Annotated in this window: 90 protein-coding genes (1 of these 90 cut by a window edge); 40 read left to right on the top strand and 50 right to left on the bottom strand. The window is 41.6% G+C overall.

Annotated elements, in window-relative coordinates; translation table 11 throughout:
- On the top strand, window positions 1-319 hold the 3' portion of the coding sequence (locus tag QNM16_RS06915; protein WP_284019810.1) for a GNAT family N-acetyltransferase. Its footprint begins 200 nt before the window's first position; the window shows 319 of its 519 coding nt (coding positions 201-519); its start codon lies beyond the left edge, outside the window; its stop codon occupies window positions 317-319.
- A 150-nt stretch (window positions 320-469) separates the two neighbouring features.
- Here QNM16_RS06915 and QNM16_RS06910 read toward each other — a convergent pair whose 3' ends face one another.
- Both QNM16_RS06910 and QNM16_RS06905 read right to left on the bottom strand, forming a co-directional pair.
- Window positions 470-634, bottom strand: coding sequence for a hypothetical protein (locus tag QNM16_RS06910; protein ID WP_284019809.1), 165 nt, complete (start codon window positions 632-634; stop codon window positions 470-472).
- A 263-nt stretch (window positions 635-897) separates the two neighbouring features.
- Window positions 898-1,065 carry a hypothetical protein gene (locus tag QNM16_RS06905; RefSeq protein WP_160290448.1) on the bottom strand — a complete coding sequence of 56 codons (168 nt, stop codon included), beginning with the start codon at window positions 1,063-1,065 and terminating at the stop codon, window positions 898-900.
- A gap of 387 nt (window positions 1,066-1,452) precedes the next feature.
- On the opposite strand from QNM16_RS06905, the gene QNM16_RS06900 reads away from it, so the two are divergent.
- Window positions 1,453-1,956, top strand: a complete 504-nt coding sequence (locus QNM16_RS06900; protein WP_237135827.1) for an RNA methyltransferase — start codon at window positions 1,453-1,455, stop codon at window positions 1,954-1,956.
- 63 nt (window positions 1,957-2,019) lie between these two features.
- Here QNM16_RS06900 and katG read toward each other — a convergent pair whose 3' ends face one another.
- Window positions 2,020-4,233 carry a catalase/peroxidase HPI gene (gene katG / locus QNM16_RS06895; RefSeq protein ID WP_284019807.1) on the bottom strand — a complete coding sequence of 738 codons (2,214 nt, stop codon included), beginning with the start codon at window positions 4,231-4,233 and terminating at the stop codon, window positions 2,020-2,022.
- A gap of 297 nt (window positions 4,234-4,530) precedes the next feature.
- Here katG and QNM16_RS06890 point away from each other — a divergent pair, with 297 nt between their 5' ends.
- Window positions 4,531-5,451, top strand: coding sequence for a hydrogen peroxide-inducible genes activator (locus QNM16_RS06890; protein WP_063362392.1), 921 nt, complete (start codon window positions 4,531-4,533; stop codon window positions 5,449-5,451).
- Here the strand turns inward: QNM16_RS06890 and QNM16_RS06885 are convergent.
- Window positions 5,448-6,326 carry a LysR family transcriptional regulator gene (locus QNM16_RS06885; protein WP_284019806.1) on the bottom strand — a complete coding sequence of 293 codons (879 nt, stop codon included), beginning with the start codon at window positions 6,324-6,326 and terminating at the stop codon, window positions 5,448-5,450. The genes QNM16_RS06890 and QNM16_RS06885 overlap by 4 nt on opposite strands.
- Window positions 6,327-6,428: 102 nt before the next feature.
- Here QNM16_RS06885 and QNM16_RS06880 point away from each other — a divergent pair, with 102 nt between their 5' ends.
- The 5 genes from QNM16_RS06880 to QNM16_RS06860 all read left to right on the top strand — a co-directional run bounded on the left by QNM16_RS06880 (window position 6,429) and on the right by QNM16_RS06860 (window position 10,892).
- On the top strand, window positions 6,429-6,713 hold the full coding sequence (locus QNM16_RS06880; protein ID WP_284019805.1) for a putative quinol monooxygenase: 285 nt from the start codon (window positions 6,429-6,431) through the stop codon (window positions 6,711-6,713).
- Between the two features lie 147 nt (window positions 6,714-6,860).
- Window positions 6,861-7,580 (top strand): DUF4397 domain-containing protein, encoded by a 720-nt coding sequence (locus tag QNM16_RS06875; protein ID WP_284019803.1) that lies wholly within the window; start codon window positions 6,861-6,863, stop codon window positions 7,578-7,580.
- Between the two features lie 242 nt (window positions 7,581-7,822).
- Window positions 7,823-8,242, top strand: a complete 420-nt coding sequence (locus QNM16_RS06870) for a DoxX family protein (protein WP_284019802.1) — start codon at window positions 7,823-7,825, stop codon at window positions 8,240-8,242.
- Between the two features lie 88 nt (window positions 8,243-8,330).
- Entirely contained in the window at window positions 8,331-9,302 is a 972-nt protein-coding gene (locus QNM16_RS06865) for a glutathione S-transferase family protein (RefSeq protein WP_284019801.1), read from the top strand.
- 306 nt (window positions 9,303-9,608) lie between these two features.
- Window positions 9,609-10,892 (top strand): hypothetical protein, encoded by a 1,284-nt coding sequence (locus tag QNM16_RS06860; RefSeq protein WP_284019800.1) that lies wholly within the window; start codon window positions 9,609-9,611, stop codon window positions 10,890-10,892.
- 151 nt (window positions 10,893-11,043) lie between these two features.
- On the opposite strand, the gene QNM16_RS06855 is transcribed toward QNM16_RS06860, so the two are convergent.
- The 8 genes from QNM16_RS06855 to QNM16_RS06820 all read right to left on the bottom strand — a co-directional run bounded on the left by QNM16_RS06855 (window position 11,044) and on the right by QNM16_RS06820 (window position 15,138).
- A complete protein-coding gene (locus QNM16_RS06855; protein ID WP_284019799.1) occupies window positions 11,044-11,349 on the bottom strand; it encodes a hypothetical protein in 306 nt (101 codons plus the stop codon).
- 18 nt (window positions 11,350-11,367) lie between these two features.
- Window positions 11,368-11,667 carry a hypothetical protein gene (locus tag QNM16_RS06850; protein WP_284019798.1) on the bottom strand — a complete coding sequence of 100 codons (300 nt, stop codon included), beginning with the start codon at window positions 11,665-11,667 and terminating at the stop codon, window positions 11,368-11,370.
- Window positions 11,668-11,681: 14 nt separating this feature from the next.
- Window positions 11,682-11,966: a hypothetical protein gene (locus QNM16_RS06845; protein ID WP_284019797.1), complete on the bottom strand. Its 285-nt coding sequence runs from the start codon at window positions 11,964-11,966 to the stop codon at window positions 11,682-11,684.
- Between the two features lie 52 nt (window positions 11,967-12,018).
- A complete protein-coding gene (locus QNM16_RS06840) occupies window positions 12,019-12,306 on the bottom strand; it encodes a hypothetical protein (RefSeq protein WP_284019796.1) in 288 nt (95 codons plus the stop codon).
- A 44-nt stretch (window positions 12,307-12,350) separates the two neighbouring features.
- The gene (locus QNM16_RS06835) at window positions 12,351-12,644 is read right to left on the bottom strand and encodes a hypothetical protein (RefSeq protein WP_284019795.1); all 294 of its coding nucleotides are present in this window, start codon (window positions 12,642-12,644) and stop codon (window positions 12,351-12,353) included.
- A 32-nt stretch (window positions 12,645-12,676) separates the two neighbouring features.
- Window positions 12,677-12,967: a hypothetical protein gene (locus tag QNM16_RS06830; protein ID WP_284019793.1), complete on the bottom strand. Its 291-nt coding sequence runs from the start codon at window positions 12,965-12,967 to the stop codon at window positions 12,677-12,679.
- Between the two features lie 176 nt (window positions 12,968-13,143).
- A complete protein-coding gene (locus QNM16_RS06825) occupies window positions 13,144-13,515 on the bottom strand; it encodes a hypothetical protein (protein WP_284019792.1) in 372 nt (123 codons plus the stop codon).
- 459 nt (window positions 13,516-13,974) lie between these two features.
- Window positions 13,975-15,138, bottom strand: a complete 1,164-nt coding sequence (locus QNM16_RS06820; RefSeq protein WP_237135840.1) for a DUF819 family protein — start codon at window positions 15,136-15,138, stop codon at window positions 13,975-13,977.
- 250 nt (window positions 15,139-15,388) lie between these two features.
- On the opposite strand from QNM16_RS06820, the gene QNM16_RS06815 reads away from it, so the two are divergent.
- Window positions 15,389-15,835 carry a helix-turn-helix domain-containing protein gene (locus tag QNM16_RS06815; protein WP_284019791.1) on the top strand — a complete coding sequence of 149 codons (447 nt, stop codon included), beginning with the start codon at window positions 15,389-15,391 and terminating at the stop codon, window positions 15,833-15,835.
- 100 nt (window positions 15,836-15,935) lie between these two features.
- Here the strand turns inward: QNM16_RS06815 and QNM16_RS06810 are convergent, their stop codons facing one another.
- The 3 genes from QNM16_RS06810 to QNM16_RS06800 are packed head-to-tail and all read right to left on the bottom strand — an operon-like array spanning window position 15,936 to window position 18,238.
- Window positions 15,936-16,424 carry a phosphatase domain-containing putative toxin gene (locus QNM16_RS06810; protein WP_284019790.1) on the bottom strand — a complete coding sequence of 163 codons (489 nt, stop codon included), beginning with the start codon at window positions 16,422-16,424 and terminating at the stop codon, window positions 15,936-15,938.
- Window positions 16,425-16,433: 9 nt separating this feature from the next.
- On the bottom strand, window positions 16,434-17,465 hold the full coding sequence (gene arsB / locus QNM16_RS06805; protein ID WP_284019789.1) for an ACR3 family arsenite efflux transporter: 1,032 nt from the start codon (window positions 17,463-17,465) through the stop codon (window positions 16,434-16,436).
- An 11-nt stretch (window positions 17,466-17,476) separates the two neighbouring features.
- A complete protein-coding gene (locus tag QNM16_RS06800; protein ID WP_284019787.1) occupies window positions 17,477-18,238 on the bottom strand; it encodes a metalloregulator ArsR/SmtB family transcription factor in 762 nt (253 codons plus the stop codon).
- Between the two features lie 271 nt (window positions 18,239-18,509).
- On the opposite strand from QNM16_RS06800, the gene QNM16_RS06795 reads away from it, so the two are divergent.
- The gene (locus QNM16_RS06795) at window positions 18,510-18,740 is read left to right on the top strand and encodes a hypothetical protein (protein WP_284019786.1); all 231 of its coding nucleotides are present in this window, start codon (window positions 18,510-18,512) and stop codon (window positions 18,738-18,740) included.
- 84 nt (window positions 18,741-18,824) lie between these two features.
- Here QNM16_RS06795 and QNM16_RS06790 read toward each other — a convergent pair whose 3' ends face one another.
- Both QNM16_RS06790 and QNM16_RS06785 read right to left on the bottom strand, forming a co-directional pair.
- A complete protein-coding gene (locus tag QNM16_RS06790) occupies window positions 18,825-20,936 on the bottom strand; it encodes a TonB-dependent receptor (RefSeq protein WP_284019785.1) in 2,112 nt (703 codons plus the stop codon).
- A gap of 12 nt (window positions 20,937-20,948) precedes the next feature.
- Window positions 20,949-22,388, bottom strand: coding sequence for a PepSY domain-containing protein (locus QNM16_RS06785; RefSeq protein ID WP_284019784.1), 1,440 nt, complete (start codon window positions 22,386-22,388; stop codon window positions 20,949-20,951).
- Between the two features lie 265 nt (window positions 22,389-22,653).
- Here QNM16_RS06785 and QNM16_RS06780 point away from each other — a divergent pair, with 265 nt between their 5' ends.
- From QNM16_RS06780 to QNM16_RS06765, 4 genes are read left to right on the top strand one after another with little or no spacing between them, the layout of a single operon-like run.
- Complete coding sequence (locus QNM16_RS06780; RefSeq protein ID WP_284019783.1) at window positions 22,654-22,938, top strand: YciI family protein; 285 nt, start codon at window positions 22,654-22,656, stop codon at window positions 22,936-22,938.
- A 47-nt stretch (window positions 22,939-22,985) separates the two neighbouring features.
- Window positions 22,986-23,906, top strand: a complete 921-nt coding sequence (locus tag QNM16_RS06775) for a hypothetical protein (protein ID WP_284019782.1) — start codon at window positions 22,986-22,988, stop codon at window positions 23,904-23,906.
- A complete protein-coding gene (locus tag QNM16_RS06770) occupies window positions 23,907-24,887 on the top strand; it encodes a hypothetical protein (RefSeq protein ID WP_284019781.1) in 981 nt (326 codons plus the stop codon).
- A 51-nt stretch (window positions 24,888-24,938) separates the two neighbouring features.
- The gene (locus tag QNM16_RS06765) at window positions 24,939-25,427 is read left to right on the top strand and encodes a GNAT family N-acetyltransferase (protein ID WP_284019780.1); all 489 of its coding nucleotides are present in this window, start codon (window positions 24,939-24,941) and stop codon (window positions 25,425-25,427) included.
- Window positions 25,428-25,527: 100 nt separating this feature from the next.
- Here the strand turns inward: QNM16_RS06765 and QNM16_RS06760 are convergent, their stop codons facing one another.
- On the bottom strand, window positions 25,528-29,529 hold the full coding sequence (locus tag QNM16_RS06760) for a PAS domain-containing hybrid sensor histidine kinase/response regulator (protein ID WP_284019779.1): 4,002 nt from the start codon (window positions 29,527-29,529) through the stop codon (window positions 25,528-25,530).
- A 91-nt stretch (window positions 29,530-29,620) separates the two neighbouring features.
- On the opposite strand from QNM16_RS06760, the gene QNM16_RS06755 reads away from it, so the two are divergent.
- The 3 genes from QNM16_RS06755 (at window position 29,621) to QNM16_RS06745 (ending at window position 32,110) form a co-directional block, all read left to right on the top strand.
- Window positions 29,621-30,700, top strand: a complete 1,080-nt coding sequence (locus QNM16_RS06755) for an HD-GYP domain-containing protein (RefSeq protein WP_284019778.1) — start codon at window positions 29,621-29,623, stop codon at window positions 30,698-30,700.
- A gap of 14 nt (window positions 30,701-30,714) precedes the next feature.
- Window positions 30,715-31,836 carry a response regulator gene (locus QNM16_RS06750; RefSeq protein ID WP_284019777.1) on the top strand — a complete coding sequence of 374 codons (1,122 nt, stop codon included), beginning with the start codon at window positions 30,715-30,717 and terminating at the stop codon, window positions 31,834-31,836.
- A 145-nt stretch (window positions 31,837-31,981) separates the two neighbouring features.
- Window positions 31,982-32,110, top strand: coding sequence for a hypothetical protein (locus tag QNM16_RS06745; RefSeq protein ID WP_284019776.1), 129 nt, complete (start codon window positions 31,982-31,984; stop codon window positions 32,108-32,110).
- Between the two features lie 443 nt (window positions 32,111-32,553).
- Here the strand turns inward: QNM16_RS06745 and QNM16_RS06740 are convergent, their stop codons facing one another.
- Complete coding sequence (locus QNM16_RS06740; protein WP_284019775.1) at window positions 32,554-32,763, bottom strand: DUF1289 domain-containing protein; 210 nt, start codon at window positions 32,761-32,763, stop codon at window positions 32,554-32,556.
- 267 nt (window positions 32,764-33,030) lie between these two features.
- Between QNM16_RS06740 and QNM16_RS06735 the strand changes: the two genes are divergently transcribed.
- Both QNM16_RS06735 and QNM16_RS06730 read left to right on the top strand, forming a co-directional pair.
- Complete coding sequence (locus tag QNM16_RS06735; protein ID WP_284019774.1) at window positions 33,031-34,464, top strand: MATE family efflux transporter; 1,434 nt, start codon at window positions 33,031-33,033, stop codon at window positions 34,462-34,464.
- 69 nt (window positions 34,465-34,533) lie between these two features.
- Window positions 34,534-35,877 (top strand): serine hydrolase domain-containing protein, encoded by a 1,344-nt coding sequence (locus QNM16_RS06730; protein ID WP_284019773.1) that lies wholly within the window; start codon window positions 34,534-34,536, stop codon window positions 35,875-35,877.
- Between the two features lie 47 nt (window positions 35,878-35,924).
- On the opposite strand, the gene QNM16_RS06725 is transcribed toward QNM16_RS06730, so the two are convergent.
- A complete protein-coding gene (locus QNM16_RS06725) occupies window positions 35,925-36,860 on the bottom strand; it encodes an endonuclease/exonuclease/phosphatase family protein (RefSeq protein WP_284019772.1) in 936 nt (311 codons plus the stop codon).
- Window positions 36,861-37,026: 166 nt separating this feature from the next.
- Window positions 37,027-38,742, bottom strand: a complete 1,716-nt coding sequence (gene dld / locus QNM16_RS06720) for a D-lactate dehydrogenase (RefSeq protein WP_284019771.1) — start codon at window positions 38,740-38,742, stop codon at window positions 37,027-37,029.
- 200 nt (window positions 38,743-38,942) lie between these two features.
- Between dld and QNM16_RS06715 the strand changes: the two genes are divergently transcribed.
- Window positions 38,943-39,353 carry a hypothetical protein gene (locus QNM16_RS06715; protein WP_284019770.1) on the top strand — a complete coding sequence of 137 codons (411 nt, stop codon included), beginning with the start codon at window positions 38,943-38,945 and terminating at the stop codon, window positions 39,351-39,353.
- Window positions 39,354-39,460: 107 nt separating this feature from the next.
- Here the strand turns inward: QNM16_RS06715 and QNM16_RS06710 are convergent, their stop codons facing one another.
- From QNM16_RS06710 to QNM16_RS06690, 5 genes are all read right to left on the bottom strand, one after another.
- Window positions 39,461-40,105 carry an NAD(P)H-binding protein gene (locus tag QNM16_RS06710; protein ID WP_284019769.1) on the bottom strand — a complete coding sequence of 215 codons (645 nt, stop codon included), beginning with the start codon at window positions 40,103-40,105 and terminating at the stop codon, window positions 39,461-39,463.
- A gap of 83 nt (window positions 40,106-40,188) precedes the next feature.
- On the bottom strand, window positions 40,189-40,650 hold the full coding sequence (locus QNM16_RS06705) for a GNAT family N-acetyltransferase (protein ID WP_284019768.1): 462 nt from the start codon (window positions 40,648-40,650) through the stop codon (window positions 40,189-40,191).
- A gap of 513 nt (window positions 40,651-41,163) precedes the next feature.
- Window positions 41,164-42,066 carry an ABC transporter ATP-binding protein gene (locus QNM16_RS06700; protein WP_284019767.1) on the bottom strand — a complete coding sequence of 301 codons (903 nt, stop codon included), beginning with the start codon at window positions 42,064-42,066 and terminating at the stop codon, window positions 41,164-41,166.
- Window positions 42,063-42,872, bottom strand: coding sequence for an ABC transporter permease (locus QNM16_RS06695; RefSeq protein ID WP_284019766.1), 810 nt, complete (start codon window positions 42,870-42,872; stop codon window positions 42,063-42,065). The genes QNM16_RS06700 and QNM16_RS06695 overlap by 4 nt, the downstream gene beginning before the upstream one ends.
- Before the next feature lie 130 nt (window positions 42,873-43,002).
- Window positions 43,003-44,817 (bottom strand): M2 family metallopeptidase, encoded by a 1,815-nt coding sequence (locus tag QNM16_RS06690; protein WP_284019765.1) that lies wholly within the window; start codon window positions 44,815-44,817, stop codon window positions 43,003-43,005.
- A 200-nt stretch (window positions 44,818-45,017) separates the two neighbouring features.
- On the opposite strand from QNM16_RS06690, the gene QNM16_RS06685 reads away from it, so the two are divergent.
- The gene (locus tag QNM16_RS06685; RefSeq protein WP_284019764.1) at window positions 45,018-47,288 is read left to right on the top strand and encodes an acyl-CoA dehydrogenase; all 2,271 of its coding nucleotides are present in this window, start codon (window positions 45,018-45,020) and stop codon (window positions 47,286-47,288) included.
- Window positions 47,289-47,293: 5 nt separating this feature from the next.
- Here QNM16_RS06685 and QNM16_RS06680 read toward each other — a convergent pair whose 3' ends face one another.
- The 4 genes from QNM16_RS06680 to QNM16_RS06665 all read right to left on the bottom strand — a co-directional run bounded on the left by QNM16_RS06680 (window position 47,294) and on the right by QNM16_RS06665 (window position 54,821).
- Entirely contained in the window at window positions 47,294-47,734 is a 441-nt protein-coding gene (locus QNM16_RS06680; protein WP_417709498.1) for a hypothetical protein, read from the bottom strand.
- A 174-nt stretch (window positions 47,735-47,908) separates the two neighbouring features.
- A complete protein-coding gene (locus tag QNM16_RS06675; RefSeq protein WP_284019762.1) occupies window positions 47,909-50,305 on the bottom strand; it encodes a hypothetical protein in 2,397 nt (798 codons plus the stop codon).
- A gap of 184 nt (window positions 50,306-50,489) precedes the next feature.
- Entirely contained in the window at window positions 50,490-53,639 is a 3,150-nt protein-coding gene (locus QNM16_RS06670) for an efflux RND transporter permease subunit (RefSeq protein WP_284019761.1), read from the bottom strand.
- A 6-nt stretch (window positions 53,640-53,645) separates the two neighbouring features.
- The gene (locus QNM16_RS06665) at window positions 53,646-54,821 is read right to left on the bottom strand and encodes an efflux RND transporter periplasmic adaptor subunit (protein ID WP_284019760.1); all 1,176 of its coding nucleotides are present in this window, start codon (window positions 54,819-54,821) and stop codon (window positions 53,646-53,648) included.
- 247 nt (window positions 54,822-55,068) lie between these two features.
- Between QNM16_RS06665 and QNM16_RS06660 the strand changes: the two genes are divergently transcribed.
- Window positions 55,069-55,299 (top strand): hypothetical protein, encoded by a 231-nt coding sequence (locus tag QNM16_RS06660; protein WP_063362337.1) that lies wholly within the window; start codon window positions 55,069-55,071, stop codon window positions 55,297-55,299.
- 72 nt (window positions 55,300-55,371) lie between these two features.
- Here the strand turns inward: QNM16_RS06660 and QNM16_RS06655 are convergent, their stop codons facing one another.
- Entirely contained in the window at window positions 55,372-57,003 is a 1,632-nt protein-coding gene (locus QNM16_RS06655; RefSeq protein WP_284019759.1) for a calcium-binding protein, read from the bottom strand.
- An 831-nt stretch (window positions 57,004-57,834) separates the two neighbouring features.
- On the opposite strand from QNM16_RS06655, the gene QNM16_RS06650 reads away from it, so the two are divergent.
- From QNM16_RS06650 to QNM16_RS06635, 4 genes are all read left to right on the top strand, one after another.
- Complete coding sequence (locus tag QNM16_RS06650) at window positions 57,835-59,355, top strand: S8 family serine peptidase (RefSeq protein ID WP_284019758.1); 1,521 nt, start codon at window positions 57,835-57,837, stop codon at window positions 59,353-59,355.
- Between the two features lie 38 nt (window positions 59,356-59,393).
- A complete protein-coding gene (locus QNM16_RS06645; RefSeq protein ID WP_284019757.1) occupies window positions 59,394-60,173 on the top strand; it encodes a Hint domain-containing protein in 780 nt (259 codons plus the stop codon).
- 72 nt (window positions 60,174-60,245) lie between these two features.
- Window positions 60,246-61,028, top strand: coding sequence for a hypothetical protein (locus tag QNM16_RS06640; protein WP_284019756.1), 783 nt, complete (start codon window positions 60,246-60,248; stop codon window positions 61,026-61,028).
- A complete protein-coding gene (locus QNM16_RS06635) occupies window positions 61,021-62,469 on the top strand; it encodes a hypothetical protein (protein WP_284019755.1) in 1,449 nt (482 codons plus the stop codon). Before QNM16_RS06640 ends, QNM16_RS06635 begins: the two co-directional genes overlap by 8 nt.
- 385 nt (window positions 62,470-62,854) lie before the next feature.
- On the opposite strand, the gene QNM16_RS06630 is transcribed toward QNM16_RS06635, so the two are convergent.
- Together QNM16_RS06630 and QNM16_RS06625 are read right to left on the bottom strand one after the other, a co-directional pair.
- Window positions 62,855-63,100 carry a TIGR03643 family protein gene (locus QNM16_RS06630; RefSeq protein ID WP_284019754.1) on the bottom strand — a complete coding sequence of 82 codons (246 nt, stop codon included), beginning with the start codon at window positions 63,098-63,100 and terminating at the stop codon, window positions 62,855-62,857.
- Between the two features lie 88 nt (window positions 63,101-63,188).
- A complete protein-coding gene (locus QNM16_RS06625) occupies window positions 63,189-63,554 on the bottom strand; it encodes a HopJ type III effector protein (protein ID WP_284019753.1) in 366 nt (121 codons plus the stop codon).
- A 161-nt stretch (window positions 63,555-63,715) separates the two neighbouring features.
- On the opposite strand from QNM16_RS06625, the gene QNM16_RS06620 reads away from it, so the two are divergent.
- Entirely contained in the window at window positions 63,716-65,074 is a 1,359-nt protein-coding gene (locus QNM16_RS06620; RefSeq protein WP_284019752.1) for a hypothetical protein, read from the top strand.
- 41 nt (window positions 65,075-65,115) lie between these two features.
- Here QNM16_RS06620 and QNM16_RS06615 read toward each other — a convergent pair whose 3' ends face one another.
- The 5 genes from QNM16_RS06615 to QNM16_RS06595 all read right to left on the bottom strand — a co-directional run bounded on the left by QNM16_RS06615 (window position 65,116) and on the right by QNM16_RS06595 (window position 70,842).
- Entirely contained in the window at window positions 65,116-65,478 is a 363-nt protein-coding gene (locus tag QNM16_RS06615; RefSeq protein ID WP_284019751.1) for a glyoxalase superfamily protein, read from the bottom strand.
- A 106-nt stretch (window positions 65,479-65,584) separates the two neighbouring features.
- The gene (locus QNM16_RS06610; RefSeq protein WP_284019750.1) at window positions 65,585-67,288 is read right to left on the bottom strand and encodes a HEAT repeat domain-containing protein; all 1,704 of its coding nucleotides are present in this window, start codon (window positions 67,286-67,288) and stop codon (window positions 65,585-65,587) included.
- On the bottom strand, window positions 67,285-69,186 hold the full coding sequence (locus QNM16_RS06605) for a hypothetical protein (RefSeq protein ID WP_284019749.1): 1,902 nt from the start codon (window positions 69,184-69,186) through the stop codon (window positions 67,285-67,287). Before QNM16_RS06605 ends, QNM16_RS06610 begins: the two co-directional genes overlap by 4 nt.
- 295 nt (window positions 69,187-69,481) lie before the next feature.
- Complete coding sequence (locus QNM16_RS06600) at window positions 69,482-70,192, bottom strand: sulfite exporter TauE/SafE family protein (RefSeq protein ID WP_284019748.1); 711 nt, start codon at window positions 70,190-70,192, stop codon at window positions 69,482-69,484.
- A 38-nt stretch (window positions 70,193-70,230) separates the two neighbouring features.
- Entirely contained in the window at window positions 70,231-70,842 is a 612-nt protein-coding gene (locus QNM16_RS06595) for a LysE family translocator (protein ID WP_284019747.1), read from the bottom strand.
- Window positions 70,843-71,860: 1,018 nt separating this feature from the next.
- Between QNM16_RS06595 and QNM16_RS06590 the strand changes: the two genes are divergently transcribed.
- From QNM16_RS06590 to QNM16_RS06580, 3 genes are all read left to right on the top strand, one after another.
- The gene (locus QNM16_RS06590; RefSeq protein WP_284019746.1) at window positions 71,861-72,859 is read left to right on the top strand and encodes a sphingomyelin phosphodiesterase; all 999 of its coding nucleotides are present in this window, start codon (window positions 71,861-71,863) and stop codon (window positions 72,857-72,859) included.
- Between the two features lie 778 nt (window positions 72,860-73,637).
- Window positions 73,638-74,015, top strand: coding sequence for a MerR family transcriptional regulator (locus QNM16_RS06585; RefSeq protein WP_284019745.1), 378 nt, complete (start codon window positions 73,638-73,640; stop codon window positions 74,013-74,015).
- 37 nt (window positions 74,016-74,052) lie between these two features.
- Window positions 74,053-74,628, top strand: coding sequence for an NAD(P)H-dependent oxidoreductase (locus QNM16_RS06580; protein ID WP_284019744.1), 576 nt, complete (start codon window positions 74,053-74,055; stop codon window positions 74,626-74,628).
- Window position 74,629: 1 nt separating this feature from the next.
- Here QNM16_RS06580 and QNM16_RS06575 read toward each other — a convergent pair whose 3' ends face one another.
- The 5 genes from QNM16_RS06575 to QNM16_RS06555 are packed head-to-tail and all read right to left on the bottom strand — an operon-like array spanning window position 74,630 to window position 79,278.
- Window positions 74,630-75,994: a cytochrome P450 gene (locus QNM16_RS06575; protein ID WP_284019743.1), complete on the bottom strand. Its 1,365-nt coding sequence runs from the start codon at window positions 75,992-75,994 to the stop codon at window positions 74,630-74,632.
- Between the two features lie 6 nt (window positions 75,995-76,000).
- The gene (locus QNM16_RS06570) at window positions 76,001-77,251 is read right to left on the bottom strand and encodes a condensation domain-containing protein (protein ID WP_284019742.1); all 1,251 of its coding nucleotides are present in this window, start codon (window positions 77,249-77,251) and stop codon (window positions 76,001-76,003) included.
- 11 nt (window positions 77,252-77,262) lie between these two features.
- Window positions 77,263-77,985 carry an SDR family NAD(P)-dependent oxidoreductase gene (locus QNM16_RS06565; RefSeq protein ID WP_284019741.1) on the bottom strand — a complete coding sequence of 241 codons (723 nt, stop codon included), beginning with the start codon at window positions 77,983-77,985 and terminating at the stop codon, window positions 77,263-77,265.
- Window positions 77,982-78,638, bottom strand: a complete 657-nt coding sequence (locus QNM16_RS06560) for a cupin domain-containing protein (protein ID WP_284019740.1) — start codon at window positions 78,636-78,638, stop codon at window positions 77,982-77,984. Before QNM16_RS06560 ends, QNM16_RS06565 begins: the two co-directional genes overlap by 4 nt.
- Window positions 78,625-79,278 (bottom strand): non-canonical purine NTP pyrophosphatase, encoded by a 654-nt coding sequence (locus tag QNM16_RS06555; protein ID WP_284019739.1) that lies wholly within the window; start codon window positions 79,276-79,278, stop codon window positions 78,625-78,627. The genes QNM16_RS06560 and QNM16_RS06555 overlap by 14 nt, the downstream gene beginning before the upstream one ends.
- Window positions 79,279-79,557: 279 nt before the next feature.
- Between QNM16_RS06555 and QNM16_RS06550 the strand changes: the two genes are divergently transcribed.
- Window positions 79,558-79,782 carry a hypothetical protein gene (locus tag QNM16_RS06550; protein WP_284019738.1) on the top strand — a complete coding sequence of 75 codons (225 nt, stop codon included), beginning with the start codon at window positions 79,558-79,560 and terminating at the stop codon, window positions 79,780-79,782.
- Window positions 79,783-80,028: 246 nt separating this feature from the next.
- Window positions 80,029-80,250, top strand: a complete 222-nt coding sequence (locus QNM16_RS06545; RefSeq protein ID WP_039608023.1) for a hypothetical protein — start codon at window positions 80,029-80,031, stop codon at window positions 80,248-80,250.
- Window positions 80,251-80,349: 99 nt separating this feature from the next.
- On the opposite strand, the gene QNM16_RS06540 is transcribed toward QNM16_RS06545, so the two are convergent.
- The 6 genes from QNM16_RS06540 to QNM16_RS06515 form a co-directional block, all read right to left on the bottom strand.
- On the bottom strand, window positions 80,350-80,814 hold the full coding sequence (locus tag QNM16_RS06540; RefSeq protein ID WP_284019737.1) for a GNAT family N-acetyltransferase: 465 nt from the start codon (window positions 80,812-80,814) through the stop codon (window positions 80,350-80,352).
- Window positions 80,815-80,893: 79 nt separating this feature from the next.
- Entirely contained in the window at window positions 80,894-81,556 is a 663-nt protein-coding gene (locus QNM16_RS06535) for a DNA alkylation repair protein (RefSeq protein WP_284019736.1), read from the bottom strand.
- Window positions 81,557-81,649: 93 nt separating this feature from the next.
- Window positions 81,650-101,755: a non-ribosomal peptide synthetase gene (locus QNM16_RS06530; protein ID WP_284019735.1), complete on the bottom strand. Its 20,106-nt coding sequence runs from the start codon at window positions 101,753-101,755 to the stop codon at window positions 81,650-81,652.
- A gap of 106 nt (window positions 101,756-101,861) precedes the next feature.
- Window positions 101,862-103,604, bottom strand: coding sequence for a carbamoyltransferase family protein (locus QNM16_RS06525; RefSeq protein WP_284019734.1), 1,743 nt, complete (start codon window positions 103,602-103,604; stop codon window positions 101,862-101,864).
- 77 nt (window positions 103,605-103,681) lie between these two features.
- Window positions 103,682-104,794, bottom strand: a complete 1,113-nt coding sequence (fabD, locus tag QNM16_RS06520; protein ID WP_284019733.1) for an ACP S-malonyltransferase — start codon at window positions 104,792-104,794, stop codon at window positions 103,682-103,684.
- Between the two features lie 14 nt (window positions 104,795-104,808).
- Window positions 104,809-106,296, bottom strand: a complete 1,488-nt coding sequence (locus tag QNM16_RS06515) for a PfaD family polyunsaturated fatty acid/polyketide biosynthesis protein (protein WP_284019732.1) — start codon at window positions 106,294-106,296, stop codon at window positions 104,809-104,811.
- Between the two features lie 270 nt (window positions 106,297-106,566).
- Here QNM16_RS06515 and QNM16_RS06510 point away from each other — a divergent pair, with 270 nt between their 5' ends.
- On the top strand, window positions 106,567-107,079 hold the full coding sequence (locus QNM16_RS06510) for a M23 family metallopeptidase (RefSeq protein ID WP_284019731.1): 513 nt from the start codon (window positions 106,567-106,569) through the stop codon (window positions 107,077-107,079).
- 403 nt (window positions 107,080-107,482) lie between these two features.
- Window positions 107,483-109,237, top strand: coding sequence for an ATP-binding protein (locus QNM16_RS06505; protein ID WP_284019730.1), 1,755 nt, complete (start codon window positions 107,483-107,485; stop codon window positions 109,235-109,237).
- 225 nt (window positions 109,238-109,462) lie between these two features.
- Here QNM16_RS06505 and QNM16_RS06500 read toward each other — a convergent pair whose 3' ends face one another.
- A complete protein-coding gene (locus QNM16_RS06500; RefSeq protein ID WP_284019898.1) occupies window positions 109,463-109,561 on the bottom strand; it encodes a phage integrase N-terminal SAM-like domain-containing protein in 99 nt (32 codons plus the stop codon).
- Between the two features lie 246 nt (window positions 109,562-109,807).
- Between QNM16_RS06500 and QNM16_RS06495 the strand changes: the two genes are divergently transcribed.
- The 6 genes from QNM16_RS06495 to QNM16_RS06470 all read left to right on the top strand — a co-directional run bounded on the left by QNM16_RS06495 (window position 109,808) and on the right by QNM16_RS06470 (window position 115,072).
- A complete protein-coding gene (locus QNM16_RS06495; RefSeq protein ID WP_284019729.1) occupies window positions 109,808-110,344 on the top strand; it encodes a hypothetical protein in 537 nt (178 codons plus the stop codon).
- Window positions 110,345-110,752: 408 nt separating this feature from the next.
- Window positions 110,753-111,019 carry a hypothetical protein gene (locus QNM16_RS06490; RefSeq protein ID WP_284019728.1) on the top strand — a complete coding sequence of 89 codons (267 nt, stop codon included), beginning with the start codon at window positions 110,753-110,755 and terminating at the stop codon, window positions 111,017-111,019.
- 77 nt (window positions 111,020-111,096) lie between these two features.
- On the top strand, window positions 111,097-111,474 hold the full coding sequence (locus QNM16_RS06485; protein ID WP_284019727.1) for a hypothetical protein: 378 nt from the start codon (window positions 111,097-111,099) through the stop codon (window positions 111,472-111,474).
- A gap of 116 nt (window positions 111,475-111,590) precedes the next feature.
- The gene (locus QNM16_RS06480; RefSeq protein WP_284019726.1) at window positions 111,591-112,703 is read left to right on the top strand and encodes a restriction endonuclease; all 1,113 of its coding nucleotides are present in this window, start codon (window positions 111,591-111,593) and stop codon (window positions 112,701-112,703) included.
- A gap of 184 nt (window positions 112,704-112,887) precedes the next feature.
- Window positions 112,888-113,292, top strand: a complete 405-nt coding sequence (locus tag QNM16_RS06475) for a hypothetical protein (protein WP_284019725.1) — start codon at window positions 112,888-112,890, stop codon at window positions 113,290-113,292.
- Between the two features lie 685 nt (window positions 113,293-113,977).
- The gene (locus QNM16_RS06470; RefSeq protein ID WP_284019724.1) at window positions 113,978-115,072 is read left to right on the top strand and encodes a hypothetical protein; all 1,095 of its coding nucleotides are present in this window, start codon (window positions 113,978-113,980) and stop codon (window positions 115,070-115,072) included.
- Window positions 115,073-115,343 lie beyond the last annotated feature (271 nt).

Raw genomic sequence — 115,343 nt, 5'->3', positions numbered from 1 at the left:
ATCACATGGTCAATTTTGTGGTGTGATTGGGGCTTATTTACCCGATAAATCTTCAGCAGAGCAGTGTGCTGAGCTGGGATATTGGCTCGCTAAAGATTTTTGGGGAAATGGCATTGCCACTCGGGCTGTGGCGCTTTTCATTGATAAAGTTTTTAAGCAAACTCAGGTAACATCGTTATTCAATCCCGTTTCGGCGCCCAACATAGCGTCAATCAGAGTGATGGAAAAAGCGGGGTTTTGCTTAAATCAGATAACGCAAAATACAGCTGTGCATCAAGGCGTGAGATTCGACGAACATGTTTATGTACTCAAGCGATAACAGACCTCACACTTATCACTGCTAAATGAAACTATGTTGCTCCTTGCTCGATGAGAACATTCAAAGTTCAATAACAAGCTGGAAACGTATTAAAAAACGGCACGTAAAGCCGTTTGTGGGTCAAAAAACAAGGATAAAGATAAGGCTTTTTTAACTCAAGCAGGCAGAGCCACCTGTACATGCAAAGTTAGACTTGCAAGCAGAACGAGTCTCTATGACCGGCATGCCACCAGCAACATTGGGTGTTAAGTTGCTATCGATGATTTGTGTATGAATAAGGTTTTTAATTTTATTTTTCTTCATTTTCAGCTTCATGATTAATTTCCTTTATTTAACGGGATGCAAGGTTCACCTTTTATTGGCAACTCTTAACCTAGCAAATTCTGACAAGGAAAAACTTTAGGTTAGCTTTTGACTACCTTTGGATTGTCTGCTGAATTTTGTATTTTCCTTAACATTATCTTTGATGCAAACAGCCATCACGCTTGTTGAGTGAGGCGTTTAATGAATTGAGGCGACCCTGAGCTCAAAGATCGCCAACGGTACTGAATTTGTGGCCGCAAATTCAGGCATTCTGATTAATCAGTGAGACACGCTTGTGGGTGAGTGCATGCCCATATTGAGCGACATGGTTCGCGTGTCTCTACTTGTTTCATACCACCAGCAACGTGCGGCGTTGCTTCTAGTCCTAAAGAAGGCTTGCTAGAAAGGTTCTTAATTTTACTTTTTTTGATAGTTAATTTCATTGTTATCTCCTTGATTGTACTGAATTGTACCTTTTCAAAATTAGCCAATCTCGAATGCAGATTCAATGCAAATACATGAACTGTTACATTCATATTTGTCGATGAACAACATTGTGATTGTTGGCCTTAGTTGATGTTTTATGAGGGGTAACTGATGTTTTTATGGCATGGTTTAATTATTTGTTTTATATGCTTTGTTTCTTGTTGAAAAACCAATAAGTTCTTAGACGTGTTGGCGAGAGTTAATGGAATCGTACATGTTACAAATTATTGCCAATTTACGTAAATTGACGTTTTTCATCTGAGTGGCACAAAATTTCGCACATGGTACAATCGCCCGTCGAATTTTTTGGTAGTTGTACTGCCTATACATTAAGAGTGAATAATATGAGTGAGTCATTTGCAGCGATAGGCTTGGTGAACCCTAAGTCGCCAACCAATGTTGGTGGTGTGTTACGTGCTGCTGGGTGCTATGGAGCACAGGCGGTGTATTTCAACGGTAACCGCTATGCAAAAGCTGCAAAATATCACACAGACACAAAAAATGTTGCTGAGAATATCCCAATCCAACAAGTCGATGACCTAGTGAGCTTAAAAGTATCAGGGCGCGCTTTGGTGTGCGTTGAACTGGTAGAAGGCGCGACGCCATTACCGCATTTTGCTCATCCTGAGAACGCGCTGTATGTGTTTGGTCCTGAGGATGGCAGTTTGCCACAAGATATTGTTGATGCTGCTGATGCGGTTGTATACGTGCCGACAACTGGATGCATGAATTTGGCTGCCACTGTGAATGTACTTTTGTACGATCGTATGGCCAAGCGTGCGACTAATTTTGATGCGGCGCAGATTTTAACAAGCCGAGATACAAATAATCGCTTAATCGTTGGGTAGAGCGTCCAGAGGGCGATGACATTCGAATGAGCGAAAGCCGCGATTAAACGCGGCTTTTGTGTTTTACATCAAGTCAAAGCGGTCTAAGTGCATCACTTTGACCCAGACTTTGATAAAGTCATCGGCAAACTTTTGCTTGGCATCATCGGATGCATACACTTCTGCTATGGCTCTGAGCTCTGAATTTGAGCCAAAAATAAGGTCAACCGCGCTTGCTTGCCATTGCTGTTTTCCTGTCTTTCGGTCATAACCCAAGTACATACCCGGTTGTGTGTCTGACTTTTTCCACTGCGTGCGCATGTCTAGCAGGTTGACAAAAAAGGCATTGTCTAAGCTGCCCGGAGTATGCGTCAGTACGCCAGTGTTTGAGTTATCCGTATTTGTTTCCAGCACGCGCATACCACCCAGTAGCACCGTCATCTCAGGAACCGATAACCCAAGCATATTTGCTTTATCTACCAACATTTTTGTTGGCGACATAAAGGCAGAGTCATGGTAGTAGTTTCTAAACGCGTCGGCTTTAGGCTCTAAAAAGCTGAATGATTTAACGTCTGTTTGTGCCTGAGAAGCATCGGTGCGCCCTGGGCTAAATGGCACTGTTTTTGGCATATTTGCATTTCTAAGTGCACCTTCAATACCCGTTTTACCGGCAAGTACAATGACATCGGCCAGAGATACTTGACGTTTTGAGCGTTTGTTAAATTGCGCTTTAACTTGCTCAAGCTTTGTGAGCACTTGTTTAAGCTGGCGTGGATTATTTACCGTCCAGTTATTTTGTGGAGCGAGTCGGATCCGCGCGCCATTCGCGCCGCCCCGCATATCTGTGACACGGTGACTTGATGCAGCTGCCCATGCAGTTTCAATTAAATCAGCGTTATTGAGGCCTGTGCGCTTGATTGCAACTTGTAGTGTCTTGATGTCACTTTGTGTGATTTTTTTACCGCTATGTTTAGGAATAGGGTCTTGCCATGTCAGTACTTCGCTTGGTATTTCATTGCCAAGGTAGCGTGCTCTTGGACCCATATCTCTGTGCGTGAGCTTAAACCAAGCCTTGGCAAATGCCAGTTCGTACTCTTTAGGATCTGCGCGGAATCGCTCTACAATTTTACGAAAAGCAGGATCCTCTTTGAGTGCAAGATCAGTGGTAAACATAATCGGTGCACTGCGTTTCCCTTTGATATGGGCATCAGGTACTAAATTGGCGGCTGCTGGGTTATCTGGGATCCATTGTATTGCGCCTGCTGGGCTTTTGGTTTGCACCCAATTAAAATTCATTAGGTTGTCTAAGTAGTTTGTAGACCAACGAGTTGGTGTGACTGTCCACGCACCTTCTAAGCCACTGGTACTGGTATCAGCGCCTTTGCCAGTGCCGCATTTGTTTTTCCAGCCAAAGCCCAGCTGTTCAGTTGGCGCAGCTGCAGGCTCCTTACCAACACATTTGCTAGGTTTTTTTGCACCATGGGCTTTTCCGAAGGTGTGGCCACCTGCGATGAGCGCTACGATTTCTTCGTCATTCATTGCCATACGGCCAAACGAAAGGCGAATGTCGTCGGCTGCCAATAAGGGATCTGGCTTGCCATGTGGACCTTCTGGATTGACATAGATAAGGCCCATTTCGACCGCCGCAAGTGGGCCTTTGAGTTTGCCTTTTTTATCGCGTCGTTTGTCGGCTAAAAATGTGGTTTCTGGGCCCCAATAGACGAGATCAGGTTCCCAGTCATCGCTTCTACCACCGGCAAAACCGAAGGTTTTAAAGCCCATAGACTCTAATGACACATTGCCAGCCAATACCATTAAGTCAGCCCAAGATAGCTGCTTGCCATATTTTTGCTTAACAGGCCACAATAAGCGTCTGGCTTTATCTAAATTGGCATTATCAGGCCAACTGTTGAGCGGGTTAAAGCGCTGCTGACCGCCAGCAGCACCGCCTCTACCGTCGTGCACGCGGTAGACGCCTGCGCTGTGCCATGCCATCCGGATCATCAATGGCCCGTAGTGTCCCCAATCTGCCGGCCACCAGTCTTGAGAGTCAGTGAGGGTCTTTTCAATGTCGGCTTTAACTTGTGCTAAATCGAGTTTTACAAACTCGGCTCTGTAGTCATAGTCTTTACCATAGGGGTTTGAGTTTATGTCATGTTGTCTAAGCGGGCTGAGATCCAATTGCTCTGGCCACCAGAACTGGTTGGTTTTAATTTGGGTTGCACTGGGCGCTGCAATCGCTGCACTAGACAGTGCCAGTGCGATGCCCGAGGCTAACGTCATCAGTTGAGTACGCATAATTTACTCCAATAGGGTTACTTTAATCAGCTCAATGCTGTCTGAGTGGTGACCTTTTAGAGCCTAAGTAGACGGGTGTTAAATGAAAAATTGAATAATTTAATGATAATTATCAGTTTTTTAGAATGTATAAAAAAAGCACATCAAAAAATGTGTATAACATTGAATTCATTATCTTTATTCACAGTTAAACTAAACGCAGCGTAAAATGTGGTGAAAATGCGAACAGCTGTGCGGGTGCACTTAACGCGCAATTGATTAAAATAGAAAAAACAATCAATAAAAAAGAACGTTTGAATGGTCTCTATAAAACAAATCATCTATGCACTTGCGGTAGAAAAAACACTGCACTTTAAAAAGGCGGCGGATGCATGTCATGTGTCTCAATCGACCTTAAGTACGGCGATACATGAACTTGAAAAACAGTTGGGGACGGTGATTTTTGAGCGCAATAATAAGCATGTATTTGTGACTGAGCAAGGGAAGGTTTTACTGGATAAGGCGCGCAAGATTAAGCTGGAAGTCGATGAGTTTATGATGCTTTCACAAGTTGATAAGTCACCGCTTTGCAGGCCAATGAAAATAGGTGTGATCCCGACCATTGGTCCGTTTTTACTGCCTAAAGTTTTGCCGGATGTACGTCAGCAATACCCTGATTTTAAGCTAAAGATCATAGAAGAGCAGTCTCATGTCTTAACCGATATGCTGCGCCAAGGCGAATTAGATGCCGCTATTTTAGCTTTGCCTTATCAAATTGATGGACTGATGGCGTTTAACTTCTGGAAAGAGGATTTTTACTGGGTTAGTCACAAAGATGAGAGCGGGGCGGGGCTGCAAGAGATCACCAGCGACCAATTTGATATTGCCAAACTCATGTTACTTAAAGACGGCCACTGCTTAAAAGAGCATGCCTTGAGTGCATGTAACTTGCCGCAAGAGCAAAAAGACACCACCTTTGATAGTACAAGCTTACACACGCTGATCCAGATGGTTGCTGGAAAAATGGGTACCACCTTAGTGCCGCAAATGGCACTTGATCAATTGATAAAAGGCGAGTCTGAGCTGGTGGCGTTACACCTCAATGAGCCGGGTCCGCACCGCACTATCGCACTGGTTGTTCGGCCTAATTACGTGCGCACCAATGATATTACCCTATTGCAAAAGTTGTTTGAGCAGGCGCTCGACAAACATTGCGCAATGAGTTATTGCAGTATTTAACTGGCCCAAGGCTGTTGCGCTATAAACTGCTTTAGCATGTCTGCAAACGCTTTTACTTTCGGTGAGGGATATTTGCGAGAGGTTGTCACCAAATATACCGGACGTTCAACACCAGACCAATGTGGCAGGACTGTTTTGAGTGCGCCATTTTGCAAACAACTTGATGCTTCGCTCAGTGGCAGTAATGCGATGCATCGGCCACTTTTTACCATGGCTTTAAGTAGTGCTATGTCGTTGCAAAAGTGCATTGGTGTGACGGTTACCTTATAGTCTCCTTGCTTCGGGTGAGAGAGGGTAAGGTTATTGACTTGCTGCGAAATGGCAAAAGTATGTTCAGATAATTCAGTCACACAGTTAATATCTGGGTATTCAGGTGCAGCAACCAGTTTACTCTCTATGGTGCCAAGGCGTTTTTGCACTAAGCTAGAGCTTGGTAAATGACCAACACGAATTGCGCAATCAGCGCCTTGCTCGGCAATATCTTGGATATGATTACTGGTCTGGATATCCAGTTGTAGCTCAGGATAAGTGCGCATAAACTCTGGCCAAAAATCTGCCAGCGCAGTCGTGGCCAAGTTACTCGGTGCCAATACCTTTAGTCGCCCACTGAGCAACTGAGATTGTGATTTGAACTCTGTGAGCTGAGTTTGAATCGTTTGTAAATCCACTGCATATTGCCGATATAACTGCTCTCCCGCCTTTGTGACATGTATGCCTCGTGCATGTCTGTTTAGCAGTGGCTGTCCGATGTGCGCTTCGAGCGCGCAAAGCTTGCGGGAAACAGTCGCGACAGTAGTATTTAATTGTTTGGCTGCACGGCTTAAGCTGCCACAATCGACAATGATAGAGAAAAGGTAGAGGTCATTTAATAGCATTACATATATGTAAAGTTAGTTCGCATTTGTTTGTATAGTTTACGTATATGATGCTAGTTATGATAGTCGTTCTTTATTGATAAAATTTAAAAAGGACACCTTATGAGCTATTACATTGTTGCTAAGTTAATGGCAAACCACGGCAATATTTCAGAAATTACGGCTGAACTGAATATCTTGAAAGCGCATACAGTCGATGAACCCGGCTGTATCTATTTTGAAATCTATCATGCTCATGACGAGCCGGGTGTGTTTTATTTGTGGGAAGCGTGGCACTGTGAAGCAGATTTAAAGCGTCATTATGATGCCCCTCATACCCAAGCCTATTTTGCTAAACAGCATACGCGCATTCTCTCTTGTCAGCCTATTAGTAAGCTCAGTGCTTAAATTATTTCTTTTTTGCGGGGTGTCGTTACGCTTTAATGCTTTCTGTAACCCTCAGCTACATCAAAGTATTGAAAAATAACATTCAATAACAACTCGCACTGACCGTGAGCAATATACTTCCCACAACGCCACTTTGAGGAGAGTATTGTGAAATTAATAACTGGATTGGTTTTATCTGTTGCGGTATCTGTTTTAGCTGGGTGCAACAATGACGACACCTACACTGCTGACGTCAGTGCAATTAACTTGGTGAACAGTGAAATGGATGTGTATTGGGAGTTTGAAAAAGGCCATGAAGAAATGTCTTTATCAGATGAAAATGGTTTGTTGTTCGGCGCTAAATCAGACGAAAAGTTACTTGTTCAAGACGACTCAGATGGCAATGTATTTTCATTTTATGCCGTAGAGGGTAACTCCAAAGAAGTGGCAATTGCATCGACGCGTTTTAGATTTTCTGAGCACGGTGATTATGTTGTTTATAGCTATGGTCGATTAGATAACGATTCAGCACAGGCTGCACAGCTAGATGCAGTAAAAATTGACGATGCAGACGTGGCTAAAAGTAAATATCGAGTGATTGTTATCCATACCTATGTCGCAGATATGGGCAAAGTGGATGTGTATATGGGTGACAAAAAATTAGCTGAAAACTTGGAATATGGTGATGCGACAGAGTTTGTTGACCTATCAACGGATCTAAATGAGTTGATTGTGGTTAAAGCAGGTCAGGGCGCAAACACAGATACACCCATTGCAAAGGTGACTTTATCGGCAGAAGCGGGCGACATTCACCTCGCGTATATTACAACTACTTCTGAAAATGAAGGGAATATCAAATCGTTCAAAGTCGCGCCTAAAGCGCAGTAGCGAATGGTACTCGCCGATTGTTGAGGTTATTTAAAAGCGGCATTGTGCTGCTTTTTGTATTTTAAACAGCATGTTAAGTTAATTGACTTAACGAATTATGGCCTATCCCTATAGCCTTCATTCTTTTTAAAAGAATGAAGGCCTCTATTTTTACAAATTTTATTTCTCTAATTAGATAGTAAACTTGTTAGCAAGTTGGGCAGAGATGCCAGTAAAACAAATTTACAGCTTTGGAGAATATCATGAATTTACTCAATATCGTATCAAAGAACGACTATCTATCGAATGCCGCAAACTTACTCGGTCGAGTTGGTTTATCTGTCATCTTTATTTTGGCAGGGATGAATAAAATCCAATACTTTGAGGGCAACGCTCAGTATCTAGCCTCTGGTGGTTTACCTGAGTTTTTACTACCGTTAGTGATTGCGTTTGAGTTGATTGGCGGATTATTCATCTTAGCGGGTGCGTTAACCCAGTTAACCGCATTGGCTTTTGCCGGATTCTGTGTAGTGAGTGCTTTGGTGTATCACAATAACCTTGCGGATCAAATGCAGTTTTTTATGTTCTTTAAAAACATCGCCATGGCAGGCGGCTTTTTAGCCTTAGCCTCTACTGGCGCAGGTCGCTTTAGTGTCGACCACAAGTTGGCTAAGTCAGCATAAATGCCGGTGGCCCAAATTTGGGCCAAACTTTGAACTGCTATGTCAGCAGTTGCAGATACATATTTAAGCATAGGTTAGGAGCAAAAAAATGGGTTTATTGGTTAACGGACATTGGCAAGACAAGTGGTACGATACTAAATCAAGTAATGGTGAATTTAAACGGGAGGCTGCGCAATTACGAAATTGGGTTACTCCTGACGGCGAAGCTGGCCCAAGTGGAGAAGCAGGTTTTAAAGCAGAAAAAGGCCGTTATCACTTATTTGTCTCACTCGCTTGTCCTTGGGCACACCGCACGCTGATATTTAGAAAGCTTAAAGGGTTAGAGGACTATGTTGATGTATCCGTGGTGAGCCCTGATATGTTAGAACAAGGTTGGACGTTTGATAAAGCAACCGGCAGCACAGGCGATGCATTATTTGAAAGCAACTTTATGCATCAGATCTACACCAAAAATAAAGCAGATTACAGTGGTAGAGTAACAGTGCCGGTATTGTGGGACAAACAAGCTCAGCGGATCGTGAGTAATGAGTCATCTGAGATCATTCGCATGTTTAACACTGCATTTGATACGCTGACAGGCAATACATTAGATTTTTATCCAAGTGCATTACAGACTCAAATCGATGAGATCAATGATTTTGTTTATGACTCGATAAATAACGGAGTATATCGCACAGGGTTTGCCACCAGCCAAGATGCTTATAACCAAGCGTATGACAAACTATTTGATGCGCTTGATAAAGTAGAAAATATTCTAAGCGAAAATAGATACTTAGTTGGCGATACATTAACAGAAGCCGACTGGCGTTTATTTACCACCTTAATAAGATTTGATGCTGTGTATGTTGGTCACTTTAAGTGTAATAAGCGCACAATTGAAAGCTACCCAAATTTATCTAATTACGTAAGAGAATTATATCAATACCCAGGCGTCACTGAGACAGTTGATTTTTATCATATTAAACGTCATTACTACTTCAGCCATACAATGATCAATCCAACGCAAGTTGTGCCCAATGGACCGGATATTGATTACGCTCGTCCACATAATCGTGGCTGATAATTAAGTTAAGTACGACAAGAGCCAGAGATGGCTCTTTTTATTTTTACAAAGCAACTTTCCGATATGTTTAGAGTGCATATACTTTGTGTATGTGAGACGTAAAATTATAAGGCGCGTTGAGCGTTTTAATAATCAAGTATAGCGACTATTTGGTGGTTAATCTCCTGCAAATTTTAATGTGTTTTTTGAAATAGTGATATTTGATGTTTAAAGTTTCATCGTCTCAGCATGAAATAATTAATAAATTGTATTTGTTTTTTAACATTGGAGATGTGAATATAATATTTCAAAAAAGGAGATTTTATGAAATATTCAGTTGGTTTTATGATTTTGTTGTCATCGGCAACAAGTATGGCATCAAATATTCATGTTTATGATAGTGGGTATCAGTCGAGTTATTTTTGTTTAACAAATCAGTTATTCAATGGAGTGCCCAAGTATTGTGGTGCGACAGGCACTTATACTCATAAACATATCCCAGTGGCGGTGGAAAAAAGCAATAATCACTTTGAGGTGTTTTCTAATAACGAAAATGGCAACTTAGTCACTTATGTAGTGAAAAACTACAATCAAAAAGTAAAAGTCCATACAGAGAGCAATTGGAATGATCCGCATACCAATGCGATAGTCGATGTTGATAAAAACGGTTATGTTTATGTGCAACTGTCTTCGCGTGGGCTTGGGCACAAATATCGAAGCGGGCACCTTTACAAATCAACAACCCCTTATGGCACTCAGTTTCAAAAGCTTAAAGGCTTGCCCAATCACGGTGACTTTAATCAGTCATACCCACAGTTACACTTAGACAATGCTTTAAACCGTCTTGCGGTATTCACCCGTTATGAATATGCAGGGCAAAAGTCTGTACGGACACTGTGGTTTGATAATAATGGTCATGAATTTAAATTAGCTGAAGGTGGTCATTATGCGGTCAGTGATACTAATGATGATGGGGCAATTTATATAGCATATAACTATCACCCCAATTACAACCTAGATCGCCGCTCAAACATTCATGTGATTAAGTCTTATACTTTCAACCCAAACACTTGGTACAACATTAAAGGTGAAAGGCTCACCTTGCCACTTGCTGAAAACGACTCTCGGACTTTGGTTTACGACTCAGAAGCCAATGGGACATATATTTATGTGAAAGACATTGTTGCTGAAGAAGCAGGGACGGGGGGCGGTGTGCATGTTTTATTTACCGAAAGCACGTCTTTCGATCCAACAAAAGGGTCGCGGTATGTAAAAGAGTTGGATATTCAATCTGTAAATAAAGTGGCAGTAAATACCATCACTGCGACTAATCATAATTACTCTGGCGCAACATACTTAACTAACCGCTTTGGTTGGACAGTACATAGTATTTTAGTTAACGGCAATAATCATCAACCATACTTTGGCGGTGATATACAGCTATATCAACGAGTGAATGGTCATTGGCAATATAAAAATACCTATGCTGATGGCGGCAATTATACTTACATCAGAAAAGTAAGGGGGTCAGATCACAAAGCGGTTGCTTCAAAAGGCATAGGAGAAATAGACAACGGAAATACGCAAATACGTATTGAAGTCAAATAGTTCAGATGTGAGTTAAGACGAGATAGTTAATAATACGTATTAAGTGCGGTTTTTAAGGCACCTTGTAGGTGCTTTTTTATATCTAGAATCAAAGCATTTTGAGCGTCATTTCACAGTATATAGTGTAACTTTTTAAATGTACGAGGCTGTTTTAAGCTTTGCAGATTAGAGCGATTTCTCTCTCTGTGAATAAATCAATCAAAGGATAGAAACCATTATTACTTCCCCACAGAGCCGCTTCAGCGGTGATCAACCCTAAATTCTGAGCATATAAATTGTGTTCTCTTACTTGAGCAACTGTAGGTCTAGGGCCCATGCTACACCTTTTACCTATATTTAACATTGCTCTCTCTATATATTCGTCTAATGTGATAAGAGAGCTTACTTCGCTGTTGGCAGCCACCGAAAATGTGTGTGTTGAAAGTATAGTAAGTAGTAATAGTGATGCTAACTTCATATTTTATTCCTTTAAATTTTATGGTCTACCAACAGAGCAGATTAATGTCACACTATTTTCAAAGGGGTTAATGACGGGATAGTAGCCATTTAATCTGCCCCAATCTCCAGCTCGTGCCGTTATAATTCCATTTTGTACAGCAAAATCAATGTACATTAGCCAATTACGTGGGCCATGGATGTTACCCATACATCGTCCAGGTGCTCGGCTATCTGAATAGGCTTTTTGTTGATATACATCTATGTCCATGATTGCAAAAGACTCAAATGACAGTAATGATAAAATGCCAGAAAAAGTGATGCTTTTTATATTTTTCATATTGATTTCCTTATTTATTTTGCAGAACAAACGGCTTCTACACCGCCGAAAAAGCTTATTACAGGGTAGTAACCATTGCTTCTCCCCCAATTTGCAGCGCGCTGTGTGATAAACCCTCGATTTAACGCGTGATTTATATACTGTTGCCAGCTATTTGGTGGCGTCGAAAAAGAGCAACGGCTCCAAGGCTGGTTATCTTGAAATGCACGCTGTTTATACTGTGTTAAATCCATAACAGCAAAAGAATCAAACGAGAATATTGAGAGGATTCCAGCAACTGCAAGTACCTTAATGCTCATAATAACTTCCTTATAAAATGTAGTGATTATCTTAGTGTGTATATGATGATGGCTATGTTAGGTCACCTTTGCAGATAGCAGCGACTTGATTCGAAAACATGTCAACAATAGGGTAATAGCCATATGCTTTACCCCAATAGGAAGCCCGCTCAGTGATTAACCCCTGGTTAAGCGCCCAGTCAATACGTAGTTTGACATTGTCATATGAGATGGGACTATAAACACAGCGTCCTGGTATTTTGGCATCTTGTAATGCTCTGAATTCGTACTGTTGCATATCTAAGGCGGCAAAGGAGGTTAAAGTCAAAAAACCAGCAAAAGCGACTGTTAATATACGCATTAATATTTCCTTATTGCTTGTTGAGTTGAGTTGAGATGAATAAGTTAGCTACGACCAGCGGAGCAAACTGCTGCAATTTCGCCTGTAAATATATCTATCACTGGGTAGAAGCCAAATGTATTTCCCCATTCTGCAGCCCTGGCTGTAATGAGTCTGTTTTCATATGCCCAGTGATTGCGAACGGTATAATTGTAGACAGGCGTCTGATATATACAGCGACCTGGCATTTGGGCATCTATGTTTGCACGATGCTGAAAAGTCCAAATATCCATGGCAGCATGTGCATTAAATGAACAAGCAGAACTAACCATAGCCGTAATAAACAATAGTATTTTCATATATAGCTTTTATATAGGTGTTCTAGTGTCACCTATCCCCCTTTACAAATAGCGGTTATTTGATGTGAAAACATATCTATAACAGGGTAATACGCGTAGGCTTTCCCCCAGTATGATGCTCTTTCTGTTATCAGCCCTTGGTTATAAGCCCAATTTATACGAATTTTCACGTCAGAATACGACACAGGAACAGATGTACAACGATTCCTTACTTGGCTGTCTAATCGCGCACGTTCTTCATAGGCCTCAATGGTAAACACATCATTTGCTTGATAACTAAATGATGTGAGTGTGCTAACTAATGCGATTGCATTGATCAACATACTTATTTCCTTTATGAGTGAGTTTATTGATGATGATGTCTAATAGTGAACACATGTATCGTATACAACCTTGTCTGTTTTATTGCCAAAAAATGGTCACGAAAGATAGGTCGCAGGTTTGCAACGTCCGCCACTTTTGGTTTGCTAATTTATATGCGGGTTTTATAAGCGATACGCTAGTCAATAGAGGTAAAGGTATAAGGCCTGACTCGGCATGAGAGCACGACTTCCCAGCTAGATGTCTCAAAAAAATATCCTAGATATGGGTAGTACCCCTGTGATTTTGCCCAATCCGCGACAGGGGGCGTAATTTTATTCATGTCAATGAGCTCATTAAGATACTCAGAAAAGCTCATTGGGTACCGAGGGTGGTAGCAGATAAAGTAATCAGAGCTTGTCGGGTCAAATTGCTCGCTCATTTGAATGAACTCACTTAAAGTGACAGCAGAATATGCACTTGAGGGTATCAGCATAAAAACACTTGATAAAATAATTGATTTAACCTTAGTGTTAATTAGGTTTTTTAGAGCTTTGCCTTTAAGGTTCATGTCTATTCCTTGATTAAATAATATGGCTGATAACGAATTTATTTTGTAAAGCCTTTTAAAAAAGTAAGCCTTATAGTTTTTGTTATGTATTTGAGCTGGTCCAAGCGCTTTTACTCTGATGAAAGGAGTCTAATCTATTTTTACTTACTTATATTTTACGATTTATGTTTTAACATTGTTTAAATTTGTGATCAATAAGTAATCAAATGTAAATTTCGGATTTTTTAAATAACCTTTTAAATTAGCGGTTTATAATTTAATTAATTTTTTCTTTGGAAAAGCAGGCGAGGTTACGGGTTTTGTGAGGGTTATAGGTTTATTATTACTAGACTATGGTTTTCTTTTATTTATTAATGCACTAGGTTTGATTGTTTATTATACATGATTATTGTTATTATATTTATAAATGAAAAGTATGGTGAGAATATATTCTCACCATACCTGTGTATTACAGACTAACTACATCGCTTGCAATAGCATCGCTACTCCAATACCTGCACCGGTACCAATAATAACGCCCATCAGCGCCATTAAAATTGCAACCGGAACCAATGTTTGGCTATAGGCCGCAGCGAGAACTGGCGAAGATGCCACTCCCCCAATGTTAGCCAAAGATGCAATTCCGCAAGTGAATAGATCAAGTTTGAATATTTTCGCTATCACTGTGAGGATAACACCATGGATGAGTAGAATAACGAATCCAGCTAAAATGTATGCTGGTGCTTGAGTAAGCTCTGCAAAATCAGCATTTGCTGCGATCAGGCCAACCAAAGTATAAAGCAGCACATTGGACAGCTGAGGTGAACCTGGTAACTTACCCAGCGGCGTCATTGCGCAAATGACGCCAACAATAGTCACTATCATAATGCTCCATGTTGTACTCGTCAGCACCGCATTGTGAGGCAAAAGACCAGAAATGTAGATGGCTAGCGCAGATAAACCAAAAGCACTGCCTAGCAGTAACATCATGTCTGGGAATGTCGTTTCTTTTCTGATTTTGTCATTGGAAAGGGTGAGTTTCTTTTGTAGTTCGTCAAGTGTACTTGTATCTGCTTTTGTCCATGCATTAAACTTGTGAGCAAAAGGGACTAACGCCAGTAAGAACATGATCCACATCGCATAATCTATAGAGTCTATGAGCAGTGTATACCCCATACCCGCATCATTTAGACCAAGCGATTGTTGCACGGCGACCATATTCTGTGTACCGCCAATCCAACTGCCAGCTAGCGCACCAAAAGTCAGTGCGGCATTATCATTTAAGTAACTTTGGAACAGGGCGAACGAGACGATGAAGCCCAGCACAATACTTAAAGTAGCAGCAAAAAAAGTGCCTAGTAATTTAGGGCCTAGTTTTACGATATCTCTCAAATCAGCCCTGAGTAACATCAAAAATATCATAGCTGGTAAGATCGCGGTTTTAACCTCGCCTCGTGCTTGTTTAACAGAGTCTGTCATTTCCCAGACGCCTAATGTTGACATAACCATAGCGGAAAAATAGATAATAATGACCGCGGGGACATACTTAAAAAAAGGTCCATTTTTATACTTGTCTTCTCCCCAAATTACGATGCTGGAGACAAACATTAAGAATGCGATAAACGCAAAACCGTCTTGGATCATACCTTCCTCTTTTTCTAATTATTATAAATTGCTCGCTATGCTAGCGGAATTTACCGAAAAAAACGACGCTAAATCTTAAATTTGGTTACAATTATGTTTTTCTAAAGTTATCAAAAGTAACTGATTAATATGCTATTTTAAAAATGTCGGTGGTGAGTCGGGCCACTGTCGGGCATTAGTCGAGGTATTTTCTAGACCCTCATGCCATAGTTCAATCATTCTTCATACACCAAATACGTTAGGGAATAAGATGATATTAAAGCAGCTTCGATTAAGCCGGAGTTTATCTCAAGAGCAGTTAGCTCATATGTCGGGGCTAAATGTACGAACTATTCAACGAATTGAGGCCGGTGCCAACGCGAGCTTAGAATCAAAAAAGTGTTTAGCCAGCGCCCTTGATGTCAGCATACAGACTTTGGAACTTGAGGAGTCGACGATGACGAACAGCTTGCAAAATTGGCGCGCGTTACCCATTGTACTTAAAATCTGGTTTGTATTTAATTTTTTACAGGTTAGGCCTAAGCGCACTACAGCCAATAGAGTTGTTTACTTAAGTCATGTCGCGGGTTTTTTATTTTGCGGGCTAGGTCTAGTTAACGAAGCAGCTTTAGTGGGTGGTTTGATGCTTTTAGTAACTGCTTATCTGTTTTCTTTCCTTAAGTGGCAAGGTGATAAATATGACATTTGGCGCAACTAACAGCGATGTTATTTCTTAGAGGAAATGTAGCGTAATTCTGAGTAAAGCAAAGCAGGTTATAAGCACTGCGCATCTAATCTAGATGCGCAGTGCTTAATGACTAAAATGTATTAAAAAATTGCAACTGTGACGGATGTTTAAGTGCTTTTGGTCTAAGCGTTTGTATTTGCTTTATGATGTCAGCGTGATCGTAACCAAGGCGTTTCATTAAAAGGCCAATCACTAGCCCAGTTCTGCCAGAGCCACCTTTACAATGTACCGCCACTGTACCTTTTCTATCAAGGATAGAAAAAATCTCCTCGATGTGGTTATTAAATGCAGTAACAAAATCTTGGTTAGGTTCATCATCGTCAGGTAGCGGGAATTGAAACCATTTTACATTTTCCTCTTTGCACACTTGCGCTAAGCTCTGTGCATTATTTTTAAGAAGCTCGCTGTCATACATCAGTGTAATAATTGCATCTGTGCCTGCGTCTTTAAGTTGAGCAACAGACTCAGTGATGGCAACATCTTTTGTACCTGGGCAAGGGGTGAAAATAAAGGTGGCACCATTATCCAGTGACAGCTTATCAAAAGGGTGAGTTTGCATAATTGCCTCTTAGTGTGTTTGTAGGTCAAACCAATGTTTGGTTTTATTAACGATTGCGACCAAAGACAACATCACAGGCACTTCTACCAGAACGCCAACGACGGTGGCAAGGGCGGCACCTGAATGTAATCCAAATAACGATATTGCAACAGCGACGGCCAGCTCAAAGAAGTTTGAGGTGCCAATAAGACAAGCGGGAGCCGCGATGTTGTGTTTAAGCTTCAGTTTGAGTGCTGCGAAATAAGCAATGAAAAATATGCCATAAGTTTGCAAGATCAATGGAATTGCAATTAATAGAATATTCATTGGCTTAGAGATGATGGTATTGGCTTGAAAACCGAATAGAAGTACAACTGTTGCCAACAGACCTACTACAGAAAAAGGCTTTAACTTTGCCAGTAAGGTTTCTATGGCTGTGCCATTCTTTCCTGAAGCGTTGAGTTTTTTGCGTGTGTATATACCAGCCATTAAGGGGAGTAAAACGTACAACACCACAGAAATAAAAAGTGTATCCCACGGAACATGTATATCCGATACACCAAGCAGCAATCCAGCTATTGGAGCAAATGCAAAGATCATGATCACATCGTTCACAGACACCTGCACTAACGTATAGTTTGCATCGCCTTTAGTGAGCTGAGACCAAACAAAAACCATGGCGGTGCATGGAGCAACACCAAGCAGGATCATACCAGCAATGTACTCTTGTGCTGTTTCTGGGCTGACATAATTGGCGAAAACCCCTTCAAAAAATAACCAACCTAACGCAGCCATGGTAAATGGTTTGACTAACCAATTTATGATGATAGTCAGGACGAGGCCCTGCGGGTTTTTACCGACTTCTTTGATGGTTGAGAAGTCAATTTGCACCATCATTGGATAAATCATTATCCAGATAAAAATTGCGACCACGAGATTGACATTGGCATAAGTCATGGTGGTAACGAATTCGAACACAGGTGGGCATAACACACCAAGCCCAACACCGATGGCAATGCTGGCAGCAACCCAAACTGATAAATAACGCTCAAAAATACCCATGAAATAGCGCCTTATTTACACAAGTTTGCAAAACGAGTAGGGCGATCACCCATGGTATTGAGCCTATTTAACTCTTGTTCGATAAAACTAGGTTCATTGATGACTGTTGAGGTGATAATGTGCTTCATCCATTCAGGCAATGTCGGGTTAAGCGAGTAAAAAACCCATTGATGGTACTTTCTATCAGATAAGATTCCAATTTTACGCAGTTGTGCGAGGTGACGAGATACTTTCGGCTGGCTCGACTCATCCAGTGCTGTCATTAGTTCACACACGCAAGCCTCTTTTTCTACCGCAATAATCAGCAAGGTTTTTAGACGTGTTTCATCAGCCAATGCTTTATAAAAAGTTGTAGGTTGGATGGTTGCAGGTTTTTGTGTCGTATTTTCTGTCAACAGGGACTGAATTTTTTCGTTGATTTCTTGCAGTGTTTTTTCAAAAGGGTTCTCACATTGACGAGATTTAGGCTCTGCAATATCCCAAGCAAGGCAATTTACGCCGTTGACTCGGCCTTCACATTCTTTGGTCGCGCTAGCACATAGGGTTATCACATAGTCGAAGTGCATAGCGGTGAATTCTTCTATATGTTGTGATACTAGCCCTTGGCTATTTAAGCCAAAATGATCAATGGCTTTGATAGTGCGAGGATCTGCGCCACTTGGGTTAGTTCCTGCACTGTATACATCGTATTGATCTTTACCGTGATGTTTTAGAAGCACTTCAGCCATAAGAGAACGTGCTGAGTTCTCAGTGCATAAGAATAGTACTTTCATTTGTTTGCCTATAACAGAATCTATATATAACAATTTTGTTATATGCTAGCTTGGTTGCATGCTACTCGCAAGCTGTTTATTCGAGCATGTGTTAATTACGTGAATATAAAAAGACGCATTTGTTGGCAAATATTTACGGTAAAAGGTTCTTTTGTATAAATGTCAATTTATCTAGTTTTTTTGATGAAACAGCTCATTTTTTTGAGTAAAATCAGCGCCTTTTTTGGCTTGAAGGTGTAAAAACTCAAAAGGCTTAGTTTTTAGGATTGGTATGAAGAGTAAATTAGACTTTGCAATTAACTACACTAAAATAATGATGGGTTTGATAATGGTTGTGACTTTGGTGTCTTTGCTTGGCAAAGATATTGAAATACCATGGTTGGAGTTTGGTTTTCGTTTAGTCGGACTTTTGATGGCAGCTTTACTCGTAACATTTGTTATATGTTACATCTTCGTGTCTTTGAAATATGAAGTATTACTAGATAAACATAAAAACAAATAACTTTTATTATATTTTGATGTTCAAAGCGGGGTTGAAATGGTATTCAGTCCTGCTGTTGAATACCATTTATAATAAATCTAAGAGTTAAAAAGAATAGTCTAAGCCAATATACGCCATACGAGGACTACCAGGCTGTATACGCTCTCGGTTATAACGGATCTCAGCTTGTAGGGCATATGTTTTATCTGTGATATTAGCGACCCGAGCATGCACTTTAAGCGCGTCATTTACCTGATAGTTTGCTTTTAAGTTTGCAATGGTATAACCGCTATATTCTTGTGAGTTTTCCGAGTCCATCCAATAGTCTCCGATGCTTTTTACTTCAGCAGTGATGTGTAACCCAGAAATAGTTTGGCTATTGTAGTTTAAACGGAGGTTAGCCACATATTCCGGGGCCATTACTAGGCTATTACCTGACAGGTCGACTTCTTTACTTTTTTTCGTTTTGTAGTCAATTCGCCCCTCATCTTGGATGTAATGATCAAACTTATGATTCGACTGGCTGTAAGCTAACGAAAGAGACCAGGCAGGTGAAAGGGTGTAAGTGGTGCCAAATTCAAACCCTTGATGTTGCACTTCAGCGGCATTAACGCGAAGACTTGAACCGAAGTCATCATATGCGGTGACAATGGCATCTTTCACGTCCATCACGTAGTAAGCAAGTTCAACTGAAACCTTGTCAAAATTAGCTTTATAGCCAATTTCATAGGTGTCTGATACCTCCTCGTTTAACGAACTTAATTGCGCGCTAGTCTCTTTCGTTTTTAAATGATAAAGCTCTGAGAACGTGGGGATGCGTATTGCATTGGCGTAGCGTGTATAAATACTAGAATGTGTGTTTAATTGATAATTTAAACTGGCTTTAGGGCTCAGGTGTTCAAATGTATCATCTCGACTGGCAATAGAGCGATTACCAAACCCATCATTATCATAAACAGGAAGCGCATTGTTGAAATCATACTTGTTATGGTCATACCGTAGGCCAACAGCATAATTTAGGCGTTCTGTGATCTTGCCCAAATGCTGAATATAAGGTGAAACGCCGACAAAGGTCGTTTCGTCATCGTAAAAAACATGCCCCTCAGGATAAGTTGCCGCAGCCCACCCTGTGGTTGTGCGTGTTGTAGGTTGAGAGGAATAGGCATCTCCTTCAGAGCGCTCTAGATCGATACCAATGGTCGTTTCAAAATCAGCAGTATGCCTGAAATTAGTTAACGCAAGTAAACCAATTGAGTTCACACTGGATTCAATTTTAGGCATATTTGGCTGCCATGTAGCAATGTAGTCGTTGCTGCGATAACGAAGGTAAGGGATCACTGAGGCATAAAAATCATTGTCTTCGTAGGTGTATTCCGCGCTAAGCCTGGCATAGTCAGTCGTGCGGCGAGGGTCAATAGCTTGAACTTCACTGGGAAGGCCTGATTGAGCAGGGTCTTGTAAAAATTCATCTTCTTCAAGCGCATCTAGCATTTGTTGGTCTAGTGTGGATGAAATTAAACTTGTTTTGATACTTTGCTTATCATCTATTTGAAACTCATGTAGGACATTAAACTCAGACTTTTTAACGCTACTATGTGCTCGCCATCCATCATTATCTAGATGTGCAGCGCTCACTCTGACGCCATTGGTATCTGATATGTTATGCGTTACGCTGCCATTTAATCTCTGATAGCTATGCTCACCCAATGTGATTGCAAGGTTGTCATTTTCGTTACTCACTGGTGCAGAAATGACATTGACGGTTGCGGCAACAGCACCCGAACCATACAGGCTGGTTCCGGCACCTTTAACTACTTCTAAACGAGAGAGTGAGGAGTTTGTACTTGCCCACCAAAGTGCATTGTGATTATAAAAAGCAGCAGATTGCAGAGGTACGTTATCTTGTAGGTAGAGAGTATAACCACCGAAGTTTATCGGCATACGTATGGCTGCATTATGCCCTTGTCCACCGGATAGTTGATTAAGTAAAACACCAGAGATGGTTTCCAGAGACTCGGACACATGCTGCGCGTTGTCGTTTCTTATTACTTCACTTGATACACTACCAACACTGAGGGCTAAATCGGTATTCGCCTTTGCAGTTCTGCTGGCTGTCACAATAATCTTTTCAATGTCATCGCTTTGTTGCTGAGCATAAAGCACATCAGCTTGTAAAAGTGCTATGGCTATGAGGGAATAAGAAAAGCCAGATTTCATTATGCTTGTTCCTTAGTTATTTTCTAATAATTCGTTATTTTTTAAGTTACGCTGCTGTTTCGCACGACGCCGACGAAGTGTTGTTGAAAAGTACATGTATGTACCTGTTGATGCAACGAATACGAGACCAAGACAGATCAACGCAATGATGCTATCACGTAAGCCTTTGCCAAGCGGGTTTAAAAAATGGTATTTGTGCAGATAACCGAAATGCCAACTGCGTGCTTTTTGCCAGTTGTCATCAATTGCAGCAATATAGCCGGTATGGATCTCGACACTGTAAAGTACCTCTGAAGAGTGCTCAAAGCTTAGTTGCTGCACTGGTAGTCGCTTATTTACAAACCCGTACGTTGCTCCAAACTTGTCGATTTTCTCGTTATGGTTGAGCTGGCCTGACACCTCCAACTGTTCAAGTAATATGTCGCGGGCAAAATGTGTGTTTGTAAATGCTGTTTCTTTTTCTTGCCAGTATGAAAAGGACATTTTATCTTTTTCAAACTTAACGATTTGGCTGATTATTTCTCCGTTAATATTTATCAATTGAAAGTTATCGCCATTTTCGCTCCGCATTGCTTTAATTGGATCGTGATTTATATCATGGGTGTTAATATTATTTTTCGGAAGTAGAGCTCTAAACTCTTGAACGAAAAACTTATCGATTAAAATGTGTGTGCTGCTACTGGCAAAGCCGAGCATAGATACACTTAATATGAGCCCAGTACTTCTGTGAAGAGACCTTACAGATTTTTTCTTTGATTTAACTTTGGACCACAGAAGGGTGTATGCCAATAGCCCAAATAAAGCCACAATAAGTAAAGCAATACATACTATTAGCATCGGAATAAGTCTCCAAAGACTATGTCTATCACCTGCAAATTGCCATGTATGTAATTGCTTAAACCAATAGGCGAGAGATTCCCTTAACGGGGTGTTATGAGCGACTATACGCTTCCCAAGCGTATCAACGTATAACTTGTTCCCATTACTAAGCTGCATTCGATAAACAGGTAAGATTCTATTTATTTCGGGGTAAGCTGAACTAAATTGTGTAATGAGTTGTGCGCTTTGAATATTTTGCTTGCTCCAGTGCTGAGCTAAATATTTTGCGTATTCAATATCAGTGAGGCGAAGGTGGGTATTCTTAAGTGGGAGGTAATGAACTTTTATGTCATTCAGTAATTGCTCTCGTACCTGATAAAAATATTGCTGTTTGTATTTTATCAGGCTTGCATGACTAAAGTTTGATATATCATTTTGTATAAGCGCTTTATAGATATTTGTGTAAGTTTGTAAATCATTTTTCTCGGCAATAATTGGGTTGCTTTTTATCCTTGGTGCTTTTGCAAAGTGATTCATAGCAGGGTGAAGCAATCCGGAGAGCGCCCATATGGTAAACGGGATTAGGCACCATAAAGCAATTCTTTTATGCCATATAAGCAGTGTTTTGAGCATTTTATTGTTATCATAATTAGGATAATTTGAGGATTATATGTAATAAGCTTGCGGTTGATAATGTGACAAATTGTCGCATGGCTTTTCGATGTATGTCATTAGTGCCAAAACGTCGTAAGTTGTAAGTAAGTGTAAAGTAGCTATATACAGATAGTATTTCGGTTGATAGAGTTACATTAACCAAAATAGGTACTAAATTAAAAGGGTTAGTAACTACTTTGGAAGCGCAATGAGTGCGCTCAATAAATAATAAAAAGGAACTCTCATGTTTATCGTCACGCTTAATTATCTCGTTGGGTTATCTGAAGTTGAGAAGTATTTATCTTTACACGTTGAGTTTTTAGATCAGTGTTATGACGATGGTATTTTTTTAATGTCTGGTCCAACTGAACCTCGCACTGGAGGTGTTATTTTAGCTACTTCTCCCTCAAAAGAATTACTCGAATTAACGTTAAACGAAGACCCGTTTTTTAAAACAGGTATTGCTGAATATAGTATCACTGAGTTTGTGCCGACAAAGTCAATGAAGGAGTTAAGTTATTTGATATAGTTCACTATAGGTATTTAGTGTAATGTTAAAACAGGGAGGTTGTTTTAATGCAGAGTTTATTATTAGACAAATTATATCGAGTGACTCAGGGAGTTGAATACCTCAAGCGTCATATTAACGAGCACTTTTTTCTTTTCAAAGAGGCAGGAATTGGCCCATGGCTTATTTCATCTTCTAATCATTCCATAATTAAAGAATATGATGAGAAACACTATTTTGTGATCCCATTTGTACAAGGCCAGTATGGCGTTGCTTTGCACACTATAAGAAGCCTTCCTCCCTGTATACCTGAAATAAACACCTTACCAAAACGTCGAGTCTTTCACTTTGCCAATGAACATGCTGAAACTTTGTTATTGGAAATTTTGTCTCAACAGGCAGAGTCTTTGGTAAGAACAGAAAACAAAGACCAAGAAAGTCAGCTGGATAAATTAGCAAATGATATTGATGCGATAGACACAAAGTTAACTTATGGAATGTTTGTTGTTGGTGGGTTGTCAGCCATTTTTAATCCTGCTGTGGGGGCCGCAATAGCAGCTAAAGCAGCGCTCCCCAGTATTACAGGATTAGTGAATAAACATGGTATTCGCCCTATTGCTGAAAAATACTCGCAAAACACTTTAGAAAAAGAGATTCAATCAGCACAAGAGAATGTCTTAAAGGAGTTCAGTGAAGGGGATACGATAAAGTTAGTTAACCCTATGTTGTCACGGCTTGAAAAGGCATTAAAAACGTCTGAGCAAGAATATGATCCTTTGATTGATGAAGCATTTTTTGGTCACAGCTTAGACGTGTTAGAAAAAGAGCAGTGGGTATTCCTAACTGTTGAAGCATTGTCACATGTCTATCAAGAGATTATTGATTCACCTCGGCTGCATAGTGAGGCGTGCCTTGGTGAAGAGGATATTCGGTGGCTAACATACCTGTTTGATGGCTATTTAACACCAGTTAAAAGTAGGGGGAATTAAATGCGTTTGTTTAATCAAAGTATGCTAATAAATGGCCTATTGAGCTTGTTGCTCAGCTTTAGTGTCAGTGCACATATTGAAATACATTCAAAATTAGAAAATGAGCAAGATTGGCAAAATAGAAGCGCTGTCATGTTGCCTTCGGGAGATGTTGTTGAGCTTAGAGTGAAAGCACCTGAAGGGGCACATATTAAGTGGTTTCAAATTATTCCAGATACGAGTCAGTACTACAAAAATGCGAATCACCCTTGGGAGCCAAAGCCCTATCAATGGTCTGGGTTCGGTAACATACATTATCAGAAAAAACACCTCGCTCAGTTTGATGATAAGCAAAGCATACTAGTATCGCCCTCTTGGTTAAAACGCAACAACGTATTTAATTCACCTTATTATCAGAGTGATGTGGGGAGTTTTTGGTTTGAAGTTGAAGTGATTGATAAAGATGGCCGTAAATTTAAGAGTGTGGGGTTAGACAATAACGATCACCGAGGCCTGAATAATCAGGTTTTAAGGGTCTCTTTTACACAAGGAGAGGGTTATTTGGGTATCTTAAGTAGCTTTTTTAACGTGCCAGCTATTTTTGGCTCGGTTCCTTATCAAAGCCAGCACTATTTGGGTGTCGATTGTGCGGATGTACTAATGGCGGCAAATGCAATCAAACGCAATGGCAAGGTATTTGACCGTAATGTCGCTTGGTTGGTAAACAACTTGAGACATAAGGCTAAGTTAGTAGAGTTTAGCGGTGAAAGTACTCGGTTAAGATGGGGAAAAGATATCTCTCCTGGTGATTTTATTGCAGTTAGATACCGTAAAAATGGCCAATTTGCACACATAGGCGCATTGCACAAAGACAGAAATCGAAATGGTGTATTAGATGGTGAAGATTCTGTCATGCATGCAGGACCAAATGCGTTGAGCTACGCGGCGGTTCAAGAGGCTGGCTTTTTAGGGGAGGTTGTTATACTCGATAATTCAAACTAATGACTAATGTGGTATTCATGCCGTTAATTTAAAAATGAAATTGAATTTAGAATGATTAGAGAAGCAAGATCACAAGATGCGCAATGTCTAACTGCATTGGCTCTTCAGGTTTGGTTAACAACCTACACAACAGATGGTATGCGAGATGAGTATGCTGCTTTTGCACTGGCGACGTTTACGCCAGATTATTTTAAAAAAATCATAAACAATAAAGATAACAAACTATTGGTTTACGAGCGCGATAGTGCAGTTTTGGGCTTTTTGTTGATTAACTTCACCTCACATTATCAAGACAAAGATAACGGGTTTGAAGTTGAAAAATTGTATGTTCACAGTGGATTTCAAGGGCAGGGTATTGGTAGACAATTACTAGACGAGTTGTCAAAGCGTTATGGGGATAGATACTGGCTATATACTTGGGTTGAGAATGATTCAAACGTATTTTATCAACGATTAAGGTTTGAAAAAATTGGCGAGATAAGTTTTCAATTTGCAGGCCATGATATTTGCAATAATGTGTACCGCAGTCCAGCTAACTAACTAAGAGTATATGAGTATAAAGCGAATCCAATCAGCTATAACACCACCAAAACAGTGTGAGAAGATACACTGTTTTATAAAACTAGATACATTACGATTGTTATGCTGATTGCTCTAACAGTTTTGCTATCACTTCTCTAGCTTGGTCGAATTCAAAGTCTTCAATAAGCTCAATTAGCTGCGAGCATGTTGCTTCGTTGATTTTATGATGCTCTTTGAGCTCATAAGCTTTTTCGACTGACTGTGTGTCACAACTGAGCAAAAGTTCCTCTAGCTCAAGGAAATCATCTCGTGTCACAGTTAGGCTTACCACGTTTGATGATGGTGGCGGTGGAGCTTCTTCACTTTGTAATTCACCTAATTGTTTGTGTAAACCTCTGAGGTAATCTGTCAGTATTTCAACGGCTTGCGGTTCAACTTTTTGCTGGTTTGCAATGGCGTGTTCAATATCAGATGCTTGTTTTGATAGGTTATCGATACATAAGTTTGCGCTGGCGCCTTTCAACGAATGTGCGATACGCTCAGCATGTTCTAAATCGCCGATGACAAGCGCTTGATTTAGGTTGATAGTTTCTTCAATCTGATTTCTGGCAAACTTTTTGATGATACTCCAAAACGCTTTTTCATTACCGCCTAAGCGCTTTATCGCACGCTGAATGTCTACACCCTCAAGTTCAGTCTCTTTCGTAGCGTTAGTGTCTTTTATTTCGCTGGGGGGATGGTTGATCACAGGTGGCTGGTGGTCAGTTGAACCTTGTGTTTTATATAAGTGGCTGTGGAGGGTTTGGGCCATTTGATTGAAGTTGATGGGTTTACCTATATGCCCATTCATGCCAGCGGCTTCGCATTTTTGTAAATCTTCCTTCATTACATTTGCCGTCATAGCGACAATAGGAAGTGCTTTATACTGACTTAGTTCACGTATATTTTTAGTTGCTGTATAGCCATCCATGACAGGCATTTGAATATCCATTAAGACGATGTCAAAAGCATGTTTTTGTACCATTTCTACAGCAATTTGGCCGTTATCCGCAATCGTCACATTGAGGTTTAAAGAGCTCAGCATTTCGTTCGCAATTTCTTGATTTGTGCTGTTATCTTCAACTAGCAGCACTTTTTGTTGCTCAAAAGTTGGTGTAATTTGATTTACTTGCTCTGAGTTACTCAAACTATTTGACTGTTCTGAGAGGTTGAATGACTCCATAATCGCGTCAAGTAGCACAGATGCATTGACGGGCTTTAATATAATGGCATCGATTAAATCATGGATTTCAGAGTTCATGCCAATATCTGTGCCATAGGCTGTGACAAGCACGTATTTTGGTTCTTTTGGTAGCTCTAGGGAGCGAATATGCAAAATAGCATCTATGCCGCTCATATTCGGCATTTTCCAGTCCATAAAAATGATGTCAAAGTCGCTGCCTTGCACCAGTTCGATGGCACCGGAACCACTTGCGGCACAGGTCACTTGGAACTTCATTGCTTTAAGTAAGTTTGTCAAAATAGCACGGGCGCTTTCGTTATCGTCAACGACTAATACATGCTTGCCAGCGAGTTGGCTGTCAGGGCAAATTACATTGGTCAATTTTGCGGATTGCAGACCACAGCGCACAGTGAAAAAGAACTCTGAGCCTTGACCTTTTTCGCTATTTACGCCTATTTCTCCGCCCATGAGTTCAACTAACTTTTTAGAGATACTCAAACCTAGACCAGTTCCGCCATATTTTCGTGTGATCGAGCCATCGGCTTGTGAAAACGCCTTAAACAACTTGTTTTGTTGCTCTTGAGACATGCCGATCCCAGTATCTTTGACGGTAAATTTTAACGTTGTTTGCTCATTTTCTTGGGCGACAGCGTTGACCGAGATGGTGATTTCTCCTCGCTCAGTAAATTTAATTGCATTGCCGCATAAGTTAATTAGGATTTGGCCGAGTCTAAGCGGGTCCCCGACTAGACTAATAGGGACGTCAGGGGCAATATCTAGTAACATTTCCAAGCCTTTTTCTTGCATTCGAATGACATTGATATTGACCACATTATCCATGACTTCTTGAAGCGAGAAATCAATGTTTTCTACTTCAAGTTTGCCTGACTCGATTTTTGAAAAATCTAGAATATCGTTAATAATCCCAAGCAAGCTCTTAGCAGCTTGATCAATTTTGTTGATATAGCCTGATTGTTGGCTTGTGAGTTCTGTCCTTAAAGCTAAGTGACTCATACCGATAATGGCATTCATGGGAGTGCGAATTTCATGGCTCATGTTCGCTAAAAACTCGCCCTTAGCTGTACTCATTTCGTCGGCTTTATCTTTTGCCAATCTGAGTTCTAGCTCCATTTGCTTACGTTCAGTCACATCAAGCAGCAGACCAACAACGCCTGCGAGTTGGTTTTCGGCATTGGTAAATACGGCTTCATACACTATAAAATTACGAGGTTCACCCTCGGAGTTTTCAATTTTTATTTCATAGTGTTGATTAGATTTTCCATCAATAAGGTCTTGGTGAGATTGCTCGAACACTTGTGCAATTTCATAATTAAAAATATCTTCAGCCGTGGCATCTAGTACATCAGCATCAAAAGTACCGAAGTATTGGTGAAACACACTGTTTACGCCTAAATAATTACCTGAGCTATTTTTGTAATACATGGGACTGGGTATGGCGTCGAGAATTTTTTTATTCAGTTCAAGTTGTTCGACGATGCGCTTTTCAGCTTTTGATTGTAAATCAATATTTTGTGTTAACTGCAAACTGACCGCTAAATCATTTATTACCGATTTTATCCACTTGTAATCTTGATCGGTGAGTTCTACGAGACTACCCAGTTCAAGTAAACCAATACTGTCGTTACTGACGACCAATGGAAAGTAGTAGAGTTCGCTAATAGAGAGTTTTTCGCCATTGAGCTCAATCGCATATTGCTCCTGTTCAAACTTCATGGAATAGGGCTTTTGCGTACTTAAAACATGAAAATGAATGGAGTCATAATTACTGTAAGTTCTCGCGCAGTTACTGCTGTAGCCAGTCCCTGCGACACGCGTAAGGACTTTTTGCTCTTCAAAAACATATAAACCGAGTAAGGGTACAGATAAACGCTGTTCTAAAAACTGTAGTAATTCTTCTCCTAGCTCGTTCGGATTTTTCTTTCCGCGAAGGGCTAGGCCAAAGTCTTTCATGATGGTGTTGAATTCGAGTTGCTCCGACAAGTCGTTGAGTAATTTATTCATTGATTTAGATAAATCGGAAAGGTCACCTTTGACGGTTTCATCCAATGTGAAATTGTAATTGCCCTGCTCAACATTACTGACGACTTGCTTTTGGATTGACGCAACGGGGTTAATATATAATTTCCAAAGTAGGTAAAAAGACAAAGCGATATTGATAAGTAAAATAAGGTTAAACACATTCCTCAGCATATATGCGGTATTTAGACTATTTTGATGACTGGCTAATTCAGCATTTAATCTGGATGTTATGGCTCGATGCGCCTCTCCTATGGCCGACATAATCTTAGATTTTTCCACTAAATAGTTGTCGCTAAATAGAATTTTTTGAGCGCTGATTAAATCAGGATCTGAGTCTTTAACCCAGTTGCCATAAGTGTCTTTGTGTATGCCTTCAATTGCATTAAATGCACGGCGCTCTAAACTGACCAGCGAATTAGAGGTTGAAAGCGCATTTTGCATTTGCAGTAATTCAAAATCTTGTGCACCAAGTTGCTGAAAGCGCTCAATGATATTGTGGCCATCATTTACTCTCTCAAACTCAGGTATGCTTGAATGAGGCGCAGCTAGGCTATCCCAATAATCATAGGTATTTGCGTTTTCTGCATGGACTTTTCCATCGCGCACTAACAGCGTGTAACTAAATAGCTTTTGCCATTTTTCGTTGCCGGTGACGGCGTAAGCTCTGGCAAAGTTTGTGAGATTGTCTGAGCTGAGCTTTAGTTCATGGGATAACTCAGTAAGCTTAAACAACTGTGTTTGCTTGTCAGATAGCGCATTAACCTCGATGCGCACATAATGAGACATCAACCCGATCCCAATACTGACCAACAGCATTATTGAGAAGGTGATAAAGAAGCTGACTCGTAAACTTTTCATCTAATCCAGTCCGTGCTTGGCGTTTCAGTAATAATAGACCTATATTTTTTGTGTGGTGAACAATTGTGCAACAAAACATATAGAAGAAACTATGGATCAGCTCAAAACGGTGTTAGTAGTGGACGATGTGAAGGAAAACCTCGCTTTCATGACTGAAATTATTAAAGACAAGTATCGTGTTTTGGCAGTAAAAAGCGGTGAAGCTGCGATTTCAGTGGTTGAGAAAAACCATGTTGATATTATTCTGCTCGACGTAGTGATGCCAGAGATGAATGGGTATGAGGTCATTAAGTACCTAAAATCTCATGAAGTGCATCAAGAAATCCCGGTTATTTTCCTGACTGCAAAAACCAGTGTAGAAGATGAAGAGAAAGGCTTTTTGCTCGGTGCGTGTGATTATATTAACAAACCCATCAGCCCCCCTATCTTATTAGCTCGACTCAATACCCATTTATTAAATAAAGAATCCAAAGATATTTTAAAGAACAAAAATGATTATTTGGAAGAAGAGGTTCAAAAGCGCACTGAGCAAATGTCACGTTTACAGGACGTGACAATACAAGCCATGGCGAGTCTTGCTGAAACGCGCGATCAAGAAACGGGCAACCATATTCGCAGAACACAACTCTATGTGAAGCTACTTGCAACGATTTTATGCGAAAAAGAAAAGTATAAAGAGATCTTAACACCAGAAGTAATCAATAACTTTTACAAGTCAGCACCACTGCATGATATCGGCAAGGTGGGGATCCCCGATAACGTTTTGCTAAAGCCCGGAAAGTTGACCGCTGATGAGTTTGAAATAATGAAAAGCCATACTGTATATGGCCGTAATGCTATTGAAACAGCCGAGTCGGCGTTAGGGCAAACGGATAGCTTTTTACAAACAGCAAAAGAGATTTCTCATTATCATCATGAGAAATGGGATGGTTCAGGCTATCCGAAAGGACTTAAAGGGGAAGAGATCCCACTTAGTGCGCGTATGATGGCCATAGCTGATGTTTATGATGCTTTGATAAGTCGTCGTGTTTATAAAGACGCGATGGAGCATGATAAGGCCATTGCAATTATGCGAGAAGGGCGAGCGAGTCATTTTGATCCGGAATTATTAGATGAATTCTTGGCAAAAGAAAGTTTGTTTTTTGACATTTCTCAGCAGTATCGAGATTAGTTTTTGGGGGACGTATGTCGTACTCAATTTTGTTAATCGATGATGATGAAGTAAATCATGACATTGCAAAAACAATGTTAGGTGAATCCCATGAGTATTTTTCGGCTTATAACGGAGAAGAGGCATTAGCCTTATTTGGTGAGCGAAAATATGATGCGATTTTGTTGGATGTGGTAATGCCTGGTATGAATGGCTATGAAGTGTGTAAGGCCATAAGGCTGGCACCACAAAATGCGCAAACACCAGTCTTGTTCGTGTCTTCCAAAGATGACATTGAAGATAAGTTAGAAGGGTTTAAAGCTGGTGGCGATGATTACATTACCAAGCCCTTCGATGTAGAAGAATTGAGCTTTCGTATCGACCGTTTAGTCAAATATAGTTGTGAGATAGATACCTTAAAAGTTAATTGTGAAGCTGCTGAAGAAGTAACCATGACGGCTATTACTAGCTGCAGTGAACTAGGTTTGTGTTTAGAGTTTATAGAGAGTTCTTATCAATGTAACACTCTTTCGGATTTATCGAATGCGATATTGGCAACTTGTCAAAACCTACACTTACACGCGTCTGTTCAGCTTGGGTTATTAGGTGAGTTTCGCGATTTTAGCAATTGCGGTGCGATTAACCCACTAGAGAGTGAATTACTTCGAAAAGGCAGGGACAGCAAGACTGTTATCAATATTGAAAAGCGAAGCTTTTTTAACAGTGCTTACTGTTCGTTGTTAATCAAAAATATGCCTATTGATGATGAGGAAAAATACGGGCGGTTTAATGATATTTTAGCTTTAGTTGTTAGAGGCGCTGATGCAAGACTAAAAAGCCTAGAAACTAACATCAAAGCAATCCAAGCCAAAAACAAAGGGCTGAGAGAGTTAAGTCAGGTTGCAAGCAGGGACTTAGAAGACATAGAGCAAGTGTTTAAAAATTACCACAATGCATGTCAAGAGTTAGTTGAGCGGCTTATTTTTGATGTAGAAGACTCAATGATGTCGTTTGGTGTAAGTGATGCCCAAGAGCAGACTTTAAGAGAAACGTTAGACAGTGCTAAAGACGACCTGCAACAAATTCAAGAACACTCTGAAGATATGTCTGCTACGTTCAACGACTTTTTTATTAAATTAGACAAGTTAATTGATTAATTTCTAATGCTTTACTTCATTTTTATATAAAAATAAAAGGTTTTTATATTCATTTATTGTAAATAAAATGGCAGTTTGATATTTTGTTTTATATCTATAAATTATTTTATAGTTCTTTTATTTTTTATATCGATTGGAGTAGTAGATGCCAGGTCAGAGCGTTATACCAAAAAGTTTATTAAAGCACGTTTTTGGAGGCCGAGGAGCAGGCTGGTTGCCAGATGAGAGACCAGATAAACCAAAAGAAGATGACAAAACAGAAAAATCAGATTGATTAAATTTGGTTCCCCTTTTGCTGTAATTTTTTGATTTTTGGTGTAAATGTAAAGTAGGTAATATGTGTGCGAGAATGAAGTCAATAGAAGCGCAGTCTTTCTTTGAATATCATATAACATTATTTGTCATACTTATTCTTTTCGCTCTTATTATTATACCGGCTTGTCGGATGTTGATAAATAACCAATTTGACAAGCAGGGTATTTACGTTTTGGTTACTAGGTTTACATCAAGGTGCGTTTTGAAGAGTAAACTTGAAGTAAGTTTACTCTTAATAGTTTTATGTTATTTAATATACTTTATAGTATATTTTGTTATTAATTTTTGCTTTATACTACCTGATTGAATTTTATTAAGTGCATAATATCTACACATTAAAACATCAACTGAGAAGGTGTATGCAAGCTACCCGATATCAAATTATGAGAGAAACACTCTGCCTCAAATGTTTCTTGTGTTGAGCCTCTGTTTTTTTCTTACTTCGCATCTAGCCAAAATCTCTTGCTTTTCTCCAATGCTTTTGGTGCTCCAACCAACAATTTCATCAATGCTTCTTAAACATCCAATACAGATATCTTGGCTATCAAGGCAGCAGTTTCGAATACAAGGCGAAGTGGGCTGTTCTGAGGGGGCTACAGGGTTTTTGGTCATAATTTACTACTTAATGCTTTGCTCACATAGTTAGTATGATGCTTTTTGAGTTTTCAGGAAAGTAGCTAGTTTAATTTGCTAGTTGCTGGAGGTGGGACTTTATCTTGATTCTTTGCTACTTGGTCGAGTTTTGAACCTTGTTGGGAACTATGATGGGAATTTTATGTCTTGATAATTAGTGAGCATACTGCTCTATAAAGTGGTTGCATTAAGAGCGTTAGAGACTTTCGTAATAAAGAAAAAGAAGCAAGGAGTTGATCACAGGTTATGACAAGTGTTCAATCACAGGGTTTTAATAAAGTACCTAATCAGTCTTGTACTAAGCAACGTGCAAGGGCAGTCAAAAAGCGTTGGATATTAACAGGATCAACCAGTGCAGTACTAAAGCAGCTAACGATGCCTATGCTCTTTGCTATTTTGGCGCTGTTTAGCGCAGATCTCATTGAGCTATATTTCGCATCTCGGTTAGGTGTGGAAGAGCTAACAGCAATGAGTTATACACTTCCTATTCAAGCGACTTTGTTTGCTTTTGCAATTGGGCTTGGTATTGTTGTCGCGACTCGTTTAACACAAGCACACCAAGTTGAAGAACTTGCTGCGGTGAGCTTGATATTTACCGTCCTTGTCGGTGCTATATTGGCGTTGTGTATTTGGTTAAACTTGTTACCAATATTGAACATACTCGGCTTTTCAGATTTTGCTCAACGAGATGATGTGTGGGCATCCCTTAAAAGCTATATGCAGTATCGTTTGGGTGCTGTGGTGTTCTTTTTCCTTGTTATGGTCATTTTTGGGGTTTTACGGGCGTTCGGTAATATGCGCGCTGCAGCACAGTTGTTGATTGTATTTTCATCAACTCAAATTGCTGTAAGTGCAGCGCTCTTCTCTCCTTGGGCTACATCTAATATGGCGTTAACTGGCCTAGAAAAGCTGGGAATAGCGCACTTGTTTGCAGCATTTATTGGTTGCATCTGGGCTTTGTATCTTTTGATCGTCAGAGAAAATATTTCAATCAAAATTAGTTTGTTATCGGTACAAAGCCGTCAAGGATTTCGTTGTTTAACGCGCCTGTTAGTTCCAATCGCGTCGATGCAATTATTGACACCTATTGCACAATCGGTATTGATGGCAATTGTCGCTTCACAAGGCAGTGATGCGGTTGCAGCATATGGTGTCGTGATGCGCCTAGAGCCTCTGGCATTGCTATTGCCTATGGTACTCACGACTTCTTTACCTATTTTTGTTGGTCAAAATTGGGAGGCGAAAAAGTCGTTACGAGTTAGGCGTGGCATTAAGTTATCTATTCTTGTCTGTATTGCGTGGCAGGTTGTTGTCTCTGTTGTACTTTTTAGTGCAGCAGATTTATTGGGTGTGGGGTTTTGTAAACAAACATTTGTCAGTAGTTCAATTGAGCTAGCTTTGACTGTTTTGCCTTTGTCTTATATTGCACTGGCCGTAGCCATGCTATATGTCAGTTGTTGTAATGCCACAGGGCGGAGTGTGGCCGCACTTAATGTCAGCATTGTTAGGTTATTTGGCTTGTCTATCCCGTTTGCATTTTTGGGTTCGTATACAGCTGGTTTTGTTGGGATTGTTTGGGGGCTAGCTCTTGCCAATGTTGTATTAGGCTTAGGGTTGTTGGTTTATTGTGTATCTCAGCGTGAGCAATTAAATCTCTCAAAGCGCAGTGCTATAAGTTAACCAAAATGTATTTTGTATTTATTGTTCAGTTATTCGTCATAACATCGAAGAATAATAAAAGGCATAAATATGAAAAAAACAAACTTTTTACTGGGGAGTATTGCATCGGTTGTCTTGTTAAGCGGCTGCAATTCAGACATCAATGTGTTGCTCGGTTACAGTGCTAACCAGTTGTGCTCTAGACATTTTATCTCTGAGGAGCCAATTGAATTTATTAAGCAGCGCGTTATCCCTGAAGCACTTGGGGCGGTGCAGGGCGAGTTGCAACTGGACGTAGACAGTACGGCTAAACAAGTATCTCTGTCGACTCAAATAGATGGGACGACATTGACTCGCACATCCGTCTTTCGTGAAGGGCTCGGTTGCACTTTGCTTCATGACTTATCACCTGCACAATTGCACGCACAGACAGCGGATCTTGATTTTCCAGCACCATCACCAAGTACACCAATTGATAAAGCGCTTCGTCCTGATATTTCATTAGACTCTTTTTTCGCAACTAACCATAAAGGCTATACGTGGAGTGATAACACCTTTGCGGTCGCCGTCATGCACAAAGGTCATCTGGTTGCACAGCAGTATGATGAGTTTCATAATGGCGGGTCACGGATGCTAAGCTGGTCTATGGCTAAGACCTTAACGGGGTTAATGACAGGGCTATTGGTCGACCAAGGAAAACTAACCTTGGAGCAGCCACTGCGTTTTGGTGAACATGTTATGACAGTGAAAAACCTCATGAATATGAGCTCTGGCGTCAAATGGGCTGAAACACCGGATATTCATGGATATGAAGACTTAGCGCCTATGTGGTATCACACTGGGGACTCGGTCAATTATGTTACGCAATTGCCTAAAGACTACGAGCCGGGGAGTAAATTTGAATATGCCACAGGCACAACTCAGTTATTAAGCAGCGCATTGATGGATGCATCAGGCGGTGATATTCAGTCACTCAATAATTTATATCAAAAACATTTTTTCGCACCTTTAGGTATTAATAATGCAATCGCAGAATTTGATGAAGCAGGTAACCTCAGAGGTGGTGCGAGAGTGTTTCTGAGTGTGCATGACTGGCTCAAAATAGGTCAATTGTTTATCAATAATGGCCGTTGGCAGGGGGAACAAGTTGTCTCTGAAGCTTGGCTAAAAGAGGTGATGATGAGCAATGGCGTTGATAAACATTATGGTGGTCAATTGTGGCTTAACGATATGAGTTTTTGGTTGCCTAAGTTACCAAAAGATACGGTGTCACTGCGTGGACATCGCGGTCAGTATGTTGTGATCATTCCATCAAAACAATTGGTTGTGGTGCGCCTTGGTGCTTATGGCGCGGTTGTGAATCAACACCTTGGGCTGGCAAATAAACGTTTGTTCAAGTCAGTATTGGATGTGATTGAACAGTTAGAAAAGTAAAATATAGGCGGACAGTAGTGGATTGTCCGCCAATGTTTAAACTGAACTTAATTTAAATCGATGCTCAATGCACAGTGGTCACTGAGCATTTCTTTTGGCTTCATATTGTCAAAGTAGTGGAATTTTACACTGCCTTGCACATATTTTTGCTTCAATGTGTTTGATACCAAAATGTGGTCGATTGGTGCAGGGTAGTAAGGGTGACACCCTGTTAGCATTTGGTTGGCATTGAAGAAAGTTGCTTTAGACAAATCGTTTGGTGCTTTGTCTGCAAGACCATTAGGGTAGTAAAGGTCACGACTCACGCGATTATATGGTGCGGTCAACCTGTGGTTAAAGTCTCCAAGTACGATGAAGTTCGCTTGTTCAGCACTTTTTGTTTCAACCCAGTTATCCAGTAATGGCACTTGCTTGGCCAATAATTTACATGACTTTTTGTCTGAACGACGATAGTCATCTACGAAGCAGCCACTTTTCAAGTGCACATTCAACAGGTCAATTGTTTTACCTTGGTAGCCAATTTGGACTTCTAAGCCACTTCTTAGACCCATTTGTATGTCAGAAAACTGTTTATGATGAACTACTTTCTCAACATTTAGAGGCTTTTTCACCGCAAAAGCGACTTTTTGCTGTGTTGATGTCAACCCATTACCACGGCATGTGTAGCTTGGGCTGTCTTTTCTGTCAGATAAAATGAGCTGCCACTGTGACTTGTCAAAAACAGTCTCTAGGGCTTGGATTGAGCCCACTTCTTGAAAGGCGATGACATCAGCATCTAGTGATTTTGCATATTGTTGTAAAGCGCTGATCTCTTGCTCAGTTCTTGGCTTACATCCTTTGCTGTTATCAGCAGCTAGGTGTTCAATATTCCAAGTAACAACACGTAGCCCTGTATCTTGCTTTTCGTTTGGATTCGTTGCGTTACAGGCACTGGTAAGTAGCGCACATAGTGCAAGTGCACTGACTTTGAAAGTATGATTCATAATTCTAATAACTTGAATATTTCTAATAGCGATATAGTGTATCAAAAATATTGCAAATAGATTATATAAATATTTTTATTCATCGCGAATAAAGGGGCATTTAACTCAGTGGCGAACAAATGGCGTGAAGCGCTGCAATACTTGCTAAGTATTGCAGCGAAAAAGATTATTTATCAGCAGGTTCATGCCAGTGTTTGCACTTACTGGTTTTGCCGATCCCCGGGTTAAATGAGTTAGTTGGGTCGAGCTTTTTATAAAAAGACTTTAATGCGTCTTTGGCGAAATATTCGTGTCCCACGTTATGCTCCGCTGGATATTCAGCACCCCGTTTATCGAATGTTTCCAAGATTTTATTTTTGACAGCCTTTGCGTCCACACCTGGTTTCATAATGTAGTTTTGATGCATAACATGGCAGAAAAGGTGGCCATAATAGAGCTTTACAGCAATTTGCTCATCAATTTCAGGAGGTAATTGCTCGAACCAATCTTGTTCGTTACGAGGGAAGGCAACGTCAATGGTCATAATTGCGCCCATTTCTTTGCTGTTCATGGTTTGCATTCGGCCAATCGCGCCACCGGCGACAAAGCGGTGCAAAATGGCTTTTTCACCTTCATCTTCGGTACACTCAAAGTAACTCCCCTCATTGGTTTTGAAAAACTCATCAAAGTAAGCTTTGGCTTCAGCAACACCTGCGTTACTCATTTCGACAATCCAGTGATGCTCATAACGGTCGCGGTATTCATCCATGCGCTTTGGCAAGTGATTTGGCCAAAGGCAACTTAAATATTGCATGATGCGATCTGAAAACTTATTGGGTAAAAACTTAAAGTTATCAGCAATGCGATCCACTGTGCGTTTGATCCCAAACATTTTTGGAATGTATTTAGAGCCGAGTTTGTCGATTACCAAAAAGGTATCTTTACCGTACTTCTTAGAGGCATCATAACAATCTCTATGCAGGTATTCCCCTGATACCGGTAAGTTGTCAAACTTAGATAAAATGTCACGGCGTATTTGCGCTAAAACGCCAGGGTCATTTGTGCCCACATAAAATACTTGATGCTTATCAGGAACAGGGTAAGTATCTAATCTCACTGCAAAAACAGCAAGCTTACCAGCGCAGCCTGAAGATTCATAAAGACGACGCCCATCATTATTGAATCTCGAGGGCGTATCGGCATCCACATCTCTTACACGCTCATGGTATTCATCATCGGATGCGCGCAGCTCTGGGAATTGCACATCGGCATCTGTGTAATTTTGTTCTTGCAAATTAGTCAGGATTTCTTCGGGCGTATTCCCAAGGTTTATACCGAGATTATTAACCAGTGATAAGTTTCCTTGGTCATCTATTTGTGCGAATAAGGACAGCTCTGTGTATGCTGGTCCTCTTTGCACTAATGCGCCACCTGAGTTGTTACAAATCCCGCCAACAATGGATGCGCCAATGCATGATGAGCCGATCACAGAATGCGGTTCACGACCATGTGGTGCTAATGTGTCTTCTAGACCAAATAACGTGCTACCTGCTAGGCCAACGATTTGTTTGGCATTGTCGATAAGCTGGATACTATCAATGCGCATAGTGCTGATGATGACAATAGGGCGATCATAATCTTTGCCATCTGGCGTAGAGCCGCCTGTTAGACCAGTATTAGCAGCCTGCATGATAACAATGACGTCAGCGGCAACACAGGCTTTGAGTGCTTGCCAAATTTCCAATAATGTAGCGGGTCTCACCACTGCTAATGCTTCGCCTGAACCAAAACGAAATCCTTTGGTGTATGGCTGCTTTTTAGTGTTATCAGTTAGTACAAAGCTGTTACCAACGATAGACTTGAGTTCTTGTATAAGGGCGGTATTTGAAGCGTTATTGGTCATGCTGTTCTCGGAAATTGATCTTCTTTTGCATTCTTGACGAGGGATTGGGGACTAGTATACAGCAAGGTTAAGAAGGAGTGAAACCAATGATTTGCATGTTAATAAGTCCCTTTTAAAGGAAATATCACAGCAGATGAAGAAATTTAACGGCACAACAGTGCGAGGGTTCTACAATAATATCTAAGTCACGCAGTTCTAAAATGAGAGAATTTAATATGCTAATCAAGGACAGACTGAATGTATTAACTGGGTCTACCCTAATCGTAGCTACTTTTATACTGGCTGGATGTGAGGGCAATCAGAGCTCGCAAAGCACTGGGAGCGAAGTACAGAGTGTGCCAAAGTCCAGTATATCGAATGGCATTTACAATGTGATGCATGATGAGCAAAAATTCGTAATGGGCGCGTGTGTCGAATTGGGGTATCCATTGTCTATTTCAAAATCCCAAGCGTCTGCAGAGGAGCAGTCAGCCTGTTCTCGTAATCTAACCCATAAATTTGAAGCTGATACTAAAAAGTCGGACACCAAGCTTAAATGGCGGGTACGTGTTCAAGGTGTTGAGCTCCAGTGTGAATGCGCGGGCTACGCCACGCAGGCTGGCCGTAATTGAGTTTAAATAAAGTTGTATCTCAGCGCATATGTCAAACGAATTTAATCCAGACTTTGTGATCTTGGGTCAACAATTCATTCCCTCGAATTTCTGTTATAAAAATCTGGCTAGTAATCGAATAATACATCCAGTGCATAGGTTTGAGTTTCTTTGTGCTCTGCCATCGCCACTGATACCATTTTCTGCGCAACTTGCTGCCCAGAGATTGGACGGTACTTTTTCAGCCAAGGCAGTTTACAGATAGTCGGTAACAGGTAATTTCCGAGGGTTTCCGCTATGCGTGTATCTGCTCTTTGCCCAACCAGTAATGAAGGTTGGAAGATGTTGACCGTGTCAAAATGCAGCAGTTTCACATGTTGTTCAAGTTCACCTTTCATTTGAAGGTATGGACTGAGGCTATTTGCATTGGCACCACTGGAAGAGACCAAAAAATAATGCTTTATCTGGTTTTGGGCAGCAAGTTGAGCAACTTGAAGCTGATAGTCTAAGTCGACGGTTCTTTGCTTTGCAATCGAGCCTGCTTGTCTTTTGGTCGTGCCTAAACAAGAGAACAGCATATCACCTCGAAATATATGGTCGAATTGACTCAGGTTATCAAAGTCCACTACTTGGTTTGTGATCTTAGGCGATTGATAATTAACAGGTCGCCGTGTAACAGCAGTAACGTGACTCACTGAGGGGTGTTCTGCAAGTTGTTGCACAAGGTTTTTACCAATAAGACCTGTTGCGCCGAGGACAATTGCTGTTTTCATTGTTTATTTAGACTTTATTCATTGTCGTGATGGTGTATTAAATATAGTGCATCAGCTAATAGCAAGTATTTTGAGTTATGTAATTATCCTTCGAGTGAAAGCTGCATGAATACAGAAGAGGGTTCTTGACGATATTGCCCAAACGCATCGCAGAATTCGAATCCAAATGCCTCATATAGCTTAATTGCTGCATGTTGTTGATCGCCTGTTTCTAGCTTGATTTGTTTTAGCCCAGTTGCTTTAGCTTGCGAAAGTAGGTGTTGTATGATCGCTTTCGCCATGCCCTTGCCACGCTGAGATGGTTTGACATAGATGCGTTTTAGCTCCGCGTATTTTGATTGATCTTGTTTAACAACGTAGCTGCCGCACGCGACGAGCTCTTTTTGTTCATAGTGACCGATGAGATAAGTATTGGGGTTATCCACTTCTTCGATTGGTATTAGATCGTTGGCCTCTGCGGGGTAGAGGCTATTCATTAACGTATCAATTTCATTAAATAGCGCTGCAAGTCCTGCGCTTTGGCTGCTTAATTGAATAAACTGCATGGTTTTCCTTGTCGTATTGTTTATTCACTGATATTAGTTCCTAAAAGAGGGTGGTCAAGTCTTAATCTAGAAATAAGCGTCTAATATATTTAACTTTTTAGTAGTGCCCTGTTACCAACTGCGCGAATTGAGACTCAATTCAACATATCCGCACGTCACAAGATTATTGAGGTTAGGAACGCCAAGAGGTTTGCCACGGCTGTGATTGCGGGTCGAAGGTACAAAGTACACTGCCTTCTAGAAAATAATTTTTGGGCGCGAAGCCGCGGTGTAAAATTTTGGCTATGTCCATTGCGCGTGTTGCTGGGCTTGTCATGATTTGTGTATCTGGCAATAGCCCCATGTGTCGTTGCCAGTTTATTTGCTCGCAGGTTTGACTGGTCTATCAAAGTCATCAATAGATGAGTCTTTCCAGCTTGATTTTGCATGACGGACCAGCCTGAGTGTTTTCACTTTTGCCTCGTTTGTAAGCAAATACACACAGCATGGTCCGTAACAAGTTATATAATGTCGTTAATCAACAAATAACTGGTTTTCAAGCGTTCTGCCGTTGACCAGTTGCTTGTAAGTCCAACTGTTTTCATGGATCAGGGTGAGTAAAGATAAATCAAACGGCTCATCTTGCTTGGCATATTCAATAACAAGCTCATCAGATTGGGTTTGTTTGATATTTTTAACACCACTCAGCTCAGCTATCTTGTCTTTCATTGGGGTGTCAAGATTGAGCATTTGCAAAGTAACAAAGCTGCCTTGTTCACTTTGGTAAAGATCACTTTGATGGCTTGAGAGTTGTCCTTGTTCTAAATAAAGCACGGTATCACAGAGACGCTCGAGCTCACTGAGGTCGTGTGAGCTTAAAATGAACGTCATATCACCTTGCAAAGATGCAATGAGGTTGCGAATTGCTTTGGCGTTTTTCGGATCCAATCCGGCAGTAGCTTCGTCGAGCAATACAATTTGCGGACTGCCTAGCAATGCCTGTGCAATACACACGCGCTTTCGCATGCCGTGAGATAGCTCGCCCGTTTTTGAGTTGGCAACATGGGCTAAGTCGACTAGTTCTAACACGCGCTGTGTGTCTGCTTCGGCCGCCTTACGCGACATGCCTTGTAACTGAGCAAAGAAGCTCAGCTGCTTTGCGACTGAAAATTTGGGATCAAGTTGCGCATCTTGAGGCAGTGCGGAGATTTTGCCAAATAAATTAGCATCACCGGGGTTGTGACCAAGTACACTAATTGACCCGTTAGTTGGCTTCAAGTATCCGCAAATAATGCTGAACAAAGTTGTTTTGCCTGCTCCGTTTGGACCAACTAACGCCACTGTACTGCCTTTGTTTATTGTAAACGTAACATTGTTTAGTGCTTGTTTAGTACCAAACGTTTTACTCAAAGAGGTTACTTCAATCACTGTACTCATAAATCTCTTCCTTTTAATAAAATATGTCCAGTGCCAAGCAACACCAGTGTTTGGCATGCTGGAAGTAGATAAGCAAATACAGGGGTATTTCGCCAACCGGTTAGCTCTGTAACTTGATGCCCAGGTATAAGATAATTTAACCAATCAAGCATTGGGTACTGTGCACCGAGATAACTGATCACAGAGGCAACAATAGTAAAAAATAAAATGGAAAAAACGATACTCATTCTTGCTGAGTTAGTGACTAGATTTAGTAAGCTCATCAGCGCGATAAAAGGTAAGCAGGTGAGCAGTAGCTTGCCCCAAATCGCGATTGATTTAGGCAAAGCGGATGCAATCAAACTGGCATCTCGATAAAGCATCATGGCAAGCGTTGCAACGGTGACAAGAGCGATAAGTGACGCCAAGATCATCACTTGTCCTGCAAATCTACCAAGTAATATTTCTAGCCGTGTGCTGCGCATGGTTAAAAACCTTAAAGTACCTCTATTTCTATCTTCGACGGTTTGGTCTGCTGTGACAAATACTGTGAACATAGGAAAGGTAAATAGACCAATCAGCCAAAACATTGCAAGTTCTGCTTCCGGCCAAGATATCAAAGCAGACAGTCCGACAGTGCCAGCGACTTGCCCGACAATGTCTGAAAACTCATAGCTGCTAATGAAAGGGACTGCATTGTAGATGGGGTAACGCAAAACCATAAGCCAGACAAGAAAAAATGCAGCAATGGCGAGCCAGCCGCGTTTGGTTGCAAATAAACGTGTGAGTTCAAATTGGCCAAATAGCCAAGTGCGTTGAAAATTCATAAGGTCTCCTCATTCAGATCAATACATTAGCTTGAATTGTTGAGAGGAGGAAGCAAAAAAGTGTTGCAGAATATGGCGCTTGAAACAAATAGCGCAGCTAGGCGCTGCGCTATTGAATTTTAATTAATTATTACCAACCACACTGACGGCCTTTGTTTTGTTCGTCAAGGTACGCTTGTAATGGCGCAAAGTAGTCCAGAATTGCAGTCGCATCCATTTGTTGGTTACCTGTTACCGTTTCTAGGGCTTCTTGCCAAGGTCGGCTGCTACCCATTTCAAGCATGGTATTCAAACGCTCACCAGCTTCTTTTGAGTTGTAAACAGAGCAGCGGTGGATAGCTTCTTTACTACCGGCAATTTCACACAGTGACTTGTGGAATTCAAACTGCAAGATATGTGCTAAGAAGTAGCGAGTGTAAGGAACATTGCCCGGAACGTGATATTTTGCACCTGGGTCAAAGTCGTTCTCGGTACGTGTTACAGGTGCTTTTACACCTTGATATTTTTCACGTAGTTCCCACCAAGCTTGGTTGTATTGCTCTGGGCTGATTTCACCTGAGTATACTTTCCAGCGCCACTGGTCGACTAGCAGACCAAATGGAATAAACGCGACTTTATCCATCGCCATTTTCATTAATAGGCCGATATCTTTAGACTCATCAGGTACTTGTTCAAGTAGACCGATTTCTTTCAAGTAGCCTGGTGTAACCGAAAGCGCGATGGTATCACCAATGGCTTCGTGGAAACCATCATTGGCACTTTCTTGATAGTAAAGAGGTAGCTTGTTGTAAGCGCGCTGATAGAAGTTATGACCTAACTCATGGTGAATAACGGAGAACTCTTCACCGGTTTGCTGAATACACATTTTGATGCGCAGGTCATCTTTGTTGTCTAAGTTCCATGCAGATGCGTGGCATTGAACATCACGGTCTTGTGGCTTTAAGAATAATGAACGTGTCCAAAAAGTCTCTGGTAATGGTTCAAAGCCCATAGAAGTAAAGAATTTCTCAGCGCCTTTGGTCATCTTAATCGCATCGTAGTCGTTCTCTACAAGTAGTTTGGTCAAGTCATAACCAGGGTCGGCATTTTCTGGGGCGACTAGGTCATAGACGTTACCCCAAGTCTGTGCCCACATGTTACCTAACAGGTGCGCAGGGATCGGCTGGTCTTGTGGTACTTTGTCTTCACCGTACTTTTCGCCAAGCTTCGCGCGTACATGGCAATGTAGTGAGTTATAAAGTGGCTTAACTTGGCCCCAAATACGGTCGAGCTCTTTTGCAAAATCATCTGCTGGCATGTCGTATTTACTTCGCCACATTGCACCAGTGTCAACATAACCTAACTCATTAGCACCTTCGTTGGCCAATGACACAAGATCCGTATAAAGTGGTCGCATTGGCTTGGATACCTCGCGCCAGCCTTGCCAAATATCTAGCAGCTCTTCGTAATTTCGACTGGTGGCCATTTTAGCAGTCATGTCACCAAGGCTCATGCAAGTACCATTTTTACAGTACTTACCTTTACCATAGAGACCATCAAGCTCAGCAGATAGCTTTGCAAGCTCCGCTGTTTTTTGCGGATCTTTTGGTGCTGGAAGTGTTAAATTCAGCTTCAATTTATCAAGCTTTCGACGGTTATCGTAATTTAACTCTAGGTCATCAAATTTGGCGGCTTCGTTGGCAAGCGCAACCAGTGCTGCTGTGTATTCTCTGCCAACTTCTGCAGACAGTGCGGCGGTATCCTCAGTAATAAAGTTAGCGTAAATCCATGATGCTCTGCTACTTCTGACGGATAAATCTTGTAGTTGCTTTTCGGCTTCTGCTAGAAATACCTCAGCGTCTTTTTCAGTTAGTTTTTCAGTCGTTGTTGTTGAATTACAGCCACTCAGTGAGAGTGCCCCAGCGACAAAGATTGCGCTTAGGCTGAGTTTAAATTTTGCTGACATTTTGTTTTCACTTTTTGTTATAGAGAGCGGTGATGATAGCAGTGTCTGTTAATGTGCTCAATTATCTGACGCCAAACTCGGAGGTAAAACATTAAAGGAATTCATTAATACTCTTCCAAGATCAACAAAGTGAGTGAATTATTGAGTTAGTGTGTTTTTCATCCATACTTACTTTGATACTTAGTTGGGGAACAACGCTCATGTGGCTAATTTTATTATTAATTATTGCAGTTTGGGTTATATTTTCGGTCAAAGATATACGCCTAAAATGGATTTCAAAACCGACATTTAATTACTTTAAACGCGCTTTGCCTGAACTTTCTGACACTGAAAAAGAAGCAATGAAAGCGGGGGACACGTGGTGGGACGCCAGTTTATTTAGTGGTAAGCCAGATTGGGGGATGTGGCTCAAATCTGGAAAGCCTCGTTTATCAGATGAAGAACAAGCGTTTGTAAATAATGAGTTAGCTGAATTAATGATGATGCTTGATGAGACTGAGATAACGGCACGCGGTGATTTGTCTAAAGACACTTGGCAATTCCTGCGGGAAAAAGGCTTTTTCTCAATGATTATTCCCAAAAGCTTTGGCGGCAAGGAGTTTAGCGCACAGGCTAATTCTGTCATTGTGTCTACGATTGCAACGCGCAGTTTGTCTACTGCTGTGACAGTGATGGTGCCAAATAGCTTAGGTCCTGCGGAACTACTACTGCACTTTGGCACACATGCACAGCAGGAACAGTGGTTACCAAAACTGGCCAGTGGTGAAGTATTGCCGTGTTTTGCATTGACGTCGTTGCATGCAGGTTCCGATGCCGGTGGGATCACAGATCACGCCACAGTGTGTCGCCAAGAGTATGAAGGCCAAGAAGTATTGGGTTTAAAAGTGACTTGGTCGAAGCGCTATATCACGCTTGCCCCTGTGGCTGATGTACTGGGCTTGGCGTTTAAGGTATACGACCCAGATAAACTGCTAGGCGATGAAGTTGAACGTGGTATTACCTGTGCGCTTATCCCAACCGCACATGAAGGGGTTAAACAAGGAGAACGTCATGATCCAATGGGCTTGGCGTTTATGAATGGTACAACTTCTGGAAAGGAAGTATTTATCCCACTTGATTGGGTCATTGGTGGAGAGAGTGGCGTAGGGAAAGGGTGGAGAATGCTCGTTTCTTGCCTAAGTGCTGGGCGAGGTATTTCATTACCTGCTTTGAGCGCAGGTACTGCACAGTTATGTGCAAAATCGACTTCTGCTTACAGTCAGTTACGCTATCAATTTAAGCAACCGATTGGGCAGTTTGAGGGAGTACAAAGTGCAGCTGCCCGAATTTATGGGTTAACATACAGTATTGAAGCAGTTAGAGAAAACACGGCTTTGGCAGTTGATTTGAAGAAAAAGCCATCAGTAATAACGGCCATAGCTAAATATCATTTAACTGAGCAAGCGAGGATGGTCATTAATGATGCGATGGATATTCACGGTGGTAAAGCGATACAAAAAGGTTCTCTAAACTACCTAGCTAATCACTATGCTGGCATGCCAATTAGTATCACAGTAGAAGGTGCCAATATACTCACACGGAATTTAATGATATTTGGACAAGGCGCAAGTCGCTGCCATCCTTATATTTTACAAGAGATGGAAGCTGCGCAGATGGCAGATCCAGAGCAGGGGTTGAAGGTGTTCGATAAATTACTTGTCGAGCATATAGTACACTCTGGTAAAAATGCATTGAAAGCTCTATTAAACGGTCTAACTGTGGGGCGCTTTGTACGTAGCCCTGTAAGTGGTGATGTGGCAAGGTACTATCAAAAATTGACTTGGTATAGCCAAGTGTTGTCATCGTTAAGTGATATCGCCATGTTGAGGCTTGGTGGAAAGCTCAAGTATCGCGAAATGCAGTCTGCTCGCTTAGGGGACATGCTAAGTCATTTATATTTGGCATCATGTGTATTGAAAAAGTATGAAGATGATGGGCATCAATGTGGTGATTTACCGCTACTTCACATTGCGATGTCTTACCATTTATCAAGTTACAGCAGTGCGATGAAAAGCTTCATCGAGAACTTTTTGCCGAGAGGGATTCGCAGTATCGCAAAACGCGTATTTTTCCCCTTTGGTACTCGTTCTCGTGAGGTGTCTGATGAGCAAGTGAAAGCGTTGTGTGCGAGTATATATGAAAACCACACTACGCGGATGCGGATCAGCGCATTATGCCCCAGTCAAAATATGCCAGGGTTAGAAAAACTGGAGTCGGCGCTTAGCCTGTCAAAAAAAGTAACTTCAGCGTATCACGACGTTTTAAGGTGGCAAAAAAAGCAGGCTGTAAAATTATACGATAAATCAATGACTGAGCAATTGGTTGCAGCGTGTGAAGCTGGTGTAATTTCTGAAGGGGACAAGCAATTATTAGAGGAGTGGTTGCAGTTATGTGATGAAGCGCTCAGCGTTGATGTCTCGAACGCTTCATAATTATTTTATCTAGCGTAAGGGTCTGGGTTAATTTTATCTACGTACCAGCTACCCTTGCGTTTGACCATTTGCACGCTACGCATATCATCTACCTGATTACCATGTAATTGCCCAGTGAATATGAGGTTCACTTTGGCGTTTTTCCCATATTGTTCACGCAAGCTTTTATTGGTCATATCTAGCTCTATTGTGACGTGATCGAATTGCATGTTGACAAGATTTCGAGTGAATTGAGAGGGCGTGCCGTATGAGCGCATGATCCTAGCAAGCCTCGGTGTGGCAAGGTTTAGTGCCGCTTTCATATCTTTTTTATTATAAAGTGCCTCAAAATACATGGTAGCGGTATAGCCCGGTGTATCTTTGTCACCTCGACCAGCCTCTTCATTGTTACAGGCTGTCAAAAAAAACGTAATCACAACGATAAATAGAGCAGATAATTTCATAATACGAGAGAATAACGAGACACTGACTCTAGTGTGTCTTTATTCTTTGCATTTGTAAAGGTGACTAGTTAAATTAGCCTAGTTTATAATCTATTTTTAATATAAAGGACTTGCTTTTAATATTAGTGAGTTATTAGTGAGGCCCTTCTATTGTGGTTTAGAAAGGCCAATATCACTCTAGTTATCTAACGGACAAATATCCAAAGTAGAGCCTTTGCGACGATAGCAAATTTGCTCATTTTTTATTTTCATACTGGATATAAATTTACCCTCAGTACTAAAAATTTCTTGCCCATCTTGGTAGCACTGGACTAGACCATTTCTAATAATGCAGGTTTGATCATCTTTCCCAAGAATTTGATGAACTTGCCCAGATAGATTGATGATCTCTTCAGTCTCTGTGGCTTTTTCACCCCAGCAGTCCCAAGTTGCATCGTAGAATTGTGCGCATATTGTATCGCTGTTAACAGCGTTAAGCTTAGCAACGCTGGCAAGGTCTGGTATCATCTGGACTGGGTTTTCTTGGTTGCCTGCACAGTAAACTTTACCGTCATAACCTAGTAAGCATGCGTAATCACCTCGTGTTACAACTTGCTTTAATTGCTCGGGTTGTGTTGTAAAGGACAGCCTGTCGAAGCTATTCTTTTTAGAGCAGTGAGTTATTTCGGATTGGTTCACACTACAGCTATAACCTTCTCCCTCGACGCGAAGAAATTCGGCTAAAGTAATAGAGAGGTCGCTGCCAATTTCATTTTGATTGTCGTCTTCACTTGATAGCTTTAGATTAACCTTGCCACTACTAGGCTGAAGTGCATCAATTAATACTGCTTTTGTAGTGAGTGTTTGTGTGTTGTCAAATATGTGATATCTATCTTCGGCGCTCCACTCAGTCGCATAATTTTCTGCTTGGTTATGTCTATGAATCACTTGGCCAAATACAGGAAGCTCTCTACCCGCTATGAAAGTTTCGTCAACACCGGAATATACTCTCAAGTCTGAGGTAAAAGCTTGTGCTCTAATAGTAAATTCTTTTTCAGCTAACCCTGCTTTAGTAATAACTTTGAAATAGTGAGTACCAGATGTGCGCAAATCATTGTCTAATACTGTAATAGTTAATGTGTCACCATTGTATTCTGACTCAAGTTTGTCATAGCTTTCTGTATTCAGGATTGAAGTGACCAGAACACTATCCAGTGGAACACTGCTTGTTAGGGTGTAATTAACTTTGGTTTCTGTCTGTGGATAAATATCAAACTCTCGATGTTTGTCTTTCAATTTAATGTCAGAGCTTGCTGCTGATTTGCTGAGATAAACGAGTGGTATTTCTGCTTCTCTTATTACACCTGAGTTGTATTCAACTTGATAATGTACATTATGAAATTTCTTGAGGTCCTCAATATCAGGTATGTCGATCGTCAGCTGGTCGAGCTGTTGAGCATACATATTCTTTGGGAAATCGTTGTCAATATTCCAGTAAAAAGCTTTTATGTCAGGGCTATCTACTATGTCATTTTTTATTATGACGGTTTGGCCAGCTCCGGCAATTTCGTGAGAACTGGTTAGCGTTAACGCATTATAGGCTGGGATAGGCTTTACTTTCACTAATGTGGTTGCAGTCTTTGAAATATCTCCTTTCATTTCTACTTTCAAAGACACCGTAAAATCGCTTTCTTGCTCTACAATGGGTGCATAAAATTGATAGATACTACTATTTGATGATGGTTCAGTTGGTTGGGGAGCAGGAGACCAGCTCCACTCGTATGAAATAATATCATCAGAATGAGCAATAGTCGGTACTATGCTTAGATGCGCTGTTGAAGAGACTGATAAACCTTGTGGTAAAGAGACTGTCAAAGAAGGGCCGTCAGCAGGAGAAACTTTGACTCGAGCTGTTTGTTGGTGTGTGGCTTTATCAGTTTTGACATTGACAGTGATGTAGAACTCAGAGACCTCACTGACTTCTGGTAGTTGAAGGCTAAGAGTGGAGTTTCCTTGTGTGTCAGAGAGGTTGTTTTTGACCTTTTTGTAGCCTGGTTCAAATCCGTCGATATGCCATTCTACGGTCTCTATGTTTGCATCTGTTTTGATCGGCACATTAATACTGACATCACTACCACCTTTAAATTCATACACTTCTGCCATTTGAATATGTGCCCCAACTGTTTCGGGGTGCAGAGTGATGTTTAGTTCTTTAGTTACAGTTGGGTTAGTGCCATCAGACACCTCACAGGTTATGACAATGGTCTTTTTTTCAGTGACCCGGGGGAAGGTTACAACTGTCTCAGAAAGTGAGTTTTGTTTGAATGTGACATCAGCTAAGGAACTCTTCCAATTGATACTTAGTTCATCATTATCAGCATCACTGAATTGTGTCGTGAGGGTCAGAGACTCTCCTGAAAGTGCAATATCTTGACCAGAGATAATTGCAGTTGGTGCGCTATTTTCATTTGCGGGCTGGGTTTGACTTTGGTCCTGCCTAGAAGCATTACTGTTGTTGTGTGTATTATCATTTCCTCCACCTCCGCCACACGCAGATAAAGTGCCGATAAGTGAAGCTATGAGAAGTTTTCGCATTTTTAATCCTTAATATATGCTGTTTGTTTTTTGGGTAATACTATCGTAAAATTAACAATAAACAAGATAAGTTTAAGTTATTGAATGAAAACTGAACGTTCTGGTTGGTAAGTGTGTGGGTTTTGTAAATAAGTGTAGAAGCCCAGCATTATGCTGGGCCTTGTTGAGGAAGGGAATTGTTGCGTTAGTTGATATTGGAATGCACTTGAGAGTGTGTGGTACTCTTTTTACGCAGTACTTTTCGGGTTATTTGCTTAATATCTTCAAGCATTACGTACTGACAAGGGATTAGGAGTAAAGTTATGACGGTTGCAAACAATACACCAAACGCGAGAGACACTGCCATTGGGATGACAATCTGTGCTTGTAAACTGGTTTCCATAATAATGGGCACAAGACCAATAAATGTTGTTAGAGAAGTCAAAAGGATGGCTCTGAAGCGGCGACAACCGGCCTCAACAACAGCTTCTTTTATATTCATACCTTGTTCTCGGGCTTTATTGACAAAATCGACCATTACCAGTGAGTCATTCACAACAACACCTGCTACTGCAATAATACCAAACATAGAAAGACCGCTCATTGTCATGCCCAGTACTAGGTGACCAAACACGGCACCCACTACACCAAATGGTATAACCGACATTATCAATAATGGCTGTGAATAAGAGCGCAGAGGAATTGCTAGCAGTGCAAAGATAATCATCATAGAGATTGCGAAGTCTCTAAATTGCTCTGCAACGCTGTCCATTTCTTCTTGGATACGACCTGCAATACTACTTGAAACCCCAGGATAACTCTCTAATAGACTAGGTAGGTATTCTTCACTGATCTGTTCTGCAATTTTAAACGGTTCTGCTTTGTCAGTATCTATGGATGCCCAAACATTCACAGTACGCTTGGAGTTTTCACGACGTATACGGCTTACACCTTCTACTTGCTTAATGTTAGCCACTTCAATTAAAGGTATCTCAGCACCGGCAGGTGAGATAATACGTACGTCTTGAATATCACTGATGGCATCTCGCTGCGCTTCAGGGTAACGGATCATGACTTTTATTTCTTCACCATTTCTTAAGATCCGCTGAGCTTCAATGCCGTAGTAACTGAAGTTTACTTGCGAAGCAATGTCAGCAAGCGTAAGCCCCATGCTGTAAGCAAGTGGTTTTAGCTCCAATTGGATTTCATCTGTCGCAGATTGCATAGAGTCGTTAACATCACCAACGCCTTCAATGGTTCTGAGCTTATCTTTTAATCTCTGCGCCACTTCTTTTAGTGTGTCTTTGTCTTTGCCTTCAAGTCGGAAGCTGATATCTCCATCGTCACGCCCGCCGTCAGAAATACTGTCTTGAATATTTAAAGTTTTTACACCTGGTAGCGGAGGCATATTTTCGCGCCACATTGCACTTAATTCAAAAGTATCAATAGGGCGTAAATGAGGCTCAACCAGCACAGCACGGATAGTCGCGTTGGTTCTGCCGTTCATATTGATGGCGAAGTTTTTCACCATAACTTGATCGTAGTCTTGCTCAATTTGCTGCTCGACTTTATTAAGCATAGTTTCGAGTTTTTTAATGGTTTCAAGTGTTGCCGACTCCGAAGCAGACAAGTTCATTTCAACTTGAATGCTCGGAAAATCATGAGGGATTTTAGGGTTAGCAACAAACTTAATAAATCCGCCTGCAAATAGCCCTGCGCTGACAATAAGAATACAAATAAAGCCAACGATCACCGTATAGCGATAATGAATGCATTTTTCAATTGAAGGTCTATAAGTGTTTTCAATGAAGTTTTTTAGACCGTTGTCTAATGCTTCACGCAAGCGGTGGAATGGGTTGTTAGGGTTGCTTGGCTTGTCTTTCATTGCCGCAAGGTGCGCGGGCAAGATAAGCTTTGATTCAATCAAAGAGAAAATTAAGCAAAGAATGATAACACCACCAATGGCTTTGGAAAATGCCGCTTCTGGGCCGGTAGATAACGTTTGTGGGAAAAACGCGGCAATGGTGGTGAGGACACCAAATGTCGCAGGGACTGCAACTCGTTTTACACCACGTACCACATTATCTAAACTGTGACCGTGTTTTTCGATTTCAGCATGTGCTGATTCGCCGACCACAATGGCATCATCTACCACAATACCGAGTACTAATATAAAGGCAAATAAAGAGGCCAGATTAATGGTGATGTCAATAGAGCCAGCTGGCATGAGTAAAAATGCGCCTAAAAACGACACTGGTAAACCCATCATGACCCAAAATGCCAACCTAATCCTCAAAAACAATGCCAGCATTAGCATAACGAGTACGCCACCGATGACCATGTTTTCAATCATCATATTGAGGCGGCCTTCAAGGTAATAGGTGAAATCTAAAAATGGTTCTAGTTTCACGCCCTGTGGTAATTGACCTTCTTTCTCATTTAAGTAATTTTTTATGATCCCTGCAACATTGGTGATATCTTGATCTTTCGACGCACGAACTTCATAGATCAGCGAGTTTCTACCGTTATAGAGTGAGTACATCAGACCTTCTTCAAAGCCATCAGAGATAGTGGCAACATCACCTAACCGAATTTGAGCACCATCTTCCAATGTGATCAAAGGAAGTTGTTCAAAATCATGACCGCGATAAGCTTGGTTTTCAACTCGCATTGAAATGTAGCCATTGTCAGAGCGGATTTGTCCTGCTGACATATTGGCAGAGTAGTTACGTACTGCATCCGCGATATTTCTGAATGTTAAACCATACTCACGCAGTTTATCTGGGCTAACTTCAATACCAATTTCATAATTAAGGCCACCGTTGAAAGTAACTAGGTTTACACCTGGTAAAGCTAGCATTTCGTCATGCAAATTGTTACCGAGGTGCTTAAGTTCTTCAAAGCTCATATCTCCATTTAATGTAAGCAGCATGACTTCCTGTTCATTCTTTTCATTACGAATGACAGGACGCTCCATGTCAGCCGGGAAGGTTGAAATAGAGTCAACCTGCATTTTGACTTCATCCAATACATCTTTTGGGTCGTATTGATGATCGACTTCAATCCAAGTTTGTGAGTAGCCTCTGTTAGAGTAGGTTATCAATCTCTTTATGCCTTCAAGGCCTTCCATTGATTCTTCTACTTTGATTGTGATCCCTTCTTCGACTTCTTGAGGTGCAGCGCCTGGGTAGATGGCTTGGATGCTTAACCAATAGTTAGTGTTTTGTGGGAATAATTGCTTTTGCATTGTAAATGCTGTGAGCAAGCCGCCGACGAGAATAAAAATCATCAGTAAGTTTGCTGCGACTGGATTGCGTGCAAACCATGCAATAATGCCTTTTTCTTGGCTGTCCATATGCGGTTACTCCTCTTTTAATGCAAGTGCATTAGAAGGTGTCGCAGCTTGGCCATCATCTAAGCGCAGTTGCATGCCTTCGGTTGGGAATTCTAAAGAGGTGGTAATTAGTTTCTGCCCTGATTCCAGACCTTGATTGGCAACTACTAGGCCATCATACTCCCTGACAACATTTAAAGTTCTAAATGAGAGTGTGCGATCTTTGTTTAAGATGGCTACTTTGCCATCACGCACAAGATGGTGTGGGATCTCTACTGCATTGTTTAATAATTTGCCTTTAATTTGAGCGTTTAAATAGGCACCAAAGCGCAGTGGAGCTTGGCTGTTATCATAGGGGCGCTCAACTTGCGCTACTAAATAAGTCATACGACTGCGGTTATCAACAACGCCTTCGCTACGGACAATTTTACCTTGCCAAGCAACATCTTGGCCGGCGACTTTCGCCATTAAGGTAACGCTGGCGTTGATTCCGTTGTCTTTCAGATGTTGTAGATCGCTATCTGTAACGGGCAAACGGACCTCTGCTACTGAGATAGCATTTAGCACGCCTACGGAGCTACCAAGGTTAACGACACTGCCCAAACTGAGTGCGCGACTTTCGATAATTGCATCATATGGTGCCTTGATATATGTGCGCTCTAAGTTTCTTTTCGCACGTTTTACACTTGCTTGTGCGGCTTTGTACCTGGCAAGTTTCTCTGCAAGTTGTGGTTTTCTTAAATATAGTTCTGAAGGGATCGTTGAGTTAGCATTGCTTTTGATACGCTCCCATTCTGTCTTCGCAACATGTGCTTGTGCTTGTTCAATTTCTAAAGCAGAGCTAGCTTGAGCAAGAGTTGCTTCGGCATCAATTAATGCTGCTTCGTAATCGTTAGGATCTATACGAGCCAATACATCGCCTTTTTTAACAAACCCGCCTTTAACAAACTGCTCAGAGAGATCAATAATTTGGCCGCTTACCTGCGCGACCAATTTGGTACTGTACTTAGGTTTTACGATGCCGTAAGAACTTACAGACATTTCTAGAGGCGTAACCTGCACAGGCGCTACTTCAACTAATGGGTGTATGATTTTTTTTTCTTTTTCAGCGGGTGGCGTTTTCATCGACGCAAATGCGATTGCACTTGCGATACCGCCAAGTAAGACGACACCCGGTAATATAATTTGTTTTTTACTAGCCACGATGTTAATTCCTTCCTGAATTGACAATTTGGATACGCTTGTACTAATCAAGTTCGTATCAATTACCATCAATAATACGCCAATAGATATTTCAAGGTGTTTTGATATCAGCTCAATATGTAACAAAGCATTGCGTACCCTGTTACATTTTTACAATTGCTAAAAACTGTATATTTCTTGTGTAGATTACATACAGATGGCAGTACAACGCGTATAATGGCGCTTTTGAATTGAATAGGTGCTTATTATGGACTGTAGATTAGGCTGTGGTGCATGCTGTATAGCACCAAGTATTAGCTCTTTGGGAAAGGCTGCTAATATTCGTTGTGAGTACTTAAACGACAATAACTTATGTTCTATCTTTGGTGAGCCAGAGCGCCCCCAAGTATGTAGTGACTTTAAAGCCGACAGGGAAACATGCGGTAGTACTAATGAAGAAGCTATGGAGAACTTAATTTATTTAGAAGCGGTGACGTAAATTACCGTTAATTGTTATTTCTTTTACACTAACTTGGTAGCGCAAAGGTAGCTACCAAGTTAAGGCTGTTAGTTACTTCCTACCTTCAATGACATAAATTGACTGGTGACGATTATTTTGCCAGTAATCGAGTGCTGCTTGGTCAACCAAATCGGCAATACGCTTACTAAAATCACTGTGATTGCCACTGAAGCTGCGCATATCAATCGCGCCCTCATATACAGCGGTCATGACACCAGCAGCGTAATAGACCGCAGCTTCTATATTGTCTCCACCAATCCCTGTGCCTGATGATTTTATAAGCTTACATGGTCCATGGCATCGATCGTTACCACCGCCTCCGGAGCCTTCTGGGTATTGATCGCCACGGTTGTAAAGTGTATCTCCACCATCGCCACCATATAATCCAATGTCATGGTTATATTGAGAGAAACTTGCTACAAAGTCTGCGCTACCACCACCAAATAGCTCGCAGTCTCCATCCTCACATAATACGATGTCGTTACCGCTTCCGCCCCATAACTTTGCGCGTTTTTTCCACTTGTTACCACCAGAGTCCACTAAGATATCATCGCCACTGTTACCATGTAGGCGATCTTTATCACCGGCATTACCAAAAACGAGATCATCACCATTACCACCTTCAAGGTGATCTGAATGGCCATTACCAAAAATTACGTCATGACCATCTTGCCCGTATACTTTATCTTGCGCAGTTGCACTACTACCTAGAGGAAGGGTAAAAACAATACCGCGTTTGTCTGTTTCAATACGTGAGTCCCCCATGAGCCAATCATTGCCAGCACCGCCACGTATCGTATCTTTGTCGCTTCCACCAAATACCCAGTCATGGCCACTGCCTGTAGTGATACTATCTTTGCCTTCTAGGCCGTATACTGTCATGTTGTAAGTGACAGCGGAAGCATTCAAGGTGTCGTTACCGCTGCTCAATTTGGCAAAAATAAGGTCAATATTTGAGGTGTTAGGTGTTGAGCAAGCCGAAGCGTTACCAAGCTTTGCATTAACAAAAACCAATTCACCATATTGCTCAAAGGTGTAGCTCACACCGTTGATCTTTGACTGAATGCCCCAAACACCATTAACAAAGTAATCGGTGAATAGGGTGCCGCCGCTAGTACAGTTTTGGGTTTTATTAATAATGGTCGAGAAGTTAGCGCAGCTGGATAGTTCATGATTTTCAGGGCGCTGAGGTATAGATCCGGCCATACCTACTTCAGCACAATCTATACCGTCGCCTGCATCCACGATATCAGTATCGCCAAGAGTGAATAGCTGGTCATTTCCGCCACCTGAGTAAACATAGTCTACTTTGTTACCCGTTCTAATGACGTCATCGCCATTTCCACCATTGATAAGCTGGTGGGTATGCAGGCTTTGACCGTTATATGTATTTCCATAATTACTCAAATTGACCTGTACACCGTTGTAGTTGCTGATGTCGAACAGCTCGCAGGTATTGCCATACGTCATTTTAACAAAGCTATCACCACCTAATGCGTGAAGAGTATGCTGATTATTAGTTAGCGTGAATGACAGATAGGTCATCATTCCATTATGTATGGTATTGGTTGTTACATTGATGCTGTTGTCCAAGCCTGTGCAAGCGTAACTGGACGCATGAAAACCTAAGGAAAACGCCACGGAGGCAGTTATTTTGGTTAACTTTGATAAATTCTTGCGCATAGAGTAGATCCTTACCTTTTAAATTTTATCTTTGCTTACTGAAGAACCAAGATGATGTTTAGCATCGATTTTTATCTCTATAAAGTTAGCGATTAAGTGTGCAAGTAAAATGGAGGTATAGATTGAAAGTTAAATATGTTTGTTTATTTTGTGTTAACAATGTTAATTTTGGTTTTTTGTGCTTTGCTGGGTGCTGAAAAAGTGCGGGGGCAAATTAATTATTCGACAATGATATATATAAGTGGATTGTTTTTATTTTGTTATTATCACTAAACTTTTTTGAACCCATCTGCACATTTCAATACCTTGCCATTTATCCTTGCTTTATTGTTGCAGAAATTACTTTTGTAACCTGCTGTAATGGACGTTTTTGTACATTATGTGTTTAAAATAAGGGTTTTTTAAGTTTGTGAGTATACATTAACTTTTTCTTTTTAAGAAGATGTATTTATATGATTTATAGCATTTTCTATTTCAATTTTCGCATGCGGCATAAGTAAATATACAGCCACTTAACTAGTTGAGTTCTGATGAGCTTACACTTGATATTCCAGAATATTATTCACCTTTTTAAGAAGGCTTAAAAAGAATTCAAGCATCTCCTTCCTGTTCCAAATACAAATAATTTTCCCTTTTAAATTAATAAAATGTAATTTAATTGTTGTAAATTGATGTACTGGGTGTTTATTTTTGAATTTGTATATGTAAATATTAATAAGCATCCATTAAGGAGTAAGTGGGTGTATGACTGATGTTTGCTGTAGTTTTGTCGCACTTACTTAGAGAGATGTTTCGATATAAAAACACTTACAAGCATAATAAGGATAATTTATGAACAAATGGAAACTCACCCCTATAGCAATGGGTTTGCTAGCGGGATCGGCTGTTTCAGTACAAGCAGCAGAGTTTTATAGCAATTCACCAGGTACTCAAGCAATTGAAGATAGCTACATCGTAGTTTATAAAGTACCTCAAGGTGTTGCTTCGGCTGACAATGAAATAAAAGCACAATTCACAACACAATTAACAAACACACTGACAACTGAAATTGGCATTGAAGTAACACGTCAATATTCTAGCAGTATTTCAGGTGTTGCGGTAAATGCTGATGCTAAGCAGTTACTGAAGTTATTATCTCACCCTGATGTAGATTTTGTAGAGCAAAACGCGATTGTTACAGTTGCACCTATCAAATCAAAATCTAGCTATTCTGCGCTACAAAACAACCCAGTTTGGGGCTTAGACCGTATTGATCAAAGAGATCTTCCTCTAGATCAAAAGTTTGAAGCACCAAACAAAGGCACGGGTGTAACTGCTTATGTAATCGATACCGGTATTCAGAATAGCCACAATGAATTTGGTGGTCGTTCAGTTAATGGTTACGATTTTGTAGATAATGATGGTAATTCAGCTGACTGTAACGGTCATGGTACACACGTAGCTGGTACAATAGGTGGTGCAACTTACGGTGTTGCTAAGAATGTAAAACTTGTTGGTGTACGTGTACTTAACTGTAGTGGTTCAGGTACTTATGCTGGTGTTATTGCTGGTATCGACTGGGTTGCAAATAATGCAAACGGTCCATCAGTAGCAAATATGAGTCTTGGCGGTGGAAAATCACAAGCGGTAAATAACGCTGTGACTAGCGCTGTGAATAAAGGCATTTCATTTGTTGTTGCTGCAGGTAACGAAAACTCTGATGCATGTACTCGCTCTCCTGCAAGCACACCTGCAGCTGTTACAGTTGCTTCATCAACATCTTCAGATGCACGCTCTGGTTTCTCAAACTGGGGTAAATGTATCGATGTATTTGGTCCTGGTTCATCAATCAAATCTGCATGGATTGGCTCGGATTCTGCGACAAGAACAATTAGTGGTACATCAATGGCTGCTCCTCACGTAGCTGGTGTTGCAGCACTTTTCCTTGAGAAAAATCCAACCAGTTCGCCGACTCAAGTAACTGCTGCGTTGTCTGGCGGTGCGTCTGAGAACAAAATCAGTGACGTAAAAGGCTCACCTAATAAGCTTGTCTATGTAGAAGCTGGCGGTGATGACGGTGGTTTTGAAAAAGTCATCAGTGGCGGTAAAAACGAGACTAAAGCATTCACTTATGAAGTGCCAGCAGGTGCTACTAGCTTAAAAGTGACATTAAGTGGTGGCTCTGGTGATGCTGATTTATATATCAAACATGGTGCAGAGCCTTGGGCGTTTGATAGTGATTGCGCATCTGAGAATCCAGACACATCAAATGAGTCTTGTGTAATCAATAACCCTAAAGCTGGTACATGGTACATCTCAGCTTATGGTTATGCAGCGTTCAACAATGTAACTCTAAAAGCAAACCATCAATAATTCTTTAACCATAAACTTAAACATAAAGGAATAAATAAATGAAAGTCTTCACATTATTAGTAAGCTTATTTGCGAGTTTTCTAGCTTTTCAGGCTAGTGCAACTATGGATTTAGCTACTTACTCTAACCGTGCAGAAGTAGACGCTGGTATTGCAGGCCGTTGTGTTTACCAACCAATTGGCACGAGTGCTTGTCACATGCGTATCGACTGGGCTGTTCAAAATGGCAAAATCACTCAGCGCGCTGGTGATTGGGGTAAAGCAAATGGTTTCTACCCTGTAATTGACATGTTCAGCCATGCTATCGCAGCAGTTTGTAAGTGTGGTTGTTTTGAGCAAGATACACTAATTCGTGTACTTAAAGATGGTAAAATCCAAGACATTCGCGCGAAAGACTTAGGTACTGAAGACAGCCTAGTTGCGCTTAATGACGATGCAACACTTAGCAACATGTCTACTGAAGTATTCGAAATGAAAGCACGTACTAAAGGTCCTGAAACTCCGGCTCTATACGTATTCACTTTCGAAGATGGTAACGAGCTTAAAGTAACTCAACACCACGGTATGCTAATTGGTGACGGTACTATGGTTGCTGCGAAAGACGTTAAAGTTGGCCACTCTATGTACAACGCTGAAGGTGTTGAGCTTAAAGTAGCTTCAATCGAGCGTGAGTACACTAAGTTTGACGTTTATAACTTTGAAACTCAAGGCGACGTTACAACTAACCACATCATCGTAGCTAACGGCATGTTTGTTGGTGACTTAACTTGGCAGAACCAGTTCGCTGCTGATTTAGGTAAGGTTATTGTTCGTCAGTAATCCTCTGTACGCAAAGGGAAGCTTAGCTTCCCTTTGTTCTTTTAGTGTTATATTTGTTTGAGGAGTTTAAGGATGAATATTGGTAAGTCAGCGCTCGCTGGTGCGGTGGTGCTTGGTATTGCACTTGGAGGTGCATATTGGCTAAATGATGAATCACAACCGACGGTAAAAAATACGGAAACACAGCCAAAAAAAGTTGAGATCTCACAAGTGAGTGAGTTAAAGCAGCTGAGCAACAAAATTGCTGATGATATAGATCAGCTACACCCGCTGCCTAAACAAGGCGAAGTAAGCACGAAAGAACGCATGCTAGTGTCTTTCAATCGCATGCAAGCCTCAGTAGGTAAATTTAACTCATCGGGGTTTGTTAAAGCGGAAATACAAGAATTACTGAATGACCCAGCTGTCATCGAGCTGGCAAAAAATACGCTGGTTGATTTAGAGGGCGCAATGGCTGAATTTGGTGAAGACCAAGCATTGGCGAGAGTGTACTCGATAAAAATATTGGATGAATTAGCAAAGCAAGGGGAGCCTTACCCTTTGTATGAAACGACAGCACAGCTTGCAGAAAAATTAAATGAACAGGCAAATCAAGATGTGGCGTTTTCAAAAAGACAAGACTTGGACTTAGAAGAGCTCGTATTTGCTTCTCTTAACTCGTTTGAGGAGTCGCAAATATTAGAGAACCCGCAAATCGTGATGGACGAATTGGGCTATTCTGATGCGCAACATGAAAAAATTCGCAAAATATACGGCAACCTATTTGGTTCAGTATTTGTAAGACATGCGAGTATCGATGAATCAATTGCACGTGTTCAAGAACTATTTAACAAGCAGGGAATAAACAATGGGTAAACTATCAATCGCACTTAGCGTAGTCGCAAGTGCTGTAGCAATGTCCGCTCAGGCACATCCGTTAAAAGCTGCTAGCGATCAGTATGTTGAAGATACTGTCGCTTGGATCCAAAGTGAAAACATTCAGTGTGCAGGCGAAGCGCCTCATGCAATGTGTGAAACCAGCATTGTTAAGTTTAGTGATGGTGCATTTGATCAAAACCGTACAGATCCAAGGCAGACAATTTTAGTACTCGATTCAGCGATGGACTTGCATACTGTGTTAAGATACCGCAGTCGCATTAAAGCGCATTTGGAATTTGATCCGCAAACAAATACGTTTGTTGAAGGTGACCCTGAAGTGGCTATTTCTAAACTTGGACAAAAGCTACTGACAGAATTAGACACCTTTAAAGATCCTGAGAGTCAAGCGCCAGCATTTTTACCTTCTGCATGGTTAAGAAATTTAGCGGTTGCATATGGCAGTGCCGCACCGAGTGATACGCAAGACCATATCACGCAAGAGCCTCATTTTAGCCATGGCTCTAAAGTACTTGGGTATTTAACTCAACATAACCCGAATGCTGAATTTGTTGTTATTGATACAGCAACATTCCTACCTTACCTTCAGCATAAAGAAGCCGTGTGTAATAAAGACAGTCAAACTTTTAAGTCATACATGCAAACTGCTGCGGACTCTCTAACACAAGATGTTATTGAGCAATATGGTGTTGAGTATATTAATTTCTCTGGAGGTTATAATCGTTATCATGTTAAGCAAGCATGGCAGAGAAATGAGTGCTCAGGTTATCTGTCCAACTATGCTGCAGGCAATATGCTCTTGGCTATGAAGCCATATTATGATGCAATGTTTGAAGCCCCTGGGGTGCTTGGTTTTCAGGCGGCTGTTATCAATGCTGATAGCAGAGATGATGCGCTAGATGTGATTAAATACCCTAATCGTATCCGTGTGCAGCCTTATACGTCAGAGAATGTAGACACAGATATATCGCCGACAGGTGAAAGTGGATGGCAAATAGTGTTTAAAGACTTTAGTAACGAGTTTTCAGGGCATGATCACATAGACATGTACGTAAACTTTGGCTATGGCCGAACTAATTTCTTTAATCAAAATAGCACGCCGAAAATGACTTCAGATGTATTTGGTATGCAGTATGCTGCGGATTGGGCATTGCTATCATCGTCTTGGTCTACACCAGTTGCGGTATCATATGCAATAAACGAGCAAGCTAAGCTATACAATGAAACTTTTCAGGTTGGCTTTGCCCCTGAGCTTTTAAAAGACAAGCTATTGCCTACAACTTGCAATGATGCGGGTAATTATTGGGGGGTACATGGTATTCTTGAATTTATGTGGCGAGCAGAGGGTATGTGCCGGATTCAAGATCCACTCAAATACCGTGCTGACCAACTGAATACATTGGGTTATTTATCTCTGTAACATCAGTAGTCGCTTTTACTGTGTGGTGCTATTACCACACAGTAAGTACACTTTCGATTTGTAAAATGGTAAATGTAAGCCCAAGAGCTCAAACAATGTAATCCATCGCAGTAATGTGTAACCGTTTTTAAAGCCATTCATTTGGTTCTGTTTAAAACGGTGTTTTTCCTTAAAACTAAAAAGTGCGAAGTCACTCTATATAGCGTGAGCTATCTAGGTTTTTTCTAACTTTGAAAAAAGTCGTCAGTTTAATATCTTATTTAGCTAGCTGGGGTGTTTGCGTCGTAGGCGCGTCATTATCTATATATTTATATCACCTGATTTTTGGAGACTGATAGAGTAAAGGTCTTAAGCTACACAGTCTTCGTCTATTATTCAGGTTGCTTTATCGGTGCTTGTACTGAGTCGGACAGTAACCTCGGCTGATATCAGGTGAGCGTAGTTTTTGATGTTTGGTTTTTCTACCTGAAACTCGCTCTCTCCAGAGTCTGAAACTACTGGCTTTGAGTTGACCGCGCATTAATTTAATAACGGCTTTTTCATTAAGGCCATACAACCTATGTATAGCCTCAAAAGGGGTTCTGTCTTCCCAAGCCATCTCTATAATTCTAGATGTATCTACTTGATCCATTTTGCTACCAAAAATTGAGTTTTAAAACTCTACGTATTGGCTAGTAAACCGATCAGTTCTTTTGCTTGAAAATCTTTATTTTATTGAACTAAGCTCGAGCCTTGAGAGGGCTAGCTTTGAACGACACCCCGTTCCAGCCATATTTAATAAAGTTTCTGATATTGCCATGGTCATCGCCATTTGGGTGTTGTAGTACGTCATGACGGTAGTATTGCCCAAAGCAGTGCAGGGTGGCTTGCTCTGATAATTCATGTTGTTTTGCAAAAGCGAGAATTTTACATGACCCCAAATTTGTACCTGCTTCATTATTTTGCTCGCCATTTTTAAATTCGCAAGGTGTGAATTCATATAACTTATCTATGACTTGGATGGTGTGTTCAAATTCAACTGATTCTCCTTGATGTGTTACGCGCTCAATAAACTTTTCAAGTGTCTCATTTTGTATGTCTGACATGTTAATTCCTATTAATCAAAAACTTTATTATCCTTATATTGGCAATCTATTCATAATGAAATTTTGTCTTGATACTTGAGTTTTTAGTAGCTTAAACCAATGTAAGAAAAGGATTTGTGTTATACTTACTCGGTGTTATAAATAGGAGGGAAATTATTCGAGTGAGCAAAGCAAAACTAAGCCAAGACGAAAGCCTATCATTTAAAATCAACTATCAGCTCCTGCCAAAAGAGACAAACCAGCTTGATCTATATTTTTCCATTCCAATTGACATGGGGATCAATGCGAACACGCTAAATGAAGTCGATTACTTCAATGCCAATATCAAGTGTCATAGTGCCTACTATTCTGAGCAATTACATCTTCCACTTGTTCGAAGTCGTTTTATTAGCCAAAGTAAGGGGCAAAAAAGCGATTATCGGGTCAACCTCAATCTATTTTGCTATCAAATTCGCATTGCGCTAGATGCTGATGTAAAGCAGACTTTAAAGCTTAAGCAAGCAGAAGAGTTTTATCCCGCAGCTATCGAACTAGTTGAACAAAGTGCGAAGCTCTTGGTGAAGTTAAGACGTTACACGCCACCGGATAACAGGCTTAAATCTTACTTTCAAAATGCTGATAATTATTTAAGTTGGCACACAGAGCAAGCTTTTTTAAAGTTGTTAGCTCGCGGCCCTAAATCAAGTGATTTTAGTAAAGAGCGGGGCGAGGTAATAGACTTTTGCAAACAAGAAAATCTTTATCGAGAAAAGCAAAGCTATAACTCACAAGTGACGTTGGACGACCCAAATCGAATCACTAACAAGATGCGCTTATTGGAAAGGCTCATAGAATATGGCGTGGTATTTAATAAAGAAACGACCAACTTGGGTGCTAACCTAAAGCGTCTTGCTCGTGGTGCGGTGACTGCGGTGATCATGGCATTTGTCATGTATTTGGTACTGAATGCAAGGTCAAATTTTGAAGAGATCACGATAGCGCTTATCGCGCTTTTGGGAGTCATTTATGGTTTGAGAGAAACCTTTAAAGATGATTTGACTCAATGGGCATGGCGCAAGGTACAAAAAGGTAGACCTAAGTGGCGCAACAAATTTAAAAACTCAGTCAATGATGAAACCGTCTGTACGCAAACCATTTGGCTGGAGCATATTAAAAAGAAAGATATACCAGATGATGTGGATAAGCTGCTGAAAAAGCGCGGTAGGCAAAATCGTCAGGAAGCAAATTTATTGCATTTTAGCTGTAAAAATCAGGTTCAGATTGACGAGTTTTTACCGGGGTATGAGGAAGTTCAGCAAAGGATCACCTTTAATATGAGCTCTTTTGCGCGCTATCTGAAAAAGGGAGCAGGTAAGCTTTACAGCCTCGAAGGGCATAAAGTGTCGAAAAACTCGGTGGAGCGCCGATATCAAATCAACCTAGTTATGCGCTTTAAATCAGGTGAGGACACTCAGCTAGAGCGTTATAAGTTAACAATGAACCGTTCTGAGATTGTCGCGATAGAACAAATGAAAGATTAGACATGGGGTCCTCGCTTTTAGAAGGTGACCTCATTCACCTTCTACTCGGCACTTTGGAAAAAAATCAGCTTATTACCGAATGGATCAGATATGGCCATTTCAAGTCCCCATGGTTGTTCGATAATATCGGGCCTAGCATGCTTAAACTGTTTTTCAATTAGCTGGGTGTGATAAGGCTTAAGATCATCACAGCCAATTCTGATACTCATCCCGGGAGAGGCATCGCCATAATGCTCTGACAAATGAAGTATGCAGGTATCTTTTGATATTTGCATATACATGGGTAAGTCAGCTTGATATTGATGTTGCCAGTCTATTTTAAACCCTAAAAACTCGATATAAAAAGCGTGTGCGACTTGCTTATCAAAGCTACGAATGATCGGGATGGGGCAGTGGAATGTCATTGGCGGGTCCTAAGTAGATTTAAGTTAGCTTAGTGCGAAGCGTTGAAATGACATTGAGTTATGGCTTCGACTAGCAATTAGTTAGACGAAGCCACTATTTGAAAGTTTATGGTGTGTTTTGCTTTGTACTGTGAAGCAGCTCCACAATGGCTTTAAAGTTTCGTTTAGACGTTTCCTTTTTTAACGCAGTGCGTAATGTGGCTTTAATACCGTCTTTGTGCTCTTGTGTTGCAAGAGCTTGGATAGCTGCATAACGGCTCTCAGCTGTTGGGTTGTTCACGGCAATTGCAAGCACAGCATCACTGGCAGCTGGTTCAAGTTGATAATTTGATAGCGCTTTTAGCAGGGCGACTTGATTTTGATGCTGGGGTTTAGCTAGTTGCTGTTCTAAACTCGTATACGCTAGCTCAGTTTGCATCATGCCGAGCGCTCTAATTGAGGCTCTTTGCACACTCTTATTTGAGTCCTCTACATAGCTATTGATTTGCTCGAAGTGTTGTTCATCTCGGCTGTTACCAAGACTGGTGATAAGCGCTGATTTGATATTTGTTTCGGTAACCAAAGACAATTGCTCAGATAATACATTATGTAGCTGAGCAGACTGGGCATTGGCAGTGCGACTGTTGAGCATCGCACCAATGGTCATATAAAAGCTGCTCGTCACTTCTGAGTCTAAGCTATTGAAGCCACTTTCGATTTGCTCTGTCAGTAAGGTGCTAAGTTCAGGGCTCAGCGCGCTTTGTCCTTGAGATAAGGCACGAAGAGCACGAAACTGCATTAAAGGATCTTTCTCTGCGTTAACCAGTATATGGCCAAGTAGTAATTGGCTGTTTGCGCTATCAAGCTGACCTAAAGCATTAAACAAGCGCATTTGCGCTTCATCGGAGAGTGTTTGTTGTAAAAATACCGTCTCAAGTGAGCCAATAACCGCATCAAACTGACTTAGCTGCTTGGCTAAATCGTAAGCTGAAATATCGGTTAAATTTCCTTTGCTTACCAAGCTTTGTAAGGACTTTTTGAGCTGGGCAAGCTCGTCTTCACTGAGAGTTTTTTCTGTGCTTGGCCAGCTATCTAAATTCGTAGGCAAACTAAATAGAGCTGAGGGATATGCTGAGCTTGTTGGTCGCAATTGATATTGTTGCTTGGTTTTTAAATTTAAGCTTTGTGATTGACCAGAAAAAAGCAACGTCTCCTGACCTTTTCGAGTTTCAAAAAAACACGCATTAGGTGTGATTTGATGACCAGATGAAGCGACGTTTACCGTCTGCAATGCCGCTTGTGTTTTATCATGGAGCGCATAAGTGTGCTTATTCAGGTGGATCACATCATCTTTAAATTGATAAGACACGGTATAACGGCCTAGCGTATCTTGCTCTTTTTTGATTAAAGCTGGATTGCTGCGCTGAAACTGAAAATAGTAGGCTAGGCCTTTAAGTTGGTCTTGCGTCTGAGTGTCTAGTTTGGTTGGAAACCAAAAGTCTGTGACTAGCCCATTTTTTGCTAACTTAAATGCAAATGGGACTGTGTAGCTTGCCAGCTCTGATGCAAACTGCCCCTGACCAGCGGTCACTTTATCTGCTTTGATTGCCCACCATCCGTCTTCGTCATTGTGCTTTGCAGCTTTGATAGTCAATAAGCCATTGAGCTTTATATGGGTTTGTTGCCCTTGCTGGCTGACTTGATCGTAGTTAAATGCGGTGTGCGTATCGATAACAAAGTTGTATTGTGCTGAACAGCTTGCCTCGGCTGTATTAGAAACAGCCAGTGCACAAAGTGCACTGGCTAGCATCGCTTTATTAAGCGTGATCATAGATCGATTTCACCTTCTTTGGAGTAAATTGTCCAAGATTTATCAAATACACTATTGGTTTGATATAACCAAAGATCATAGCGAGATGTTTTCTTACCACAAGGGTAAGGGATCCCCCACTTTTTACACCATTTAACACCATAGGTTTCCGCATATAAACCAAATTTACCTGAAATTACATCAAGGTCATTTTTCAATTCAATACCGTAGTAGATATGTGGATTTGTGTTGTTGTTGGTGAGCAGTGCAAAGCCTGCATTTGACTCCATGGCAAACGTATTATCGATCAATGTTAAAATCGCTTGTACTCCAGCTGAAGCAACCAGTAGGTTCACACCACCACGGCCAAAGGCACCAAAGTCAACATGGAATAGGTCGCCTTCAGCGTATAGCTCTGCATTGTAGCCAACGGTAAGTTCAAAGCCTAGGTTACCTGTAACACCTGCTTCCACCTTGATAGGAATTGGGCCTACAGTAAATGTGGCTTGGGCAAGCGTTTTATCTTCTTCCCATTTCTTTTCCCATGACTTCTCATATTTAGCAGTAAACTTTTCATCTTCAAAAACAACATTGTTGAAGATGATCATTTCAGACTCATAGCCTGTATTTAGACCACTGATGTAAGCACTGCCATTATAAGAAATACTGAATAAGGTATTTTTCGCTTTGAAGAAGTACGCTTCAACGGTACCTTCACCGGTAATACGACCACCTGGATCGCCCGTCGGTACGATAAATAATTGACCTTGTAAGTCTACGCCAACACTGAACTTAGATTTGTCACCGTATGACTTATCAAATTCACTTTGGAAGTTGATATTGGCCAAACCAACGGAAGCTGGCACGATGGCTTGCTCAGTAAACCTAGCTTGTCTTGAAGATCGGCTAGCAGGCTCTTCGGTTGCAGCTTCTTGCTCAAAAAAGTAGAACGGGATAGAGGTTAACACCTGATTGTTATCAGTGTTAGTTTCAGCATCTTGGGCCGCATCAATGAGGGTAAAACGCAGCTCAAGGTTATTTTGTGCATTCGCGTCGTAGTTTTCATGTAGGCTTTTGATTAATTCAGGCTCTAATGCGATGTCAAAACCAATATGCTCATCATGTAATTCAGCTCTGAATTCATGTGCAAGTGTGTCTGTATATTGGCCCGCTGTTGCATCCCAAAAGTGTGTTTCAACCCAGTTACCAGCAACCATGACTTCTGCTTTAATATGCGAAAGGCCTAAGTTTGTGCCTTCATAGTCAGCTTCAAAGTAACCAATAAGATCAGAGTGGTGGTCACTTGCACCATTGTCGACGTCCGGCGTGTCCAAAATTAGCGCCGCTTGACCAAATTCAGCGCCAAGTAATTTATAATCATGACCTTCTTGCTGGCGAACGACAATGTCAGCATGTGGGAAGTTGCCTTCTAAATGAGGATCGTGATCAACAGAAGGGTGGTTATCTTCTTCAATGTCTTCCACGTGTAGGTCATTTGGATCAATTTGAGCCAAGATGTGGTAGTTACCGCCTTCTAAAGAATTTGGCAATGTCAGTTCAATTTCGTGCTCGCTAGTACCAGCAGAAAGCCCTGCTAATTCAACAACAGCGATTTGTTGAATGTCTTCAATTGCAGCTTCTTGCTCACTTTGTGAATCTAGCTCATCGGAGTGCATTAGGTAAAAATGGACTTCAACGTCAATATTATCAAAACCCGTTACATCTACCGTGTAATAAGTTTTAACAGTATCACTTGGTGCTAACATATCTAGCGGCCCAGTTGATATCTCAGTGATTTCCAAGTTACTTTGTACTTCAGGAGCTGGTGTTACTACTGTAACTTCAGGCGTGTCATTTTCGCTGAATTGACACCCAGTTAAAGTGGCTAAGCTCAAAAGAGCATATGGGATCAAGCGCATGTCGTTTCTCTATCTTATCTAAATCTATTTTATTATATGCTAAGAATATGGACGGAGTGTGGAGTTGATTGCTTGGGACATTAGTATTGTGTTTGATATAGGTAAAAAACCGCTTTACGGTATGTTTTTTAGTTGTTAAATGGTTACAGAGTTACAGAGTTACAGAGTTACAGAGTTACAGAGTTACAGAGTTATAGAGTTACAGAGTTACAGAGTTACAGAGTTACAGAGTTACAGAGTTACAGAGTTACAGAGTTACAGAGTTACAGAGTTACAGAGTTACAGAATTACAGAATTACGGAATTACAGATAGCAGCATGTTAACTGCCAGAGCGCTGAGTAACACTTTAATTAAATTAATGAGTTGTGTGTTGTTTGCGGATAAACGCAGCTTAGTGCCAATATATGAACCCAAAATTGCACCGCACATCATAGTAATAATAATAGGGCCACTTTGTAACAGCTCAGAGGAGACTAACAAAAACACCGGGATTTTTGCTAAATGGCTGAGTGTCATGAATACTGCACTGGTGGCTACAACTTGGTCTTTGGATTGAAGCTGTTTGGTAAGTACTGTCAAAGATAATGGCCCTGTGGCACCCACAATTAATCCCAGCCCGGTTTGTAAGGCGCCAATGATATAAAAGTTCTCAAAACGCTTAATAAAATTCGAAAAAGGTGAGTACCAAAGATTTAATAAGATATACAGGCCAATTGCTACCGGAATATAGGTTGTTGGCATGTTATATAAAACGACACCAAAAAGGAGGGTGCCGATAATCGATCCAACAAAAAAAGCGGGGAGGAGGGACCATTTGACATTAGAAAGAGAAAACAGTGCCCGTGATGCATTACTGGTAATTTGAGTGAGTCCATGTATGGGGATCACCAGTGCTGGATTTAAAAATAATGGCAGAATAGCAATTAGTAACATGCCACCGCCAAATCCAACTATGGCTGCAATCAGTGACGTTATAAATGCAACTAGCCCAAGCAATAGTTCCATATTTATCTTTCCTTGAAAGTGAAGTCTGTACTAGATTGTTATGTTCTCACAGCCACGGCCACTCCGGAGGCTGATAATAAACTGCCTGCGAGTTTATTAAAAATACTCATTCTCTTTGATGTAGAAACAAACTTTTTGGCTTTTGCACTGAGGTATGAATATCCTAAATTGACCGAACCAAACGCTAAAGTGGCACAGATAAAAATCCCAAATATGTCAGCTATTGTAATAGTATGAAAGTCAACAAAGGCAGGAAACAGTGCGACGTAAAATATAATGGCTTTTGGATTACTCATGGTTAATAAGAAACCTGCCAATATATCAATATGATGTTTGGTTGCTGGTGGCGTTTGCATATCGATAGAAGGTGCTGCTCTAAACAGCTTAATACCCATCCAGATTAAATAAGCGGCACATAGGTATTTTATTATCGCAAAGGTACTGCCCATAGACTCTGCGATAAAAGCCAGCCCTGATACTGCCAAGAGTATAAAAAAATAATCAGCTAAGATGAGGCCTAATGTCATAGCAGCACCACGTTGAAAGCCACCAGTCATCGATGCGGTGGTAATAGCAAATACAGCGGGCCCAGGAATGATCCCTACGATAAACATGGCACTAAATAAAGCAAGATAACTTTCAATTGTCATTAATTACTCCATGAGCTTTGAAGAGAAAACCGTATTCTAACATACTCTGATTAAGTCATGATGAGCTATTAATATGCGCGAAATATTGAAGGTTGAGTTATTGTAAATGGTTACAGTTGCAGCTCAATAATAAGAGTTGTAGGATGAATTTTAGCTTGGCCTTAGCAACTTGTGAGCTTTTGCTTTGGTCATTGATTTATATTTAATCATATCAATAGAGTAGCGTCCTTGATAAGAGTATCATTACGATGTTCATTTAATGTAACTGTAATCAAGGGGGAAATTAACTTTCATATGCAGTTAATAATAGGTTTTAATTAAATCAATCTCATTTCTAACTACACATTTAAAACTATTCTTTCGATAAGAAAATTAACCCATTTTGTGAAAAGCTCTGTTTAACTATCGGTAGCCTAAGCTATTCAGCTGTAGCTAAAATAGTATTGGTACTTCATATGGTTTAGGCTTTATCATTATTTATATATTTCTCAGCCTCCCTATTTCAAGAATAATAAGTACAGAGATTAAAAACATCTTGCATACTTTTTTGGAAAGACGTTATAAGTTCATTACTCTTCTATTAACTTAAAAAGTTAGTGCTATTATCAGTACTTAAGCATGTGCCAAATTCCCCTTTGGGTAAGTTATTGATTCTTATCGGTTACTCATCTATAAACTGCAAGGGGAGTGAGGTTTTAGCGACGTTATGGTCTTTTTAAACTCCTGTTTATAAAGCTTTTTTAAGCCTGCTTGGATCCTACTGTTTGCTCCTCTTTTTTATGGGTAACTGATTTTAACTCTTATACTCCATCATTTTATGTAATAAAAGTCACTTATTTCATAAATAAATAAAAAATAAAAATTTAATATAAATAAATGATTTCAGAAATCTGATTGACATTTTTAGAATATACATTTCAGTTACTGAAATTTTTACTATTCTACGGCGTCTTATGGCTTAGTTAATAAGTAGATTTATCAATTAAACCCACAAAAATAATGAAGTACTGGAGAAAAAATGAAGATCAAACTCACCCTATTTTGTGTTTTGATATTGTTGAGCACACAGAGTATGGCTCAATCGCTTAAGGTGATGGCATATAATATTATGCAGTTAAACGTTCAAGACTGGGATCAAAGTAACAGAGCTGAGCGACTGCCTGCGGTGATTAAATCACTGAATGACAGTCCAGATGTTATTCTTGTCAGTGAGGTATTTAATGGTGACGCAGAGCAAGCGTTATCTGCTTTGTCAGATATTTATCCGTACCAAACGCCTAATGTTGGACAGGATTGTAGCGGTAGTGGGTGGGATAGTCTAACAGGTAACTGTTCAAATAGCCCATTTGTTATTCGTGGTGGTGTTGTGATTATTTCTAAGTACCCAATTGTTTCACAAAAAGCACATGTTTTTAAAAATAGCTTAAGCGGCAGCTGGGATTATTTAGCGAATAAAGGCTTTGCTTATGTTGAAATAGAAAAAAATGGGCAACGCTACCATTTAGTGGGCACGCATTTGCAAGCAACACATGATGGTAATACAGAGCAAGAGCATCGCGTTCGTATGGGTCAGTTAAGCGAAATTCAAACATTTATCAAAGCCGAAAATATTCCTGCCAATGAGCCTGTGATTATCGGTGGTGATATGAATGTCGAGTGGAGTAAACAACATGAAATTGCAGATATGTTGACGACTTCTCACAGTAAGTTAAACTTCGAAACACCTGAAATTGGCTCTTTTTCAGCAAAACATAACTGGTTTACTAAAGCTAATGCATACTATTTTGATTACAGCTTGGAGTACAACGACACTTTAGATTATGTATTTTGGCACAAAGATTATAAACAACCTAAATACAATCCTAGCATGTCAGTTCGTTACCCTAAAGCAGATAATAACTTTTATTGGAGCTATTTAAAGGGCAATTGGAATTTAAGTTCAGGGCGTTATTATCACAATGGGTATTATAATGAACTATCTGATCATTACCCAGTGCAAGTAAACTTCGAATTCTGATATTTTAAGAAAAGTAGTGCGCCTAGGAATTGAATCCTTGGGCACTACTTGGAGTACTCCTAATTTTCCTATCGGTAAAAATTCTTACAACATATACGACTCATACCTTTGAAAAATCAACTAAATATTGCTTTTTTCAAAATAAATTCACTCTATAAAAAACCATATAAAAAACCATATAAAAAACCATATAAAAAACCATATAAAAATGCCTAATATATACTTTTAATATTTATTTACATGAAAGATATGATATGCAATATTGGTTTGTTCAAATGTTGATCATGTTTAACATGTATTAAGAATAAGCTCCTAGCAGATGCTACGAGCATCAACTTCCATTTGTGTAAACATTAAATGTGGATATACGGTGTCTTGATACAAAGAAGACGCCCTTGATGGGTTTAGATCGTTGAGCCACATTATGAAGCAAGGTTTGTGGAAAGGCTGTGTAGAAGAAACATCGGCACGACATTTACTGACTAAAATTATATAACTATCAGATTTACATAGTAAAACTTATGATTTTTAGCACTTATCTTTTCGCTTGGTAAAAACTTAAAATGTAAGTTTTTTAATTTTAAATTTAAGTAATTCAGGATGAACTTTAGGTCTTTATGGATATCTCACTGCCTATTTTAATTCACTTATTTTCTGTAATACCTGCTATTGTAGCAGCAAGTGTACCTGGGCGACTATTGCACCAACTGTTATTCTAATAGAGACTTGAGATTCGAAATTAATCTAGCAAGGTGTAGTCAAAGAGCAGAGAAGTATTATGTATATTGGTGAAGTAGCGCAAAAAACAGGACTGTCTATAAAAGCGATACGCTTATATGAGGAACGGGGTTTAATTACTTTACCACCTCGAAAGGGGCGGTATCGATATTATAATTCTTCACATGTCGAAATTTTGAATCTAATAAAAGAGGCAAAATCTTTGGGCTCTACGCTGTCTCAATTAGAGGCGGTGATAGTGTATGACAATGGAGAAGTTGATTGGTCAAAAATTGAGGCTTTTCTGATAAAACTTAAGTGTCAATTAACCCTGCAAGCAGGGATATTACAAGAGAGAATAGAAAGAGTAGATGCTTGTCTCTCGGCAATAAACTCTTGCCCAGCAATACTTGACTCTGCCCCTAAGGGGAGAGATTAGAATCGTTATCGACCTCTTAAAATTGGAAATGAGCAAGATGACGAAGAAAATACTAATTCTCAATGGAAACCCGAAATCCACGAGCTTTTGCCAGCAATTGGCCAATACATACATTGTGGAAGCCAGAGAATATTATGAAGTAAAGCACTTCAATTTATCTGAAATGGCTTTTAATCCGAGCCTAGACTCGGGTTACGATGCTAAACAGGATCTGGAGCCAGATTTACAAGACTTTCAAAAATGCCTCTTATGGGCTGAGCATATAGTGATTTTCTCACCGATTTGGTGGGGAGGATTGCCTGCAAAGCTAAAAGGACTTTTTGATAGGTCTTTTTTACCTCATTTCGCTTTTAAGTATGAGTGTGATAATCCTCAGCCAACGCCACTCTTGATTGGTAAGACAGCCCGCATTGTACTCACGATGGATATGCCTGAGCCTTATCTCGAAGATCAAGCAAGGCCTGTTTTGGAGCAGTTAGATCAGTATACCTTGCAGTTTAGTGGGGTTGAAAAAGCGGCAACAAATTTATTTGGCTCGATGATATTGGCAACTCAAGAGCAAAAGCAGAATTGGGAAAAGCTTATTCATTCTCTCGCAAACCAAGGGCTGTAAATTAGATTGGTTCAGCCAAGTTACTCGTTGCTTGAAACTGCTTGTTTATGCGCATTGACATGCCATCGTGATTAGAAAGCGTGGATCTGGCATTGATATTTTGTGGGTCTACTTGCTCATCTAAAAACTCTAATCTTGTCTGCTTTAAATAAGTGACTAGAACACTCAGCATTTCCTGCATCGCGAAATGCTGTCCTATACAGTTTCTGTGGCCCGCACCGAAGGGGATATAACTGCCTTTTTTTATGTCGGGCTCATTTTCCCAGCGAGTTGGATCAAAGCATTCGGGGCTATCAAAATTGCTCTTTAATCTGTGTACAACAAAAGGAGAGATAAATACTTTATCTCCTTTATTTATTTTAAACCCATTGATGTCTAGATTCTCAGTTGCGCGTCTCGCGCCCATCAGCCATACAGGTGGAAATAACCTCAACACCTCTTTAATAAACGCGAGAGTCGCTGGAAATTTATCAAAGGACAACGACTCCCCATTTTTATGATTGATAACTTCTTTATATACTTTATTGGCCTCAGCATCATATTTTGCTAAACAATACCAGCACCACATTAAGCTATTCGAGGTTGTTTCATGGCCTACGATAAAATAAGACACCAAATGATCCTTTATATTTTCATTGGTGAGTGAATTGCCTGTTTCATCCGTGGCTTCAAGTAAGGATGACAATAAGTCACCATGATCTTGAAACGGCTCGTTCCTTCTTTTGAGAAGAATTTCATCAATAATTTGATCTATGATTTTACGTGCTCTTTTTACTCTGACATTAAGCGGAGAGGGGAACCAAGCAGGAAAGTTGACTACAGCTTCAAAGTTTTTACTGAGCAAATGATGTAATTCATTCATCGCTTCTGATACAGCACTGGCTTTTTTCAGTTCGGATTTACACAAACCAAACAGCGTTTTGCACGTAATTTGCAGCGATAATCGTTCCATCTCTACTGCCATATCGACAGTATCGCCATGGCTAAGCTCAGAAACTGATTCTAAAGCATATTGCTCAAATACACTTTGGTAGCTTTGCAGGCGACGATGCATAAAGGCGGGCTGGGCGATTTTACGCAGTGGCTTATGTGTTTGCTGATCTGCGGTGACAATACCTTGGCCGATGGCTTTGCTGAGAATGTTCGTCTCTCGGGTCGATTTAGGAAATTGCTTCACTTTTCCAATCAGCACTTCTTGGATCATGCTGGGGTTAGAGATCAAAGTGACTTTAAATGGTCCAAGTTTAAATTGCAGTACATCTCCAAATCTATCTGCAAGTGTCATCAAAAAGCCTGCTGGGTCATCCATAAATTTGATGCCCAAAGCGCTGATCTCCTTGTTAGTTACTTTTGGTATTTGCTTCATTTTTTATCAGTTACTAGCGATGTTTTTAATGGCGTCAAAGAGAGACTTGATATGCTTAACCACTTGTTCTTCATTGAGGTTATTTGGGTTGTATTCGATTAAAAAGTCTACCTGATCTACACCATGGAAGTTAATCACATTCAGCTGCAGCGGCAAGCTGTGATGCTGATGCGACTCATAGCTAAATGATCTCGGCATACCCGGTGTATCGCTGAGCTTTTCCAGTTCCATATAGCCAAACCTGAACTCACTCAGTGGTATATGTGGCGGTAAATTAAGGTCTTCATACAAGAGTTCTGGCGGTAGCTTTTTATGTCTATAGGTATGTTTTAATTGTGTAGAGATTTGCTGCGCTTGTGCTGCCAAATCGAGTTCATCAGATAATGAAAATTCATGAACCAACATATTCGCCATAAATGCAATTAAATTACTTTCACTTTTTTTACGACCATGGACAGGTAAACCAACACGCAATTGATTTGAGTTAGGCAGGGGGAAATCTTGGTTTAATTGGCGTATCCAAAGGGTCAGCATCAATGTGGATAAACTCAGTTCATGTTGATTTGCAAACTCAACGATTGGTGTGAGTTGTGACCGAGGCAAGGAAAGGTGTATTGCTTTACTTTTTAACGGGTTTGTTGGTGAGAAGAGCCTAAATTCAATCGGCGCTGCTAAGTGATTTAGCCAAAATGTTTTGTCCTTTTGATATTGATTTGATGTCAGGTACTCTGCTTGCTGGCTAGCAAGCTGTACTGGTTCAAATTGAGTATTTGTCGGGGTATGTCCTTTATCGTAATAGTCTACAACTTGCTTTAAGTAAGCAAATGCACTGTATCCATCACAGATTAAATGATTAGCTAAGAAAGCTAGCCAAACTTGATTGTTCGGCAGTATGAAAATTTCATTTCTATGTAACGGGTACTCAAATGCAGAAATAGGAGTGGTAAATAGTGTTTCTATTTTGTCACGGGCTACTTGCTCTGCATGTTCAAAAGGCAGCGCGGATAAATCGGTAATTGGATAAGAGTGCTCGCAACGTGCATGTTGATGTTGCTCAATGCCATTGGGCGTTTGCTGAAAATAAAAATCAAAACTCGCGTGACAGGCCATCACGGCTTGTTGTGCCTCGACGAGTTTATCGGCATCAATATGGTCAAATTTGATGACGCCCCCAGCATTGGCAATGGGCAAATGAGGGGCAGAGCTGCAAAAGGCCAGCATCATATTTTGTAATAATGTAATTGGGAGTGTATTCATAGTGCTGTTACCTAGTTTAATGAAAGGCCGCCATCAACCTTAATGACACTACCAGTTGTCCACGGCTGAAATAATAAGGTGGTAATGATTTGCGCTACCTCTTGTGCTTTACCGAGTCCGAGTGGGTGTAGATCAGCAAGTGCTTTTAATCGTGTTTGCTGTTCTAAGTTATCGTCTCGATGTTGGCTTAACATGGGCGTATCGACACAGCCAAGTGCTACTGCATTGACGCTGATTTGCTTGGCTGCGCCAGCAAGTGCAGACGCCTTCATGACTTGCTCGAGTCCTGCTTTTGAGGCGCTATATATCGCACTGGTAGCAATGGGCTTTTCAGCCAGTGTTGAGCTGAGCAATATGATGGCACTTTGCTTTGCCATATGTTCAACAGCCTGCTCACAAAGCAAAAAAGCGGAAACAAGATTGACGTTAAGCTGTTCAGTGATGGAGTTCATTTTAGTTTGGCCAAACGGCTCGTGGTAACAAACGCCCGCTGCGTATATTAAAGCATCAATTGGGCCGATATTATCAATCAAAGTCTGAAACAAGTCGCCAGCTTGAGTTATATCCGATAAGTCACATTGCCACGGGATAAATCGCTCAAATTCATTAAGTGGGTGGCTTTTATCTATGGTCCTGCTTAAACCGATCACCCGCTCACCCTTGGTGAGTAGATCTTTACAAATTTGGTAGCCTATGCCTGAGCTGGCACCTGTGACTAAAACTGTTTTGCTCATGTTGCTGAGATACCTTGGTAGTAATTGATGTTGGCAGGTGTCACAGATTCTAAAGGATTAGTATGGTTGACAATAATTTCATCCTCTGGAATAAACTTAGGACGATCTATACACAAGATGGTAGCAGGCAATGCACTTAAGTTGTTGTAACCATGCACCACGCCTTTTGGCCAATCAAAGCTACTACCGGGCTCTATACTTTCTCCGTTAAACATTAAGCCTTCATCTAAAACGAGCTCATGTTCTTCCATCTGCAGGTGCATGTGTGCGGGGATTGACTCACCAGCTTTGATGTTAAGCAAATAAATGCCAAACTTTTCGTTTTCAAATAGAATGTCGACAGTCCCAAATGTCTGCGTCTCGTATTCAATAATACTTCTTTGGCAGATAATGTTGTGGTTACATTCAAGCAAGAGAGGTTTCACAGTAATATCAATACTATCAAGCCACTTGAAACGACAAAAAAGCAAATTGGGAATAATTTTTAAAAACTCTGTTGCGCTGACTTCACATATTCGGTCATATAAAAATTGCACTTGTGCTTGTATTTTTTGTACCTGGGTAGAATTTAATTTACTTATTAAGCTGAGCTTGAGTTCTATTTTCAGATCTGACGCAAGATTGATTTCGAGATATTGCTCATACAGTGGCATGGCGTACCTCCTCACTGTGCGGTTGGTGCAGTGTGATTGCCGGTTTGCAAAATATATGTTCTTTAAGCAGTTTAAATGCACTGGCTCTAGGGTGAAGCGTATTTCGTTTCTCAGTTGGGAGTGATGCAAGTGTTGAGTTGTGTCCATGAGGGATGAATATTGGTTCAAAGCCAATGTGGTTTTGTCCTGATGCGCGCCAGCTAATCGTACCCGGTAATTCGCCAACAAAAGAGCAAACATCACCACTAGGATAAGCAAGGCTTAATGCACACACCATTTTGGCGTGTCTTTTTTGTGTTAAGGCCATGCGGGTCAACACATGTTCAATGGCGCCATTATATCCGCCGGCCTGTTTGGCCCATCTTGCAGTGTACAGCCCTGGTAAACCATTTAGTGCATCTATGCACAATCCGCTATCGTCAGCAATAGCCACTTTGCCACTTTGCTTGGCAATATTGAGTGCTTTTAATTGCGCATTTTGACAAAAACTAGTGCCAGTCTCTTCTATTTCATCTAATCCCAATGCGTGAGCGCAATGAACTTTGTGGCAATAGGGTTTTATTAAGGCGCTGATCTCACGTGTTTTACCAAGGTTGTGGCTCGCTATGACAATTTCATCAAATGCAGCATGCTCAATCATACAATTCTTCAGGTCGCTTGGATGTATCCCATGAAGTCAGCTTAATTCGCAAATGTGGATGAAATGTGTAATTTTTTTGTTAATTCAGAATGGACATGTCTGACAAGACAATTATTTGTTTCCGTTATTTATAAATTAGCTTCTAAATTATAAATAGCTCTATCAAAGTATCCATTGGTTTTGTTTTAATTTGAAGTAAAGTTTTGTAAATTTATTATTTACACTGGTTTTTTGTTTATATATATTTTCAATTTAAAATTAAACAAGGAGTTTTGATAAATGAAAATTAAATCAATGTTGTTTGGCTGTATCACTGCAGTCACTTTAGCTTTAAGTAACCAAGTTTCTGCATCAGTAGGCAGTGGTACCATGCTGATTACCTGTGTAGACCGCTCTGAATTCATAGAGTTATGGTCTGTTACTGCCTCTAACCCTAGGGAGCAAAACTATTTTCTATCACGTTGCTTTAACGAAGGTGGTTTTCCAGATATAAAGCTTATTTAGTTTAAGTTATTAAGTACGTCTGCCTAGTGGGCGTACTTTCGATATTACTAGAATATGGTCTTTTACTTTCTTATATTTTGTCATATTAATATCATATTTACTCTTGATGATTCATGAATTTTATAAACCTTCAACTGCGCCTAGGTAAAGTTTTGTAAAGTTAACTTTCTGTATTTACACCTTTTTAAATTGTTTATATATTTTCTCCGAGTTTTAAATAGTGATTAAACAAGGGAGTTAATAAAAATGAAATTAAAATCAATGTTATTTGGTGGTGTAGCGGCTGTGGCGATGACACTCGGTGTACAATCGACGGCTCATGCATACATGACTATTTTGGTAACTTGTATAGATAAAAATAACTATAATTATTTATGGTCATCCAAGTCTATCTTTAGGGCTCAGTTTCAAGCTGACTTAGATCGTTGTCGTCGTGATGGCGGTTTAGCAGAGGTGGACTATCTATAGGTCTTGAATTGAATATGCACTTTTTATAAGTGCATATTTTTAACTTAAATAAGACATTTTTTATATTTGAATCCCGCCCAATCAGCAGAATTAGTCAATTCATGAACCCTGCATAATATAGTTTGGCCCAGCTGGACTACCTAAATACTTCTCGCCAGTGTCTATAAATCCTGCTTTTTTATAACATTCATAAGCCAATGTATTACGGCAGTTGACGGTTAAGAAAATTTGATTAAATTGCGGGTAAAATGTTTTTAAATAAGGGAATAGTGCGGTAACAGCTTGCTTGCCAAAGCCTTTGCCTTGTTGGTCTTTATCGATGACAAATGCGCGGATCCCAAAGGCATCTTCTGGGCAAAAATCGTATTTTTGCGCATAAGCGAGGTCAAGCTTAAAATAACCAATGACGTCTTCTTGATGTTTTATGACATGCAAATGTGTGGTGTCGCATATTTCTTCTAAAAACTCTGATGCAGTGCCAGCAAATTCAATTTGATCCTGTTCGATTTGGATGCGCTTAACCTGTTCAAGGTATCTATCACAGAGCCTTGTTATCGTTATCATGGGGTGCTCTCAATTGTTATAAAGTAACAAAATCATAAATGATAACGGCGAAAATTACCATAATAGGAACAGCTTGACCTTACAGCGACATCAGTTCAATTTTTATTTGGTTATCTAGTTTCTCAAGTGCGTATCGAAATGCCACACGAGGCATCTCTTTGTGATGAGCTTTGAGATAGTCAATTACTTCATAGGGTGAGGTTTTAGAGAGTACTTTGAGTAACCAGCCATAGCCTTTTTGCACTAAATCATGCTCATCATTGAATAAGAGATCGGCAGCGTTTAAAGGCGCATTTTGAGGGTATTTTCCTTTATTTAACGGGTAGATTAAGATCACGGCAACGGCTCTTCTAACAGCAAAATTGTCATGTTTAGCCCAAGCATGGGTTTTATCTATTAACTGTGGGTACTGCACAATCAATTCACCAAAAGCATGCGTGCAAAAATCGTCACAGTCATACCAATCGGTTACGTATTCGAGTAGCCATCGCTCAAACACCTCAAATGTGTTTGGGGTATATTGTTTTTTAACTCTGAATGCCCAGTCAAAGGCGATTAAACTGAGCATCCACTCTCTTGACTCAAGTAGCTGCTCACAGAGTTCAAACACAGAATCGATATGATGATCAGGCAATGCGCGGTACAGAGTTGCTGATATTTGTCGAGCTTGTGCCGTTTTGACTTTTTGTTCTGGGTAGCCAAGCTCTGCAAGCGCTTGATGTGCGGTGTCTTTAATATGCATAGCGTATTTCAGTACGTTTTTTAAAACACGGTAGCTGAATTATAGGAAAAGCTCAAAGCCGCACAAATAAGCTGGCGACATTGAGCCTTTATATTATTGAGAGGGGAGTTCAGCCTCTTGCCAAATAACTTTATAATGCGAGTCTTTCCGCCACTGTTTAAAATAGGTGTTAAACAGGGCCTCCCAGTCATCTAATCCAATTTGGTATTGTTCGACCAGCGCTAAATAATTGTCTTTGTCGTACGGTGCCATGGGCATTAGGTACGCTTCAAACAAATATTCATCATATCCTGGTCGCTGCGTGAGTAAGCCATCCATAATGACTTGGATGTTACCCTCCGTTGCGTGTTCGATATAGTGTTTGCATGACTCAATAAACGCATGCTTTTCACCTTGCTCAAAGCGCAAGCCTTGGCTTTGTGCCATGTCGTAAAACTGCGAGACAGGCAGTGGTGTTTTGTTTGCCACATGAAAGACCGTATTGCGTTTTTGTTCATCATTCATGCCAAGTACGATGGCGGCAGCGGCTTTATCCACCGGAATAATATCCAGTAAATACGGTACATCTGCGGGCTGCACAGGCGTGCGCATCATCATTTTTAAAATTCGATGGAAAATATCATCGGTGTTGCCAATGCCAGTTTGTGACGACCCTGAAATTTGCGCAAAGCGATAAATGGTGTAGGGCACACCAAATTCTGAAGCTTGGCGGATATTCTCCTCTTGCACCCATTTAGATTGACCGTAGCCACTACAGATGAGCTCGGCATCAGTGACGTCGATAAAGTCTTCGATGGGATTCACTGAAAAATGCGAATTTTTGACTTGTGTACTAGCGGTCGTGCTCGAGACAAAGTGCATCATTTTGAGCGATTTTGTCGTGGCCATTTGTAACAGCTGATTGGTGCCCGCCACTGACTTTTTAAATGCAAAGTAAGGCTGAATATGATTCACGTAAGAAGCCGTGTGAACTATGTGCTGCACATGTTCGCACAAGCTTTGCCAATCTTTATCAGACAAGCCAAGCTGTGGCTTTTCCATATCTCCAAGCATGGGCTCGACGCGACTCATATCAGGTGAAAGCTGGTAGCTTTTGGCTGAGTGCGTAATACGTTGCTTGGCCTCATTTAATGAACTTGCTCTGACAATGCAGTAGATGGTGGCACCTGTCTCATTTAATAACTGCTGAAGAATATGACTCCCTAAAAAGCCCGTTGCGCCAGTGAGTAGCACTGATTTCACGTCGCCTTCATAGGATTTTGTTAGCCCAGTAGTATTAGCTGTTGGGGTGAAGCCCGCATCTAAAATAAAGTCAGGTTTTTGCTGACTATCTTCACTTTGGCTATCTGTTTGCTGTGCACAATAGAGCTTTTCAATGTCTTCGATGAATGCCGCTATGGTATTCATGTTTTTAAACGCATCTGCCTGTAGCTCAATATTAAGCTGCTCTTTTAATTGCTGAAAGGTTTTCAGTAAAGAGATGGAATCAAAGCCATATTCGTATAGGTCACAATCTAGGTCTAATTCATCTGCTGAAATGCCAATCACATTACTGACGATTTGGATCACTGCACCTCGTATATCAGCGCTGTTCACTACTTCGACCTGCTCACTTGATATGTGTGTGACAGTATCAGCGGGCGCAACCTCGCGACTCATTAAGCGCGCGGTATTTTGATAGATTTTATCAGGCGATGTACTCAGTAAAGCGCCCATGTTGGTGACTTCGCTGTTCAACAAGTGTTGCATTAAGCTAAATGCCTCAGGCATGGTGATAAGCTGGTAGCCTTTTTTCTCTGCAAAGCCATTTTCAATGCTTTTTACAGGGTCGTCGGAATGCCAGTATCCCCAATTAATGGCCAACGTTTTACCATGCTTTTCACCTGCCAGTACTTGTTGTTGACGGGCGTGGGAAAATGAATTTTGAAAGCCATTACCGTATGAGTAGGATAGGTGATTTAAACTGCCAAATACTGCCATGGATGAGAACATTATAAACAAATCAAGGTTGGCATGTGCAAATACCTTGTCCAGATTGATTGTGCCTTGCACTTTGACTTGCATCGCTTGTTCAAAGTCAGCCCAGTTGTTTTCATCTTCTGTAAAGGCGGTACCTAAATGCAGTATGCCATTTAACTGCAAGCCTTGTTCATCAATGTACTTGTGAACGTCTTCAAGGCTTTGCTCGCAAGCGACATCTGCGCTCAAGTAATGGACCTGGCCTTGTTTAGATGCTTTGAGTTGATTGAGTGAGTCAATACATTGCGCCTCTTTGCGTCTGCCAAGCAAAATAAGTGTGGCGTTAAATTGCGTTAATAATTGCTGGCATAGTGCCATGCCCAGTTCGCCCAGTGCGCCAGCAATCAAATACACACCCTGTGGCTTAAAGTTGTTTTCACAGAGCGCAGAGTTATTTGTAGGTAATGCCGTTTTGTTCAGTGCCAAGCCAAGACGAGACTGGTCTTGGTATTTCACTTGGTTAGGTTGAGTGGCATCGCTGTTTAAGCTCGGGCAAACCAGCTCTTGCAGTAATTTGTCTGCCCACTCTGAGCCGTTGTCAGCAAACTCAACCAGACTCCAAACATGGGCAGGGTTGCGCATGGTGTAGCTTCTCAGTAGTGCGCTGATGTCTTCATAACTGCTGGACATGTGGCTATTTGGCAAAGCGTAAAACAACTGCATTGTGTGTTTATCAAACTTGGAAATCGCCTGTATAAATTCGTACAGAGGCTTTATATTCTCAGGTTTTGTTTCTGCTTGTTCAGCAATGAAGTAGACAAAGTTTGGCAATGTATTTTGGTTAAATACCAAGGTGTCGAGCTCTGAAAAATGTACAATATCCACGTCACAGCCGTTGAGCTTAGCACGCAGTGGCTCAGCGCTTTGCTTATCCTGTGCAACGATAAGCCCTTTTTTATTGGAAAGCAGCGGTTGTAGCTGTGCTTGCCAATCTAGCGGGCAACTCAGTGGCATCGCTTGCCATTGATTTTCCAGCAGTAACCAAGGCGCAGCAGGGGATTCTGTGGTTAAAAACGATGTACTTGGCAAGCTGACTTTTTGGACTGGCGATTTATACATCGCAGACCAATTGATTGTGTGCCCTTCAAGCCAAAAGCGCAGCAGGGCAGCTGGATTGTGTGCAAGCTTTAATACATCGTTATCTGCAATCGCTTCAGCTTTTGTACTCGGCACCTTTTTAATCATCAAAGTATTGTTTGCAAGCGCAGCGCTGAGTTTTTGTTTTAAATCCACAACAGAAGAAGCAGTCCAGCCTGTGCGGTATTTGTGCGCCGTTCTGCCTACTTGCAGCGTATAAACTAGAGACTCGAAAGACACGGTCGGTTGTTGCTCAAGATAGGTATTAAGCGCCTTAACTTTTGCTTCTAGCGCTGATTCGCTAGTAGCCGAAAGCACGATGGCAGACTCAGTATCTGCAGCTCTGGTCTCGACATGAGTCTTTTTGCTGTATTCTTCAAGTACGATATGGGCGTTTACGCCGCTGATACCAAATGAACTTACCCCAGCACGGCGAGGTTGCTCACTTTGCCAAGGACTCATCTCTGTTTGTACTTTAAATGGGGAGTTCTCAAGGCCTAAGTATGGGTTGAGCTCATCCACATGGAGTGATGGCACCAAAGTTTGGTGTTTTAGTTGTAGTAATACTTTGAGTACCCCAGCAATACCAGCGGCAATTTCAAGGTGACCTATATTACTTTTCACTGAACCCAGCGCACAGGTTTGCGCGTTATCTGTAGCCGTGCTGATTTCTTTATACGCGGCCTTAAGTGCATCGAGCTCAACAGGATCGCCAAGCGAGGTGCCAGTACCATGGCACTCAATGTAGCTAAGCGTGCTTGGATCAACGCCCGCATCTTGCCATGCTTTGCCCAGTAGGCGAGTTTGCGCTTTAGCATTGGGGACCGTAAAGCCTTGAGACTTGCCGCCGTGATTAATGGCGGAGGCTAAAATCGTCCCGTAGATATGATCTTTATCACGCTCCGATTCATTTAGCTTTTTAATAAAGATCATGCCCACACCTTCGCCGCGCACAATACCATCGGCATCTGCCGAGAAAGTACGACAACGACCTGTGGGTGAGAGCGCGCCAATGTCATGCATTGCAATCGATGCACTGGGAGAGTCAATGACATTCACACCGCCCACGATGGCCTGATCACATTCACCATTTTGAATGGCTTGAACCGCTTTGTGGATGGCAACGAGAGAAGACGAGCAAGTAGTATCAACGCCTTCACTAGGACCGTGTAAATCCAAGAAGTAGCTCATGCGGTTTGGCGCATAGGCAGAGGAGGTGATTAAGCCCTCGTGATATCCAGCCTGACAGCCAATGAATAAACCAGTGTTGGTGCCAGCTAAGGATTTTGGATCATAGCCTGCATCTTCAATACATTGCCAAACATGTGACATCAGCAAGCTTTCTTGAAGCTTAATGCGGTCACTTTCAGCTGGGGCAATATTGAAAAACAGTGGATCAAAGTGTTGGTTACGCTCAAGGCGACCAAGCCAGTTTATGTCTTTTGGTAATGGTTGTTGTGAACGGGTATCAGTATTTTCACTTGCCCAGTCAAATTCAGTCACACAGTCTGTTTGATTGACGAGGTTTTGCCAAAACGCATCAATGTTATTTGCTTGTGGAAATTGTGCGCTGATCCCAATGATCGCGATGCGATCATCCGTCTCATCGTTCTGTTCAGTAACTTGGGCCTTTTGAAGCTCAGTATGATCTGAGTTGTTACCAACCAATTTATCGCTGTGCTCATCCAAGATATGGGTCAAAATACTGTTTAAAGTAGAGTGCATAAACAGCACGCTCGGCGACAATGTTAGTTGGTATTTGGTATTCACTTGGTTGATAAAGGTGATAAAAGCAATAGAGTCTGCGCCAAAGTCACCTAAGTCTGTATCAGGGTCAAGCTCGCTGGTATCAACGCCTAAAATGTCAGCAGCAATGCCGCTTAAGCCTGTTTTTAGCTCAGCAGTGAGCGCCTCGATACTGTCAAACTGGTGTGCATTGGGAGCGCTACTGACATTGGCAGTTTGCGCCTTGTTAGTATATTCAACGAGCGTTTGAGGGTATTGCAGTGCACTGTAAAATGCGTCAATGCCTGTGCGTGTAGGCATAGGTGTAAAACCAGTTTGTGCCAGCATATCTCTAAAATCAGGGTTGATCTTCATGCCGCCATCTTGCCAATACGGCCAGTCGATACTGGCGCTCATACCTTGGCGTTCACCGCGCTGTTGCAGTCCACTGCGATAGTGCATATAGCTATCTAAAAAGGCATTGGCAGTGGCATAGTCGACTTGCGTCAAAGCACCATTTACGCCGCTTAGCCCTGCAAAACAGACAAAAAAGTCCAATGCCAAATCTTGAGTGGCTTCATCCAATGCAACCACGCCCGAAACTTTAGGGGCTAGTACTTGCGAAAAGCTGTGCTTATCTTTTTTGCTTAAAAGCGTGTCTTTAACAATGCCTGCCGAGTGAATAACACCGCACAGCGAACCATGCTTGGCAAGGATGTCACGGACCATCAAAAGCACATTCATTTTGTGTGAAACGTCCACGCTTTGGTACTGCAATTGCGTATTTGATGTGCTCAGCGCCACTAACTGCTTTTGCACTTCAGGATGGCTTTGCGGTTTACGCCCTGTCACGACAATGGTTTTATTAAATGGTTGTGCACTGATCGCCTTGATAAAGTGCTGACCTATGCCACCAAAGCCACCTGTGATGAGGTAAACGCCATTTGCTTTAAACGGCATTTTTGGTTCAGCTGATGTAATTGCTTGATAGGTTAATATTTCACGTTCATCCCTGGTGTAACGTACAAATTTATCATCAAAGCCACTTTGTTCGGCACGGAGTATCTTAGCAACTTCACTTTCTATTGCTTCTGCATTTAACACCAACAATTGTGTTTGCAGAGTTTTGTGCTCAAGGCTGGCTGTTTTTAATAGCGCTTGGAAGCAAGTATGCAGATTCGCTTGAGTATCGGCGGATGCATCGTCACCAATCAACAGTTGCAGTTTTATCTGCTTTTTAGTCTTTGCTAAGTGCTTGATGAGCTCAACCAGTTGAAAGCCATAGTCGGCAATTTTTTGCTCAATCGCGAAGTGTTCAGAGTGTAATGTATGTATTTGCGTATCTGGCAGTTCACTGAATTGCTTATGAGCAGGGAAGTCACATAAAACAAGGTGGAGTTCAGCATGCGCGGCTGTCGAACTCGCTTGGTTTGCTGTTTTAGCTTTTTTGACCCAAACAGGGGCTTTCAGCGCCACTTTAGCCTGTTCTTTATCACCAACATTAGGTATTTGCACGGTTTGTGTATCGCCAAGGCCAATGGTTTTAAGTGCAAACGGGTAGGTAGGCAAGCTGAGCTTTGGCAGCCTTGCTCCTTGATAGATAAAGTCCCAGTTTGTGAAACCGGTTTCTACCCAATGGGCTAAGATCTCTTGATGATCTAAAAGTATTATCGCACGCTCTAAATCAATCGAGTGTGTTGGCTTAATTGAAGCTGTGGGCACGTATTCAGCGAGTTTTGATTTCAGCTCAGTAATAGAGTTGACTACAAAACCTGTGCGAATTGCCATAACCGTGCGGCCAGTCTGCAAGGTAAAAGCCAGTCTTCTTAGATCTCGCTCAGTTAAATTATTAGCAGTCAAATAGTCATGTAATTGCGCGACTTGTTTGTCTAATACTGCTTGCGTGTGTGCAGAGAGCACAATGATGGCTGGTGTATTTATCAGCTGACTTTCAAGCTCGTGATGCTCGATATTACAGGCTTCTTCCAACACGGCATGGGCATTGGTTCCGCCAATACCAAAAGAGCTCACGGCTGCGCGTCTTGGTAGTAGCGGTGTGTGCCAATCTCGTGTGCTATCGACCACATAAAATGGTGAATTTGCTAAATCTATATGCGGATTGGCGTTATTGTAATGCAATGAGGCTGGCAGCTTTTTGTGATAAAGTGCCAAAGACGTTTTAATCAAACCTGTGAGGCCTGCCAACGTATCTGTGTGACCTAGGTTAGATTTAACAGCGCCTAAGCCGCAAAACTGTTTGTCGCCGCTATATTGTTGATAGATCTGCTGCAAAGATGAAAACTCAATGGGGTCACCAAGAGCAGTACCAGTACCATGGGCTTCCACATAGCTGATTGAAGCAGGGGAGATGTCTGACGCTTTTAAAGTTTGCTCTATGACGTGCATTTGGCCTGAGGTGCCCGGGGCGAAAAAGCCCGCTTTGTCTTTGCCGTCGTTATTTACCTTGATACCACGAATGAGGCTGTAGATGTTATCAGCGTCATTGACTGCATCATCGGCGCGTTTTAATACAATCACAGACACGCCGCTGCCGCCAATCATACCGTCGGCTTTTTCGTCAAACACCTTACAGCGTGCATCGCCTGCAAAGTTGAGTCCTTTTTCGTACTCATATCCGGTGTAGCGCTGAGGGTAAAGACAAGCAGCGCCGACAATGGCGTAATCAATCTCGCCAGCTTTTAGTGCGCTGCATGCCAACGAGATAGCAGACATAGACGATGAGCAGTTTGAGTGCACAAACAAACTTGGGCCAGTAAAACCAAGGTGATATGAAATAGTGGTTGGCAGTGTACCAGGTTGATTAATGGTCGAAGCCACATAGTCTTGTGCATTTAAAATAAACTGGCCATCTTTAAACTTGTCTTGCAGGTTTAAATCTGGGTTATCCGCACCAGAGGATGACACATACACGCCCGTATTTGGCATGTTCTCAGCGCAGTAGCCTGCATCTTCAATGGCTTTCCACGCATGTAGAAGCAATTGACGTTGCGAGTAGCTCATTGTTTTGGCGTTCTTTTCAGAGATATTGAAAAACTCTGGGTCAAATTGGTCTTGGCCCTCAACCCAAGAGTCGAGCCAAGTAATGTCGCCTTGCTCAGTAGACTCACTGAGTCGTTTGAGAAAGTCTTTTTCGTTGACCAAATTATGCCAAAATTCGGTGTGGTTCTGCGAATCAGGGTACTGGCAAGACAGGCCGATCAGTGCGATATCTTGAGTGCGAATATCTTGATTGTGAGAATCGCTATTAGCTGCATTGCTTGTTATCTTTTGAGCTGGCACTTGCGTATGCGTACTTTGCGCTTGGGCGATAAAATCTGTCATCGCATCTATGGTGCTGGATTGAAAAATCTGCGTGAGCGGAAACTCAACATCTAACTGTGATTTGAACTTAGCAGTGAGCACATTGGCCAGCAGTGAATCACCGCCAGCTTCAAAAAAAGGCACGTTGGAGGCGATGTGGTCGACTTCTAAAACTTGCTGCCAAATTTGTGTCACCGCGGCTTTGAGCTCTGATTGCTCAGTCAGTTTAGGTGTTGCAGTGAGGGTGCTGGCGTTAGACTTTGCGTCTAACATTGCTGTTTGTGATGGCACAAATGGTAACTGCTTTGACAATGTCTGCTTATCTATTTTACCGTTTGAAGTAATTGGGAAATGGGGCACCAATACAAAATAAGCAGGTATCATGTATTCAGGCAATTTACTCAGTAAATCGGTGCGGATCTTCGCAGTCGATGGCGCATCAGGGGCAATGATATACGCCACCAAAACTTGTCCACGTTGCTTTTGTGCGCTAGTGACATAGGCGTCTGTGATGTAGCTCAGTGATTGCAGTGCATGTTGGACTTCGCCAAGTTCAATGCGGTGTCCACGGATCTGAACTTGGTCATCGGCTCGGCCCATGTATTCCAGTAAACCAGATTCATTGAAGCGGGCTAAATCACCTGAGCGGTAAAGGCGTTTGCCATCAATGTGAGTAATAAAGCGTGCATCAGTCAGAGCTGGTTGATTGTGATAGCCTCGAGTCACGCCACAACCTGCGACAAAAATCTCACCAACTTGGCCTACTTGAGCTGGGTTAAATTGTTCATCTAACAACAACACTTCGTAGCCGGGTAAGGCACGACCTATGATACTGCTCGCTTGTGCGCCATATACCATGCTCGCATCTATGGTGACTTCGGTCACATGCACAGTGGTTTCAGTAATGCCATACATGTTTACAAGATCTGCTTGTGGCTGTGCTTGCTCAAACCAAGGAGCCAGCTTGCTCACATCGAGTGCTTCACCACCAAATATCACTTTACGCAGTGCATTGTGTGGGCTTGCCAGCAAGTTATCCATCAGTGGGTAAAATGCCGATGGCGTTTGGTTTAAAATAGTCACTTGGTTATCGATAACAAACTTGGCAAAACTCACGGATTCTTTGCGAGTAAGCTCATCAGGGATCAAAAGCTTGCCGCCGTGTAGTAGCGCACCCCAAATTTCCCACACCGAAAAATCAAAGGCATAAGAGTGGAACAAGCACCAAGTATCTTGCTCGTTAAAACCAAATAACGATTGGGTGTTGTTAAATAAACTGCATACATTGTGATGCTCAACCAAAACGCCTTTTGGCTTGCCCGTTGAGCCCGATGTATAAATGATGTACGCCAAGTTGGATGCAGATGCGCGATTGATATTGGCAACTTGTGTCGTACTTGCAAGGGCCGCTTGCAAATTAATCACTTGATGGTGCTGGTAGGCCCCTGCAAGTGGCATCTCTGCGCCAAGTACTAAAATACTTGGTTTGGCGTCTTCTAAAATATATTGAATGCGCGCCGCAGGTGAGTTGGGATCAAGTGGCACATAGGCTGCACCTGATTTTAATATCCCCAGTATCGCGACGATTAACTCAATAGAAGGTTTGGCACATAGCGCAATGAGGTTTTCAGTGCCTTGCTTAAATTCAGGGTGATTTAAGAGCGTGTTTGCAAATTGATTGGCTTTGTCGTTGAGCTGACGGTAATTGATTGACTGCATACCAAAGCAAACGGCGATGTGCTCTGGGTGCATAGCGGCTTGTGCTTCAAACAAATTGACTAGGGTCGGTTGAGCCGCTGGCAGGGTTTTTAAGTTAGCAAAGACTGGTAAGCTGCCAAGTGCTTGCTCGCCTGCAAACATCACGTCATCAATTAAACTTGCATACTCTTTAGCTAATGCATCAATAATTGCTGAAGGGTAGACGGTTTCATCAAATTTAAATGCAACTTTAAAGCTGTGTGATAAAGGGGTGACTTCCAAGCTTAAATCTAGCTCAGGCTCCTGTACACATTCGGGCCAAATGGCGTTTACTAAGTCTTGATTAGACTCAACCCAATCTGGTTTTAAGAAGTTATGGTAGGCAAACCCGATTTGAAAAATCGGATGGCTGTGCATCGCGCGTTTCGCACCTGTTGCGCGGACGATTTCAGCAAATGGATAGCCACTGTGCTTTATAAGCTCGCCTAGCTGGTGTTGGTTTTGTAGGGCCAATTGCGAGAATGAGCGCGACTGATTGACAGAAGCCCTAAGTGGCAGCTGGTTTACAAACAAGCCTAATGAGTTGGCCATATCACTGGCTGGACGGTGCAGCACTGGCACACCCAAGGTGATGTCGCCACGTCGTGTTTTGGCACTCAACAGGGTTTGAAACGCAGATAAGAAAAACGCGGCCGGGTTTATCTTATTGCGACTGCAAAATTGGTGAATACGCTGCACTTGATTGTTATTCATTGCCAGTTCAAGTCGTTTTGCTTGCTTGTTCGCATGTTGCTTTTCTTGTTTGCCAGCTAATGTCAGCTCAGACTCAACACCTTGCAACTGTGTTTGCCAATAATGTGTTAGCTGTGTGCTTTGCTCGCTGTTAAGCATCTGCTTTTCCCACTCAAGGTAGGTGAAAAAGCCAGTATCTGGTTGAGCTTGCTCTAGTGGCTCATTGGCGACCAAAGCGTGGTAAGTTTGCCATAATTGTTCAAGCAATAGGGTCGCAGAGACACCGTCAATGATGAGGTGATGGAATACTAAAACCACCACATCGAGCTGGCCGTTGATTTGCCAATGTGCTGCGCGCCACAGCAGCGGGCTGTGCGCTGAGTGTGATTGTGTCATCGCGAATGGCTGCTTGATGTCAGCTTGGATCAAATCAATCAAGGCTGATTTTGATGCCACTGGCGTGTGATTTTGCACCAGTGTGGGTGTAAGCCCTGTGATTTGTTGTTGAGGTAAGCCTTCCACTTCAGCAAGCTGCACCGATAAAATGGGGTGTTTTTTGCAGAGCCAGTTAAGCGCAGCCTGCATGCAATCCACATTTAAGTCGTTGACTTCAAAAACCATTGGTACATGGTAAGTGCTTAGTTGCGGGTTTTGCTTGTGCAGTAACCACAGACCTTGCTGAGCTTTTGACAGTGGCATTGGTCCATGTAAATTTGCACTGGCTGGTGTGCTTTGAACTAAGGGCTCATCCACTTGCGTTGGCAGTTGGTGCGCAGCCAAATAATCACATAACTCATTGATGGTACTTATTTCAAAAAGCAGTGCGGGTGGCAAAGTTTCAATGCTCAAAAACGTATCAGACTCAAGCCTTTGCACCACAGACATCAACATGATGGAGTCAAAGCCCATGTCTTTAAAATCAACCTCATCGTCTAAGTCTTGCACGTCGATTTTAGTGATGTCGGTAATAATTGATTTAACATGGTCACGGATCTGGGCGTGGCTTTTTCCCCCCTCAACAGAGCTGGTGTTGATGCGCTGAGTTGTGGTGCTAGGCTTGTGCCAAAGCTGTGTTAATTTGCTGGCATCGCCGTATAAAAAACAGTGCTGAGTAGGGATGTTGTGCAAGGTAAAAATACGATAAAACGCATCGATACCGACTTCATTCGGCATGACTTCAATGCCTTGAGATTGCAAAATAGACGTGGTTAATGAGTCAACCTGCATGCCGCCTTCTGACCACAATGGCCAGTTAATCGACAGGCTCAAACCGCTACGCATACCTTGTGATACTTGCGTTTGACGAGCTGCCATAAAGCGGTCCATAAAGGCGTTAGCACAGGCATAATCTGCCTGTCCCATATTGCCAAATACACCCGCAATTGAAGAGAAGCAGACAAAAAAGTCTAAATCACATGTTTTACTTGCTTCATCTAAAGCGATTAAGCCAGCTACTTTTGGCGCAAACACCTGTGCGACTTCTTGCGGCGTTTTATTGCTTATCAGTTGGTCTTTGATCACTCCGGCACTATGAATTATGCCTGTGATACCACCATGTTTGGCTTTGAGGTTTGTAAAAAGTGCGTTGACGTCATCATGATTGGCAATATCCAATGATACATAGCTCAATCTTGAAGGCTCGCATCCAAGTGCATCAAGGTGTGATTGAATCGTATCGTTAGGTGCACGGCGACCAACAAACACAATATGTGCTTGTTTAGTATGTTGGATGATTTCTTTGGCAAAGGTTTGACCAAGTTGGCCAAGGCCGCCTGTTATGACATACACACCATTTTCTTTCCAAGGCAAAGTGGTGGTGTCAACTTGCTGATAGGCTTGCAAGTCAAAGGTTAAAATTTGTCGCTGTCCTTGTTGGTAGCGTATACAAGCGTCCTGTTTTTTCGCTTCATTCTCAACAAGGTGTTCAAAATTATTTGTATCATCAACGGCAATTAGCTGAGTCTCAATGTTGCTGTATTCGATGGCGGCTGTTTTGAGTACACCATTGAGGGAAGATAAAAGCGAGGTTTGGTCTTTCACCACAACTTGAACAAGTAACTTGCTCGGCGTCTTTTTGGTGATGGTGCCTTGCTGCAGTTCGAGCTGCTTAAAGTAGTCGATAAGACCATTTGTATAGGCTTCTAATTGCGCTTGAGCTTCAGTAGCTGTGCAACTTAGACGCGTGCTTGATACAGAGTATATTTCCGGTAAGTCATCACCAAGCAGTACAACTTGACGATGATATGTTGCAGGCTCAGTAGAAGTTAACGGCTTTTCCGCCCAGTTTGCAGTGTAATGGAGTAGTGCCGATGGTGCATTAAGTGCCTGTTTGATTGGTAGCTGTGGAATAGGTTCAAAAGCTTGTGTGCTTTGCACGTTTTCGCTTGGACCATTAAAGTCGAGCGCAGCACTTGGCTCGCATTTTTCAACGGATTTATGTGTACTTTTCTCTGGTAGCCAAAATGACGTTTTAGCAAACGGATAAGTGGGTAAGCGCAATAGCGCTGGCGTTTGCTGTGTGTACAATAAAGGCCAATCGATGTCAGCACCAACAACCCAAAGCGCCAGCAACTTGTTTAAGTCGCCTTGCTCTATCCAACGCATAAAGTCACTGCTATCAAGTGCGCTTAAAATCTCTTTACCTTGTTTGACTTCCCCTTGCTTGTAGTGACCACGTGCCTTGTTTGTAAATTGCGTCAGGCCACCTTGCACATCTGCAATAGTACTTGCGGTAAATGCCATGCGATAGTCCATCTCTTCACGGGCGCTTTGTAGCGTGAAGGCAAGGTTAGTCAGGGCGCTGTCTTGTAGGTTTTTGCGTGTCAGCCACGACTTCAAGGCATGCGCTTTGTCATTGAGTGAATCTTTGCTTTTGGCACTGAGGGTGATGATCACAGGTTGCGTAGTCGTGCTTTGCTGCTTGATTGATTGAGGCTGATATTCCTCAAGTACAACATGGGCGTTGGTGCCACTAAAACCGAAGGAGCTCACTGCAGCACGGCGTTTTTGCCCGTTGTTGCTTTGCCATGCGATGGCTTCTTGGTTGACAAAAAATGGCGTGTTGTGCCAATTGATGTGACTGTTGCCTTGCTCATAGTGAAGCGAGGCAGGAATAGTGCGGTGCTTCATGGCAAGTAGTGCTTTGATCACCCCTGCAACGCCCGCTGCGGTTAGGCAGTGGCCGATGTTGGTTTTGACCGAGCCAAGTGCACAAAACTCGTTGCTGTCGGTGTGGGCTCTAAATGCACGGGTCAGCGCCTGAAACTCAATGGGGTCGCCCAGTTTTGTGCCTGTACCATGGGCTTCGATCATTTGAATTGAATCGGGTGCAATGTCAAAGCGTGCGTAAATATCGCGGTGCAATTGCTCTTGTGATAAAGAACTCGGTGCGGTGATCCCGCTGGTGGTGCCATCTTGATTGGTGGCAGAGCCTAGGATCACACCGTAAATGTGGTCGCCTTCGCGCTCGGCGTCTTCAAGCTTTTTCAGTACGAGCACACCTGCGCCTTCACCGGGCACAAAGCCATTGGCGCGATCGTCAAAGGTATAGCAGGTGCCATCTGGGCTCAGCATGCCTGCTTTACCCGCATGAATGGAAAATTTAGGTGTACATAACGTGGCAACACCGCCGACAAGAGCGCTGCTGATCTCATTGTTGTTTAAAGCCCGACACGCACTATGAAGGGCAACCAAAGAGGACGAACACGCCGTGTCTATGGCAAGGGCAGGGCCTTTTAAATTTAAAAAGTAAGAAACACGAGCTGGGATAACCGATCCTGCATTGCCCCAAAACACTTGTGCGGGCGCATCTTCTTCGGCCAAGCCAGCATAATCACTTTGCGCACACCCCAAGTACACGCCGACATTTTGACCCGCAACTTTGGTGATCATATTGGCGTCTTCTAAAGCTTTATACGTTTCTTGCAAAAAGAGTCTTTGCTGGGGGTCCATGTACATGGCTTCTTGCGGCGTAATTGAGAAAAAGGGCGCATCAAACAGACTGATGTCATTCAGCAAGCTGGCGTATTTGCTCCAGCTTTGCTGATTGTCAGTAAGGCGTGATAAATCCCATCGTGTTTGTGCTTTGACCGAGGTGCGTTTTTCCGCCAGCATGCTCCAAAACTCTTCGAGATTGTCCGCATCACCAAATTGACCGCTCATGCCCACAATGGCGATTTTGCCACTGTGAGTAGGTGCTTGTGTTGTTAAGTTTTCTTGCTCTGATTGCACCACTTTGCTGTGTGAACTGTGCTTGCGCAAGTTGTGCGTGTTATCAGAATTTGTATTTGTTTTAACAGCGTGTTCAGTTGCGTTGCTGTCGCTTTGTGCCGGCATTATCGCTAAAACCTGCTCTTTATGTTCTGCGATGATATAAGCACTCAATGTGTCAATTGATGGGTAGTCAAACAGCAAGGTTGCTGGCAAGTTTACGTTAAACTTGGCATTGATCTCATCCAGTATTTGAATGGCTAAAATAGAGTCTACCCCGTAGTCTGCGAATGACTCATCTGCGTCTAATTCGCTAGGAGTCATGTCTAGGGCGGCACTTGCAATGTCAAATAGCGCATTGTGGACAAATTCAGTCAGCGCGGAGGGATCTGCATTGTGTTGTGGTTGTTGTATTGGTGTACTGCTCATACTCTGTGTTGCTTTGGGGTTATCTTTTTTGTCTTTGTTCTTGGTGTGTGTTGGCGTTTTTGCTTGTAAAGAAAAGCCATCGCTCTGGGCGCAAAAAACTTGCTGAGGAGTGCTTGCATCGCCAGCGGCAAAGGCGTTTTCAAATCCAGTTTCATAAAGGGCTTGTTGCCAGTTTTCGATAGACAACATTGGCGAGCCTACTAAGCGTAAGTGCTTATCTTGGCTTAGCCACCATCCCTCTAACAAGCCAAATGTCAGATGTGTAAATAAGGAGGTTTTTACCACTTCATTGATAAGTAAAACACCGCCTTGCTTTAAGCAAGCCTTGGCATTTTGCAGGGTGTTTTTAATGTCCGCTGTGGCGTGCAGAACGTTAGTAGCAATCACCACATCATAGCTGCCGATATCAATATTTTGTCCTGCAAGAGGCTTGCTGATATCTAGGTATTTGGTGTCAACAAATGGGTAATCAGTTTGATACTGCGCTTTGGCATGGTTAAAAAATGCTTTTGATAAATCAGTATAAGCGTATTCTTCAACTTTCCACGGCTTAAGCGCTGGTAAAACAGAGCGGGTCGTGCCGCCAGTACCTGCGCCAATTTCAAGCACGCGTATTGATTCCAAGTTGGCTGTCGCCAAGTAGGTTTGCAGCTGCTCAATCAACACCGCATTTGCATAATCCGCAACCGGATTATTTTGATAAACCGCTTCGACTAAGGCCATGGATGCATTGGGAAAGAGCGCATCCGTGGCTTTGATATCGCCATTTAAAATGGCAGGCAAACTCGCCAAACAATTATCTAGTAGATTTTCCGATGAATTTGAGTTATGGGCAGCTTCAACATCTTGAATAACACCATTTTGCATTAGCTGGTGTGCTTCTAAATAGCGCTCGGTCTCTGTCCACCAGTTGCTGAAGTACTCAGGCAAAGATGCAAGGGCATGTTCACGCTGGTCTGGGTGTTGCCAACCAGCTTGGTGGAGCGCCGCGCAAAGTTGGTTTAGGTCAACCTGCGCTTTGCTATCTTGCTTAGGCGCTTGATGTTTAGAGCTTTGCTTTGCGAGTGCGTGCTGCGCGCCTTGTGCACTAAAGCTCTGTAACTTAAAGGTATCAGTTAGTGCGGCTTGTGTGATTTTAAGCACGCCCGCTTGCGCTAAGTTTGCGCCCATCAAGGTCGTAAGTGCTTGCATGCCTTGCTCTGCCTCGATAGAGCCAATGCCCATCGCCATCATTTTCTTTTGGTAGTATTCGTCTTGGACTACGCCCACAGAGCCCCAGTATCCCCAATTGATGATTTTAACTGGGCACTTATGCTGGTAAGTGCGAGCAAGTGAATCTAGATATACGCACCCAGCGGCATAGTTACTTTGCCCTGCTGCAGGAGAAAACGACTGCATAGATGAGAAGAACAAGAAAAAGTCTAAGTCGGCTTGGCTGAATACTTCCAGTGCGACTTCTCCGGTTTGCTGCTTGGCGTTATAGCTGCGGTTAAATTGCGCGTCATCCATATTTGCCAGCGTTTGGTCTTCTAGGTGTAAAATTGAATGCACCACACCATTTAAATCACCAAATTGACGGGTGATGCTTTTAGATGCACTTTCCATCGCATCTTTGTCACTGGCATCACATTGAATGTATACAGGGGCTTTACCAAGCTTTGCTAAGCGGTCAATATCGCTTTGAATGCCGGTGTTTAGTTCACGGCGGCCAAGCCAGATGATTTGCGCATCGTGGTGCTTTATCATCCACTCGCTCCATACTTGGCCAAGACCGCCAGCCCCGCCCAGTACGAGATAGGTGCCTTGTTTTTGCAGACTCGCATTGTTAGCTGCCGCATCTAGATAGGTGTGTTGCGCGAGTTCCAAGCTAAAATATTGTTCGGTACGATGCGCATACAACCCCGCAGGCAGCGTTGTAAACTCACTTGGAATAGAATCTAATTGCGCCGCATCTATGATACGCACCGTCCAGCTTGGGTATTCCTGTGTAACGCTTTGCAGTAGGCCAATTAGGCCAGCACCTTCGCAGTTAGTTTGTTCATTTTGGCCAAAAACGGCTTGTGTTTGTTTTGTCACTAAGGTGATTGACAGTGGTTTACTATCAAACCCGTCTGCCAACATACGCTTGAGTTGTTGGAATAAAGCCAGCGGCTGTGCGTACTCATCTTTTGCCAGCCAAACCAGCTCATTGGTGTCTGTACTCTCTGTTAACCAATCTGGTTTTAATGCCTGTGGCCCTAAATAAGCTGCGTACTGTACAGAAGATGTTGCAAAGTCGGGTGTGGCTGCTTGCCAGCAAGGCGTGAGCGTGAGCAGGTCTTGTGTGCTTGGTTTGACAGCATCTAATGGCACTTTTCGAGTTGAAAAGCCTTTAATGCCCATAAGTAAATTGCCATCGAGATCACAGATATCCAAATCAAACTTTTGTGTGTTATCTGTGTTGTTGCTTGTCTGCGTCGCTTTGACCCAGACTTCATTGTGCTGTGCTTCACTTAATTGCTGTGCGTTGTAAAAGCACACTTGCTCGGTGGCAAATGGCAGGGCTGCGTGTGATTGGTCGGCAAATATGATTAAGGATTGCAGCGCCGCGTCGACAAGTGCAGGTGATAAGCCAAAGCCTTGGCTACACGATGAAGGAATGACCACTTTAGCGGTTGCTGTCGTGTCTTGTTTACTTAACTGCTGTAGGCCTTGAAAGCGGGTGCCGTAGTCTATGCCCATGTTTTTGAACGTGGCGTAAGCGTCACTTGGGGTAAGTAGCTGGTCAGACTCTGTGGTTAATTCAAATAAGGTGACGGGCGCGCTGTGCTGCGACACTTGCACCTCTCCTGAGGCACAGACTTGTTGTGCGCCTTCGTGCTTTTGCCACACTTCAAACTGCATTGCACTATCTGACTGCCAAAGGGATACATAAATGGTGTTTTGCTCAGTCGGTGCCCCTTGCTCAATGCTTATAGGGCGCAGCCATTTGACGTTTTTTATTTGAATGGCATGGGATGCATCTAAATTGTGGGATAACGCGATGGCTGCACGGACCATTTCTAACGTGCAAACCCCAGGCAATACGCACTCGCCATTGATTTTGTGGTCAGCCAAGAAGAATTCGTCGCCAGTAAAAGTCGAGCTAAATAGCAGTTCATCAAAAGCAGGTAGTGCTTTATGCAGTAGTGGATGTAAAACCTCGGTTGTTGGCGCATCTTTTTTTGAGGTTATCCAGTATGGTTTTGGGTTAAACGGATAGCCGGGCAGGGCAAGTCGCTGTGGTTTAGCATCAGGATAAAGTGCTGACCAATCAACAGTCGCACCTGATAGCCATTGGTTTAGTGCATCTGAGGCGTTTTGATTATCTGCTTTTATACAGGTACTCGCGTTGTCTTTATCTGCTTTACCTTGCGGCCAAGCGCCGTTTTTGCCTTCAATAAATAGATTAAGCTGTTTTGTTACTTCAGCCATTGAACTGGCACTAAAAGCCAAGCGTTGGCTCATGTCTTCGCGGCCAACTTGTAGGGTAAATGCCAAATCGGCCAAGTTATCATCAGTTAAGTTTTGCGCTTCAATAAAGGCTTTGAGTGCTTTAGCGCGCGCCATTAAGGCCTCAGGCTTTTTGGCGGAGAGTATAATAACAGCTGGCGTATCTAAACTAACGGTATTTGCTATTTGAGCTGGTGGTGATTGCAAAATCACATGGGCGTTAACGCCTGCAAAGCCAAATGAGGAAATACCAGCAAGCACATGCTTTTGCGCTAAGGGTACACAGTCAGTTGCTAAGGCAAATGGTGAATTATCCAGCGTGATTTTGGGGTTTAATGTCTCGAAGTTTTGTAGCGGCGGTACTTGTTGGTGTTTAAAACTCAAGAGGACCTTGATGATACCCGCTATGCCTGCAGCGGACTCCAAGTGACCGATATTGGTTTTTACCGTGCTGAGATAACAAGCAGAGTCTCCGTCTGACTTTTTAGATTTGGTGGCACGAAAAGCGCGTTTTAGGCCTTGAATTTCGATTGGGTCGCCAAGTCGAGTGCCTGTCCCATGTAGCTCAATGTAAGATAAATCATCACTATGGACCCCCGCATTATCGATGGCCTCTTGAATGACACGAGATTGCGAAAAAGGACTGGGTGAGGTGAGGGTATTGGTGTGACCTGAATGACCGACACTGCTGCCTTTGACCACACCGTATACAGTGAGGTTTTCTTTCAAGGCACGCTCTAATGGCATCAGCAGTACCATGCCCACGCCTTCGCCACGCACATAGCCATCGGCGTTGGCATCTAGGGTTTTGCAACGGCCATTTGGCGATAACACCCCGAGCTTACTGAATGACACATAGCGACTTTTGGTGATTAGCAGGTTAACACCGCCAACTAAAGCTGCGTTGATCTCACCGGCATTAAAGTCGTTCATGGCTTTGTGCAATGCAACCAAAGATGATGAACACGCGGTATCGACGGTTTCGCTGGGGCCTTGGAAATTAAAATAATGGGATATGCGATTGGCAAAAACCCCAGTCGACATGCCCGTTAAAAAATGCGGGTCGATATTGCCCGTGGCAAGCTCTTGATAATCGGTATTACTGCAACCTAAGTACACCCCCGTTTTGGTATTTTTGAAGGTGCTTGGAGACAACCCCGCATCTTCAAAACATTGCCACGCCAGCTCCATGCTCAGGCGTTGTTGTGGGTCCATGCTTTGCGCTTCTTTGGGGGAAATGGCAAAAAATCCGGCATCAAAACCGTCAATATTGTCGATAAATCCGCCCCATTTACTCACGATTTTTTGTTCGTCTTTTTTCGGAGCTGGGTCAAAGTCATCTTGCCATCGAAAGCGCGCCGCTGGGATCTCGCTGATACTACTTACTTTGTTTGCTAAGTTGTGCCAAAACTGCTCTTTGCTGCTAGCGCCGGGAAAGCGCAGCGATATACCAACAATGGCAATCTCTTGTTGAGCTGATGTGTGTTTGTTAGCCGTAGTATCTTGCTTGTTTTTCATGGTTTGTCTCAGTAAAACGGGTGTAACTAATAATGTGCAAAGCAAATAATTTGACCGCCTACCTTGGCGGTCGCCCTAAATCACCCTTGATTTAGGGCGCTTACTGTTAGCTCTTTTCGTAAATGGTGTTGTTAATCACCAACACATCGATGCCTGACATCAGGAACACCGCGAGCATATCTTCAACAGAATGCACAATGGGCTTACCCATAATGTTGAAGCTGGTGTTTAGTAGCACAGGCACGCCTGTGATCTCTTTAAAGCTACTGATCAAGTTGTAGTAAGGTTCGTTCCACTCTTTTTTCACTGACTGCAAACGGCCTGTGTTATCGACGTGCACAACCGCAGGCACCTTGTCTCGTACTTCTTCTCTAAAGACCAAAGTACGCTCCATGTAAGGTGACTCTTGGTAGTTTTCAAAGTATTCATCGCCATGCTCGTGCAAAATAGACGGTGCAAACGGTCTGAACTCTTCACGGAACTTAACGCGGGCATTGATGGTGTCTTTCATATCAGGCAAACATGGGTTTGCGAGGATTGAGCGGTTACCTAAAGAGCGCGGACCAAATTCGGCGCGACCTTGTGCCCACCCGATGATTTTGCCTTGCGCTAAAAACTCTGCGGTTTTTTTGTAGACCTCATCGCCGTAATCTGTGGCTTTTAAGTGGCCATATTGCGCCAGCTTTTGCAGTGACTTTTCTTTGACTGTTGAGCCTGTATATGGCGATTGCACGGTTTTACTTGGCTGCCAACTTGGGTTGTCTTGCTGGTAACTTAAAAACGCAGCGCCAATGGCATTGCCATCATCAGCAGGGGCTGAAGGTACAAAAATGTTGTCAAATTTGGAGCGCTCAAGAGCGGTGCCCATAAATGAGGAGTTCAGAGAACAGCCACCTGAAATACATAGGTTTTTAGACGGTGCATACTCGTATGCGGCGTTGATTAAATCCATGAAGATCTCACCAAACACCAACTGACCTGTGTAAGCAAAGTCTTTATAGCGTTCAATTGACTCACCTGGCTCTCTTGCCATGCTTTTGATTTCTTTCATGATGGCATTAAGGTTTTTCGGAACAGCAAAGTTACCGTTTTTAACCTGCAAAGATGAGCGCAGTAAATCATAGACTCTTTGGTCTTTTTTACCGTACGGGGCAAGGCCCATCACTTTCCACTCTTCACCTTTGAGCGGGTCAAAGCCGAGGTTTTCACAGATGATGGTGTAGAACAAACCTAAACTCTTAAATGAGCGTTTTACCTTGATTGGCGCAGGTTTAATTTTGCCATGTTTGTAGGTGTAATAGGCAATACTGCTTTTTTCGCCCATGCCATCTACCACGATACACGTTGCGTCATCATACGGGCTGTTAAAACAGGCGTTGGCCGCGTGGGTTAAATGGTGGTCGTGATAGCGTACATCCGTTGGTTTTTTAGTTCTGTAGTTACCGACGATAAAATTACGGCAACCTGCTTCAAAAAAGCGTGATAGGGTTCTGCCAGCCGCCGCCTGAGAAGCGCGAGCAAAGTAGAACTGATCTTTAATATCGCGGGTGTTGACGTCAATATTAAATGAGAAAGTCTCTAAAATACTTAAAACCACATTTTCTAAAATATTGGTGCTTTTTTCGCGGCCTTTACTCCATGTTTTGGCAATCACTAGCTCAGTGCAATCGGCGCAGTGCGTTTTTAGTACTTCTTCAATGTAGTAAGGGTTGTCTGGCAAGCAGTATAGGCCACGTTTGTAGCCTAAAAAGCGCTCTGCGTCTTCGGCAAAAATGAGTTCGCCTTTTGCGTTAACGATTGCAATTGCAGGGTCGTGAAATGAGGTGGCTAAGCCAATGTAATATTTCATCGCTGTGGTCCAATATTATGGTTAAGTTTTATTCTGTTGATGGCCTTACTTGGGCCAGTGATTGTATTCATGTGGATTTAAGCCGTTGCGGGGATGTGCGCATGCTGCTGAGCAGGGCGTAAATCAGTTAAATGGAAGTATCCGCCGAAACCGTGCAAATAAAGTGTAGGGCGGTGGCCAAACTGTAGAGTGGCTTGAGTACGGGTTTTATAGGGTGTTGTTTGCCCTTTAATAAGCACCTCGGTACCCACTGGATACATGTTATTCCAGTGTGCAACCTGCTGCTGCGGCGTAACATTTGCTTGAATATTTGAGGGTGTTTTTACGACACTGGACTGCTCTGGCTTTACAAACTGTTTTTCAATGGTTTGCACTAATTTAGTGAGCACCTTTTTTGGCCCAAGCTCTAAAAAGTCCATATCGCCTTGTGAGAGCAAATATTCAACGCTTTTAGTCCACTGCACAGGCTGGGTAATTTGCGCTATTAAGTGCTGAGCGATATCTGCATGGTGATAAGGCTGTGCTGTGACGTTAGCAATCACAGGTGTTTGCAAAGTTTTAAACTCAAAGCCTTGAATAAATTCAGCAAACTCAGTTTGCGCAGGGGCCATATAGCGAGAATGAAATGCACCACTTGTATTGAGTTTGATAAAGCGACCACTTAGCTGCTCTATAAAAGCTTGGCTTTTATTAATGTCTTCAGCAAGCCCTGAGATCACGATTTGGTCTGGCGCATTCAAATTGGCAATATCAATGGTGTTTAAGTTGTTCTCTGTCAGTGCGTTATTTAAGTCAAATTCGCTGACATTCAGCACAGCGGCCATGGCGCCTGGAGCTGCTTCGCTCATGAGTGCACCGCGCTTTTGTACCAGCTTTAACCCAGTCTCAAAACTGATCGCACCTGCGGCAAATAACGCAGCGTATTCACCCAAGCTGTGACCTGCTAAATAGTCTGCAGCTCCCTGTTGTTTTTGCTGTTGTAAAAAGGCGAGGGCACTGACGACATAAAGCGCAGGCTGAGTAAATTGAGTGTGATTAAGCTGCTTGTTGGGATCTGCCAAGCACAGCTCGCTGATTGAGTAACCAAGCAAGTCACTGGCTTGCTCAACATACGCAGGAAACTCAGCAAAAAGCGATTTGCCCATGCCGACGTATTGTGATCCTTGTCCCGGAAATATGTATGTTTTCATATCTACTCCGTTTTTTATTTGTAAGCGAGGTTAGCTGCCAGCAGTTGTTGCACTTTGGCATTCATTAATTCAGCGGTGTCTTGCATCAGTTTGTCGGCAATTTTGTCAACGTGACGGTTTTGCCATGGTTCAAGCTCAGTGCCTTTGACCCACTGATTAAATGCACCAAGAGCTGGGCCTGTGTGCACTTGAAAGTTCACTCGCATTTGCTCATCGCCGCTAAAGGCCAACTTCATGCTGTGGGCAAAGTACCAGCGAAACACGCGGGCCATTTTGTATTTGCCGTCTTTTTCGGCGCGCTCCACATCATGTGGGCGCTTAGATGCAAGCAAGTAGTCTTTGGTTTGTTGCCAGATCTCGTCAAAGCTCATGTTGAAGTACTTGTCTTGTAGCTGCGCTTGTATTCTTTGCGGTAGGGCGTCGAGCGAGTCATATTGCTGATAAAGCTGAAACAACTTGTTGGCACGCGCCGCAAAAAAACTGCCTTTTTTCAGTACCTGCACCTTGGCACCGGATTCAAACATATCGCCAGCGGGCGCATACTCAGTGTCTTGCACATTGATGTGTTGCAGCATGTGTTTAACGGCATCGGATGTACCTGCTTCGACGGTGCATTGGTTGATTGAGCCCGTGAGAATAAAGTCTGCGCCCATCATAAAAGCGGCTGCGGCAGCACTTGGCGTGCCAATGCCGCCACCAAGCCCAATTCGCGGTGAATGCAAAAAGCCAAACTCAGCGACTTTTTGGTCCCGTAAGCTTTGGATTGCGGGCAGTAAAACAGCGGGCTGTCCTCTGTCTGTATGGCCGCCTGAGTCCGCCTCGACACAGATGTCGTCACACATAAATATGGATTGGCTTAATTTAGCTTGCTCGGCTGTGATTTTATGGTCATCAAGCAGTTGTTGGACGATTTGCTGAGGTGCTGGGCTTAAAAAGCCATTGGCGACTTCTGGGCGAGAGAGTTTGGCGATCAGCTTATTGTGGGAGCGCACAATGCCTTGTTCATCTTGGTATAAACCCTGTAAGCGATACAGTACCAGAGCGGGTGTAATGCGAATAAACGCGGCAGCTTCGATACACTTTATACCATGTTGTAGGTAGAGCGCTACGGTGGCAAGCTCGGTATCTGGCGAGTCTAAATTTGCCACTAGATTCATTCCATATGCTTGGCCATGTGTGAGCTTGCTTTGAATATGAATTATGTCTTGTTCTATGTCTTTTAGTTGCCTGCCGCCTGTGCCTAAAAAGCCCATCACGCCTGCGTTTGCAAGTGCGATGACCAACTCTTTAGAGGCAATACCACGATACATACCGCCTGCCAAATAAGCAGATTTGAGACCATAGTCTTTGCGAAAATTGGCACAGCCAAGGTTGTTTGGTGAAATCTTGGCTAAGTCGAAGCTGTTTTCGCTTTTAGTACTTTGTTGGTTTTTGTTGTTATGTTTTTGTTCACACATGACATCAGTTAACTGGACGTTTTCATGATCTATAGCGTGCTGCATACCATTTCCAAGCGGGATCATCTTAGTTATAACGCATGGTGGTACATAATTATGAAAGCAAAATGGAGGAATAAATTTTATTTTTATAATACTAGTTTATTAGTTTGTATTTTAATCAGCGTGTTATTCAGCACTTTTTAAGGAGTTTTAGTATTTAATCAACTTTTAAAGGCTGGTTAGCCACTCAGTTATGTCTTTTCGTGCATTTTATGCAACTAAATTATTCTTTTTTGATGTGGATTGGTTGGCAAAAATTTTAAGGATTGCAGTGTGAGGTATCTAAAGTATTTACTCTTTGTTGTGACTTTCATCATTTTAATCGGTTTGTTACTGCCCGAGAAGTTACGCATACCGGTTCGTGGTGCCAGTGCTCATGATTGGCATCAAGAGACTTTTTGGTATGAACCGTGGGTGAGTTCGGGCGTGCACAAAGGCATAGATATTTTTGGAAAAAAAGGCACAGATGTGTTGTCGGCATCCGACGGCGTTGTTTTATTTTCAGGGCAGTTCAATAAAGGCGGCAGAGTGGTGATTGTACTCGGCCCTAAATGGCGCATTCATTATTATGCGCACCTAGAGAGTGTTATAACCCATGCTGGTCAGTGGCTAAGTTCAGGTCAACCCATTGGTACTTTGGGCGATACAGGCAACGCCAAAGGAAAACCTGCCCATGTGCATTACTCTATCTTGTCTCTTATCCCGCTACCTTGGCTTGTAACATTTGAAACCCAAGGCTGGAAAAAGATGTTTTATTTAGATCCAAGTAAGGCTTTGGTGGAGTGAGGGGGTTTTAGTTTTATTTCTATTTCTACCCTTCAAGTGTCTTTGGGGGCAATTAGTTACAAAATCAGATGCAGTCTGTTATCCAACAGAGGCAACATTAAATAGTGCTTTTGGCATATCTTTGTGTATACATATGTGCATGAATCATCAATAAAAATGGCGATTCCTTAGCTAGTCCAATTTTGATTTTTTTCTATTCGTATACTGTGTGGAAGTTGTCACAAATCAAGGTTATGTGGCAATTGATGTGCTTTGATATTTTTCAATTTGGTGACAGCTGGTTAACTTGTTGTTATGGTTTAGAGTAATAAAGTGCGTATTTGACAAGTTGTTGTTATGCGACATTTGTCGTAAATAAAAATTTTATGCTTTACGGATAATAATCGAACACAATGGAAATTTTATGAATACTTTGAACTTTAATGTTGATAGTCGTCTGGCAACGTTGCTAAGTGAAAATTATCGTTCAGTTGAAGCGGCATTAAAAGAGCTTGTAGATAATAGCTGGGATGCTGACTCTGAGGTGGTGGTTGTAAAGTTTCCAGAACCTCTTAGCAAAGATCCGATCATCATAGAAGACGATGGTTCGGGAATGACAGAAGAGGAGCTTAAAAATGAATACCTGCTGATTGCTAGGAATCGTAGAAGTCGTAGGGGTCAGTTTACTCCGAAAAAGTATAGAAAGGTTAAGGGAAGGAAAGGAATAGGCAAGTTTGCTGGCCTTATGTGCGCCAATAGAATGATCGTAGAGACTTGGACTAGAGGGACACGTTGTAAATTTGAAATCGATCTTCCTTCTTTAAATGAAGTGGGAGAGATTGAAGTTTTACCGCTACCACTTACCGTTACCGCGTGCGACCCTTTAGCAAGTGGTACAAAAATCACACTACTGGAAATGAAGCAAAATCTTGCTTTCCCTGATCCTGCCAAGTTCAGACAAAAGCTACTTCAAGATTATGGCAGGGAAAACGATTTTAAAATCGTAGTTAATGACAAAGAAATGGACGTTGATGATCTCAGGGGTAGCTTTGTTCAAAATACATTTGAAAGCAGTTCGCTAGGAAAGGTCAATCTAAAGTTCACGATTGCAGATAAGAAGTCAAAAGTAAGAAAGTCAGGTATTGCAATCAGAGTCGCTGGAAAGGTAGTGGGTGAACCTTCATCTTTTGGCCTAGAAGATGATGAAACATTTCCCGCTAAACTCCTAAATCAGCTGTATGGAGAGGTTGAGGCTGATGGTTTAATCGACCACGTAACTGCAGATTGGGGAGCGCTAATCGAAAATAGTCAGTTCATTTTAGAGTTGAAACACCTAATTCAACCGATAGTGAAAGAAGCTTTTCAAAAAGCATATTCGAAAGAGATGAATTTAGCACAAGCAAGGCTAGCAAAGAAGGTAAATGAAAGGTTAGAGCAGCTACCTGAGTTCAAAAGACAGTTTGCAGATGATGCAATTAGAAAGATATTACAGAAGTATTACGGCGAACCGGAGTCAAAGCTTGAGCCCATTGTTAACGTAATTCTAGATGCCATTGAACGGTCAGATTATAGAATGGTTATTGAACAACTTAATAGTGCTAGAAATTCAGAGATAGCTAAACTTGCAGAAGCCCTTGAAGACTATGGTATTGCGCAGCTGAGTTTCATGGCTGAACAAGCTGCCACTAGGCTCTCATTTCTCGATGCACTCGAAGAGTTATGTTTGAAGAATAGTACACTTGAAGCTGAACTCCATAGGGCTATTGAGAACAACATGTGGCTGTTTGGCCCAGAATACTCCATGTTTAGTTCGAATATAACATTAAGACGCCAGATTGAAGATTATTTGAATGAGAAATATACCGGAGATTTGGGGTCTAAAAGACCAGACTTACTTCTAAACCGTAGTGTTTACAATGAACATTTGTTAATCGAGTTTAAGAGGCCTAAACACAGCTTAAGCTACCTGGACTATCAGCAAGCAACGACCTACCGAAATGAGTTTACCAGGTATACTGATAAACCCATTAGAGTCATGCTTTTAGGCGGAAAACGAGGTGGTGATTTGCCTCGCCCAGATCATATTGAAGCAAATGTTGAAATATTAGTATTTGATGAGCTGATATCTGCGGCAAGGTATCAATTAGATTGGTTGCTAAGCGAGTTAACTAATCGTTAGAGAAAAACATAACCAATGAACAAAACAAATGAGACAGGTACAAATATATATCTGTATTTTGATTTATCTTGTAGAAGAGTCTGTCAGAATTTCTTTTGCGAACACAGGTGCATTGAGCACCTCAGCCTGTGTGTTTAGAGCTTAGAACCTAAAAACTTCGTTTTGTTGGTTGGCTAGGTGACTTAAAAACTGTTCTACCGCTTCCTCATCAAGTGTTTTTGGGTGCTATAAATTATGAAATCGAATAAAGGCAGTTATCCAATAGAGATAACATGAAATAGTACTTTTGGCATATCTTTGCGTATACATATGTTCCTGAATCATGGATAAAAATGGTGATTTCATATGCAGTTCCATTTTAAATTATTTATATGTATATATATACAGCACTCAGTATTTGTCAAATATCACTGTTATACGACAAGTGACATATTTTAACCATTTCTAATTTGGTGACATTTGCCTAACTTATTGTTATGGTTGAGGGTATTAAAGTGCGTATTTGAAAAGCTGTTGTTATGCGGCATTTGTCGTAGATAAAAATGTTATGTTACTCAAGTGGAAAGGTAAATGATCGAGTATTTAAAGTTAGTTGTTGATCTTGTGGGACATTTAGCTTGGCCAATAGTCGTTGCTGGAGCATTGTTGTACTTCAAAAAAGATGTTGCCAAGCTATTACAACGAGTAAAAAAAGCAAAGTATGGCGATATAGAAATTGATCTGGTTGAAGCTATCGATGAAGTCAAAGGCGATGCAATAGAATTAGGAATAACCATTGCTTATCCTAGCTCGTCTTTTAGTGCTAGCGATTTAGAATTAGTGCAGACAGCACCAGAATGGGCATTTTTACAATCTTGGCAAAATATCGAGAATATCCTTATAACTAAGGGATCTGACGGTAAGCATCAGCCAATTACCAAGATAGTTCGACAATTACAAAGTTTAGAGAAGATTGATAGTGGTTTAGCCGATCTAATTCTAAAAATGTATCGTTTGAGAAATGAAATTGTGCATGTGAGTGGAATTGATCTTACTAAGGCTGAAGCAATGGAATGGTTAGGTGTATCGAAAAGTATTTCAGATCGCTTAATCCAAAAATTAGCATAAAAATCAGACCGTAACATAACAAAGCATTTAAGAGTGATTCCCAACGCTGGGCATTTTTCATTCCATCGTTGGGTTTTGTGTTTGCGGTGGTATGGTTAAGTTTCGTGGAAGCGTTGCTCACACCTTAATGCGGCGTTAGGTATTCATCGGAGTTCTCATGAGATCATTAGAAATAAAAGAAAGAAATTCAAATACCCTTTTGCTTGCAAGATCTAAGCAAAGCGAACTCATAAGTTTTTTATTAGCTGCCTTCTTAATAGGTTCAATTTTTATAGTGTATTTGGTCAGGACTTTTCAAATGTGGACTTCATTAATTCCGTTGTGACTAAAATCAAACAGCAACCACTCCTGTTAATTGTACTTCTGCTTCCGCTTGTAGTATTAAAAAAGCTTCGTAATGTTCTAACTGTGCTTACAAAAGGTGATTGCTACACTTTCAACATCGACTCTAAGTCCATAAAGCATAACGGTAATACATTAGTTGGTTTCGACGATATTAAAGAAGTCCAAATCAGAATATTCAAGAGTGATGATTTTGACTCTTACAGTCTGTCTTTGGTGACGAATAACAATAAGTCCATTTTACTTGAAGAGCATAATGATCTTTCAATAACAAAAGAGTTAGCAGGTAACATCGCAGATTTTATAGGTGTATCCGTTCGTATAGAGAATTGAATACCTAACAAGCAATTTAAGCAGACCCTCAACGCGTGCCATTTTCAGTTTGCAGGGGGGTCAGTGGTTACGGCGCTATGCAGAAACAATCGCTGTGCGTTTCGGGCTACTTAATCGGGCGTTATGTGACTATTGTGAAAATCAACATTCGGAAGTACGAAACAGATGGTCGGCTGCTAGCCGTAATCATTGAAGATAAAAATAATGGTTGCGATGGCTGGATGGCATTTGAGAGTTTGAAAAGTGCTGCTAACGAGATTGCATCGCATAAAACCAGCTCTAAATTATTACCGTTTACAGAGTTTACTGAAGTTTATAATTACGGTGACACTGAGATAACACTGCAATATTGTGCTGATACTGGTGATATAGATATTGTCACCGATTCGAGTGATGGGATGAGCACTTTCCTTGATAAGTTAGTTACCAGTTATGACTTTGAGCTAGTCACATAACAAAACAAATTAAAATGCGGACAAAAAACAGTTGGCTTTGCTCGTACCTCACAAATTTTAGCCAACTATTTTTAGCCGTTTATTTGCGGCGTTAAGTCCTTTTTGGAGTCTGTAGATTGGAAAATTTTTTAGGTATTGTCCCCGTTGAAAGTATTGAGCAGGGATTTGTCGGTCGAAACAAGGAGCTCGAGAAGTTAGGTAGTTATCTTTCGAGTGACCCTATAGTCCTTCTTCAGGGAAGTGGAGGCGTAGGGAAGACCTCTTTATCCTATAAATATGCTTTAGAAAATAAAGATAGATACGAAAATGGTATTCATCGTTATTACGCATTCAATAGAACAAGTTCTATTATGGAGCTTTTGTCCGGTGATACTCTTAAATCCGAGTCTTTAGTTGTAATTGATGAATTTGATCTGGCGTCTGATTCGTTAGCAAAGGAAGTTATAGAAGTATCTGAAAAAGGTACTAAATTCCTTATTATTTCTAGATCAAATCTCCCTATATTTTCACAGTACCGAAAAATTGTACTTGATGGTTTTTCTCAGCTAGACCTCGAAGAGTATATTGCAGTGCGCAAAGTGATGGGGTTGCCTATTGAGGATATTAGCGCTTTATTTCATTGGTCAGGGGGACATCCTTTGGCTATGGATTTAGCACTAAATGCAATTCAAAATCGGAGATTGTCATTACAAGATGTAACATCACTGTTATCTAAATTTGATGCTACAGGCATTGTTGATTCTAATGGAAGGCCTTTGAGAAGTAACGAAAGTGCTCCTCCACAAATCATCAAGTCTGTACGCTATGTTAACGATGAGATGCTAGAACGTATTTATTCAGATCCGCTTAAAATGCATAGTTTGTCGCCGAGACAGTTTGAGGAGTTGACAGCGGAATTACTATATCGACAGGGCTATGAAGTGGAGTTGACTCCAGCTTCAGGTGATGGTGGTGTCGATATATATGCTGCAAAAAAAGATGGCGTAGGGAAGTTTTTATATCTTGTCGAGTGCAAGAAATATTCACCTCGAAATAAAGTAGGGGTCAATATAGTGCGTTCGTTGCATGGAGTAGTTCAACACAAAAGGGCAAATGCTGGTTTAGTAGTTACTACTTCTACTTTTACAAAAGGGGCGAGAGAGTTTCAAAATGATATTAAATACCAACTTCAATTAGCTGATTATATGGCTCTTCATGAATGGATTGATAAAGTGGCGAAAAGCACTTAACAAGCAATTCAAGCTGATTCGCAACGCTCGGCGCTTTCGGTTTTAATTGGTTTGGTGATTACGGTGCAGTGTTTGAGTGTGGTGGCAGCGCTGCTCACAACTTAATTGGGCGTTATACGTAATCATGAAATTATCATTTGGCGCAGTATTTCTGCTCATTTCGCTAAATAGCTATTGAAATAATATGGAACAAGGGAAAATTGACACTCAAAAGCTTTTTGATTCGGTGCTGCCTTTAGCGCAACAGTTTCTTCTCGAAAGTGAAGAATTTTTCCCTTTCGGAGAAGTCATGAAGCGTAATGGTGAGCAAGTTAGTTTATCTGCGCAGCTTGAAGATGAAAGGCCAAGTTCATCAGACCTAATTGAGCTTTTAAAAAATCATTATATTCAGTCGGCTCAGGCCCAAGATATTATTGCTGCCTCGCTAGCGTATGATGTCAAAATTAAGGGCTCTGATGCTATTGCTATCGATTTGGATCATGTAAGTGGTTACTCTGTAACTGTTTTTGTTCCATATGAGCTTACTGATGACGAATTAGTCATTGGAAAGATGTTTACCATTAAAGGTAAAAATCAAATATTCAAGTAAGGCGTAAATTACGTATAACAAACGCTTTAACCAAAAGGGACGCAAAACAGCAGGCTTGCGCTCCTTCGTCGCTAATTTTAGCCTGCTATTATGTAACCAAATGGGACAGGCATAAATTCATTGGACCAATTGATTTAGGGCATTAAATTATGAAATCGAGTAAAGGCAGTTATCCAATAGAGATACCATGAAAAGGTATTTTTGACATATCTTTGCGTAGGAAGATACGCTTGTATTATGGATAAAAATGGCTATTTCATAACCAGTTCCGTTTTGGTTTTTTGTATATATACAGTTCTCGCTAACCAAATGGGACAGGCACAAATTCATTGGACCAATTGATTTAGGGCATTAAATTATGAAATCGAATAAAGGCAGTTATCCAATATAGATACCATGAAATGGTACTTTTGACATATCTTTGTGCAGGAAGATACGCTTGTATTATTGATTAAAAGGACTATTTAACAACCAGTTTCATTTTGATTTTTTTGTATATATACAGTTCTCGATGTTTTTCAAATATCACTGTTATACGACAAGTGATGTGCTTCAACTGTTTCTAACTTGGTGATATCTGCTTAACTTATTGTTATGGTTGGGCGTATTAAAGTGCGTATTTGAAAAGCTGTCGTTATATGGCAGACATTACGCTGTTGTTATGCGACATTTATCGTAGATAAAAATGTTAGCGAATAAGGATAATATGGTGCTCGAAGAAAAATTATCATCTGCTGAAATTACGAAAGAGCAGAAGATAGCAGATAAAAGGTTGTATGCTGTAGGTGACATAACAGCTTCTGGTGATGAGATTGAGGGAATTTATTCAAGTTCTACTTTCTTCATCCTTTATGTAGGAGGTGGTGGTTCATTGAGTTGGGAGATAGAGCAAGTTCCAAGTTGGGCGAAAGACTCAATATCGGAGTGTCGACGTCTTAGAGGATTAGCCGAGAGTTATTTAAGTAGAAGACATTTGCCAAGAGTGAACAGGTTGTTATCTGATGCGCTAGCAACGTCATTACAGTCGCCAGAGGGTACTGATACAAGTGGCTTCTTTTCTGAAGCAAATGATTACATAGATAAGTATAAAGATGAAATAAAGAGCACAATAGCCCATGGTCCCGACTTCGTTATATATCGTACCAAAAGTGATTCGGTACAATGGTTCCATAAGAAACTGCCAGACTTTTTAAATAAGGCAGTGGAAGAATTTGAGAGCTTGCAGTCTTTATCAAACTCAGTCCTGCCAAAGTCTTATAGACCAGCAGTATCAAGTATGCTTGGTTCTTCATTGTCTGTGGCATTTAGAAAAAGTAAGGAAGATGATGTTCCATCTGTATTCCACAGCGCAAAAAAATTCATTTTATCTCAAACAGATTCTTACCTGAGAATTAAGCTTTTCATAGTGAGTCTACTTTCAACAATCATATTTTTACTATTCTTGCTTGTGTTATCTATCCCATTTGACGTTAATAATGTGTACCTTTTTGGGGCAGGCTCAGGTGTTTTGGGCGCTATGGTATCTGCGTTACAAAGAAACAACAAGATTTCTATTGATCCGTATGGAAGTTTGCTTGGCCTATACAGTGAGAGCATTTCGCGTTTGCTAATCGGAATTATTTTTGGACTATTTGTGGTTATTTGTGCAAAGTCAGAGCTAGCTCTCGCTCCATTCAAAGAAAACATATATGCAATAATTTGTTTTTCATTTATAGCGGGATTTACAGAGAGGTTTGTTCCAGACCTCATGTCATCTGTCAGTAAAACCACAAATGTTTAGAATGGCTAACAATCTGTTTAAGAGTGATTCGCAACACTTGGCATTTTTGCTATGCGTTGCGTTTAGTATTTAAGGTGGTATGCGGCGGCATCGGTATTGCGTTGCTCACACCTTAACAGAGCGTTAGCCTATTCGCAAAACCAAATGGGAAACCAAATGGGAAACCAAATGGGAAACCAAATGGGAAACCAAATGGGAAACCAAATGGGAAACCAAATGGGAAACCAAATGGGAAACCAAATGGGAAACCAAATGGGAAACCAAATGGGAC

Source organism: Pseudoalteromonas umbrosa (genome assembly GCF_030125375.1).
Taxonomy (GTDB): Bacteria; Pseudomonadota; Gammaproteobacteria; order Enterobacterales; family Alteromonadaceae; genus Pseudoalteromonas; species Pseudoalteromonas umbrosa.
This window is presented reverse-complemented; position numbering and strand designations above follow the sequence as displayed.

Bases quoted from the DNA above. Each gene is read 5' to 3' on its own strand.
- QNM16_RS06910 (WP_284019809.1), bottom strand. From the start codon at position 634: ATGAAGCTGAAAATGAAGAAAAATAAAATTAAAAACCTTATTCATACA.
- QNM16_RS06905 (WP_160290448.1), bottom strand. From the start codon at position 1,065: ATGAAATTAACTATCAAAAAAAGTAAAATTAAGAACCTTTCTAGCAAG.
- QNM16_RS06900 (WP_237135827.1), top strand. From the start codon at position 1,453: ATGAGTGAGTCATTTGCAGCGATAGGCTTGGTGAACCCTAAGTCGCCA.
- katG (WP_284019807.1), bottom strand. From the start codon at position 4,233: ATGCGTACTCAACTGATGACGTTAGCCTCGGGCATCGCACTGGCACTG.
- QNM16_RS06890 (WP_063362392.1), top strand. From the start codon at position 4,531: ATGGTCTCTATAAAACAAATCATCTATGCACTTGCGGTAGAAAAAACA.
- QNM16_RS06885 (WP_284019806.1), bottom strand. From the start codon at position 6,326: ATGCTATTAAATGACCTCTACCTTTTCTCTATCATTGTCGATTGTGGC.
- QNM16_RS06880 (WP_284019805.1), top strand. From the start codon at position 6,429: ATGAGCTATTACATTGTTGCTAAGTTAATGGCAAACCACGGCAATATT.
- QNM16_RS06870 (WP_284019802.1), top strand. From the start codon at position 7,823: ATGAATTTACTCAATATCGTATCAAAGAACGACTATCTATCGAATGCC.
- QNM16_RS06865 (WP_284019801.1), top strand. From the start codon at position 8,331: ATGGGTTTATTGGTTAACGGACATTGGCAAGACAAGTGGTACGATACT.
- QNM16_RS06860 (WP_284019800.1), top strand. From the start codon at position 9,609: ATGAAATATTCAGTTGGTTTTATGATTTTGTTGTCATCGGCAACAAGT.
- QNM16_RS06855 (WP_284019799.1), bottom strand. From the start codon at position 11,349: ATGAAGTTAGCATCACTATTACTACTTACTATACTTTCAACACACACA.
- QNM16_RS06850 (WP_284019798.1), bottom strand. From the start codon at position 11,667: ATGAAAAATATAAAAAGCATCACTTTTTCTGGCATTTTATCATTACTG.
- QNM16_RS06845 (WP_284019797.1), bottom strand. From the start codon at position 11,966: ATGAGCATTAAGGTACTTGCAGTTGCTGGAATCCTCTCAATATTCTCG.
- QNM16_RS06840 (WP_284019796.1), bottom strand. From the start codon at position 12,306: ATGCGTATATTAACAGTCGCTTTTGCTGGTTTTTTGACTTTAACCTCC.
- QNM16_RS06835 (WP_284019795.1), bottom strand. From the start codon at position 12,644: ATGAAAATACTATTGTTTATTACGGCTATGGTTAGTTCTGCTTGTTCA.
- QNM16_RS06830 (WP_284019793.1), bottom strand. From the start codon at position 12,967: ATGTTGATCAATGCAATCGCATTAGTTAGCACACTCACATCATTTAGT.
- QNM16_RS06825 (WP_284019792.1), bottom strand. From the start codon at position 13,515: ATGAACCTTAAAGGCAAAGCTCTAAAAAACCTAATTAACACTAAGGTT.
- QNM16_RS06820 (WP_237135840.1), bottom strand. From the start codon at position 15,138: ATGATCCAAGACGGTTTTGCGTTTATCGCATTCTTAATGTTTGTCTCC.
- QNM16_RS06815 (WP_284019791.1), top strand. From the start codon at position 15,389: ATGATATTAAAGCAGCTTCGATTAAGCCGGAGTTTATCTCAAGAGCAG.
- QNM16_RS06810 (WP_284019790.1), bottom strand. From the start codon at position 16,424: ATGCAAACTCACCCTTTTGATAAGCTGTCACTGGATAATGGTGCCACC.
- arsB (WP_284019789.1), bottom strand. From the start codon at position 17,465: ATGGGTATTTTTGAGCGTTATTTATCAGTTTGGGTTGCTGCCAGCATT.
- QNM16_RS06800 (WP_284019787.1), bottom strand. From the start codon at position 18,238: ATGAAAGTACTATTCTTATGCACTGAGAACTCAGCACGTTCTCTTATG.
- QNM16_RS06795 (WP_284019786.1), top strand. From the start codon at position 18,510: ATGAAGAGTAAATTAGACTTTGCAATTAACTACACTAAAATAATGATG.
- QNM16_RS06790 (WP_284019785.1), bottom strand. From the start codon at position 20,936: ATGAAATCTGGCTTTTCTTATTCCCTCATAGCCATAGCACTTTTACAA.
- QNM16_RS06785 (WP_284019784.1), bottom strand. From the start codon at position 22,388: ATGCTCAAAACACTGCTTATATGGCATAAAAGAATTGCTTTATGGTGC.
- QNM16_RS06780 (WP_284019783.1), top strand. From the start codon at position 22,654: ATGTTTATCGTCACGCTTAATTATCTCGTTGGGTTATCTGAAGTTGAG.
- QNM16_RS06775 (WP_284019782.1), top strand. From the start codon at position 22,986: ATGCAGAGTTTATTATTAGACAAATTATATCGAGTGACTCAGGGAGTT.
- QNM16_RS06770 (WP_284019781.1), top strand. From the start codon at position 23,907: ATGCGTTTGTTTAATCAAAGTATGCTAATAAATGGCCTATTGAGCTTG.
- QNM16_RS06765 (WP_284019780.1), top strand. From the start codon at position 24,939: ATGATTAGAGAAGCAAGATCACAAGATGCGCAATGTCTAACTGCATTG.
- QNM16_RS06760 (WP_284019779.1), bottom strand. From the start codon at position 29,529: ATGAAAAGTTTACGAGTCAGCTTCTTTATCACCTTCTCAATAATGCTG.
- QNM16_RS06755 (WP_284019778.1), top strand. From the start codon at position 29,621: ATGGATCAGCTCAAAACGGTGTTAGTAGTGGACGATGTGAAGGAAAAC.
- QNM16_RS06750 (WP_284019777.1), top strand. From the start codon at position 30,715: ATGTCGTACTCAATTTTGTTAATCGATGATGATGAAGTAAATCATGAC.
- QNM16_RS06745 (WP_284019776.1), top strand. From the start codon at position 31,982: ATGCCAGGTCAGAGCGTTATACCAAAAAGTTTATTAAAGCACGTTTTT.
- QNM16_RS06740 (WP_284019775.1), bottom strand. From the start codon at position 32,763: ATGACCAAAAACCCTGTAGCCCCCTCAGAACAGCCCACTTCGCCTTGT.
- QNM16_RS06735 (WP_284019774.1), top strand. From the start codon at position 33,031: ATGACAAGTGTTCAATCACAGGGTTTTAATAAAGTACCTAATCAGTCT.
- QNM16_RS06730 (WP_284019773.1), top strand. From the start codon at position 34,534: ATGAAAAAAACAAACTTTTTACTGGGGAGTATTGCATCGGTTGTCTTG.
- QNM16_RS06725 (WP_284019772.1), bottom strand. From the start codon at position 36,860: ATGAATCATACTTTCAAAGTCAGTGCACTTGCACTATGTGCGCTACTT.
- dld (WP_284019771.1), bottom strand. From the start codon at position 38,742: ATGACCAATAACGCTTCAAATACCGCCCTTATACAAGAACTCAAGTCT.
- QNM16_RS06715 (WP_284019770.1), top strand. From the start codon at position 38,943: ATGAGAGAATTTAATATGCTAATCAAGGACAGACTGAATGTATTAACT.
- QNM16_RS06710 (WP_284019769.1), bottom strand. From the start codon at position 40,105: ATGAAAACAGCAATTGTCCTCGGCGCAACAGGTCTTATTGGTAAAAAC.
- QNM16_RS06705 (WP_284019768.1), bottom strand. From the start codon at position 40,650: ATGCAGTTTATTCAATTAAGCAGCCAAAGCGCAGGACTTGCAGCGCTA.
- QNM16_RS06700 (WP_284019767.1), bottom strand. From the start codon at position 42,066: ATGAGTACAGTGATTGAAGTAACCTCTTTGAGTAAAACGTTTGGTACT.
- QNM16_RS06695 (WP_284019766.1), bottom strand. From the start codon at position 42,872: ATGAATTTTCAACGCACTTGGCTATTTGGCCAATTTGAACTCACACGT.
- QNM16_RS06690 (WP_284019765.1), bottom strand. From the start codon at position 44,817: ATGTCAGCAAAATTTAAACTCAGCCTAAGCGCAATCTTTGTCGCTGGG.
- QNM16_RS06685 (WP_284019764.1), top strand. From the start codon at position 45,018: ATGTGGCTAATTTTATTATTAATTATTGCAGTTTGGGTTATATTTTCG.
- QNM16_RS06675 (WP_284019762.1), bottom strand. From the start codon at position 50,305: ATGCGAAAACTTCTCATAGCTTCACTTATCGGCACTTTATCTGCGTGT.
- QNM16_RS06670 (WP_284019761.1), bottom strand. From the start codon at position 53,639: ATGGACAGCCAAGAAAAAGGCATTATTGCATGGTTTGCACGCAATCCA.
- QNM16_RS06660 (WP_063362337.1), top strand. From the start codon at position 55,069: ATGGACTGTAGATTAGGCTGTGGTGCATGCTGTATAGCACCAAGTATT.
- QNM16_RS06655 (WP_284019759.1), bottom strand. From the start codon at position 57,003: ATGCGCAAGAATTTATCAAAGTTAACCAAAATAACTGCCTCCGTGGCG.
- QNM16_RS06650 (WP_284019758.1), top strand. From the start codon at position 57,835: ATGAACAAATGGAAACTCACCCCTATAGCAATGGGTTTGCTAGCGGGA.
- QNM16_RS06645 (WP_284019757.1), top strand. From the start codon at position 59,394: ATGAAAGTCTTCACATTATTAGTAAGCTTATTTGCGAGTTTTCTAGCT.
- QNM16_RS06640 (WP_284019756.1), top strand. From the start codon at position 60,246: ATGAATATTGGTAAGTCAGCGCTCGCTGGTGCGGTGGTGCTTGGTATT.
- QNM16_RS06635 (WP_284019755.1), top strand. From the start codon at position 61,021: ATGGGTAAACTATCAATCGCACTTAGCGTAGTCGCAAGTGCTGTAGCA.
- QNM16_RS06630 (WP_284019754.1), bottom strand. From the start codon at position 63,100: ATGGATCAAGTAGATACATCTAGAATTATAGAGATGGCTTGGGAAGAC.
- QNM16_RS06625 (WP_284019753.1), bottom strand. From the start codon at position 63,554: ATGTCAGACATACAAAATGAGACACTTGAAAAGTTTATTGAGCGCGTA.
- QNM16_RS06615 (WP_284019751.1), bottom strand. From the start codon at position 65,478: ATGACATTCCACTGCCCCATCCCGATCATTCGTAGCTTTGATAAGCAA.
- QNM16_RS06610 (WP_284019750.1), bottom strand. From the start codon at position 67,288: ATGATCACGCTTAATAAAGCGATGCTAGCCAGTGCACTTTGTGCACTG.
- QNM16_RS06605 (WP_284019749.1), bottom strand. From the start codon at position 69,186: ATGCGCTTGATCCCATATGCTCTTTTGAGCTTAGCCACTTTAACTGGG.
- QNM16_RS06600 (WP_284019748.1), bottom strand. From the start codon at position 70,192: ATGGAACTATTGCTTGGGCTAGTTGCATTTATAACGTCACTGATTGCA.
- QNM16_RS06595 (WP_284019747.1), bottom strand. From the start codon at position 70,842: ATGACAATTGAAAGTTATCTTGCTTTATTTAGTGCCATGTTTATCGTA.
- QNM16_RS06590 (WP_284019746.1), top strand. From the start codon at position 71,861: ATGAAGATCAAACTCACCCTATTTTGTGTTTTGATATTGTTGAGCACA.
- QNM16_RS06585 (WP_284019745.1), top strand. From the start codon at position 73,638: ATGTATATTGGTGAAGTAGCGCAAAAAACAGGACTGTCTATAAAAGCG.
- QNM16_RS06580 (WP_284019744.1), top strand. From the start codon at position 74,053: ATGACGAAGAAAATACTAATTCTCAATGGAAACCCGAAATCCACGAGC.
- QNM16_RS06575 (WP_284019743.1), bottom strand. From the start codon at position 75,994: ATGAAGCAAATACCAAAAGTAACTAACAAGGAGATCAGCGCTTTGGGC.
- QNM16_RS06570 (WP_284019742.1), bottom strand. From the start codon at position 77,251: ATGAATACACTCCCAATTACATTATTACAAAATATGATGCTGGCCTTT.
- QNM16_RS06565 (WP_284019741.1), bottom strand. From the start codon at position 77,985: ATGAGCAAAACAGTTTTAGTCACAGGTGCCAGCTCAGGCATAGGCTAC.
- QNM16_RS06560 (WP_284019740.1), bottom strand. From the start codon at position 78,638: ATGCCACTGTATGAGCAATATCTCGAAATCAATCTTGCGTCAGATCTG.
- QNM16_RS06555 (WP_284019739.1), bottom strand. From the start codon at position 79,278: ATGATTGAGCATGCTGCATTTGATGAAATTGTCATAGCGAGCCACAAC.
- QNM16_RS06550 (WP_284019738.1), top strand. From the start codon at position 79,558: ATGAAAATTAAATCAATGTTGTTTGGCTGTATCACTGCAGTCACTTTA.
- QNM16_RS06545 (WP_039608023.1), top strand. From the start codon at position 80,029: ATGAAATTAAAATCAATGTTATTTGGTGGTGTAGCGGCTGTGGCGATG.
- QNM16_RS06540 (WP_284019737.1), bottom strand. From the start codon at position 80,814: ATGATAACGATAACAAGGCTCTGTGATAGATACCTTGAACAGGTTAAG.
- QNM16_RS06535 (WP_284019736.1), bottom strand. From the start codon at position 81,556: ATGCATATTAAAGACACCGCACATCAAGCGCTTGCAGAGCTTGGCTAC.
- QNM16_RS06530 (WP_284019735.1), bottom strand. From the start codon at position 101,755: ATGAAAAACAAGCAAGATACTACGGCTAACAAACACACATCAGCTCAA.
- QNM16_RS06525 (WP_284019734.1), bottom strand. From the start codon at position 103,604: ATGAAATATTACATTGGCTTAGCCACCTCATTTCACGACCCTGCAATT.
- fabD (WP_284019733.1), bottom strand. From the start codon at position 104,794: ATGAAAACATACATATTTCCGGGACAAGGATCACAATACGTCGGCATG.
- QNM16_RS06515 (WP_284019732.1), bottom strand. From the start codon at position 106,296: ATGCAGCACGCTATAGATCATGAAAACGTCCAGTTAACTGATGTCATG.
- QNM16_RS06505 (WP_284019730.1), top strand. From the start codon at position 107,483: ATGAATACTTTGAACTTTAATGTTGATAGTCGTCTGGCAACGTTGCTA.
- QNM16_RS06500 (WP_284019898.1), bottom strand. From the start codon at position 109,561: ATGATTCAGGAACATATGTATACGCAAAGATATGCCAAAAGTACTATT.
- QNM16_RS06495 (WP_284019729.1), top strand. From the start codon at position 109,808: ATGATCGAGTATTTAAAGTTAGTTGTTGATCTTGTGGGACATTTAGCT.
- QNM16_RS06485 (WP_284019727.1), top strand. From the start codon at position 111,097: ATGCAGAAACAATCGCTGTGCGTTTCGGGCTACTTAATCGGGCGTTAT.
- QNM16_RS06475 (WP_284019725.1), top strand. From the start codon at position 112,888: ATGGAACAAGGGAAAATTGACACTCAAAAGCTTTTTGATTCGGTGCTG.
- QNM16_RS06470 (WP_284019724.1), top strand. From the start codon at position 113,978: ATGTTAGCGAATAAGGATAATATGGTGCTCGAAGAAAAATTATCATCT.